Annotated in this window: 103 protein-coding genes, 1 tRNA gene, 1 pseudogene and 1 riboswitch (2 of these 106 only partly in view); of the genes and pseudogenes, 62 read left to right on the top strand and 43 right to left on the bottom strand. The window is 55.7% G+C overall.

What is annotated here, in order from left to right; translation table 11 throughout:
- The 4 genes in view from mnmG to AC2FJC_RS09260 are tightly spaced (at most 20 nt apart) and all read left to right on the top strand, a layout consistent with a single transcriptional unit that may run on beyond the window.
- Window positions 1-1,738: the 3' portion of a tRNA uridine-5-carboxymethylaminomethyl(34) synthesis enzyme MnmG gene (gene mnmG, locus AC2FJC_RS09275; protein WP_496739273.1), read on the top strand. Its footprint begins 131 nt before the window's first position; only the last 1,738 of its 1,869 coding nucleotides appear in the window; its start codon lies off the left edge, out of view; its stop codon occupies window positions 1,736-1,738.
- Window positions 1,735-2,349, top strand: a complete 615-nt coding sequence (gene rsmG, locus AC2FJC_RS09270) for a 16S rRNA (guanine(527)-N(7))-methyltransferase RsmG (protein ID WP_496726280.1) — start codon at window positions 1,735-1,737, stop codon at window positions 2,347-2,349. Before mnmG ends, rsmG begins: the two co-directional genes overlap by 4 nt.
- A complete protein-coding gene (locus tag AC2FJC_RS09265) occupies window positions 2,342-3,145 on the top strand; it encodes a ParA family protein (RefSeq protein ID WP_496739272.1) in 804 nt (267 codons plus the stop codon). The genes rsmG and AC2FJC_RS09265 overlap by 8 nt, the downstream gene beginning before the upstream one ends.
- A gap of 20 nt (window positions 3,146-3,165) precedes the next feature.
- Window positions 3,166-4,062 (top strand): ParB/RepB/Spo0J family partition protein, encoded by an 897-nt coding sequence (locus AC2FJC_RS09260; protein ID WP_496739271.1) that lies wholly within the window; start codon window positions 3,166-3,168, stop codon window positions 4,060-4,062.
- On the opposite strand, the gene AC2FJC_RS09255 is transcribed toward AC2FJC_RS09260, so the two are convergent.
- The 4 genes from AC2FJC_RS09255 to rph are packed head-to-tail and all read right to left on the bottom strand — an operon-like array spanning window position 4,052 to window position 6,877.
- Complete coding sequence (locus AC2FJC_RS09255; RefSeq protein WP_058279262.1) at window positions 4,052-4,405, bottom strand: YbaN family protein; 354 nt, start codon at window positions 4,403-4,405, stop codon at window positions 4,052-4,054. The genes AC2FJC_RS09260 and AC2FJC_RS09255 overlap by 11 nt on opposite strands.
- Window positions 4,406-4,408: 3 nt before the next feature.
- Entirely contained in the window at window positions 4,409-5,560 is a 1,152-nt protein-coding gene (hemW, locus tag AC2FJC_RS09250; RefSeq protein WP_496739270.1) for a radical SAM family heme chaperone HemW, read from the bottom strand.
- On the bottom strand, window positions 5,553-6,167 hold the full coding sequence (rdgB, locus tag AC2FJC_RS09245) for an RdgB/HAM1 family non-canonical purine NTP pyrophosphatase (protein WP_496739269.1): 615 nt from the start codon (window positions 6,165-6,167) through the stop codon (window positions 5,553-5,555). Before rdgB ends, hemW begins: the two co-directional genes overlap by 8 nt.
- A complete protein-coding gene (gene rph / locus AC2FJC_RS09240) occupies window positions 6,164-6,877 on the bottom strand; it encodes a ribonuclease PH (RefSeq protein ID WP_496739268.1) in 714 nt (237 codons plus the stop codon). Before rph ends, rdgB begins: the two co-directional genes overlap by 4 nt.
- Before the next feature lie 112 nt (window positions 6,878-6,989).
- Between rph and hrcA the strand changes: the two genes are divergently transcribed.
- On the top strand, window positions 6,990-8,054 hold the full coding sequence (hrcA, locus tag AC2FJC_RS09235) for a heat-inducible transcriptional repressor HrcA (protein WP_496726276.1): 1,065 nt from the start codon (window positions 6,990-6,992) through the stop codon (window positions 8,052-8,054).
- 10 nt (window positions 8,055-8,064) lie between these two features.
- A complete protein-coding gene (locus AC2FJC_RS09230; RefSeq protein ID WP_496739267.1) occupies window positions 8,065-8,628 on the top strand; it encodes a nucleotide exchange factor GrpE in 564 nt (187 codons plus the stop codon).
- A 58-nt stretch (window positions 8,629-8,686) separates the two neighbouring features.
- Here the strand turns inward: AC2FJC_RS09230 and mutS are convergent, their stop codons facing one another.
- Window positions 8,687-11,302 (bottom strand): DNA mismatch repair protein MutS, encoded by a 2,616-nt coding sequence (gene mutS, locus AC2FJC_RS09225; protein WP_496739312.1) that lies wholly within the window; start codon window positions 11,300-11,302, stop codon window positions 8,687-8,689.
- Between the two features lie 161 nt (window positions 11,303-11,463).
- On the opposite strand from mutS, the gene AC2FJC_RS09220 reads away from it, so the two are divergent.
- Window positions 11,464-13,719: an NADP-dependent malic enzyme gene (locus tag AC2FJC_RS09220; RefSeq protein WP_496739266.1), complete on the top strand. Its 2,256-nt coding sequence runs from the start codon at window positions 11,464-11,466 to the stop codon at window positions 13,717-13,719.
- Window positions 13,720-13,722: 3 nt separating this feature from the next.
- A complete protein-coding gene (locus AC2FJC_RS09215; protein ID WP_496739265.1) occupies window positions 13,723-14,595 on the top strand; it encodes a ribokinase in 873 nt (290 codons plus the stop codon).
- Here the strand turns inward: AC2FJC_RS09215 and msrA are convergent.
- From msrA to AC2FJC_RS09200, 3 genes are all read right to left on the bottom strand, one after another.
- Window positions 14,592-15,263 carry a peptide-methionine (S)-S-oxide reductase MsrA gene (gene msrA, locus AC2FJC_RS09210; RefSeq protein WP_496739264.1) on the bottom strand — a complete coding sequence of 224 codons (672 nt, stop codon included), beginning with the start codon at window positions 15,261-15,263 and terminating at the stop codon, window positions 14,592-14,594. The genes AC2FJC_RS09215 and msrA overlap by 4 nt on opposite strands.
- A 98-nt stretch (window positions 15,264-15,361) precedes the next feature.
- Window positions 15,362-15,643: an SCP2 sterol-binding domain-containing protein gene (locus tag AC2FJC_RS09205; RefSeq protein WP_496739263.1), complete on the bottom strand. Its 282-nt coding sequence runs from the start codon at window positions 15,641-15,643 to the stop codon at window positions 15,362-15,364.
- Between the two features lie 148 nt (window positions 15,644-15,791).
- A complete protein-coding gene (locus tag AC2FJC_RS09200; RefSeq protein WP_496739262.1) occupies window positions 15,792-17,018 on the bottom strand; it encodes an argininosuccinate synthase in 1,227 nt (408 codons plus the stop codon).
- 139 nt (window positions 17,019-17,157) lie between these two features.
- Between AC2FJC_RS09200 and AC2FJC_RS09195 the strand changes: the two genes are divergently transcribed.
- From AC2FJC_RS09195 to AC2FJC_RS09185, 3 genes are all read left to right on the top strand, one after another.
- The gene (locus AC2FJC_RS09195; protein ID WP_496739261.1) at window positions 17,158-17,925 is read left to right on the top strand and encodes a hypothetical protein; all 768 of its coding nucleotides are present in this window, start codon (window positions 17,158-17,160) and stop codon (window positions 17,923-17,925) included.
- 56 nt (window positions 17,926-17,981) lie between these two features.
- Entirely contained in the window at window positions 17,982-19,208 is a 1,227-nt protein-coding gene (gene ilvA / locus AC2FJC_RS09190; protein ID WP_496739260.1) for a threonine ammonia-lyase IlvA, read from the top strand.
- A 175-nt stretch (window positions 19,209-19,383) separates the two neighbouring features.
- Complete coding sequence (locus AC2FJC_RS09185) at window positions 19,384-21,909, top strand: glycosyltransferase family protein (protein ID WP_496739259.1); 2,526 nt, start codon at window positions 19,384-19,386, stop codon at window positions 21,907-21,909.
- A gap of 333 nt (window positions 21,910-22,242) precedes the next feature.
- On the opposite strand, the gene AC2FJC_RS09180 is transcribed toward AC2FJC_RS09185, so the two are convergent.
- Window positions 22,243-22,566: an Hpt domain-containing protein gene (locus AC2FJC_RS09180; RefSeq protein WP_496739258.1), complete on the bottom strand. Its 324-nt coding sequence runs from the start codon at window positions 22,564-22,566 to the stop codon at window positions 22,243-22,245.
- A 150-nt stretch (window positions 22,567-22,716) separates the two neighbouring features.
- On the opposite strand from AC2FJC_RS09180, the gene AC2FJC_RS09175 reads away from it, so the two are divergent.
- Entirely contained in the window at window positions 22,717-23,988 is a 1,272-nt protein-coding gene (locus tag AC2FJC_RS09175) for a PP2C family protein-serine/threonine phosphatase (protein ID WP_496739257.1), read from the top strand.
- Here AC2FJC_RS09175 and AC2FJC_RS09170 read toward each other — a convergent pair.
- Window positions 23,985-24,428 carry an NUDIX hydrolase gene (locus AC2FJC_RS09170; protein ID WP_496739256.1) on the bottom strand — a complete coding sequence of 148 codons (444 nt, stop codon included), beginning with the start codon at window positions 24,426-24,428 and terminating at the stop codon, window positions 23,985-23,987. The genes AC2FJC_RS09175 and AC2FJC_RS09170 overlap by 4 nt on opposite strands.
- 76 nt (window positions 24,429-24,504) lie before the next feature.
- Between AC2FJC_RS09170 and hslO the strand changes: the two genes are divergently transcribed.
- From hslO to AC2FJC_RS09130, 8 genes are all read left to right on the top strand, one after another.
- Window positions 24,505-25,482, top strand: a complete 978-nt coding sequence (gene hslO / locus AC2FJC_RS09165) for an Hsp33 family molecular chaperone HslO (RefSeq protein WP_496739255.1) — start codon at window positions 24,505-24,507, stop codon at window positions 25,480-25,482.
- The gene (locus AC2FJC_RS09160) at window positions 25,466-26,071 is read left to right on the top strand and encodes a CoA pyrophosphatase (RefSeq protein WP_496739254.1); all 606 of its coding nucleotides are present in this window, start codon (window positions 25,466-25,468) and stop codon (window positions 26,069-26,071) included. Before hslO ends, AC2FJC_RS09160 begins: the two co-directional genes overlap by 17 nt.
- Window positions 26,068-27,222 (top strand): CCA tRNA nucleotidyltransferase, encoded by a 1,155-nt coding sequence (locus tag AC2FJC_RS09155; protein ID WP_496739253.1) that lies wholly within the window; start codon window positions 26,068-26,070, stop codon window positions 27,220-27,222. The genes AC2FJC_RS09160 and AC2FJC_RS09155 overlap by 4 nt, the downstream gene beginning before the upstream one ends.
- Before the next feature lie 190 nt (window positions 27,223-27,412).
- Window positions 27,413-29,251, top strand: coding sequence for an ABC transporter ATP-binding protein (locus AC2FJC_RS09150; RefSeq protein ID WP_496739252.1), 1,839 nt, complete (start codon window positions 27,413-27,415; stop codon window positions 29,249-29,251).
- A complete protein-coding gene (locus AC2FJC_RS09145; RefSeq protein WP_496739251.1) occupies window positions 29,248-31,080 on the top strand; it encodes an ABC transporter ATP-binding protein in 1,833 nt (610 codons plus the stop codon). Before AC2FJC_RS09150 ends, AC2FJC_RS09145 begins: the two co-directional genes overlap by 4 nt.
- Window positions 31,081-31,118: 38 nt before the next feature.
- Window positions 31,119-32,342, top strand: a complete 1,224-nt coding sequence (locus tag AC2FJC_RS09140) for a class I SAM-dependent RNA methyltransferase (protein WP_496739250.1) — start codon at window positions 31,119-31,121, stop codon at window positions 32,340-32,342.
- 21 nt (window positions 32,343-32,363) lie between these two features.
- Complete coding sequence (locus AC2FJC_RS09135) at window positions 32,364-33,149, top strand: ion transporter (RefSeq protein WP_496739249.1); 786 nt, start codon at window positions 32,364-32,366, stop codon at window positions 33,147-33,149.
- Window positions 33,150-33,205: 56 nt separating this feature from the next.
- Window positions 33,206-33,724, top strand: coding sequence for a L,D-transpeptidase family protein (locus AC2FJC_RS09130; RefSeq protein ID WP_282153618.1), 519 nt, complete (start codon window positions 33,206-33,208; stop codon window positions 33,722-33,724).
- On the opposite strand, the gene AC2FJC_RS09125 is transcribed toward AC2FJC_RS09130, so the two are convergent.
- The 7 genes from AC2FJC_RS09125 to cysQ all read right to left on the bottom strand — a co-directional run bounded on the left by AC2FJC_RS09125 (window position 33,708) and on the right by cysQ (window position 41,707).
- A complete protein-coding gene (locus AC2FJC_RS09125) occupies window positions 33,708-35,153 on the bottom strand; it encodes a nodulation protein NodH (protein ID WP_496739248.1) in 1,446 nt (481 codons plus the stop codon). The genes AC2FJC_RS09130 and AC2FJC_RS09125 overlap by 17 nt on opposite strands.
- A gap of 6 nt (window positions 35,154-35,159) precedes the next feature.
- Window positions 35,160-36,860, bottom strand: coding sequence for a DUF5927 domain-containing protein (locus tag AC2FJC_RS09120; RefSeq protein ID WP_496739247.1), 1,701 nt, complete (start codon window positions 36,858-36,860; stop codon window positions 35,160-35,162).
- Entirely contained in the window at window positions 36,857-37,843 is a 987-nt protein-coding gene (locus tag AC2FJC_RS09115) for a glycosyltransferase family 2 protein (RefSeq protein ID WP_496739246.1), read from the bottom strand. The genes AC2FJC_RS09120 and AC2FJC_RS09115 overlap by 4 nt, the downstream gene beginning before the upstream one ends.
- 165 nt (window positions 37,844-38,008) lie before the next feature.
- Complete coding sequence (locus AC2FJC_RS09110) at window positions 38,009-39,049, bottom strand: glycosyltransferase family 2 protein (RefSeq protein ID WP_496739245.1); 1,041 nt, start codon at window positions 39,047-39,049, stop codon at window positions 38,009-38,011.
- A 7-nt stretch (window positions 39,050-39,056) separates the two neighbouring features.
- Complete coding sequence (gene galE / locus AC2FJC_RS09105; RefSeq protein ID WP_496739244.1) at window positions 39,057-40,040, bottom strand: UDP-glucose 4-epimerase GalE; 984 nt, start codon at window positions 40,038-40,040, stop codon at window positions 39,057-39,059.
- 69 nt (window positions 40,041-40,109) lie between these two features.
- Entirely contained in the window at window positions 40,110-40,910 is an 801-nt protein-coding gene (locus tag AC2FJC_RS09100) for a 3-deoxy-manno-octulosonate cytidylyltransferase family protein (RefSeq protein WP_496739242.1), read from the bottom strand.
- Window positions 40,910-41,707 carry a 3'(2'),5'-bisphosphate nucleotidase CysQ gene (cysQ, locus tag AC2FJC_RS09095; RefSeq protein WP_282119769.1) on the bottom strand — a complete coding sequence of 266 codons (798 nt, stop codon included), beginning with the start codon at window positions 41,705-41,707 and terminating at the stop codon, window positions 40,910-40,912. The genes AC2FJC_RS09100 and cysQ overlap by 1 nt, the downstream gene beginning before the upstream one ends.
- A 123-nt stretch (window positions 41,708-41,830) precedes the next feature.
- Here cysQ and AC2FJC_RS09090 point away from each other — a divergent pair, with 123 nt between their 5' ends.
- On the top strand, window positions 41,831-42,652 hold the full coding sequence (locus AC2FJC_RS09090) for an ABC transporter permease (RefSeq protein WP_496726251.1): 822 nt from the start codon (window positions 41,831-41,833) through the stop codon (window positions 42,650-42,652).
- Here AC2FJC_RS09090 and AC2FJC_RS09085 read toward each other — a convergent pair.
- Window positions 42,649-43,251, bottom strand: coding sequence for an alpha-ketoglutarate-dependent dioxygenase AlkB family protein (locus AC2FJC_RS09085; protein ID WP_496739241.1), 603 nt, complete (start codon window positions 43,249-43,251; stop codon window positions 42,649-42,651). The genes AC2FJC_RS09090 and AC2FJC_RS09085 overlap by 4 nt on opposite strands.
- Window positions 43,252-43,463: 212 nt before the next feature.
- On the opposite strand from AC2FJC_RS09085, the gene dnaK reads away from it, so the two are divergent.
- From dnaK to radC, 13 genes are all read left to right on the top strand, one after another.
- Window positions 43,464-45,374, top strand: a complete 1,911-nt coding sequence (gene dnaK, locus AC2FJC_RS09080; protein ID WP_058275103.1) for a molecular chaperone DnaK — start codon at window positions 43,464-43,466, stop codon at window positions 45,372-45,374.
- A gap of 74 nt (window positions 45,375-45,448) precedes the next feature.
- The gene (gene dnaJ, locus AC2FJC_RS09075) at window positions 45,449-46,603 is read left to right on the top strand and encodes a molecular chaperone DnaJ (protein WP_282119766.1); all 1,155 of its coding nucleotides are present in this window, start codon (window positions 45,449-45,451) and stop codon (window positions 46,601-46,603) included.
- A 129-nt stretch (window positions 46,604-46,732) separates the two neighbouring features.
- Window positions 46,733-46,838, top strand: a riboswitch (TPP riboswitch).
- A 45-nt stretch (window positions 46,839-46,883) separates the two neighbouring features.
- Complete coding sequence (gene thiD / locus AC2FJC_RS09070; RefSeq protein WP_496739240.1) at window positions 46,884-47,687, top strand: bifunctional hydroxymethylpyrimidine kinase/phosphomethylpyrimidine kinase; 804 nt, start codon at window positions 46,884-46,886, stop codon at window positions 47,685-47,687.
- Window positions 47,684-48,661: an FAD-dependent oxidoreductase gene (locus tag AC2FJC_RS09065; protein ID WP_496739239.1), complete on the top strand. Its 978-nt coding sequence runs from the start codon at window positions 47,684-47,686 to the stop codon at window positions 48,659-48,661. Before thiD ends, AC2FJC_RS09065 begins: the two co-directional genes overlap by 4 nt.
- The gene (gene thiS, locus AC2FJC_RS09060) at window positions 48,645-48,839 is read left to right on the top strand and encodes a sulfur carrier protein ThiS (protein WP_496739238.1); all 195 of its coding nucleotides are present in this window, start codon (window positions 48,645-48,647) and stop codon (window positions 48,837-48,839) included. The genes AC2FJC_RS09065 and thiS overlap by 17 nt, the downstream gene beginning before the upstream one ends.
- A gap of 3 nt (window positions 48,840-48,842) precedes the next feature.
- The gene (locus AC2FJC_RS09055; RefSeq protein WP_496739237.1) at window positions 48,843-49,607 is read left to right on the top strand and encodes a thiazole synthase; all 765 of its coding nucleotides are present in this window, start codon (window positions 48,843-48,845) and stop codon (window positions 49,605-49,607) included.
- Window positions 49,604-50,200 carry a thiamine phosphate synthase gene (locus tag AC2FJC_RS09050; RefSeq protein WP_496739236.1) on the top strand — a complete coding sequence of 199 codons (597 nt, stop codon included), beginning with the start codon at window positions 49,604-49,606 and terminating at the stop codon, window positions 50,198-50,200. The genes AC2FJC_RS09055 and AC2FJC_RS09050 overlap by 4 nt, the downstream gene beginning before the upstream one ends.
- Window positions 50,197-51,159, top strand: a complete 963-nt coding sequence (locus tag AC2FJC_RS09045; protein WP_496739235.1) for a HesA/MoeB/ThiF family protein — start codon at window positions 50,197-50,199, stop codon at window positions 51,157-51,159. Before AC2FJC_RS09050 ends, AC2FJC_RS09045 begins: the two co-directional genes overlap by 4 nt.
- Window positions 51,160-51,179: 20 nt before the next feature.
- Complete coding sequence (locus AC2FJC_RS09040) at window positions 51,180-52,115, top strand: ABC transporter substrate-binding protein (RefSeq protein ID WP_282153603.1); 936 nt, start codon at window positions 51,180-51,182, stop codon at window positions 52,113-52,115.
- Window positions 52,112-52,786, top strand: coding sequence for a TenA family protein (locus AC2FJC_RS09035; RefSeq protein ID WP_496739234.1), 675 nt, complete (start codon window positions 52,112-52,114; stop codon window positions 52,784-52,786). The genes AC2FJC_RS09040 and AC2FJC_RS09035 overlap by 4 nt, the downstream gene beginning before the upstream one ends.
- Window positions 52,783-53,511: an ABC transporter ATP-binding protein gene (locus tag AC2FJC_RS09030; protein ID WP_496739233.1), complete on the top strand. Its 729-nt coding sequence runs from the start codon at window positions 52,783-52,785 to the stop codon at window positions 53,509-53,511. Before AC2FJC_RS09035 ends, AC2FJC_RS09030 begins: the two co-directional genes overlap by 4 nt.
- Window positions 53,508-54,242, top strand: coding sequence for an ABC transporter permease (locus AC2FJC_RS09025; RefSeq protein WP_496739232.1), 735 nt, complete (start codon window positions 53,508-53,510; stop codon window positions 54,240-54,242). Before AC2FJC_RS09030 ends, AC2FJC_RS09025 begins: the two co-directional genes overlap by 4 nt.
- Window positions 54,243-54,277: 35 nt before the next feature.
- Entirely contained in the window at window positions 54,278-55,033 is a 756-nt protein-coding gene (gene radC, locus AC2FJC_RS09020; RefSeq protein WP_496736660.1) for a RadC family protein, read from the top strand.
- A gap of 3 nt (window positions 55,034-55,036) precedes the next feature.
- Here the strand turns inward: radC and AC2FJC_RS09015 are convergent, their stop codons facing one another.
- The 3 genes from AC2FJC_RS09015 to secA form a co-directional block, all read right to left on the bottom strand.
- The gene (locus AC2FJC_RS09015) at window positions 55,037-56,593 is read right to left on the bottom strand and encodes a phosphate ABC transporter substrate-binding/OmpA family protein (RefSeq protein ID WP_496739231.1); all 1,557 of its coding nucleotides are present in this window, start codon (window positions 56,591-56,593) and stop codon (window positions 55,037-55,039) included.
- A 24-nt stretch (window positions 56,594-56,617) separates the two neighbouring features.
- Window positions 56,618-57,544 carry a hypothetical protein gene (locus AC2FJC_RS09010; RefSeq protein ID WP_496739230.1) on the bottom strand — a complete coding sequence of 309 codons (927 nt, stop codon included), beginning with the start codon at window positions 57,542-57,544 and terminating at the stop codon, window positions 56,618-56,620.
- Window positions 57,545-57,644: 100 nt separating this feature from the next.
- Window positions 57,645-60,362, bottom strand: coding sequence for a preprotein translocase subunit SecA (secA, locus tag AC2FJC_RS09005; RefSeq protein WP_496739229.1), 2,718 nt, complete (start codon window positions 60,360-60,362; stop codon window positions 57,645-57,647).
- Window positions 60,363-60,538: 176 nt separating this feature from the next.
- Between secA and AC2FJC_RS09000 the strand changes: the two genes are divergently transcribed.
- The 14 genes from AC2FJC_RS09000 to AC2FJC_RS08935 all read left to right on the top strand — a co-directional run bounded on the left by AC2FJC_RS09000 (window position 60,539) and on the right by AC2FJC_RS08935 (window position 74,500).
- Complete coding sequence (locus AC2FJC_RS09000) at window positions 60,539-61,387, top strand: peptidylprolyl isomerase (protein ID WP_496739228.1); 849 nt, start codon at window positions 60,539-60,541, stop codon at window positions 61,385-61,387.
- Window positions 61,388-61,392: 5 nt separating this feature from the next.
- Complete coding sequence (argJ, locus tag AC2FJC_RS08995) at window positions 61,393-62,619, top strand: bifunctional glutamate N-acetyltransferase/amino-acid acetyltransferase ArgJ (protein WP_496739227.1); 1,227 nt, start codon at window positions 61,393-61,395, stop codon at window positions 62,617-62,619.
- Window positions 62,616-63,014 (top strand): 8-oxo-dGTP diphosphatase MutT, encoded by a 399-nt coding sequence (gene mutT, locus AC2FJC_RS08990; protein WP_170411003.1) that lies wholly within the window; start codon window positions 62,616-62,618, stop codon window positions 63,012-63,014. Before argJ ends, mutT begins: the two co-directional genes overlap by 4 nt.
- Window positions 63,015-63,049: 35 nt before the next feature.
- A complete protein-coding gene (locus tag AC2FJC_RS08985) occupies window positions 63,050-63,343 on the top strand; it encodes a hypothetical protein (RefSeq protein WP_496739225.1) in 294 nt (97 codons plus the stop codon).
- Between the two features lie 246 nt (window positions 63,344-63,589).
- On the top strand, window positions 63,590-65,533 hold the full coding sequence (locus AC2FJC_RS08980; RefSeq protein ID WP_496739310.1) for an AMP-binding protein: 1,944 nt from the start codon (window positions 63,590-63,592) through the stop codon (window positions 65,531-65,533).
- A gap of 78 nt (window positions 65,534-65,611) precedes the next feature.
- Window positions 65,612-66,430: an ABC transporter ATP-binding protein gene (locus AC2FJC_RS08975; protein WP_058275088.1), complete on the top strand. Its 819-nt coding sequence runs from the start codon at window positions 65,612-65,614 to the stop codon at window positions 66,428-66,430.
- A gap of 29 nt (window positions 66,431-66,459) precedes the next feature.
- On the top strand, window positions 66,460-67,446 hold the full coding sequence (locus AC2FJC_RS08970) for a branched-chain amino acid ABC transporter permease (protein WP_496726229.1): 987 nt from the start codon (window positions 66,460-66,462) through the stop codon (window positions 67,444-67,446).
- 3 nt (window positions 67,447-67,449) lie between these two features.
- Window positions 67,450-67,707 carry a hypothetical protein gene (locus AC2FJC_RS08965; protein WP_058279215.1) on the top strand — a complete coding sequence of 86 codons (258 nt, stop codon included), beginning with the start codon at window positions 67,450-67,452 and terminating at the stop codon, window positions 67,705-67,707.
- Between the two features lie 3 nt (window positions 67,708-67,710).
- Entirely contained in the window at window positions 67,711-68,787 is a 1,077-nt protein-coding gene (locus tag AC2FJC_RS08960; RefSeq protein WP_058275085.1) for a branched-chain amino acid ABC transporter permease, read from the top strand.
- Window positions 68,788-68,862: 75 nt separating this feature from the next.
- Complete coding sequence (locus AC2FJC_RS08955; protein WP_496697506.1) at window positions 68,863-70,143, top strand: ABC transporter substrate-binding protein; 1,281 nt, start codon at window positions 68,863-68,865, stop codon at window positions 70,141-70,143.
- 75 nt (window positions 70,144-70,218) lie between these two features.
- Complete coding sequence (locus AC2FJC_RS08950; protein WP_058275083.1) at window positions 70,219-71,052, top strand: ABC transporter ATP-binding protein; 834 nt, start codon at window positions 70,219-70,221, stop codon at window positions 71,050-71,052.
- Between the two features lie 19 nt (window positions 71,053-71,071).
- The gene (locus AC2FJC_RS08945) at window positions 71,072-72,289 is read left to right on the top strand and encodes a phenylacetate--CoA ligase family protein (RefSeq protein WP_496739224.1); all 1,218 of its coding nucleotides are present in this window, start codon (window positions 71,072-71,074) and stop codon (window positions 72,287-72,289) included.
- A 119-nt stretch (window positions 72,290-72,408) separates the two neighbouring features.
- The gene (locus tag AC2FJC_RS08940; RefSeq protein ID WP_496739223.1) at window positions 72,409-74,073 is read left to right on the top strand and encodes an ABC transporter permease; all 1,665 of its coding nucleotides are present in this window, start codon (window positions 72,409-72,411) and stop codon (window positions 74,071-74,073) included.
- 76 nt (window positions 74,074-74,149) lie between these two features.
- Window positions 74,150-74,500, top strand: coding sequence for a DUF2794 domain-containing protein (locus tag AC2FJC_RS08935; RefSeq protein ID WP_058275250.1), 351 nt, complete (start codon window positions 74,150-74,152; stop codon window positions 74,498-74,500).
- On the opposite strand, the gene AC2FJC_RS08930 is transcribed toward AC2FJC_RS08935, so the two are convergent.
- From AC2FJC_RS08930 to AC2FJC_RS08920, 3 genes are all read right to left on the bottom strand, one after another.
- Window positions 74,497-75,234: a C40 family peptidase gene (locus tag AC2FJC_RS08930; RefSeq protein WP_496739222.1), complete on the bottom strand. Its 738-nt coding sequence runs from the start codon at window positions 75,232-75,234 to the stop codon at window positions 74,497-74,499. The genes AC2FJC_RS08935 and AC2FJC_RS08930 overlap by 4 nt on opposite strands.
- A complete protein-coding gene (locus AC2FJC_RS08925; protein ID WP_496739221.1) occupies window positions 75,231-76,613 on the bottom strand; it encodes a leucyl aminopeptidase family protein in 1,383 nt (460 codons plus the stop codon). Before AC2FJC_RS08925 ends, AC2FJC_RS08930 begins: the two co-directional genes overlap by 4 nt.
- Window positions 76,614-76,676: 63 nt before the next feature.
- A complete protein-coding gene (locus AC2FJC_RS08920) occupies window positions 76,677-77,057 on the bottom strand; it encodes a hypothetical protein (RefSeq protein ID WP_496739220.1) in 381 nt (126 codons plus the stop codon).
- A 153-nt stretch (window positions 77,058-77,210) separates the two neighbouring features.
- Here AC2FJC_RS08920 and AC2FJC_RS08915 point away from each other — a divergent pair, with 153 nt between their 5' ends.
- On the top strand, window positions 77,211-77,861 hold the full coding sequence (locus AC2FJC_RS08915) for a carbonic anhydrase (RefSeq protein WP_109313867.1): 651 nt from the start codon (window positions 77,211-77,213) through the stop codon (window positions 77,859-77,861).
- A 103-nt stretch (window positions 77,862-77,964) separates the two neighbouring features.
- Window positions 77,965-78,501: an SRPBCC family protein gene (locus tag AC2FJC_RS08910; protein ID WP_496726222.1), complete on the top strand. Its 537-nt coding sequence runs from the start codon at window positions 77,965-77,967 to the stop codon at window positions 78,499-78,501.
- Window positions 78,502-78,614: 113 nt separating this feature from the next.
- Here the strand turns inward: AC2FJC_RS08910 and AC2FJC_RS08905 are convergent, their stop codons facing one another.
- The 5 genes from AC2FJC_RS08905 to AC2FJC_RS08885 form a co-directional block, all read right to left on the bottom strand.
- Window positions 78,615-79,013, bottom strand: coding sequence for a VOC family protein (locus AC2FJC_RS08905; protein WP_496739219.1), 399 nt, complete (start codon window positions 79,011-79,013; stop codon window positions 78,615-78,617).
- 4 nt (window positions 79,014-79,017) lie between these two features.
- On the bottom strand, window positions 79,018-79,317 hold the full coding sequence (locus tag AC2FJC_RS08900; protein ID WP_496739218.1) for an ArsR/SmtB family transcription factor: 300 nt from the start codon (window positions 79,315-79,317) through the stop codon (window positions 79,018-79,020).
- A gap of 188 nt (window positions 79,318-79,505) precedes the next feature.
- On the bottom strand, window positions 79,506-80,528 hold the full coding sequence (locus AC2FJC_RS08895; RefSeq protein ID WP_496726219.1) for an aspartate-semialdehyde dehydrogenase: 1,023 nt from the start codon (window positions 80,526-80,528) through the stop codon (window positions 79,506-79,508).
- A gap of 111 nt (window positions 80,529-80,639) precedes the next feature.
- Window positions 80,640-81,674, bottom strand: a complete 1,035-nt coding sequence (locus tag AC2FJC_RS08890; protein WP_496739217.1) for a glycosyltransferase family 4 protein — start codon at window positions 81,672-81,674, stop codon at window positions 80,640-80,642.
- A 23-nt stretch (window positions 81,675-81,697) separates the two neighbouring features.
- Entirely contained in the window at window positions 81,698-82,870 is a 1,173-nt protein-coding gene (locus AC2FJC_RS08885; RefSeq protein ID WP_496739216.1) for an MFS transporter, read from the bottom strand.
- 139 nt (window positions 82,871-83,009) lie between these two features.
- On the opposite strand from AC2FJC_RS08885, the gene AC2FJC_RS08880 reads away from it, so the two are divergent.
- Window positions 83,010-84,152, top strand: a complete 1,143-nt coding sequence (locus AC2FJC_RS08880) for a DUF3095 domain-containing protein (RefSeq protein ID WP_496739215.1) — start codon at window positions 83,010-83,012, stop codon at window positions 84,150-84,152.
- 4 nt (window positions 84,153-84,156) lie between these two features.
- Here AC2FJC_RS08880 and AC2FJC_RS08875 read toward each other — a convergent pair whose 3' ends face one another.
- Window positions 84,157-84,927, bottom strand: a complete 771-nt coding sequence (locus tag AC2FJC_RS08875; protein WP_496739214.1) for an aldolase/citrate lyase family protein — start codon at window positions 84,925-84,927, stop codon at window positions 84,157-84,159.
- Window positions 84,928-84,942: 15 nt separating this feature from the next.
- Entirely contained in the window at window positions 84,943-86,355 is a 1,413-nt protein-coding gene (locus AC2FJC_RS08870; RefSeq protein WP_496739213.1) for a pyridoxal phosphate-dependent decarboxylase family protein, read from the bottom strand.
- A 240-nt stretch (window positions 86,356-86,595) separates the two neighbouring features.
- Here AC2FJC_RS08870 and hpaR point away from each other — a divergent pair, with 240 nt between their 5' ends.
- Window positions 86,596-87,030 carry a homoprotocatechuate degradation operon regulator HpaR gene (gene hpaR / locus AC2FJC_RS08865; protein ID WP_058275072.1) on the top strand — a complete coding sequence of 145 codons (435 nt, stop codon included), beginning with the start codon at window positions 86,596-86,598 and terminating at the stop codon, window positions 87,028-87,030.
- Window positions 87,031-87,518: 488 nt separating this feature from the next.
- Window positions 87,519-88,208 (top strand): fumarylacetoacetate hydrolase family protein, encoded by a 690-nt coding sequence (locus AC2FJC_RS08860; protein WP_496739212.1) that lies wholly within the window; start codon window positions 87,519-87,521, stop codon window positions 88,206-88,208.
- An 8-nt stretch (window positions 88,209-88,216) separates the two neighbouring features.
- Here the strand turns inward: AC2FJC_RS08860 and AC2FJC_RS08855 are convergent, their stop codons facing one another.
- Together AC2FJC_RS08855 and AC2FJC_RS08850 are read right to left on the bottom strand one after the other, a co-directional pair.
- A complete protein-coding gene (locus tag AC2FJC_RS08855; protein ID WP_496736695.1) occupies window positions 88,217-89,431 on the bottom strand; it encodes a winged helix-turn-helix domain-containing protein in 1,215 nt (404 codons plus the stop codon).
- Window positions 89,432-89,435: 4 nt separating this feature from the next.
- Complete coding sequence (locus AC2FJC_RS08850; protein ID WP_108860587.1) at window positions 89,436-90,461, bottom strand: LacI family DNA-binding transcriptional regulator; 1,026 nt, start codon at window positions 90,459-90,461, stop codon at window positions 89,436-89,438.
- Between the two features lie 114 nt (window positions 90,462-90,575).
- Between AC2FJC_RS08850 and AC2FJC_RS08845 the strand changes: the two genes are divergently transcribed.
- The 4 genes and pseudogenes from AC2FJC_RS08845 (at window position 90,576) to AC2FJC_RS08830 (ending at window position 94,042) form a co-directional block, all read left to right on the top strand.
- A tRNA-Arg gene (locus AC2FJC_RS08845) sits at window positions 90,576-90,652 on the top strand.
- 113 nt (window positions 90,653-90,765) lie between these two features.
- On the top strand, window positions 90,766-91,713 hold the full coding sequence (locus AC2FJC_RS08840) for a DUF6538 domain-containing protein (protein ID WP_496739211.1): 948 nt from the start codon (window positions 90,766-90,768) through the stop codon (window positions 91,711-91,713).
- A 244-nt stretch (window positions 91,714-91,957) separates the two neighbouring features.
- A pseudogene (locus AC2FJC_RS08835) lies at window positions 91,958-92,713 on the top strand (IS5 family transposase).
- Between the two features lie 261 nt (window positions 92,714-92,974).
- The gene (locus AC2FJC_RS08830; protein WP_496739210.1) at window positions 92,975-94,042 is read left to right on the top strand and encodes an FkbM family methyltransferase; all 1,068 of its coding nucleotides are present in this window, start codon (window positions 92,975-92,977) and stop codon (window positions 94,040-94,042) included.
- 174 nt (window positions 94,043-94,216) lie between these two features.
- Here AC2FJC_RS08830 and AC2FJC_RS08825 read toward each other — a convergent pair whose 3' ends face one another.
- A complete protein-coding gene (locus AC2FJC_RS08825) occupies window positions 94,217-98,449 on the bottom strand; it encodes a glycosyltransferase (protein WP_496739209.1) in 4,233 nt (1,410 codons plus the stop codon).
- A gap of 391 nt (window positions 98,450-98,840) precedes the next feature.
- Window positions 98,841-100,625, bottom strand: coding sequence for an ABC transporter ATP-binding protein (locus AC2FJC_RS08820; RefSeq protein ID WP_496739208.1), 1,785 nt, complete (start codon window positions 100,623-100,625; stop codon window positions 98,841-98,843).
- A 584-nt stretch (window positions 100,626-101,209) separates the two neighbouring features.
- Between AC2FJC_RS08820 and AC2FJC_RS08815 the strand changes: the two genes are divergently transcribed.
- The 3 genes from AC2FJC_RS08815 to glf are packed head-to-tail and all read left to right on the top strand — an operon-like array spanning window position 101,210 to window position 104,047.
- Window positions 101,210-102,010, top strand: a complete 801-nt coding sequence (locus AC2FJC_RS08815; RefSeq protein ID WP_496739207.1) for a glycosyltransferase family 25 protein — start codon at window positions 101,210-101,212, stop codon at window positions 102,008-102,010.
- The gene (locus tag AC2FJC_RS08810; RefSeq protein WP_496739206.1) at window positions 102,007-102,897 is read left to right on the top strand and encodes a hypothetical protein; all 891 of its coding nucleotides are present in this window, start codon (window positions 102,007-102,009) and stop codon (window positions 102,895-102,897) included. The genes AC2FJC_RS08815 and AC2FJC_RS08810 overlap by 4 nt, the downstream gene beginning before the upstream one ends.
- Window position 102,898: 1 nt before the next feature.
- Entirely contained in the window at window positions 102,899-104,047 is a 1,149-nt protein-coding gene (gene glf / locus AC2FJC_RS08805) for a UDP-galactopyranose mutase (RefSeq protein WP_496739205.1), read from the top strand.
- Window positions 104,048-104,183: 136 nt separating this feature from the next.
- Here glf and rfbA read toward each other — a convergent pair whose 3' ends face one another.
- Genes rfbA through rfbC form a run of 4 tightly spaced genes read right to left on the bottom strand, consistent with a single transcriptional unit; the run spans window position 104,184 to window position 107,540 of the window.
- Window positions 104,184-105,053, bottom strand: a complete 870-nt coding sequence (gene rfbA / locus AC2FJC_RS08800; RefSeq protein ID WP_496726195.1) for a glucose-1-phosphate thymidylyltransferase RfbA — start codon at window positions 105,051-105,053, stop codon at window positions 104,184-104,186.
- An 11-nt stretch (window positions 105,054-105,064) separates the two neighbouring features.
- Window positions 105,065-105,937, bottom strand: a complete 873-nt coding sequence (rfbD, locus tag AC2FJC_RS08795; RefSeq protein ID WP_496739204.1) for a dTDP-4-dehydrorhamnose reductase — start codon at window positions 105,935-105,937, stop codon at window positions 105,065-105,067.
- The gene (gene rfbB, locus AC2FJC_RS08790) at window positions 105,934-106,974 is read right to left on the bottom strand and encodes a dTDP-glucose 4,6-dehydratase (protein ID WP_496739203.1); all 1,041 of its coding nucleotides are present in this window, start codon (window positions 106,972-106,974) and stop codon (window positions 105,934-105,936) included. The genes rfbD and rfbB overlap by 4 nt, the downstream gene beginning before the upstream one ends.
- Entirely contained in the window at window positions 106,971-107,540 is a 570-nt protein-coding gene (gene rfbC / locus AC2FJC_RS08785; protein ID WP_496739202.1) for a dTDP-4-dehydrorhamnose 3,5-epimerase, read from the bottom strand. The genes rfbB and rfbC overlap by 4 nt, the downstream gene beginning before the upstream one ends.
- A gap of 445 nt (window positions 107,541-107,985) precedes the next feature.
- On the opposite strand from rfbC, the gene AC2FJC_RS08780 reads away from it, so the two are divergent.
- Together AC2FJC_RS08780 and AC2FJC_RS08775 are read left to right on the top strand one after the other, a co-directional pair.
- Entirely contained in the window at window positions 107,986-109,794 is a 1,809-nt protein-coding gene (locus tag AC2FJC_RS08780) for a hypothetical protein (protein WP_496739201.1), read from the top strand.
- Window positions 109,791-110,591 carry a hypothetical protein gene (locus AC2FJC_RS08775; protein WP_496739200.1) on the top strand — a complete coding sequence of 267 codons (801 nt, stop codon included), beginning with the start codon at window positions 109,791-109,793 and terminating at the stop codon, window positions 110,589-110,591. The genes AC2FJC_RS08780 and AC2FJC_RS08775 overlap by 4 nt, the downstream gene beginning before the upstream one ends.
- A 145-nt stretch (window positions 110,592-110,736) precedes the next feature.
- Here AC2FJC_RS08775 and AC2FJC_RS08770 read toward each other — a convergent pair whose 3' ends face one another.
- The 4 genes from AC2FJC_RS08770 to AC2FJC_RS08755 form a co-directional block, all read right to left on the bottom strand.
- Entirely contained in the window at window positions 110,737-112,713 is a 1,977-nt protein-coding gene (locus AC2FJC_RS08770) for an HAD-IA family hydrolase (protein ID WP_496739199.1), read from the bottom strand.
- 269 nt (window positions 112,714-112,982) lie between these two features.
- Window positions 112,983-114,032 (bottom strand): ACR3 family arsenite efflux transporter, encoded by a 1,050-nt coding sequence (gene arsB / locus AC2FJC_RS08765; protein WP_496739198.1) that lies wholly within the window; start codon window positions 114,030-114,032, stop codon window positions 112,983-112,985.
- On the bottom strand, window positions 114,029-115,294 hold the full coding sequence (arsJ, locus tag AC2FJC_RS08760) for an organoarsenical effux MFS transporter ArsJ (protein WP_496726187.1): 1,266 nt from the start codon (window positions 115,292-115,294) through the stop codon (window positions 114,029-114,031). Before arsJ ends, arsB begins: the two co-directional genes overlap by 4 nt.
- Window positions 115,291-115,343, bottom strand: partial view of an ArsJ-associated glyceraldehyde-3-phosphate dehydrogenase gene (locus tag AC2FJC_RS08755; protein WP_496739197.1) — the 3' end only. Its footprint extends 946 nt past the window's final position; 53 of the gene's 999 nt are visible here — the last part of the coding sequence; the start codon falls outside the window, past its right edge — the gene reads right to left on this strand; the stop codon is at window positions 115,291-115,293. The genes arsJ and AC2FJC_RS08755 overlap by 4 nt, the downstream gene beginning before the upstream one ends.

The following is a 115,343-nucleotide window of genomic DNA, read 5'->3' as shown; positions in this document are numbered from 1 at the left end:
GTCCTGCAACCCGGCAATTGGTGGGTTGGGTAAAGGCCACTTGGTCCGTGAAATTGATGCCCTGGATGGGGTCATGGGACGTGTTGCCGATCAGGCCGGCATTCAATTCCGCTTGCTTAATCGACGCAAAGGACCAGCTGTTCAAGGCCCCAGAACTCAGGCAGATCGTGCGCTTTACCGCGCGGCCATGCAGAAAGAGACAGAAAAGCAGCCAAATCTGTTCGTCGTTACCGGAGAAGTTGTCGATTTTCTGATGGAAGGGAACCAAGTTTACGGTGTGAAACTTGCTGACGGTTCTGAAATCAAGAGTAAAACGGTTATCCTGACGTCCGGTACGTTCTTGCGCGGTATCATTCATATTGGGGATGTATCACGCCCTGGTGGTCGTATGGGTGATCGCCCGGCAGTCAAATTGGCAGAACGGCTCGACAGTTTCGAGCTACCCCTGGGGCGTTTGAAAACAGGAACACCGCCGCGGTTGGATGGCCGGACGATTGATTGGAGTGATCTGGAACAACAAGACGGGGATGATGACCCAACCTTGTTTTCATTTCTGTCAACAAAGGTGATCGCCCCACAGATTTCTTGCGGAATCACGCATACAAACGCACGGACGCACGAAATCATTGAAAAAAACTTGTCTAGATCAGCGATGTATGGCGGACATATTGATGGGGTGGGCCCCAGGTATTGCCCGTCCATCGAGGATAAGATCGTACGCTTTGCCGATAAGGAATCACATCAGATTTTCCTGGAACCCGAAGGTGTCGATGATCACACGATCTATCCAAACGGGATTTCGACCTCTCTACCGCAGGATGTACAGCTTGAGTATGTGCGGTCAATCAAAGGTCTTGAAGCAGCAGAGATCCTGCAACCTGGTTATGCGATCGAGTATGACTATGTGGATCCGCGTGTTTTGACATCGACTCTCGCGCTACCAGATGTCAAAGGACTATATCTAGCAGGGCAAATAAACGGAACCACAGGATATGAGGAGGCAGCTGCGCAAGGCTTGGTTGCGGGGTTGAATGCTGCGCTAAAGGTGCTTGGCCAGGAACCGCTGCATTTTACACGTGCTGACAGTTATATCGGCGTGATGATCGACGACCTGACAACACGCGGTGTTGTGGAACCTTATCGGATGTTCACGTCACGCGCAGAATTCCGTTTGTCACTACGTGCGGATAATGCAGACCAGCGCCTTACGCCAATTGGACTGGAAATCGGCTGTGTTGGCGGCGAGCGGAGCAGCATGTTTTCAAGCAAGATGGAGAGGCTGTCCGCCGCAAAGTCCCAGCTGACAGAAAAAACCTTTACTCCAAAAGAAGTTCGAGCAGCTGGTATCAATGTCAATCAAGATGGAAACCGCAGGGACGGAATGGCTATTCTGGCGTTCCCGGATGTTCACTTTGGTGATCTTGTTCCCCTGATGCCCGAGATTGAGAGTGTTGAGGTGGAAATCCGTCTACAAGTAGAGCGGGACGCTTTGTACGCAAACTACATTGCCCGGCAACAAAAAGATGTTGAGGCAATGAAACGCGATGAATCATATGAGATTCCACGGGGTTTCGACTATATTGCGATGGAAGGGCTATCTTCTGAAATGAAGCAAAAGCTTTCAAATGCAAAGCCAGAGAACATTGCGCAGGCGGGGCGCGTTGAAGGGGTTACTCCTGCGGCGCTGACGCTGTTGTTGGCTAAGCTTCGTCGCGATCAGAAGGTCCGCAAGGTATGAATGGGACCACTATTGATGATTTGGATGTTTCACGTGAAACATTCGAGCGTCTTACAGCCTATGTGGAGCTTGTGAAGCGGTGGAACCCGAAAATCAACCTTGTTTCACGGAAAAGCTTGGATGACATCTGGGTTCGACACATAAAGGATTCCGTACAAGTCTATAGATGCGCAGGGCCATTCGAAAACTGGGTAGATTTAGGGAGCGGAGGCGGGTTCCCCGGGATGGTATGTGCCATAATGGCCATTGAAGACGCACCAGATGCCCAGTTCATGTTCATAGAAAGCGACCAACGAAAGTCTGCCTTTCTGCGCAATGTAGCACGTGAATGCGGCGCGAAATGCACCGTTATTTCCAAGCGAATCGAAGTGGTTGAACCGTTGAGCGCAGATATCCTTTCTGCGCGGGCCCTCGCCGATCTTCCTACGCTATTGTCCTTTTGCAACAGACATTTGAGCAAAAAGGGGCTGGCGCTGTTGCCGAAAGGCGAAAGGTGGAAAAAAGAGCTGGAAGAGGCGCAGGAAGAATGGAATTTCGACGTTGACCCGATTACAAGTTTAACTGAGCCTCAGGCCGTTATCCTTAAAATCAAAGGAGTATCACGTGGTTGATTTGTCTCGTCCCTCAGGGCCCCGGATTATTGCGGTAGCCAATCAGAAGGGCGGGGTTGGGAAAACCACAACAGCGATCAACCTTGCGGCCGGTCTGGCCGAGGCTGGATGCAAAGTGCTGGTTGTTGATCTTGATCCTCAGGGGAACGCATCCACCGGATTGGGGGTCGAAGATCGGGATTGGACGACGTATGACCTGATTCTGGATGACGCGCCATTAGAGGCGGTCGTTCAGGAAACCGAAATCGAGGGGTTGCTTGTCGTCCCGGCGACGGTTGATCTAAGCTCGGCGGATATTGAATTGATATCCAATGAAAAACGCAGCTATCTGTTGCATGACGCGCTGCGTCAAACCGCAATCGACAAGTTTGACCTGGATTTTGTGCTAATCGACTGCCCGCCTTCGCTAAATCTTCTGACTGTCAACGCTATGGTCGCTGCACATTCTGTCCTGGTGCCGTTGCAGAGTGAGTTCTTTGCGTTGGAAGGATTGTCGCAACTAATGCTGACCATCCGAGAGGTGCGCCAAACCGCGAATCCGGACCTTAGAATCGAAGGTGTTGTGTTGACCATGTATGACAACCGCAACAACTTGTCCCGCCAGGTCGAAAAAGACGCGCGTGACAATCTGGGTGAGATGGTATTTAAAACCAAGATACCCAGAAATGTGCGGGTCAGCGAGGCTCCGTCTTACGCGTTGCCTGTGTTGCAATATGACTCGGGGTCTCTGGGGGCGATGGCTTATCGGCATTTGGCCCGCGAAGTCATGCACAAGAATAAGAAAGTCGCCGCCTAAGCGACAGTGAGGAGGGCACCGTGGCCGCCAAAAAAACAAAACCCAGAGGTTTGGGCCGGGGATTGTCCGCTTTGATGGCGGATGTGACGCAGGATACCGAGGGGCTTATGCCTTCCGAGCCGCGCCGTCCGGATATGAAAGTCCCGATTGAAAAACTGCGCGCAAACCCAAACCAGCCGCGCAGAACCTTTCAGCCAGAGCGATTGGATGAACTTGCGGCCTCGGTCAAGGAAAAGGGCATTATTCAACCGCTGATCGTGCGTGAGGTTCGCGGCGGCGACTATGAAATCGTGGCAGGCGAACGCCGCTGGCGTGCGGCTCAGATGGCGCAGCTGCATGATATCCCGATTATTGTGCGGGATTTTGACGACACCGAAGTTCTGGAAGTCGCCATTATCGAGAATATTCAACGTGCAGACCTGAATGCTGTCGAAGAGGCCGCGGGTTACAAGCAGTTGATGGACCGTTTTGGCCATACACAAGAAAAGCTGGCCGAAGCACTGGGTAAAAGCCGCAGCCATATTGCGAACCTTTTACGTTTGCTGTCATTGCCGATGGACGTTCAGAAGCTTGTTGTTGAAGGAAAACTGTCTGCCGGTCATGCCCGGGCGCTGATCACAGCTGAAGATCCCTCTGAGCTGGCAAAGATCGTCGTCAAGGACGGGCTGAGCGTGCGTGCGACTGAAGCGCTGGTGAAAAAACAACAGCAGGGGGATGCTCCTCAGGCGGCGCCGCGGTCCAGAAACCTAAATGCTGGCAAGGATGCGGATACGCGCGCGTTGGAGAAAGATCTTTCGGCTATTCTGGCGATGAAAGTAGCCATCAACCACAAAGCGGGATCGGAAACGGGGCAGGTCGTGCTGACTTATGAAAATCTCGATCAATTGGATGATCTGTGCGCCAAACTCAGCCGTTAGGGCGGGTCCAGATAAAGATCATCACGCCGCTAAGGACGACAGCCTGAATTATCAGGACATGGCTTGGAAGCGCAAGAACGACAGATAATCCAAAAACGGCGGCAACCGAGAGGGTGGCCGCCTTTTTTGCGGCCGGACGAATCGCGCCTGAGCGTTGCCAATCCAGAATCATCGGTCCGAAGGTTCCATGGCTGACCAGCCATGTGTGTAACCGCGAGGAAGATCGGGCAAAAAAGAACGCGGCCAGCAACAGAAACGGGACTGTTGGAAGTAGGGGCAATACAATGCCGACAACAGCAAGCCCGACGCAGATCAATCCCATTGCGGCCCAGAGGTACTGCATCGTTTATCCCAATAACTCTCGGATGACCGCGTTTAGGACTGCGCGGCCATCTTTTGTGGCGATCAATCGGCCGTTTGACCGGCGTATCATGCCAATTTCTTCTAGGTCACTAAGCCTGTTTTCCGGCAGTGTGAGGTCGGAAAGCGCATTAAAACGATCAACATCTAGTCCTTCGGTAATTCTCATACCCATCATAAGGTATTCGCTGGCCTGATCTCGCGCGACCAGCGATGATCTCTCTTTCTCGCCATTTCCTTGTTCAACTGCGGCAAGCCAGGCGTTGGGAGACAAATAGGTTTCTGTCGCTATCTTCTGGCCGTTCAGCGTAATGCGCCCATGCGCGCCGGGACCAATACCGACGTAATCTCCGTAGCGCCAGTAGATCAGGTTGTGCCGGGATTCCGCCCCTGGTCGTGCATGGTTGGAAACCTCATAGGCGGGCAGGCCGTGGGCTTCGCATATCTCTTGCGTGGCAAGATACATATCGGCGGCGTGGTCGTCCTCGGGTAGTCCACGCAGCTTGCCAACTGCATACCGGTCCCCAAAGGCGGTGCCTTCCTCGATCGTCAATTGATAGAGCGAGAGGTGATCGATAGCCATCGACAGCGCCTCGGTCAGTTCCGCTTGCCAGGAATCCGGGGTTTGATGCTGACGCGCGTAAATCATGTCAAAGCTGACGCGATCAAAGCAGTTGCGGGCGATGTCAAAGGCGGCGCGGGCCTCGGCGACGGTATGGATACGACCCAATCGGCGCAGATCCTCGTCATTGAGGGCCTGAACGCCCATGGATACCCGGTTCACGCCAGCATCGCGATAGGCGGCAAACCGGCCGGCCTCGACCGATCCGGGGTTGGCCTCAAGCGTGACTTCCATGTCATTTGCGGGGCGCCAAAGCTTGCGCGCCTCGTCGATAATGGCTGCCACCGTTTCTGGTGCCATAAGGGACGGCGTGCCGCCGCCAAAGAAGATTGTGTTCAAAACCCGGTCAGGGGTTTTAGATGCCGAGCGGTGCAGTTCAGCTAAGTAAGATCTAAGCCATTGTTTTTGATTAATATTTTTCGAAACATGGCTGTTGAAATCGCAATAGGGGCACTTAGCCTCGCAAAAAGGCCAGTGCACATAGAGGCCGAAACCTCCATGCCGCCAGTCATCCACCGAAACAGCCTTGAACAAAGGCGTTTACGGCGCGTCCGCGATGGCTGATTTTGTGTTTTTCCGCCGGAATCATTTCAGCACAGGTCACATCGTGCCCGTCCGGTTGGAACATCGGGTCATAACCGAAGCCGTTTTCCCCACGGATGGGCCAGACAAGCTGACCGGGCATGACGCCCTCAAACACTTCGTCGTGACCATCGGGCCAGGCCAGAACCAGTGTGCAGCGAAATTGTGCAGTGCGTGGATGGGGCGCTTGCGCGGCCTCGAGCTCATCATGTGCGCGGGTCATCGCCATCAGGAAATCGCGGCCATTGCCGGTTTCTGTCCAGTCGGCTGTGTATACACCGGGCGCGCCGTCCAGCGCGTCAATGGTGATCCCGGAATCGTCCGACAGGGCAGGCAGGCCGGTAGCTTGTGCCGCCGCATGGGCCTTGATCCGGGCGTTACCGACGAACGTATCTTCGGTCTCTTCCGGTTCCGGCAGGTTCATCTCTGCCGCGCCAACAACCTTCACGCCGAAGGCCTCAAGGAGATGGGTCATCTCCTCAAGCTTGCCTTGGTTGTGCGTGGCCACCAGCAGCCTGTCGCCGTCGAACTTGCGGGTCATGCGGTGGCTGCCTTTTGCGCTGCGGCCAGTTCACCGACGCCTTTTTCGGCCAGATCCATCAGTTGATCCATCTGGGCGCGGCTAAAGACTGAGCCTTCGGCGCTCATCTGCACTTCGATCAGCTTGCCTGATCCGGTCATGACAAAGTTTCCGTCGACGCCAGCTTCGCTGTCTTCGGGGTAATCCAAATCCAGCACCGGCTGACCGGCATAGATGCCACAAGAGACCGCTGCTACCGGATCGACCAGCGGGTCAGAAAGCACGTCGCCAGCCTTCATCAGTTTGTTCACCGCCAGACGCAGCGCGACCCAACCACCGGTGATCGAGGCGCAACGGGTGCCGCCATCGGCCTGAATTACATCGCAATCCACCGTGATCTGACGTTCGCCCAGTGCAACCCGATCCACACCGGCGCGCAGGGCGCGACCGATCAGCCGCTGGATTTCCACGGTGCGACCACCTTGCTTGCCCGAGGCCGCCTCGCGCCGCATGCGGGTGTTGGTTGCACGGGGCAGCATGCCGTATTCGGCAGTGACCCAACCCAGGCCCGAGCCTTTGATGAACGGTGGCACGCGATCCTCGATCGTGGCGGTGCACAGAACATGGGTGTCGCCCATTTTGATCAGGCAGGAACCTTCGGCATGTTTGGTAAAGCCCGTCTCGATTGAAATGGCGCGCATTTCGTTTAAATCACGTCCTGAGGGTCGCATGGAAAATCCTTTGTTTGCTGGGTTGGGGATAACGTCCCCGTGCCTTAGGATGCAACCCCGATTGACCTTTCAGATGTCTGCGATTTAATGCCGATCCAGCAGAGGATTGCCGATGAGCAAAGCAAGTAGAGTTCTGGACGAAATGAATGACCGGTCACGTGAAGTGTTCCGGCTGATCGTCGAGAGCTATCTGGACAGTGGTGAGCCGGTCGGAAGTCGCACGCTGACGCGCACGTTGTCGGAAAAGGTCAGCGCGGCGACCGTGCGAAACGTCATGCAGGATCTGGAGTTTCTGGGTCTGCTCGACAGCCCGCATGTCAGTGCGGGGCGGATTCCAACGCAGCAGGGGTTGCGGATGTTTGTCGATGGGTTGCTGGAAGTGGGTGATCTTGGTGTAGACGATCGGCAGAAGCTGGACGAAACATTAGGCTCTAACGCAGGTGATGTGGGCGGGATGCTGGACCGTGTTGGTTCGGCCTTGTCACACGTGACACATGGCGCATCGCTGGTTCTGACCCCAAAGCAAGAGTCTGAGATCAAGCATATTGAGTTCGTCTCGCTGGCCCATGACCGCGCTTTGGTGGTTCTGGTCTTTGCGGATGGGCATGTGGAAAACCGTCTATTTACGCCTCCGCCGGGCCAGACACCCAGTTCGATGCGAGAGGCGGCGAACTTTCTGAATTCCCTGATCGAAGGACGAACGCTCAGCGAAGTACTGCGTCAGATGCAGACCCAGATTACCGCGCGCAGGCAAGAAATTGATATTTTAGCGCGCGAGATGGTCGAAAGCGGCATGGCCGCTTGGGATGGGGATGGGACCGACTCGGCCCGTTTGATCGTGCGCGGGCGGGCGAATCTGCTGGGGGAGCCAGGCGAAGCCGAGGAATTGGACCGAATCCGAACGTTGTTTGACGACCTGGAGCGAAAGCAAGACATTGCTGAATTCCTCGAATTGACCGAAGAAGGCGAGGGTGTGCGCATTTTTATCGGCTCTGAGAACAAACTTTTCTCACTTTCGGGTTCCTCTTTGGTGGTGTCTCCATATATGAACGCTGATCGAAAGATAATTGGTGCGGTTGGGGTCATCGGACCCACTCGTCTGAACTATGGACGGATTGTACCGATCGTGGATTATACGGCGCAACTGGTCGGCAAACTGATTTCCGACCGGAGCTAGAGGGTAAGAGATGGCAGAGCCCAAGAACGAAGAATTTCTGGACGATATCGCAACCGCTGAGGCGGAAGAACTGGCCGAGGAATTTGCCGAGATCAGTGAAGAAGCGCTGGAACTTGATGCGCTGCGTGCTGAGCGGGATGATTTCAAAGACAAGTTCATGCGCGCGCTGGCGGATGCGGAAAACGCCCGCAAGCGAGGTGACCGGGCGCGCCGCGATGCGGAACAATATGGCGGATCGAAGCTGGCCCGCGACATGCTGCCGGTTTACGACAACATGAAACGTGCGCTTGAAGCCGCGACCGATGAGCAGAAAGAAGTGGCAGGACCCCTTCTGGAAGGCGTGGAACTGACCATGCGTGCGCTGAAGGACGTGTTCCAAAAGCATGGGATGGAAGTGATCACGCCCGAAGTTGGCGACCGGTTTGATCCCAACGTGCATGAAGCGATGTTCGAGGCCCCGGTGCCGGGTACCCGTGCAGGTGACATAATACAGGTGTCCGCAGAAGGCTTCATGTTGCATGATCGCCTGCTGCGGCCGGCGCAGGTTGGGGTGTCGTCTACTCCGGCAAGTTAATTGGCTTCGTTGAAGCCAAGCCTTGGGCGAGAGTATTTTTGAAAAGATGAAGGGGCGGTCAGGTTTTGGCCGCCTCTTTTAGTTTGTAGATCAGGTCGAGTGCTTCGCGCGGGGTAAGCTCATCCGGCAGAATATCGTTCAGCATGTCGGTTACCGGAGAAGCTTTGGGCGCTAGTGGTGGCGGAGGTGGGGTGGCCGAAAACAAAGGCAGATCGTCGATCAAGGTCTTTTGCTTCCCCCCCTCACGTTCGGTTTTTTCAAGTTGGTCCAGCACGATACGAGCACGTTCAACGACCGAGGCGGGCAGTCCTGCCAATTGGGCGACCTGGACACCATAGGACCTGTCAGCCGCGCCTTTGTGAACTTCGTGCAGGAAGATCACTTCGCCTTCCCATTCTTTGACAGCAACGGTGGCGTTTTCCACGCCTTCCAGTTTGCCGGCAAGTGCGGTGAGTTCATGGTAGTGGGTTGCGAACAGGGCGCGGCATTTGTTGGAGGCGTGCAGATGTTCCAGCGTGGCCCAGGCGATGGACAGGCCATCATAGGTGGCCGTGCCGCGACCTATTTCATCAAGAATAACGAGAGCGCGGTCATCAGCCTGATTGAGAATAGCGGCGGTTTCGACCATTTCGACCATAAAGGTCGAGCGCCCGCGGGCCAGATCATCCGACGCTCCGACGCGGCTGAACAGTTGACTGACAAGCCCGACATGCGCCTGTTCCGCAGGCACGTAACTGCCCATCTGGGCAAGCAGGGCAATCAGGGCATTCTGGCGTAGGAAGGTCGATTTACCGGCCATGTTGGGACCTGTCAGCAGCCAGATCGTCGCGCCTTTATCAGCACTGAGATCGCAGTCATTGGCGATGAAGGCGTCGCCGTTTTGCTGGCGCAATGCCTGTTCGACCACCGGGTGTCTTCCGCCATGAACATCGAACGCGCGCGAGGCATCAACCTGCGGGCGACACCAGTTTTCACCACGCGCCAGATCGGCCAGAGCAGTGGTCAGATCCAGTTCAGCCAAACCGCGCGCGGCTTGGTTGAGGCGTGCGGCTTTATCCAAAATTTCGCCAGAAAGCGTTGCATAGAGCCGTTTTTCGATCTCAAGCGCCAAGTTTCCGGCGTTTAGAATGCGGGTCTCGATCTCGGACAGCTCCACTGTCGTGAACCGGACTTGGTTGGCGGTTGTTTGGCGGTGGATATAGGTCTCAGAAAATGGAGGATTCAGCATTTTCTCGGCATGGGTGGCCGTTGTTTCGATGAAGTAGCCCAGCACATTGTTATGCTTGATCTTCAGTGACGTGATGCCGGTGTGTTCTGCATATTTCTGCTGAAACCCGGCAATGACGGAACGACCTTCGTCGCGTAGGGTGCGGGCTTCGTCCAGTTCGGCATCATAACCCGGGGCGATGAACCCGCCGTCCCGGGCCAGCAACGGGGGTTCGGCCACAAGCGCTTGGTCAAGCAGGTACAGCAGGTCGTCAAATCCGACCAGATTTTGCAGGGCGGTGGCCAGAAGAACCGGCAGGTCTTGACCCGCGCAGAGTTCGGCGATTGCGGCGGCCTGTGTCAGACCGTTGCGAATGGCGGTCAGATCCCGCGGGCCACCCCGATCCAGTGACAGGCGGGACAGCGCCCGGTCTAGATCCGGGGTTTTGCGCAAAGCCTCGCGCAGGTCTGATGTGATCATGCTGTCTTCGGCCGCAAAAGTTACGGCATCCAGCCGCCCATGGATGACGTCCAGATTGCGGGATGGGCTGGAAAGCCGTTGATCCAAAAGCCTTGCGCCACCCGGTGTGACAGTGCGATCCATCACAGATAGCAACGAACCAGCGCGGCCACCGGACAGGGATCGGGTCAGTTCCAGATTGCGCCGTGTGGCAGCGTCGATCTGAACGACTCGGTCCTCAGATTCTTTCAATGGGGTTTGCAGAAGCGGCAGTTTGCCTTTTTGCGTGATTTCCAGATAGTCGATCAGCGCACCCATGGCCGAGATTTCGGCGCGGCCAAAACTGCCGAACGCGTCCAGTGCGCTCACGTGAAACAGCCCGCAGATGCGCTTTTCCGCCGCAGTGCTGTCGAAGCTGGCACGCCCGATCGGAGTCAGCGAGATACCGAGATCCATAACGGGTTCGTTCAGTTTGTCCTGCACACCATCGGCCACGATCAACTCGGATGGTGCCAACCGGGCCAGTTCGGGACTGAGGTGCACTGAGGTCAAAGGCATCACGTGAAACGCGCCAGTTGAGATATCGGCCCAAGCCAGCGCGGCCTCATCGCGAACCTCGGCATAGGCGGCCAAGAAGTTGTGGCGGCGAGCCTCAAGCAGGGCATCTTCGGTCAACGTGCCAGGCGTAACAAGGCGCACAACATCGCGCTTTACGACCGATTTAGAGCCTCTTTTCTTTGCTTCAGCCGGGCTTTCCATCTGTTCGCAGACAGCCACGCGAAACCCTTTCCGGATCAGCGTCAGCAGATACCCCTCGGCCGCATGGACGGGCACGCCGCACATCGGAATGTCGGTGTCGTTATGCTTTCCGCGCTTGGTTAAGGCGATGTCCAGCGCTTCGGCGGCGTTGACGGCGTCCTGAAAGAACATCTCGTAAAAGTCGCCCATGCGGTAAAACAGCAAGGCATCGGCATGCGCCTCTTTGATTTCGAGATATTGCGCCATCATCGGCGTGACTGTGGACAAGGCTGACCCCTTTTGGCGTATTCCGGTCGCGACCTTACAAATCCACCCATCTCGGCGAAAGGTGAAAAGTATTCTCGTTGAGGCGCGCGCCTGCCTGCGCTATGAGGCAAAAGTCCCGCAGATGTAAAGAAACGACCCATCACATGCCCAAAGCGAAGATCACCAAAGAAGAGGCGCTGGCCTTTCACCTCGACCCGACACCCGGCAAGTGGGAGGTTCAGGCCACCGTTCCCATGACGACGCAACGCGATCTGTCGCTGGCCTACAGCCCTGGTGTGGCGGTTCCGTGCGAAGCTATTGCCGAAAACCCAGAGACTGCTTACGACTACACCAACAAGGGCAATCTGGTTGCGGTGATCTCGAACGGCACGGCGGTTCTGGGCCTTGGAAATCTGGGTGCGCTGGGTTCGAAGCCGGTGATGGAGGGCAAATCAGTCCTGTTCAAACGGTTCGCTGATGTGAACTCGATCGATATTGAACTTGATACCGAAGATCCTGACGAATTCTGCCGCGCCGTGCGCCTGATGGGACCGACCTTTGGCGGTATCAACCTGGAAGACATCAAGGCGCCCGAGTGTTTCATCATCGAACAGCGCCTGAAGGAAGAGATGGATATCCCCGTCTTCCATGATGACCAACACGGGACGGCTGTGATCTGTGCGGCGGGTCTGCTGAACGCGCTGCGTATCTCGGGCAAAAAGATCGAAGACGTGAAAATCGTCCTGAATGGCGCGGGTGCTGCGGGTATCGCCTGTATTGAGCTGCTCAAGTCGATGGGCGCAAAACACGAGAACTGCATCGTCTGCGACACCAAGGGCGTTATCTACCAAGGCCGGACCGAGGGCATGAACCAGTGGAAATCGGCCCACGCGATCACCACCGAGCTGCGCACATTGGAAGAGGCCATGAAGGGCGCGGACGTATTCCTTGGTGTGTCGGTAAAGGGTGCCGTGACGCAGGATATGGTCGCCAGCATGGCGGACAATCCGGTGATTTTCGCGATGGCGAACCCAGATCCTGAGATTACGCCGGAAGAGGCGCATGAGGTTCGTGTTGATGCCATCGTCGCCACCGGGCGCAGTGATTACCCGAACCAGGTGAACAACGTTTTGGGTTTCCCCTACCTGTTCCGCGGCGCGCTGGATATCCACGCCCGCGCCATCAATGACGAGATGAAGATCGCCTGTGCCCATGCGCTGGCCAACCTGGCGCGCGAGGATGTGCCGGATGAGGTCGCCATGGCCTATGGCAAATCGCTGACTTTTGGCCGGGATTACATTATCCCGACGCCGTTTGACCCGCGCCTGATCCACCGTATCCCACCTGCAGTGGCAAGGGCCGGGATGGACACCGGAGCAGCCCGCCGTCCGATCATTGATATGGACGCGTATGAGCTGAGCCTGAAATCCCGCATGGACCCGACCGCCAGCATCCTGCGCGGCCTAAACGCCCGCGCACGTCAGGCGCAAAGCCGAATGATTTTTGCCGAAGGCGACGATCCACGCGTCTTGCGCGCGGCGGTGATGTATCAGCGATCCGGCTTTGGCAAGGCTCTGGTTGTTGGTCGTCCAGACGATGTGAAAGAAAAGCTGGAAGCCGCCGGTCTGGAGGACGCAGTGCGCGAGCTGGAGGTGGTTAACGCCTCCACAACCACGCATCTCGAAGCGTATAAAGATTTCCTGTACAAACGGCTGCAGCGCAGTGGCTTTGATCGCAAGGATATCCATCGTTTGGCCGCGCGGGATCGCCATGTGTTCTCTTGCCTGATGTTGGCGCATGGCCACGCCGATGGCATGGTCACCGGCGCAACGCGGAAATCGGCACATGTGCTGGAACGCATCAATCATGTGTTTGACGCTGATGCCGAACATGGGGCCGTTGGTGTGACGGCGCTGTTGCACAAGGGTAAGATCGTTCTGATTGGTGACACGCTGGTCCATGAATGGCCGAATGAGCATGACCTGGCCAATATCGCCGAACGCTCGGCCTCGGTCGCGCGGCATTTGGGGCTGGACCCACGCGTCGCCTTTGTCAGCTTTTCCACCTTCGGCTATCCGGTATCTGAACGGGCTGAGAAAATGCACGTTGCGCCCGAGATTCTGGATAAGCGCGGCGTCGATTTCGAATATGATGGCGAGATGACCGTGGATGTGGCCCTGAACGTGGAACAGCAAGAGGCTTATCCCTTCTCGCGTCTGACGGGCCCGGCCAACATCTTGATTGTGCCCGCACGGCATTCGGCCTCGATCTCGACCAAGCTGATGCAAGAGATGGGTGGCGCGAACGTCATTGGCCCGATCCTGACCGGTGTCGATAAGCCGATTCAGATCTGTTCGACTGGCTCGACAGCAAATGACATTCTGAACATGGCCATTCTGGCCTCTTGCGATATTGGATAAACCGTGACGATCTGGAACCTAGGCTCGATCAATGCGGACATGGTCTATGCCCTGCCGCATCTGCCCACTGCCGGTGAAACCCTGGCCGCTTCGAACCTGGAGCGGTTTCTGGGTGGCAAAGGGGCCAACATGTCCGTTGCAGCGGCGCGTGCCGGATCGCGTGTGGCGCATATCGGCGGCGTGGGATCTGACGGGCGCTGGGCGCGGGACCGCATGACTGAATACGGCGTCGACACCCGGTTCATCGCCGAGGTCGACGTGCCCACAGGTCACGCGATAATTGCGGTGGACAAGCAGGGTGAGAACCAGATCATTCTGTATCCCGGCGCGAACCATGCCATCGCGCAGGATCAGCTGGGACAGGCCTTATCGCAGGCTGTTCCCGGCGATCTGCTGGTCACGCAGAACGAGACCAACGCCCAGGTCGAGGCCGCCCGCATGGGCCGTGATCTGGGACTGACCGTCTGCTATGCCGCCGCGCCGTTTCAGGCTGATGCCGTGCAGGCGGTGCTGCCCTATCTGGACTTCCTGATCCTGAATGAGGTCGAAGCAGAACAGCTGCGTGAAAGTACGGGGCAATCCGTAGCTGAATTGCCCGTCAAGCATGTTCTGGTCACGTTGGGGTCTAAGGGCGCGCGCTATCTACCCAAAGATGGCGACGTGCTTGAGATTTCGGCACACAAGGTGAAAGCCGTGGACACGACCGGCGCAGGGGATACCTTCACCGGTTACGTTCTGGCCGGAATGGACCGCGGGTTACCGATGCCGCAGGCGATTGCACAAGCAAATCGTGCCGCGGCCCTGATGGTCACGCGGCACGGCACGGCGGATGTTATTCCCGACCTCAAAGAGGTGCTTGAGGCCCGGTTCGGTTAGGATCCGGCGAAGGGCGCGTTGCCGCCCCACAGTTGTTTGACCCGGGCGTCCCGACCGCAGGCTTTGCGGTAGGCTTTGTATGCGTTTTTCTGGCGTTTCGGACCAAAGCGGGTGAACACCAGCTTGTCGCCCTTGTAGTAATCCTGATGGTAGGCTTCGGCTGGGTAAAAGGCGCCCGCGTTCAAGATGGGCGTGACTACGGTTTGACCCAGCGCTTGCTGCGCATTGGCTTTGGCTTTCTGCGCCAACGACTTTTCACCTGTGTTAGAGACAAAAACAGCAGTGCGATAGCTGTTGCCGCGATCACAGAATTGGCCACCCGCGTCGGTTGGGTCAACGGAACGGAAAAACATGCTCAGCAGCGTTTCACGGGAAACCCGCGCAGGGTCGAAGGTGATCTGAACAGCCTCGTAATGTCCGGTGCCACCTTTCGTCACTTGGTCATAAGTCGGATTGGCTGTCTTACCGCCGGTAAAGCCGGATACGGCGCCAATCACGCCGGGAACCGATTCAAAATCGGATTCAACGCACCAAAAACACCCTCCGGCGACGGTCAGGGTTTCGGTGCCGGCAGCTGGTGCGGGCAGGGCGCGCAACATCGCAGCCAGTGTGATCAGGACAAACAGAAGCGACGGTTTAACGAAATCGAGGTATGCGGTCCGGGTCATGGCAGATCTCCTTCTGAGATCAGGCTGCCCCGACTTTTCTGCTGTTGCAATCCGCTGACATGGTTTGTAACGCGCTGGTGAGACGAGTTTATCGGCGCTTACCCCAGCAGTTGCCCCAGCTTCATCGCCACACCCATATTGCCCGAGATCTTGAGCTTGCCCAATGCTACGCCGGTCATTGGGTTCAGCTTGCCGGTCAGCAGTTTGGCCAGGTTTTCCTGTGAAATTCGTATTGTACAGTCTGCATCCTGATCTTGCGTCGTCGCTTGATTGTCGATCAGCACGATCACCCCGTCATCACCGCAATCGAACTTAAGAGAGCCGTCAAATGACTTGCCATTCAGGCCTTTTTGAATTCCGTCAGCGATGTCCTGAAGCATGGTGTACCCTTTCCTGTTGACCTTTGCGTAAAGACAAACAGGCAAAGCAGGCAAGGGTGACGCTACTGGAACTAACAGGCCAACGAAGACAACGAAAAACCCGGCATCCTTTCGGGCACCGGGTTCGTCGTTGCAGCGATGGCAAGAATTACTTGGACAGACGCTTCTCGCGCGAGGCCAGCAGTTTCAGACGCAACGCGTTCAACTGGATGAAGCCAGCCGCGTCTTTCTGATCATACGCGCCAGCATCGTCTTCAAAGGTTACATGCTCTTCAGAATAGAGCGAATGATCCGACCAGCGGCCAACCGTCGAGGCCAGACCTTTGTACAGTTTCACGCGCACGGTTCCGGTGACGTGTTCCTGCGACTTGTCGATTGCAGCCTGCAACATCTCACGCTCAGGCGAGTACCAGAAGCCATTATAGATCAGCTCCGCATATTGCGGCATCAACTGGTCCTTCAGGTGCATTGCGCCACGGTCCATGGTGATGGATTCGATACCACGATGTGCTTCCAGCAGGACGGTGCCGCCGGGCGTTTCGTAGATGCCACGCGACTTCATGCCCACAAACCGGCCTTCGACCAGGTCAAGACGCCCAATGCCGTGCTTGCTGCCGTATTCGTTCAGCTTGGTCAGGATGGTCGCGGGGCTCATCGCCTCGCCATTTATGCTGACCGCGTCGCCTTTTTCAAAGCCGATCTCGATGAATTCCGGCTCGTTTGGCGCATCCTCGGGGTGGACGGTGCGCTGATAGACGTAATCGGGCGCCATATCGGCGGGGTCTTCCAGAACCTTACCCTCGGACGAAGTGTGCAGCAGGTTGGCATCGACCGAGAAGGGCGCCTCGCCACGTTTGTCCTTGGCAATCGGGATCTGGTTCGCTTCGGCGAATTCCAACAGCTTGGTCCGGCTGGTCAGGTCCCACTCACGCCAAGGCGCGATCACCTTGATGTCGGGGTTCAGCGCATAGGCCGCCAGTTCAAAGCGCACCTGATCGTTGCCCTTGCCTGTCGCGCCGTGGGCGACGGCATCGGCACCGGTTGCCTCGGCAATCTCAACCAGACGTTTCGAGATTAGCGGACGCGCGATTGAGGTGCCCAGCAGGTAAAGACCTTCGTATTGCGCATTGGCGCGGAACATCGGGAAGACAAAGTCGCGGACAAACTCTTCGCGAATGTCTTCGATATAGATGTTTTCGGGCTTGATCCCCAGCAGCTCAGCCTTTTGGCGGGCGGGTTCCAGTTCCTCACCTTGACCCAGATCGGCGGTGAAGGTCACAACCTCACAGCCATACTCGGTCTGCAGCCATTTCAGAATGATCGAGGTATCAAGGCCACCGGAATAGGCCAGAACAACTTTCTTGGGCGCGGACATCTGACTTCCCTTTATGCGTAGAACGACTGGCCCCTAGCGGGTTTTGGACGCGGGGGCAAGCTGTGTGGATTGACGCAGGCCCGGAATTGGGGTGAAACGGTCGGATAGAGAACAAGGATTGGTTGAGAGGGCGGTTTTCGTGCTGGGACTAGAGATTTTGGTGCATTCGGTGAAAATGGTTCTAAGGAACCTTAAACAAGCGCTGCAGATTTCAGTTGTGCCTGCGCTCATCGGTGGGCTTCTGGTCATCGGATTGTTTTTTCTGTTCGGCATCCCTTTTGAAGAATTCGACAGTGAAACGAACGGCTTCCCTGAAGGCGTAACAGCGGCTTCCTTCGCGGGGTTTCTGTTGTGTTTAGTGGTGGTTATCTTTGGGGTTATGCTCTGGATTGTCGTGTCGTGGCACCGGTTTGTTCTGCTTGAAGAATACCCGACCGGGTTGGTTCCACCTTTCCGGTTCGACCGAGTTCTCGCCTATTTCGGGCGTCTACTCATGCTTTGCCTCATAGCTTTTGTAATCATGATACCGGCGGTGCTGATCATGGGTATGATGGCGCAAGCTTCAGCAGCGTTGGGAATTTTGGTTTGGCTGGCTTTGATAGTCTTTCTCACCATCGGGTTTTATCGGGCCTCGCCTATTTTACCCGGGGCAGCCATCGGAAAACCGATAAAGCTGTCGGAGGCCTGGCAGGCAACTTCGGGTGCCAACGGTGCAATTGTGCTTCTGGTCATTTTATCCATTCTCCTCCAGTTGTTGCTTCAACTGCTGGCGTCGCTGTTGCTCTTTGTCCCGGTAGTCGGCGTCCTGATCGTGTTGTTTGCCAGCATGCTGGTTGTCCCATTGATCAATGTCAGCATCCTGACCACGATCTACGGCGTCTTTATCGAAAGACGCCAGCTCTCGTGAGCCGTACACTTATGTATTCCTTGCCCTTTTGGTCGGGATAGGCCACTGAACGGGTCATGAGTGATTTCGTGACCCGCGCCCGCGCTGCCGAACAGGCGATGCGCTCTGTGTTTCCGGCAACGCCGTTGCAGCGGAACGCCCATCTGTCAGACCGCTACGGGGCCGATATCTGGCTAAAGCGCGAGGATCTCAGTCCGGTACGATCGTACAAAATTCGCGGTGCGTTCAATGCCATGCGCAAGCAGCAGGGGCAGGACCTGTTCGTCTGCGCCAGCGCAGGTAATCACGCCCAGGGCGTGGCCTTCATGTGTAAGCATCTGGGCGTGAAGGGCGTTATCTTCATGCCGGTGACGACGCCTCAGCAGAAAATCCAGAAAACACGGATTTTTGGCGGCGACAATATCGAGATCCACCTGACCGGAGACTATTTTGACGATACTCTGTCTGCGGCGCAGGACTGGTGTGCCCAGCAAGGTGGATATTTCCTGTCGCCGTTCGACGATGAAGATGTGATCGAAGGGCAGGCTTCACTGGCGGTCGAGATCGAGGAACAGCTGGGCCGCGTGCCCGACCACGTTGTTTTACCGGTCGGCGGGGGCGGCATGTCGTCCGGCGTCGCCACGTGGTTCGGGGATCGCACCCATTGTCTATTCGTGGAGCCGGCGGGTGGGGCTTGTCTGCGCGCGGCTTTGGCGGCGGGGCATCCGGTGGCTTTGGACCATGTGGATACGTTTGTCGACGGTGCGGCCGTGGGTCGGATCGGTGAAAAGCCATTTGAGCTGTTGAAATCCCGCCATTTGTCCGACGTTTTGGTTCTGTCCGAAGATCGCATTTGTACCACCATGATCGAAATGCTGAACGTCGAGGGCATCGTACTGGAACCTGCAGGTGCTCTGGCGGTCGAAGCCGTCGGCGACGTGCAAAGCTTCATTCGCGGTAAGACCGTGGTGTGCGTCACCTCGGGCGGCAATTTCGATTTCGAGCGCTTGCCCGAGGTTAAGGAACGGGCGCAGAGGTATTCGGGCGTCAAAAAATACTTCATCCTCCGCCTGCCACAACGTCCAGGCGCGTTGAAGGAATTTCTGGGCATTCTAGGTCCTGAGGACGATATTGCCCGCTTTGAGTACATGAAAAAATCGGCCCGCAATTTCGGATCTGTCCTGATCGGGATCGAAACGCGAAAGCCTGAGAATTTTGTGCGCCTGTTCGCGCATCTTGATGATGCGGGCTTTACCTATACCGACATTACCGAAGACGAAACGCTGGCGCAGTTCGTGATCTGACGGGCGCAAACGCCACGGCGGCTGGATCACGGGCCGGATTGTGGTGTCGTCGTTCGCTTGGCAGCGTGGGTGCAGGTCAACAGAATGGGAACGCTTCTGTCCAAATTCCCTCTAGAGACAACTCCGGTTGCCGGATAGTGTGCAGCCACCAACACCCTCAGATAGCTTGATCAAAATGACATACGTACAAGATGCCGAACACAACATTTGGGTTCGCAACGATTCCGCAGACATCCTCTATTCGGATGGTGTCGCGAAGGAGGATAGACTCTTTAATGGTGTATCAAGCTGTAAGGACCGATCCGTAAATTCATCCGAGATCGACGCATTGATCACGGATTGGGCTTCCGAATACCATTTCTCGGCCAAGCGCCACTTTGTTCTGAAAGGCTTGGACTTCAAGAAAAACCAGTCGGTACTGGAACTAGGTTGCGGTTGTGGTGCCATTTCCAGGTATCTGGCAGAGCAGGGCGTGGATCTAACATCCGTCGAAGGAACGGTCTCGCGTGCACGAACCGCATCAAAACGATGCGAAGACCTGCCGAACGCCGAGTTTTATGTCGACAATTTCACCAAGTTTCAGTCCGACAAAAAATTCGATTGGGTCCTCTTTATTGGCGTGCTGGAGTATGCGCCGTTGTTTGGTGACCAGAATGACCCGTTCGGTTCTTATTTGGAAGTGGCCAAGCGGCACCTAAAGCCCGGCGGTAAAATGGTCATCGCGATCGAGAACAAGCTTGGTTTGAAGTACTGGAACGGGGCGTCAGAAGATCACGTGGGAAGCCCTTACTACGGAATCCACGATTTGTATGATGGGGGCTCAGCTGAAACATTCAGTAAGCGGGAAATAGCGAACCTACTGTCTGACAAAGGTTTTGAACATCAAGAATTCCAATACGCTTTTCCAGATTACAAAGTTTGTGAGACTTTGCTTACCGAGGCCGGCCTTATTGCTCCTGGCTTCAATTCCTCTGATCTGCTTCTGGGCACCCGCTCACGCGACTACAGCCGAAAGTGGGAGCCAGCATTCACAGACGGTCTTGCCATCTCTACTCTGAACAAGGCCGGGCTTCTTGGTGAGTTCGCCAACTCGTTTCTGATCGTTGCAAGCTCTCGGAAATTCAAACACGCCACGAAACTTGCGTTCACGCATAACATCGGAAAACGGCACCTGGCATTTACCTGCGAGACCGCATTTGTGCCCCGCAGAGGTCAGATATCCGTTCAAAAAACGACAGCAATCTCAGAGCCGGACAGGAGAATTGACGTCGGCCCCTACACCATTTGTCACGACACCTCTTCCGCGCCATACGTTTCAGGCGTCAGTGAGGGTGGCCAGATTATCCGCCAGATGCACCGAACCCCACGTCCCGTCCGTCTTTGGCGGAGTTTTGTGCCTTGGGCAGAGCATCTGAAAGCCCAGTGCACGCAAGCAGCGGACAGCAACTCAAGTGAAGACTGGTCCATCGACGGTTCTTATGTCGACGCTACACCATTCAATTTCATCAGAACCCCCAGCGGGCTAAAGCAAATTGATGTCGAATGGCGGGCAGAACAAGACGTTCCATTGGGGTGGGTGATCGCGCGCGGTGTCAGGCAGGTCATGATGCATGGATCGCCCAAGATTTCATACAATCAAGCAAGAATTTTTGGCACCGCAAGAATGGTTTTGGAAGGCATTGGTTTGACGCTGACGAATGATGAATATGATCGTTTCACACAGCTTGAGCGTTCTTTCATGCGTGCCGTCAAATCTGCCCCGGCAAAAAAAAAAAGATCCTCAACATCGCGCAGAACTGACCCAGTCCTGATTGCTGTAAAATCACCCTATCAAGAAGGCAAGCAGCACAGTTGGGGGGAAAAAATATATGCACACAGCCTTGCTGACGCATTTTCTGACATTGGTCTTCCTGCGCGGGTAGATGATCACAACGAGTGGTCATCAAAATCTGACGCCGACGAAGCGGCCGTTTTGATTCGCGGTAAGTTGAAGTATCCGTATGAAGCAAAACAGGGCTCTGCCAGTTGGCTAATCAGCGAGATGATTCAGGGCGAGGTTTCAAAAGAGGCCGACAATCATACAGCCAACTTATTTGCATCGCGTCTCTTTTTCGAGGGAATCAATACTCGACCTCAGGATTCCGTTCTTTTTCAGGCAACGGATCATCGTATTTTCTACCCGGGCGAGCGTGACTATGATGGTCCTACGCTGTTTGTCGGAAACAATTACCGAAGATGGGAAGTTCGGCCGGTCATTCAAAAAGCATTGACCGAGGAATTGCCTGTCGATGTTTATGGAGACAGGTGGGATAGGAAATTAAACGCGGATCGCCTTCGTGCTGCAAGCGTTCCGAACCTCCAGCTGGGTCAACTATATCGATCTGCGGGCGTCGTTCTGAACGATCACCGCCCCCCGATGCGTGAGAATGGTTTGATTTCCAACCGGGTGTTCGATGTGCTTGCCTGCGCAGTCCCGCTGATTTCAGATAGAATAAAAGGCCTGCCTGATGGGTTCGAGGAATTTATTTATATATTTGATGATGATTTACCGCTGGCGGACTTAATCACACAGGCAAAAACGGAATCGGCTGCGAAACGCCGCAAGCGCGCAGACTTCGCGCACTACGTTGTGCAGGAGTACAGTTTTCTGGCGGCGGCAAAAACTATCGCTGCCAGCTTAGGGTTGTCGCAGAAGGCCTGATTAGAACTGACATGCATTGTTTGAAAGCCTTCAGATGGGTTTCTTCCTTTGTTCGACACTGATCAGAGTGTTGATATCCGGCAGAAAATGAACAGTCGCGCGCAGGAATGAACGCCACGGTTCGCGCCAACTAGGACACACATGCAGAGAACTGCGGTATGAGGGACGGCGTGGAGTTGTGCCGACAGGGCGCGCTGCGGATCCTGAAAAAGATGGGCGTTGGGTTTTTCACTCAGGATTGAGGATTGGAATTCAAATTCAAGAAACCCCGTTCTTTGGACGGGTTTGCCTTGAAAATCTTGCGCCAGAGGGTCCCGAAAATAGCCTTGGCCGTTAAAGGTCACCCAGCCCAGTCTTGAATTCACTGGCAGAGCGTTCGAATACACTGAGGATATTGGCAAAGTCGACCACCTGGCTGTTCCCTTGCGCCGATTGTCGTTCCCCATCCTGACACAGCTTGGCCAAAGCCTCGAACCCAAGGCTCAGTGCGCTGCCTTTTACGAAATGCAGGTTTTGTTCAAACTCTGTGCGGGCGGTGTCGTTCCGCAGCCGGGTAAGGGCTTCGTTCACCTCATCAAGAAAGATGTACACCACCTCATCAAATTCGCTGGCACCAACCTCGTCCCTTAGTTGCTGGACCCTGGACCAGTTGATCATGCCATCCTCGCTATTTCTGCCAGGGGATTGGTACCGCAGAACCGGTAAAGAGCAGGTTAAGCGGAATGAACTTCGGCTTTCACCCATTGTTAAACTGCGGCGCGATAGGGTCTTCCTATTCTGATAAGCGCCGCTGGGCAGAGGGTTAAGGTGACAAGGGTCAGTCAGGCAGACAGTGGATCAGATCTGGATTTTGGTGTGATCCAAAAGGTGCTTGTCGTCGATGACAGCCGCCTACAGCGTCGTATTCTGGTCGCATCGCTCAAGAAATGGGGCTTTGACGTGCTTGAGGCCGATAGTGGCGATGTTGCGATTGAAATGTGCGCAGCGGACCCGCCGGATCTTGTCCTCAGCGATTGGGTGATGCCGGGGATGAGCGGGCTGGATTTCTGCAAGGCGTTCCGCGCCTTGGACAACAGGCAATACAGCTATTTCATCCTGCTGACGTCCAAAAGCGAAAAGCAAGAGGTGGCGCGCGGTCTGGATGCCGGTGCAGATGATTTTCTGATCAAACCGCTTGAGGCGGATGAACTGCGGGCGCGTATATCAGCCGGTGGGCGTATTCTGGATATGCAGCGCGAGCTGTCTAAAAAAAACCAGATGATCGAATCCGCGCTTGAGGGGCTGCGCGTCGCCCATGACGCGATCGACAAGGACCTGATCCAAGCACGCAAGATACAGGAATCGCTGGTACCCGAACTGACGCGCGATTTCGGTAAGTCCCGAGTCAGCATGCTGCTGAAACCTTGCGGTCATATCGGCGGCGATCTGGTGGGGATGTTCTCTCCGGGTGTGAACAGGCTTGGTTTTTACAGTATCGATGTGTCCGGGCATGGCATCACATCTGCGATGATGACCGCGCGTTTGGGGGGCTATCTGTCCAGCAATCATTTTGATCAGAACGTGGCGATGGCGCGGCGTTTCGACAAGTTTTATGCTCTGCTGCCGCCGGAAGAAGTTGCCGAAACCCTGAACTCGCGGCTGATGGCGGATACGGGAATCGAAGAGTATTTCACAATGGTCTATGCCATCGTAGACCTGCGCAATGGGCATGTGAAAATGGTGCAGGCCGGGCACCCTCATCCGCTGTTGCTATGTCAGGACGGCAGAACTGAATTTCTGGGCGAGGGCGGGTTGCCTATCGGTTTGCTGCCGGACGTCACCTTTCAGCGGACCGAATTCTACATGCAACCCGGCGACCGGCTACTGCTTTATTCCGATGGGTTCACAGAATGCAGTCTCGCGGACGGTGGCCTGCTGGACGAGGATGGTTTACGACAGATGGCGCTGGATTGCGGGCCCGATCGAAACGGAACGGAGTTCCTTGACGATATGTTCTGGCGGCTGACACAGGCGATGGCACCTGGCCGGTGTATGGATGATGATGTTTCGGCTGTTTTCCTTGAATACAACGGTCACTAAAGCCGCTTTTCATGCAGCGCGGCAAAGTGACGATCTCCGTCATTGCCCAGCAATTGGACCGCATCGGCGGTGTCCATCCATATGGCTTCATGGAACGGCTCAGACGGTGGACCCATGCGCTGGATAGGACGCGCGCGATAGATATGGCACAGCTTTTCGGCCCACAAATCGTATTCGGGCATATAAGTGAACCGACGAAAAGCGCCGATGCGGCGGGGCGACGCGATCAACCAGCCGGTTTCTTCGAACACTTCTCGGTGCAGGGCTGTGATGGGTGATTCGCCCGGATCAATTCCGCCGCCGGGCAATTGCAGATCGGGCCCGGGTTCTATCTGACAGGTCAGCAAAAGGCTTCGACCTCGGGGCAGCAATGCATAAACACCCACCCGGCGTGTATATGTTCGCCCAGCTTGAGGGGTTTCACCAAACCGTCTGATCATGTATGGCCCCTTAAAACCCGAATAGTTCGACCTATATGCTGGCGGTATGCCAACCTGTGGCGTGTAAGGAAACCCCATGTCTCTTGGAACAAAAATCGCGTGGGACGATACCGTCCTGCCCTTTCAACTCGATGTATCGGATATCCGCGGCCGTGTGGCCCGTCTGGATGGTGTGCTTGATGGCATCCTGAGCCAGCATGACTATCCAGAAAAGGTCGAGGCGCTGGTGGCCGAGATGGCCCTGCTGACCGCATTGATCGGCCAGACTGTTGCGCTGCGCTGGAAGCTGTCTCTGCAGGTTCAATCCAAAGGTCCGGTGCGCATGATTGCGACCGATTACTATGCCCCGAAGACCGAGGGCGAGCCGGCCCGTATTCGGGCCTATGCCAGCTTTGACCGTGATCGCCTGACCGATGGTGCGCCGTTCGATCAGGTGGGCGAGGGGTATTTTGCCATCATGATTGATCAGGGTGAGGGAACACAACCTTATCAAGGCATCACACCCCTGGACGGTGGATCGCTTAGCGCTTGTGCCGAGGCATATTTCGCCCAGTCGGAACAGTTACCGACGCGGTTTTCGCTGAGCTTTGGCAAATCGACCGAGCCGGGCGTTGGCGAACATTGGCGTGCAGGTGGAGTCATGTTGCAGCACATGCCCAAAGCCTCGCCTTTTGTGGCCTCCGGTGAGGGCGAAGGGAACATCCTGACGGCGGATGACCTTGTCGATGGTGAAGAAGGTGAAAACTGGGGCCGCGTCAACATCCTGCTGGATACGGTCGACGATTTGGAACTGATCGGTCCGTCGATTGCACCCACGGATCTGTTGGTCCGGCTGTTTCACGAGGAACAGCCGCGGGTATACGATGCACAGTCGGTGCAATTCGGGTGCACATGTTCCGAAGATCGTGTGCGGCAAAGTCTGTCGATTTATTCGGCCAAGGACATCGAGAAGATGACCACGCCCGAGGGTGACGTGACCGCCGATTGCCAGTTCTGTGGTGCGCATTACGTGCTTGATCCTTCCACGGTTGGTTTTGATGCGGACAACGCCTGATCCAACTGATCAGCTTCGGGCGGCCTTGCGCCGCCCCGGCGAAGGTTCAAGCGATTTCGACCTGAACCCTGAATTTGTTCTTCCCGAAGGCCGCAAACTCCGCCCTGCCGGAGTTTTGGTCCCGATTTCGCTGGTAGGTGGTGTGCCCCGCCTGATCCTTACAAAACGATCTTCGGCTCTTAAACATCACCCCGGTCAGATTGCTTTTCCGGGCGGCAAACAGGACAAAGGCGATGCGGATGTAACCGCTACCGCTTTGCGCGAAGCCCAGGAAGAAATCGGCCTGCCACAGGAGTTGCCGGAAATTCTTGGCCACTTGCCGACGCATGAAACGGTGACGTCTTTCACCGTAACGCCTGTAGTTGCAGTCTTGCGGGAAACTTTTCAATCCGTGCCTGAGCCGGGCGAAGTGGCCGAGGTGTTTTCAGTTCCACTTGCACATGTGCTCAACCCTGCGAATTATATCGTTGAATCGCGCCGCTGGCGGGGACAAAGGCGGTATTACTTCACGGTACCATTCGGCCCTTATTACATCTGGGGCGCAACAGCCCGAATTCTGCGGGGATTGGCATCACGGATCAACGAATGACGCAAATTTCAGAAGACTGGGTGACGGAACCTGCAACGCAACGGGTTTGTGCTGCCCTGACCGATGCCGGATACCAAGCCTTGTTTGTGGGTGGATGTGTGCGCAACGCGCTGTTAGGCGCTCCGGTATCGGATATCGACATCGCCACAAATGCGCGGCCCGACACAGTGGTAGAGCTGGCGCAGAAAGCAGGGCTTAAGGCCATACCCACAGGGATTGATCACGGCACAATCACCGTGGTTAGTCAGGGTATCCCGCATGAGATCACTACCTTTCGCCGTGATGTTGAAACGGATGGCCGTCGCGCCGTCGTCGCCTTTTCGGACAAGGTCGAAGAGGATGCCGCACGTCGCGATTTCACGATGAACGCGATATATGCACGGCCCGATGGGACAATTTTGGACCCTCTAAAAGGTTTGCCAGACCTGCAAGCGTGCCGCGTCCGGTTCATCGGCACTGCCGCGAACCGCATTCGCGAGGATTACCTGCGTTCGCTGCGCTATTTCCGGTTTCACGCCTGGTATGGCGATGTCGAGGCAGGGTTCGATCCCGACGCTCTGGCTGCCATTGCGTCCAACTTGGACGGTCTGGCCGGCTTGTCCCGCGAACGCGTGGGCGCTGAGCTTTTAAAGCTTCTGGGCGCACCAGACCCCGCGCCGTCCGTCGCCGCAATGCGCAGCGCTGGAGTACTGGTGCAGCTATTGCCGGGTGCTGATGATCGTGCATTGGCCCCGTTGATTGCATTGGAACAGCAGGCAGGCGCTGATCCGGAACCGGTGCGGCGACTGGCGGCGATTGCACCGCCGGAAGTCGCAAAAACCCTGCGCCTGAGCCGCGCACAATTGCAGCGCCTGACCCGAATGCGGGATGAGGCGTCCAGCCCGGCCAGCTTTGCCGAATTGGGATTTCGGTACGGTGAAACAGACGGGCTGCACGAAGCGCTGTTGCGATGTGCTTTTTTGGAAATGCCTTGGTTAGACTCGATAACGCACGATCTCCACGTTGGTGCGGGCGCGACCTTTCCGATTAAGGCAACCGATCTGATCCCCGAGTTCACCGGTCCTGCGCTGGGCAAGAAACTGGCCGATCTTGAGGCGCAATGGATCGCCTCGGGGTTCACACTGGGCCGCGAAGATCTGCTTGGTGGATAAAGGAAGTCTCAAAAGGGGATGACAAGTAAAAGAGTTTATGATTATTTGCCCCTGTCACATGAATGGAGGGATGCGAATGTATTACGGGATCTGGGACAGCTAAGGCTGGAACACTTTGACCCGTAGGGGTGGTGTTCTGGCGCCATCTTTCTTCGCATGACTTACTTTTTGCTCAACCGGAGCACTCTCCATGTTTCGCTATTTCGAAAACCTCGTTGACCCTTTTGTTGCCTACAAGGAAACCGACACGCCGCCGACGCGGTTGTGGCCATTCATGCTGGATTACTCGCAACCGTTCATGCGGGTGTTCTTCTGGGCTGGTTTAATCTCTGTCGTTGTTGCGGCAGTTGAAGTTGGCCTGATTTACTACATGGGCCGAGTGGTTGACCTGCTGTCGGGCCCTCCGGCCGAGGTCTGGCAGAACCACGGCACCGAATTTATCTTGGTGGCAGCGTTTGTGCTGTTGCTGCGCCCGATGCTGCATGTCGTGGATGTGCTGTTGTTAAACAACACGATTCTGCCGAATTTTGGCACCCTGATCCGCTGGCGCGCCCACAAACACGTTCTGCGCCAATCCGTCGGTTGGTTCGAGAATGATTTTGCCGGTCGCATTGCCAACCGGATCATGCAAACTCCGCCCGCTGCGGGTGAGGCCGTGTTTCAAGTGTTTGACGCGATCTCATTCTCAATTGCCTATCTGATTGGGGCGGCAATTCTGTTGATGGCAGCCGATCCACGGTTGTTATTGCCGTTGTTGATCTGGTTTGCGCTTTACGCTGTTTTGGTGCGCTGGACAGTGAAAAGGGTCGGTCCAGCCTCGCAGGCTGCGTCGGACGCGCGTTCGGCTGTGACAGGTCGGGTGGTGGACAGCTATACCAACATCCACTCGGTCAAGATGTTCGCCCATGGCGCGCAGGAACTCGACTATGCCCGCGAAGCGATTGAAGAAACCCGCCGCACGTTTCAGGTGGAGATGCGGATTTTCACCATCATGGACGCGGTTCTGGTCTCGCTGAACGGTTTGTTGATCGTCGGTGTGGTTGGCTGGGCCATTGCCCTGTGGATGCAGGGCAGTGCCTCTGTTGGTGTGGTCGCGGCGGCGACCGCTTTAACCCTGCGACTGAACGCGATGACTGGTTGGATCATGTGGGCACTGACTAGCTTCTTCCGCCAGCTTGGTGTGGTGGCCGAAGGGATGCAGACGATTGCTCAACCTATCGACCTGCTGGATGCGTCGGATGCCAAAACATTGCAGCTGAGCAAGGGCCAGATCGAAATTCGCGATCTTTCGCACCATTATGGCCGTAAAACCGGTGGGCTGGATCACATCAATCTGACCCTCCATCCAGGCGAAAAGATTGGCCTAATCGGGCGGTCTGGTGCGGGGAAATCGACCCTAGTTAAGCTGCTTTTGCGGTTTTACGACGTTGAACAGGGCGCGATCCTGATTGACGATCAAGATATCGCCAGGGTCACGCAGGACAGTTTGCGCAGCCATATCGGTATGGTTCAACAGGACAGCGCTCTGCTGCATCGTTCGGTGCGCGACAACATCCTCTATGGCCGTCCCGAAGCCACAGAAGAGCAGATGATTGCCGCCGCCAAGCAGGCCGAAGCCCATGAGTTCATTCTTGATCTGCAAGATCCCGAGGGGCGCACCGGCTACGACGCGCATGTGGGTGAGCGGGGCGTGAAGCTGTCTGGCGGTCAGCGGCAGCGCGTAACACTGGCGCGGGTGATCCTGAAAGATGCACCAATCTTGCTGTTGGACGAGGCGACATCCGCTCTAGATTCCGAGGTCGAAGCGTCAATTCAGGAAACTCTTTACGGCATGATGCAAGGTAAAACCGTGATCGCAATTGCCCACCGGCTGAGCACCATCGCGCAGATGGACCGTATTCTGGTCATGGATGGCGGTCGGATCGTCGAAGAAGGCGGCCATTCCGAACTGTTGGCGCAAGGTGGGCTTTACGCGCTGTTCTGGGCACGGCAATCTGGGGGCTTCCTGAATCCGGAGGCCGCTGAATGAGGATTGCCGACCTCATAAACCCGTTCAAGAACATCGAAACGCCCCCGCCGCAAATGCTGGGGGCGTTCATTCGCTGGTGCCTGTCCGGCGCATGGCCAATGATCTTCGTTGCAGCGTTTTTCTCGGCTACCGCGGGTGCGATGGAGGCGGGCACTGCGTGGATGCTGGGCCTGGTCATTGACGCAGCAACCACAAGCGGACCCGAGAACTTTCTGACCGCCAACAACGTCTGGATGATCCTTGGGGTCGTTGCGTTTTTCATGCTACTGCGCCCGGCACTGTTCGGACTTTCGTCGCTGACCAACAACTATATCGTCATGCCCAATATCACGCCGTTGGTTCTGGCCAAGCTGAACCGGTGGACGTTGGGCCAGTCGGTTACATATTTCGACGACGATTTTGCCGGGCGGATCGCGCAGAAGCAGATGCAAACATCCAACGCGATGGCGTCGGTGGTATCCGAGACGATCAGTGCGATCGTGTTTGCCTTGGCCTCGCTGGCGGGCTCATTGCTTTTGTTAGGGTCTATTCATCCGCTGGTTATGTTGCCATTTGCGGCTTGGCTGGTTGTGTATTTCCTGCTTGTCCGCTGGTATCTGCCGCGCATCCGTAAACGCTCAGCGGCGCGGGCAGGCGCTCGCGCGATGGTGTCCGGGCAAGTTGTCGACACGATCACCAACATCAAGACCGTTAAACTGTTCGCTCATTCTGAATTCGAAGACCAGGCCGCGCGGAATTCCATGGTTGATCTGCGTGAAAAGATGTTGGCGTTCGGAAGCCTGTCGGCCAGTTTCCGCTTTATCTTGATGCTGTTGGCCGGGGTTCTGCCGGTTTTGCTGATAGGTGCAACACTGTGGCTGTGGCAAGTGGGGTCCGCGACGGCCGGTGGCATTGTGGCCGCTGGGGCCATTTCGATCCGTATTGCCCAGATGACCGGTTGGGTCAGCTTCACCCTCATGGGTCTTTACGCCAATGTTGGCGAGATCGAGAACGGCATGAATACGCTGGCCAAGCGTGAACGGGTTGAGGATCAAACGGGCGCGATGGAACTGTCCGTGCCCGAAGGCCAGATCACCTTTGATCATGTCAGCTTTGCCTATGGTCGGGATGTCGGTGGCGTATCGGATGTAAACATGACCGTGCACCCCGGCGAGAAACTGGGCATTGTTGGCGCTTCAGGGGCGGGGAAATCAACCTTGGTTGCGCTGTTGTTGCGCCTTTATGACGGCGAAAAGGGCGCGATCTTGATCGATGGTCAGGACGTATCCGGAGTAACCCAGGATAGCTTGCGCCGTCAGATCGGCATGGTCACGCAGGAAACCGCGATGTTCAATCGGTCTGCGCGGGAGAATATTCTTTACGGCCGCCCTGACGCCTCGGAAGAGGAAATGATCGAGGCGGCCAAAAAGGCCGAGGCGCATGAATTCATCCTCAGCCTTCAGGATGCCCATGGCCGCACCGGCTATGACGCGCATCTGGGTGAGCGCGGAGTGAAGCTTAGCGGTGGGCAACGACAGCGGATTGCTCTGGCGCGCGCCATCCTCAAGGATGCGCCTATTTTGGTGCTGGATGAGGCAACTTCGGCGCTGGATTCCGAGGTTGAGGCCTCGATCCAGACGGCGTTGCATCGGGTGATGCAGGGCAAGACGGTTCTGGCTATTGCGCACCGTCTGTCCACGCTCAGCGAGATGGACCGGATTATTGTCCTGGACCAGGGACGTATCGTTGAAACCGGCACCCATGACGCGTTGTTGGACCAGGGCGGGCTATATGCCCGGTTCTGGCATCGCCAGTCAGGCGGGTTCATTCAGGCCGAAGCTGCGGAATAAGGGTTTTGTTGCCGGCCAAGCCCCGGTATCAGGCCCCCATGACGCAAACCTACACCATTACCCGCCTTGGTCATCAAGGCGACGGCATCGCTGATGGCCCCGTTTACGCTCCGCGCACCTTGCCGGGTGAGGTCGTCAGCGGAACGCTGCTGGATCAATTTCTGACAGACATCCGCGTCGAAACGCCCTCGGATCGGCGGGTCAAGGCACCGTGTCGTCACTACAAATCCTGTGGTGGATGCCAGTTGCAGCACGCGGCAGATGGATTCGTTGCAGATTGGAAGGTCGAAGTGGTGCGCACCGCGCTGGCCGCGCAGGGGTTGGAGGCGTCGATGCGCCCGATCCAAACGTCACCAGAACGGTCCCGCCGTCGCGCGATGATCGCGGTTCGACGGACCAAAAAGGGCACTCTGGCCGGGTTCCATGGCCGTGCGTCAGACACGATCACTGAGATCCCGGATTGCCATTTGCTCGACCCGGCGCTGATCGCGGCCATTCCGGTTGCCGAAGCACTGGCGATTCTGGGTGGCAGCCGTAAAGGCGTGTTGGCGGTGACGCTAACCTTGTCCGAATCCGGGCTTGATGTGGCGGTCAAAGGCGGCAAACCGCTGGACGGCCCGCTCGAGTTGTCTTTGGCACAAGCGACCGAGAAACACGGTCTTGCCCGGCTCAGCTGGGATGGTGAAGTAATTGCCATGCGCCAGCCACCCGTTCAGCGTTTTGGTCAGGCAAATGTTGTTCCGCCGCCCGGCGCGTTTCTGCAGGCGACAAAAGACGGAGAACAGGCTCTATTAAAGGCCGTTTCCGAAGCTGTGGGTGGTTCCAAGCGCGTTGTGGACCTGTTTGCCGGCAGCGGCACATTCTCTTTGCCCTTGGCAGAGGAGGCCGAGGTTCACGCCGTCGAGGGCGAAGCAGCGATGACGCAAGCGCTGGATCAAGGATGGCGCAGGGCGCAGGGCCTCAAACGGATAACGACTGAAGCGCGCGACCTGTTTCGGCGACCACTGATGCACGATGAGCTGAAATCCTTTGATGCTGTGGTGATCGACCCGCCACGCGCCGGGGCCGAGGCGCAAGTGGCCGAACTGGCGCAAGCCCTGCGCCCGGTGATTGCCTATGTGTCCTGCAACCCTGTGACCTTCGCCCGAGATGCGAAAATTCTTGTTAATGCGGGTTACACCCTTGAATGGGTACAGGTCGTTGACCAATTTCGATGGTCGTCACACACCGAACTTGCGGCACGGTTCACCCTGAACCCTTAAGACTTACAGGAGACAACCCGAATGGGGATCACCCAACGCCTGCTGACCCTTATCGAAGCACCAGCTTTCGGGAAGTTCATTACCGGTGTCATCATCTTCAACGCGGTGCTGCTGGGGATGGAGACGTCACCCACCCTTATGGAAGTTGCAGGTCCATTGATCGTGACATTGGACAGCCTTTGCCTGACCATTTTCGTTGTTGAAATTGCGATTAAACTTCTGGCCACAGGGCGCAGGTTTTTCACCAACGGCTGGAATGTCTTTGATTTTGTGATTGTTGGCATCGCTCTTGTACCGGGTGGGTCCGGCCTGTCGGTGCTGCGGGCATTGCGGATTCTGCGGGTTCTGCGTGTCATCTCGGTTGCGCCACGCCTGCGCCGCGTGGTTGAAGGGTTCATTTCGGCCTTGCCTGGCATGGCCAGCGTGTTCCTTCTTATGGCGATCCTGTTTTACATCGGTGCGGTGATTTCAACCAAACTGTTCTCGCAGACTTTCCCGGACTGGTTCGGCGATTTGGGCCTGTCTGCCTATACGTTGTTCCAGATCATGACGCTGGAAAGCTGGTCCATGGGGATCGTGCGCCCGGTGATGGAGATATATCCTTACGCTTGGCTGTTCTTTGTGCCGTTCATCATGGTGACCACTTTTGCCGTGGTAAACCTGCTGGTCGGTTTGATCGTGAACTCGATGCAGGATGCGCACCATGCCGAGGACGAAGTCAAAACCGATGCCTATCGTGACGAAGTGCTAGAGCGGCTTGAAAGCATCGAACGTCGCCTGACAGAGCAGCAAAACATCAAAAAGTGATTTCAGTTTTCACATTTTCTGGCATAATACAGAAAAAAAAGCAGTAGGCAGTGAACATGGATCGTCGAGCATTTGGATTGGGTGCAATGGCAACGCTGAGCCTCTCAGCTTGTGCCTCGGCCAACCCCAGAATTCTAACTTACAACGGACCCGAAGTGACCTCTCTGGTCATCAACAAGGGCTCGCGGAAACTATATCTTCTGCACAATGATAAGATCCTGAAAGAATACAAGGTTGATCTTGGATTTGCGCCGAACGGCACCAAAGCCAAGCGCGGTGATGGGCGTACGCCGGAAGGCAGCTACCTGATTGATCGGCACAATCCAAATAGCCGCTATCATCTGTCGCTGGGGATCTCGTACCCGAATTCTGAAGATGTCGCGAAAGCCAAGGCCATGGGTGTCGATCCGGGCGGCGATATCTTCATCCACGGACAACCAAACCGTCGCAAAGAGCGTAAGCGCGCGAAAAAGACGTCGGATTGGACCGCGGGCTGCATCGCCGTCAAGAATGACGAGATCGAAGAGATCTATTCAATGGTAAATCGGGGAACGCTGATTACTCTGCGCCCCTAATCGGTTTCCAGGGCTCAAATCCGAACTGCATATAGTCACGCTGGTACGCCTGGGCGGCCAGCGTTTCCAGTTTGTCGTCATAAATCTCGGCCAGGGTAAACGGAGTATCCGGTTCACTGAGTTCGGGTAGGGGCGGTGTGCTGTGCCCCATCCGGCGCGCCAGATCGGGCAGGGCGTTTGTGACTTCATCCTCCCTCAGGATCAGGTCGGGCAATGCGAAGGACGCCATCCCCTCAAGGGCCTGCGACTGACTGCACCATGCCGCATCCACGCGTATGGCGGTCTGTTGGGCAAGGTTCTGACGCAGGAATGTCAGGAACGCCGAAAACGCCTCGTAATGCTGCTCAACCGGGTAATTGCCTTCGCGCAATTGCCCGGGGATCGGAATCTTTAGCCGGTTGCGCAGGACGTGTCGGATTTTCGGATAGGCGCCGGAACCTGTGTTGAGGATATGTCTGCAAAAGGCCCGATGCGCGCGCGCCATTGGGTGTTGCAGCACGGCGAACTTTCGATGCCCGGGATTGGATAAAAACCACTGACGCGTCTGTTTCCTGTTCTGATTGGTCAGCAATTGTTCGACATCAATATGGTCCAGCGCGGCCATCCACCTTGTTACCGGGCTTTCCATTCCCCCGCGGATGGGCATGTACATCAGTGGAGTCTTTGGTGCGGCAACGTAGTTCGCCACCAGGGGACGTCGGCGTGGTTCGAAATTCGGAGTGCTGTGCAGGTTGAAACTGTCGATCTGTGACAATGCCTGCTCCATTTCGTCGGGGTTCGTCACTTTCGCCAGCGCCGGCTCGGGGTTTTGCGGTTTGAGTGTTTCGTCGATCGCCGACAGCCTGCCTGACACACCCAGCCAGGCGGCAAGACCATTCAGTAGGTGCACTTGGTTCAGGTCTTCATAGGCAATGTAAAATGGGGTCTGGCCGCTTTGCTGCAAACGCTGCGACAGCATCAGGTGGTATTCATGTTGCCTGTTCAGGTATTTCATGAACGCTTCGGCATCGAACTCAACCTGTGCTTCGCGACGACGCTTGATGTTTTTCAACTGCCACTGCTTGGTTTCGCGCGCAATCTTCAACGAGATGAAACTGTCCAGAGGGTTTCGGGTCAGAATGATCTTGGCGCAACGCGGATCGGTCAAAGCAGGCTCTAACACACGTGGATCATGTCCCTGAAAAAGGCGAAACCCGTTCAGTTCCCCTGGTGCCTGCCGGATCGCTTCAAGCAATGCGGAAGGATCACGATCCCGCTCTTCCACCGAGATGCCCAGCAGAGTGTCGGATTTTAAGCGCCCGATGAAATGGGGATTGAACGCCTCGCCATGGCTGGTGACTCCTTCGATGGCATTCAGGTTCGCCTCAAGCAGGTTGGAACCGGTCCGCATGGCCGCAAGAATGATAAAATAGTCAAATTGGGGCGTCATTTAGCTTTACTGCACCAGATAGGGTTTTCGGTATGGCCGGACCCGGTCGGCAAAACTGTCATCCGGCGGGAAATCGCCCATCAGATAAGGGTGCATGCCCTGGTTCTTTAGGTTTTGCAGGAACTGGCCGAACCCGGACAGATCCACCATTTTCGGTGCTTCGGTCAGGTGGCTGGTTTGGGTGGTTCCGGTATCCTCGACCGCGGTCTGCAAAGGCTCGACCGGAGATTCAACGAATTCTGCCAGTGTCCACTTGCGAACCCGCGCCTTGGTCCAGACAGAAGACAGGATTTCCAGTTGCTTGGTTTCGATCTGCTGCAGACGTGCGGCTTCAGCCCGGATATCGGCAAAGTTCAAATTTGATCGAAACAGCGGGATCGCCCAGGCCCCGGTTATGACAGAAATCAGCGCATTCTTGTCCCGAGCTAGGAGCCAGTTGATCTCTTGCGTGTCGGCGGGGCCGAACTGAAAACACTGTTTTTCGCCGCGTGTGTTCCAGATCAGGTTCGAAAGGAAAGCCGTTGGGTTGTAGTCCCGCAGCTTTGCGCAATCGCTGAGGCCGCCGTTGACGATGGTTTCTCCTCCAGCGAATTCAGCGCGCTTCGGGTCAAACAGGTGCCCGTGGACACGCGCGCCAGTGATGTTGCTCAACCAGGGTTCAAAATCTTCGAACACTTCGGTAAAGCCCTGAAAAACCGAATACGGAGAGGACGTCAGCCCGTTTTCGTTGCCGTGCCGTGGAAACCGGCTTTGCATGTACAACCCGTCACGCCCACGTGTGCGCCGTTCGACTGCTTTGGAAAACACCCGGTCAATTTTGCTCGGGTTGGGCTCTGTGGGTTTCATGGCTCCGGCCTGATCGGTCAGAAAGGCCTGATACAGGCGATCCGCGTTTGGCCAGGCTTTACGGGCAACAAAACAGTCGGACCTGCGCAGCAGCTGCAGGTGATCGTCATAGAAAATATGCGGACGACCCTGATAGTCGAATTTGGACAGGGTCAGAGACCGACTTTCGATATGGGTCGAATACAGGCGCGCCAGCGTCTGGAAGTAACTTTCGTCGGGAATCCAGACGCGCCGGAAATACCGGTCATAGGTCTCGCGTTTTGGATCCTGCAATATGGCTGACAGGGTTTGGCGGGTCAGGCACCACCATTGACTACCCATATGCGGCACCAACCCTTCGGGTATGTAGCGTCGAATGCGCAATGCGCGTTGAAGTTTCACATAGCCATCGAACAGTTTGCGGTTCTTGCGCCACGAGAACGGAAATCTCAGAGTAAAGCGTTCCTGATCCAAGCCCCCCATAGTCCAGCTTACATCAGAGGTTGTGGCGCTTTCGACGAAATCCACGCGCGGCCGGTCCGAGAGGTAATTGACCAGTTCATCCACTGGTCGCAACGGAAGACAAGACCCCGAAGTCAGGAAAACATGGCGGACATCGGGGAATGTCTCAAGCATCAGCGTGGCGGCAGATTGCGAGGCGGCAACGATGCCCCACCCACCCCAGTTGCAGACATGACGGTCAGAAAACCGGATCAGCGGGTCATTCGCACAGGCGTCAACGAATTCCGCATAGACCTTGTTTGACACCTTGCGATCCACATGGATCACCACCGGGCACCCCGAAGAGGTCCAGTGTCGAGCCACTTGCCCGGCCCGGTTCAGCGAGGTGTGAACCAGCATAATGATGCCCAGGTCGCTCATGCCCAGTTTCCTTTCGACATGAGGCCCAGAATCTCAAGCTGTCGCCAGTTGATGTAGGTTTCGGATTTGTCACACCAAAACTCGGGCATGTCTGCCAGATGTTCGGCATAGGCGCGATATTCGTCAGAGCTGCGGTAATGCTGGCCGCGCTCCATCTCTTCCTGGGCCTTCTCACCCAATGTGCTGATAAGTTTAGCGTGCAACAACGCACCGCTTGTTTTTTCACCACCCCATTCATCAAACACCTGGTTCAATCCACGTGGAAGCAGCGCATGGGTCGAGCTGACATAGACATAGCGCTTGTCCCATTTCACCAATGGTATCTTGTTTAATGCGGGCGCTTTTTTCGGCGTGTCCTTAAAGAACACACGCGCACGGGGTCCGCCTTGAATCCAGAGATTTCCGTAGGTTGGGTTCTTTGTGATCGTATAATTGCCTGCATCAAACCATTTGGCGATTTCGAACGGGTTTTGGCCCTCGGAATAGATAGCGTCTTCGACTGGCCCTTCGGGATACATGTCGATCAGCATTGCACTGAAGCTGCGCACGGCGCAGCCGTCCAGCCAGTCGGTCAGGGCGCGGATCGGCCGGGTATCGCAGAATGGATAGATGAAGAATTCGTCTGGATCGACGGTCAGAACCCAGTGGCGGTGTGCATATTTGCGCAGCAGGTAGTTTGTCCAGTCCACCCCAAACGACGCACGCTTATAGCTTGCATCGGCTCGCCAGACCGAGACGTCGGGTTGACCCGCCAGATATTCAAGTGACCCGTCATTGCTGGCGTTATCAACGAACAGAAAATGGTTTATGCCCAGCTGCCGGTAGTAGGCCAGAAAATATGGCAGGCGGATTTTCTCATTCCGTATGACGCTGACCAGCAGGACGTCTTTCCGTTTTATCGAATTTGTATTTACGGAAACGGGAATAAGGTCGCGCCGCTTTCGAAGACAGCGCAGGATACGGCGCTTGCGCCGCAATCTCATTCGGTATGAATCCAATAGGCCCACGCGACTGCCCAACCTTTGTTATTTACGCGAGCGTGCCCGGAGGCTGTACAAGCCAGAGTGGTACCGGACAATTGCCGTTTTATGCCATTTTTCCATCTTTCGAAGCAACGACTTTAAAAACCGTTAGTTCGAGTTGTGACTTTACCAGTCAATTATTCCCATCAGGCCCAGCTGCTGCAAAGATTCCCAACCAGTGTATCGCTTGGAATCAGGCGTCCACATGACAGGGTGTTCCATGATGCCGTCATAGTAGTCTGCAAACTGTTCAGGATCGTGAAAGTGTTGCCGGCGCTCTTTCTCGATCTTTGATTTTTCCACAACTTCGGGCAGGAATTTTGTGTGTAACAAGACACCAGATGACGCTGTGTCACCGGGTCCTCCGTAACTGGCGTTCAAGTAGCGTGGCAATGCGGAATGGCACGAATTCACATAGGCGTAGCGCCGCGACCACCGGACCAGTGGGATTTTGTTCAGCGTCGGGGATCGGCGTGGGGCGTCGGCAAAGAACATACGCTCGCGCGCGCCGCCCTGCACCCAAAGGTTGCCGAGCGGGCTTTGCCGTTGTGTCCGGTAGGGCGCGGCATCAAACCAACTCACCACCTCGGTCGGGTCGGTTTCAGGATCGTAGCCTTGTTCCCCCAACGGGCCTTTGGGATAAAGATCCAGCATCAGCGCGCCAAACGCTACACGTCCCTGATCATCTAACCATTTCGTCAGGTCCGGTAGGGGCCGGGTGTCATGATCGGGGTAAATCAACAACTCATCCGCATCGACCATCAGAGTCCAGTGGTGGTGCCCATAGCGCATTTGCAACCAAGTCAGCCAATCCAACCCATAGCGCGACGTGCGATAGCTGTCCCGGGTCTGCCACAGTGACACGTCCGGCTGTTCCTTGAGAAAGGGCGCCGAGCCATCGTCGCTGTCGTTGTCGACGATCAGAAAGTGATCAACCCCCAATGCGCGATAATGGCGCAGGAACCAGGGCAGGCGGGTGATTTCATTGCGCAGCGTGGTGAAGGCCAGGATACCACCGGGTTTAATGTTCGCCGTGCGGTCGCTCAGACTGGACAATAGATGGCGGCTGCGAAAGGACCGCCACAACAACCGCTGTCGTTTTAGCCGCAACTTGTACATTTGCACCCATGAGATGGGCGGAAGCGTATCTTCCCCTGTACCAGTCACAATAAGCTCATTTTTCGTAATGACCGTTCTGATGCCAGCGCCACGCATCGGCAATCATCGTCTCTAATGTGGACCTTTTGGGCGACCAGCCTAGTTCCTCGCCAGCGCGCACAGAACCAGAAACCAACTTTGTGCAATCCCCAGCCCGGCGCGGTCCAATCGAATAGGGCACGTCGCGGTTGGTGACGGCGTTGGAGTGGCTGATCACCTCCATCACCGAGAAACCAGAGCCGGTGCCCAGGTTGAAGACGCGGCTGTCTTTGCCTTGTTCCAACCAGTTCAATCCCAAAACGTGGGCATCGACCAGATCGCAAACATGCACATAATCGCGGATGCAGGTGCCGTCTGGTGTTTCGTAGTCCGTCCCAAAAACAGTCAGCCCGTCGCGCTTGCCGTCGATGGCGTCCAGCATCAGCGGCACAAGGTGGGTTTCCGGGCGGTGGAACTCGCCCACCTCGCCATCGGGATCGGCACCGGCCACGTTGAAATACCGAAAGATCACGTGGTTCAGCCCGTGCGCGGCCTTGAAATCGCGCAGGATATCTTCGATGGCACGTTTTGAGGCGCCGTATGCGTTCAGCGGCAGTTGCGGCGTGTCTTCGTCCAGCACCACATTGTCATGCTCGCCATAGGTGGCGCAGGTGGACGAGAATACAAAGTTCTCACATCCGGCGGCCACCGTGGCTTCGATCAAATTCAGCGAACCGATCACGTTGTTGGACCAGTATTTGCCGGGCTCGGACATGGCCTCACCCACTTGGCTGAGGGCAGCAAAGTGCATTACGGCCACGGGTTCGTATTTGGCGAACACCTCATCCAGTCGAGCACGATTCATCAGATCGCCCTGTTCGAACGGACCAAACTTCACCGCGTCCTGCCAGCCGGTAACCAGATTGTCGAAGGTCACAGGCGTGTAACCGGCTTGAGAAAGCGCCTTACAGGCATGAGATCCAATGTACCCGGCACCGCCAGTGACAAGAATATTTTTCATAGATCGTTCCAAATTGCGGTGCCACGCCCGGTTAGACGCCGTCTTGACAGGGGTTCAGGTGAAAATGGGTCAATCCAACCCCATAGCGGCCATCATCTCTTCGAGTTTCGGCACATCTTGTGGGTTGTTCAATTCCCAGAATTGGCGGCCCTTCGCCTCCACCTCAACGCACAGAACCTTGCGACCGTTTTCCATGAAGCGCAGCTGTTCCAGCCCTTCCAATTGCTCCAAAGGTCCCACTGGCCAGGTTGGATAGGCTGACAGCGCATCGGGGCGATAGGCGTAGACGCCGACATGGTGAAACACCGGTGTCGGTTTGGTGCCAGCAAAAGTTTCGGCAGTAAAAGGCACGACTTCTTTCGAGAAATACATTGCGCTGTGATCGGTGGCAAATACGGCTGTTGTGCCGCCGACCCGCCCGTTTTTACGATCATTCAGCAGGCTGTTCAAAGCATCTCCGTCACAACGCAGAACTGGCGTTGCGACCCCGGCGTCGGGCGCGACGCGCAGACCGGCGATCAGGTCTTCGACAAACCAATGTGGTGTCAGTGGTGCATCCCCTTGCAGGTTCACCACGATCTCATAGCCCGCGCCCAGAGCAGTATGGGCCTCGGCGCAGCGCTCGGTGCCATTGCCGCAAGACTCGGATGTCATCACCACCTCAGCCCCGAACCGCTCGGCCACGTCGCGGATTCGGTCGTCATCGGTGGCGACAACCACCTTGTCCACACCTGACACAGAACAGGCGGCGCGCCACGATCGTTCGATCAGGGTCATCGCGTTGCCGCTTGCCCCGGTCAGCGGAACCAGCGGCTTGCCAGGGTAGCGGGTCGAGGCATAGCGGGCGGGGATGGCAATCAATACGGACATCAGGCCTCCTTCAGGTCAACGCCCGGAGCGTAGGCGATAAAGAACGGGTTTGCATAGCCGTCCTTGCCGTAGGTCAATGACGAGTGGTCATCGAAACGAACAACCTTGCCGCCCGCACCCGCCAAAACGGCGTGACCGGCGGCTGTGTCCCACTCCATCGTGCGCCCGACGCGGGGATAGAGGTCCGCTTCCCCTGTTGCGACCAGACAGAATTTCAGGGACGAGCCCGCGCTTTTGCTGTCCTTGACCTGATATTTGTTGATGTAATCTTCGGTCGCCTGATCGCGGTGTGATTTTGACGCGACGATCAAAAGTGCCGAATTGTTCGGTTCAGACACCGAAATCGGGGTTACGTCACCGGCCTGTGCCTTGTTCAGCGCGCCGGTTTCTTCAACCGATTGGCCGTCAGCTTGCGTGTAGAACATGCGCCCCTTGGCCGGTGCATACACAACGCCGCGGGTTGGCACTCCGTTTTCAACCAGTGCGATGTTCACCGTGAAATCACCGCGCCGGTTGATGAATTCCTTGGTGCCGTCCAGCGGATCGACGATCAGAAATGTGTCGCCTTTTTCGGAATGTGATGCGGCCTGTTCTTCGGTCACTAGTAGAATATCCGGGAACGCCGCGCGCAAACCTGCCGAAATCAGGGCATCGGCTGCCTCGTCCGCTTCTGTCACGGGGCTGGCGTCGGATTTGACTTTGACGTCGAAATCATCCGACTCGTAGATCTGCATGATCGTGTCCCCGGCTTCCAGCGCCAGACGTCTGATTACGGGAATAAGGGCGTCATAGGTCACAAAAATGCTCCGTTGCTGTAGTTTGTTGATCGAAATCCTTGTGGGTCTTATGCTGTGCCGGTTACGGAACGGCAAGAATTTCGTGGCAGTTTGCAGGCAGTTCAGCGGGAAAGAGTGCACTGAGTGTTTTATTTTAAGCGGAATCAGACGCTTCTGGGCGGCGCTTTCACGACTTCCGAGCTTATCTTCCATGCGGTGGCGCATGGAATACGGTCCAAACACTCGAATGCTGTGATCGCGATCATTGTGAATATCTTGCAAATTCTCGCACTTGTGACCGTGTTTTACCTGATCATGTCGATGCTGGGCACGCGGGTCGCCAAGATCAGGGGTAACATTATCCTATTTCTGTTGTCAGGTGTCTTTCTGTTCCTGACCCATATCAAAGCCGTCTCGTCCGTCTCTGGCGTGGCAACAGGAAACAACCCGATGATGCTGCACTCTCCGATGAACATGATGGTTGCGCTGTTGGCAACCGCATTTGGGTCGCTTTACACGCAGTTGGTCTCGATCCTTGTGATCCTTTTCATCTACACTGTCGCAGTTGAGCCATTGGAGATCCAAGAACCGGGTGGCGCGTTCTATATGTTGATATTGGCCTGGTTTACCGGATGCGCGGTGGGCGTCGTGTTTATGGCAATCTCGCCATGGTTTCCCACCACCACGGGAATTCTCAGTACAATCTATCGACGTCTGAACATGATTTTTTCTGGTAAAATGGTTGTAGGGAACGCGCTAGGCGGCTTCATGCTGAGTTTCTTTGCCTGGAACCCGTTGTTTCACATAATCGACCAGTGCCGCGGCTTTGTCTTTCGCAATTACTTTCCGCGAAACACCAGTTGGGAATATGCGATTTGGGTTGGACTGGCCTTGTTGATGATTGGGTTGCTGGGTATCTTTTTCACCCGTCAGCATGTGTCAGCCAGTTGGGGCGCGCGCCGCTAGTTTGCGACCCGTAAGGTCAGGTTAATCCGTCCGCCTTTGGGCAACAGCTTGGATGAACCGAAACGGATGCGGTCTACCCCGTGATAGGTCAGGCGGGCGGGGCCGCCCATGACTACGACGTCGCCGGAGTTCAGCCAGATCGACTCGGTCTTGCCGCCCCGGGTTTCGTTTCCGATGCGGAAAAGGGCATCGTCGCCCAGGGATATCGACAGGACAGGCCAGGAAAAATCGGCCTCGTCCTTGTCTTGATGCAGCCCCATGCGCGCACCTTCGCCGTAATAGTTGATCAGACAGCAATCCGGATCGCGTTGGGTGCTGGCAAGCTTGCGCCAGATGCCCAGTATCGTATCAGGAATGTCCGGCCACACCGTTCCTTTAGGGTGCTGCGCCTGATATCGGTAGCCCCCTTTGTCAGTGACCCAACCAAACGCTCCTGCTGAGGTCATGCGCACCGACATTTCCTTGCCCGAGGGCGTAACCGGCCGGAACAGCGGCGCAGATTTCAGAATCGGGCGCAACGCCTCAATCAGTTGCGTTTGTGCCGCAACGTCCAGATAGGCTTTTCTGATGTCAAATCCGCGCAAGAGCAGCCGCGCCATTGAAGATTCCCCAATCCTTGCCAAAACCTTGTCAAAAAGGCCGCAGATTCCCGAAAACCTGCCTTTTACACCGCTTGCAGGCCTCTGATCTCGCCCTTATATACGCCGGGACGCGCGATGGTGTAGTGCTGTTGCGCAAACCAGATCGGGACCGGACGCCATAACGGGTCCGGACCTCGAGACATCGCCTTGAAGAGAAAGGGATTGAACATATGGGAAAAGTAATCGGTATTGACCTCGGCACCACCAACTCGTGTGTGGCCATCATGGACGGCTCTCAGCCAAAGGTCATTGAAAACGCAGAAGGGGCGCGGACCACGCCCTCGATCGTCGCCTTCACCGAAGATGAGCGTCTGGTCGGTCAGCCTGCAAAACGTCAGGCGGTCACCAACCCCGACAACACGATCTTTGGCGTCAAGCGTCTGATCGGTCGTCGTGTGGATGATGCAGAAGTCCAGAAGGACAAGAAAATGGTGCCGTACGCCATCGTGGATGGCGGCAACGGTGACGCGTGGGTGGAAGCCCGCGGTGAAAAATACTCTCCAAGCCAGATTTCGGCCTTCACTCTAGGCAAGATGAAGGAAACCGCCGAGAGCTATCTGGGTGAAGAAGTCACACAGGCGGTCATTACCGTTCCGGCATATTTCAACGACGCACAGCGTCAGGCCACCAAAGACGCAGGCAAAATCGCCGGTCTGGAAGTGCTGCGGATCATCAACGAACCGACAGCGGCTGCGCTGGCCTATGGTCTGGACAAAGAAGAAACCCAAACCATCGCGGTCTATGACCTTGGTGGTGGTACGTTCGACGTGACCATTCTGGAAATCGACGACGGACTGTTCGAGGTCAAATCGACCAACGGCGACACCTTCCTAGGTGGTGAAGACTTTGACATGCGCATCGTCAACTACCTGGCGGATGAGTTCAAAAAGGAACACGGTGTCGATCTGTCCAGCGACAAGATGGCCCTGCAGCGTCTGAAAGAAGCCGCGGAAAAAGCCAAGATCGAACTGTCCTCGACCTCGCAGACCGAGATCAACCAGCCGTTCATCTCGATGGGCGCCAACGGTCAGCCGCTGCACATGGTCATGAAACTGACCCGTGCCAAGCTGGAATCGCTGGTCGGCGATCTGATCAAGAAGTCGATGAAACCCTGTCAGGCCGCATTGAAAGATGCCGGTCTGTCGGCAGGCGACATTGATGAGGTTGTTCTGGTCGGTGGTATGACCCGCATGCCGAAGGTGATCGAAGAGGTCACCAAATTCTTTGGCAAAGAGCCCCACAAAGGCGTGAACCCGGACGAAGTTGTTGCCATGGGTGCCGCCATTCAGGCCGGCGTTCTGCAAGGCGACGTCAAAGACGTGGTTCTGCTGGACGTAACCCCGCTTTCGCTGGGTATCGAGACGTTGGGTGGCGTGTTCACTCGTCTTATCGACCGTAACACCACGATCCCGACGAAAAAGTCTCAGGTCTTCTCGACCGCCGAGGACAACCAGAACGCTGTGACCATCCGCTGTTTCCAGGGTGAGCGCGAAATGGCTGCGGATAACAAGATCCTGGGTCAGTTCAACCTTGAAGATATCCCGCCCGCACCGCGCGGCATGCCTCAGATCGAGGTGACTTTTGACATCGACGCCAACGGCATTGTCTCGGTTTCGGCCAAGGACAAAGGTACCGGCAAAGAGCAGAAGATCACCATCCAGGCATCGGGTGGTCTGTCGGACGAAGATATCGACAAGATGGTCAAGGACGCCGAAGAGAACGCCGAGGCGGACAAGGAACGCCGCGAGCTGATCGAGGCGAAGAACCAGGCGGAAAGCCTCATCCACTCGACCGAGAAGTCGATGGAAGAGCATGCCGACAAGGTCGACCCGACCACCATCGAAGCCATCGAGCTGGCGATTGTCGCGCTGAAGGACGAGCTGGAAACCGAGAATGCCGACAAGATCAAGTCAGGCATTCAGAACGTGACCGAAGCCGCCATGAAGCTGGGCGAAGCCATCTACAAGGCGCAGTCTGAAGAGACCGAGGATGAGCCAGCGGCGGCGGATGCCGCTCCGGCTGGTGAAGACGATATCGTCGATGCCGAATTCGAAGATCTTGACGACGAAAAGCGTAAGTAACGGGAAACCGGGCCAATTCGGGCCGGTCCGGTCACCGGGCCGGCCCGATTACGTTGCGGCAGAAGGAAATACTGATGTCAAAACGCGACTACTATGATGTGCTCGGCGTGTCCAAGGGCGCATCAGCGGACGAGATCAAGAAGGGCTTTCGCACGAAAGCCAAGGAATTGCATCCCGACCGCAACAAGGACAACCCGGATTCCGAGGCTCAGTTCAAAGAAGCGAACGAAGCTTACGACGTCTTGCGCGATGCCGAAAAAAAGGCCGCGTATGACCGTTTTGGTCATGCCGCGTTTGAAAACGGTATGGGCGGCGGTGGCCGTCCCGGCGGCGGATTTGGCGGACAGGGCGATTTCTCCAGTGCCTTCTCGGACGTGTTCGATGACCTGTTCGGCGATTTTATGGGTGGTCAGCGCGGTGCTACCGGGGGTGGTCGACGGGCCGCGCGCGGGTCAGACCTGCGTTACAACCTGCGTGTAAGCTTGGAAGAAGCATTCTCTGGCCTGCAAAAGACGATCAACGTGCCTGCTGCCGTGGCCTGCTCGGCCTGTGACGGCTCGGGTGCGGAAGGCGGGGTTGAGCCCACAACCTGCCCGACCTGTTCGGGCATGGGAAAAGTGCGGGCGCAACAGGGCTTTTTCACAGTTGAACGGTCGTGTCCGACTTGTTCGGGTCTGGGTCAAATTATCAAGAACCCCTGTAAATCATGCGGCGGCGCCGGGCGCGTCGAAAAAGAACGCGCGCTGTCGGTCAACATTCCAGCTGGTGTCGAAACCGGCACACGCATCCGTCTTGCGGGCGAAGGTGAGGCCGGGATGCGCGGTGGTCCTCCGGGCGACCTGTATATTTTTGTCGAAGTTTCGGACCACAAGCTGTTCGAGCGCGACAGCGTAAACCTGTATTGCCGCGTTCCGGTCAGCATGGCTAAGGCAGCGCTGGGCGGTTCGATCGAAGTGCCCACCATCGACGGTGGCCGTGGTCGCGTGCAAATTCCGGCTGGCAGTCAGTCAGGACGTCAGATGCGCTTGCGCAGCAAAGGCATGCCCGCCCTTCGCGGCGGTGGCGTTGGCGATATGTTCATCGAACTGGCCGTCGAAACCCCGGTCAATCTGACCAGCCGTCAAAAAGAGCTTCTGCGTGAGTTCGACGATCTGGGCGAAGATAACCATCCGGAATCAAAAAGCTTTTTCTCGTCAGTCAAGTCATTTTGGGACGGTATGAAGGGCTGAACCTGCACACCTGAACATCAAACAGAAGCCGGTCCGTTGAGGCCGGCTTTTGCATTTCATAAGTCCAGTTTGACCGTAATCTGCACCAAAATTGGCCCTTGATTCCCCCACCATCCCCTGAGAGTGTCGCCCCAACCGTTGGGGTGCCCTGTTTGGGGGCTGAGAGGCGTGAACGCGCTAACCCATCGAACCTGATCCGGGCAATACCGGCGTAGGGAACGGTCTTATAGTGCTTAGACGTTTTCCATGCCCGTTGCCCATTTTGAACTGGAGCAACGACATGGCACCCATTGCCTTAACAATCGCAGGATCTGACAGCGGCGGAGGGGCTGGAATTCAGGCTGACCTCAAGGCGATGTCCGCGCTTGGCGTTTACGGGGCCAGCGTGATTACCGCAGTGACGGCGCAGAATACTCGCGCAGTTACGGCGGTGCATGGCATCCCTCTGGACGTAATTGTAGCCCAGATCGAGGCTGTTCTGACCGACCTGGATGTTGGTGCGATCAAGATCGGAATGCTGGCGACCCCTCAGATCATCCGACGTGTCGCAGACAGTATCGCCGAATTTGATGGGCCGGTAGTTTTGGATCCGGTCATGATCGCGAAATCCGGCGATGCCTTGCTGGCAGAAGAGGCGGTGCAAACCCTGCGCGACGTATTGTTGCCACGCGCGACGGTGTTAACGCCAAACCTGCCCGAAGCAGCCTGCCTGCTGGGCTCTGAGTCTGCGGACAGCCTCGAACAGATGATCGCACAAGGGCAAGATCTGTGTGCACTTGGCGCTGGTGCGGTTCTGATGAAGGGCGGTCACGGCAAGGGTGACATCTGCCATGACATATTGATCTCACATTCGGGCGTGATTGCTCAGTTTCAAGCGCCGCGCCGACAGACCCGCAACACCCACGGAACCGGCTGCACCCTGTCCTCATCCATAGCGGCCGGGTTGGCTAAGGGCCTTTCGCTGCCCCAGGCCGTGGCGCAAGCACATGACTATCTGCAGGGCGCTATCGCTCAGGCCGATGCTTTGAACATCGGGCAAGGTCACGGGCCTGTTCATCACTTCCATCAGGTTTGGCCAGCGTGACCGTCTGGTCGATCATAGGCGCAGGTGTGGCCGGGTTGGCCGTTGCATCCGAACTTGTCGCGCGCGGGGCCAAGGTTCAGGTGTTTGATCCAGGCGGTGCACCGGGGCCGCATGGCTGCTCCTGGTGGGCGGGCGGAATGTTGGCACCTTGGTGCGAGTATGAAAACGCGGAGGAACCTGTCCTGCGTCTGGGGCAAATGGCAATCGACTGGTGGGCCAAGCGAACTCAGGTCCACAGGCGTGGCACACTGGTTGTTGCTAAAGCACGGGACCTGCCGGATCTACGTCGTTTCGCCCGACGAACGAAGGGATTTTCTGAAGTTGATGACAGAATAATGACCTTATTAGAGCCTGATCTCCATGGTTTCAAAAAGGGTCTCTACTTTGATGCGGAAGCCCAATTGAATCCACGTCAGGCCTTACTGGATCTGTCACACCAGCTTCAGGATCACGGTGTTGAATTCCATTATGCGCCCGCTCCGACGGGATTGGACAACGCCATTGATTGCCGAGGTCTGCACGCGCGCGAAAACCTGCAGGACTTGCGCGGCGTGAAGGGTGAGATGCTGGTGATCCGGTGCCCAGACGTGACACTGACCCGGCCTATACGCCTGCTTCATCCACGGATGCCGCTGTATATCGTTCCACGCGGCGACGGTGTCTACATGCTGGGCGCCACGATGATCGAATCCGAGGACAGCAGCCGAATTACCGCACGCTCGATGCTTGAGTTGCTGAGCGCAGCCTACGCCCTGAACCCCGCCTTTGGTGAGGCTGAAGTGTTGGAAATCGGTGTCGATCTGCGCCCGGCTTTCCCCGACAACCTGCCGCGTATTCGGCGGCTAGGACCGACAATCTACGCCAACGGCCTCTACCGCCACGGCTACCTGCTGGCTCCTGCACTGGCCAAGGGCGTGGCTGACCTGGCGTTGGACACCAAACATTCGGAGATGGTTGATGAAGATCGTACTTAACGGCGAGATGCGCGACGTGCAGGCCGGAACTCTTGCCGATCTTTTGCAGGAATGCGGGTTTTCGGGCCGGGTGGCGACGGCTGTGAACGAGGGTTTTGTGCCCTCAAGTCTGCGCAAAGCCCAAAAAATCAAGGATGGCGATCGGATCGAAGTCGTCGCCCCGATGCAGGGGGGCTGAGCGATGAAGACCTTCTACGGCACATCACTGCCGAACCCGTTGATGCTGGGCACCGCGCAATATCCAAGCCCCGCAATCTTGGAACAGGCATTTCGGGACAGCGGGGCTGGGGTGGCCACGGTATCGTTGCGACGCGAAGCAGGCGCAGGACAAACCTTCTGGCAGATGGTCCGCGATCTGAGCGTTCTTGTCCTGCCCAACACAGCAGGTTGCCATACGGTGAAAGAAGCCGTGACGACGGCCCACATGGCGCGTGAGGTGTTTGACACCAAATGGATCAAGCTGGAACTGATCGGGCATACCGACAGCCTGCAGCCCGACGTGTTCCAATTGGTCGAGGCCGCGCGCATTCTGAGTGAAGACGGGTTCGAGGTTTTTCCGTACACCACGGACGACCTGATCGTGGGTGAGCGCCTTTTGGCGGCAGGGTGTGAAGTTCTGATGCCTTGGGGGGCCCCGATTGGTTCGGGCCGCGGTCTGAATAACGAATACGCCCTGCGCGCAATGCGGGCTGAGTTTCCCGAAGTACCACTGGTAATCGACGCAGGTATCGGCCTGCCCAGCCACGCCGCTCATGCGATGGAGCTTGGGTATGATGCCGTTCTGCTGAACACCGCAGTGGCACGGGCCGGCGATCCCGCCGCAATGGCAAAGGCGATGAAGCTGGCCATCGAGGCCGGGCAATTGGCCTATCAGGCCGACCCGATCGAAGCGCGCGATATGGCCGAACCCTCGACCCCCATTATTGGAAAGGCGTTTTTGTCATGAACCTCGACCGGTTTTATCCAATCTTCGACCATTCCGACTGGCTGCGCCGGATTCTGCCCTTGGGCGTGAAATTGGTGCAGTTGCGGATCAAGGATCAACCGGACACGGTGGTACGCGAACAGATCGCGATTTCGCGGGATCTGTGCCGTGCGCATGGAGCTGTTCTGGTGGTGAATGACTATTGGCGAGCGGCGATCGACGCAGGCTGCGACTGGATTCATCTGGGGCAGGAGGATCTGGATGACGCAGATCTAAAGGCGATCCGTCGCGCAGGGCTGAAACTGGGTGTCTCGACCCATGACGATGACGAGCTTGAGCGTGTTCTGGCCATGAGCCCCGACTATGTTGCGCTTGGGCCGGTCTACCCAACGATCCTGAAAAAGATGAAATGGAAACAACAGGGCCTGCCGCGTGTCACTGAATGGAAAGCGCGCGTGGGGGAAGTCCCTTTGGTCGGTATTGGCGGGATGAGTGTCGAGCGCGCGCCGGGGGTGTTGCAGGCCGGGGCGGACAGTGTCTCAGTCGTGACAGACATCACCTTGAATGCAGACCCAGAAGCCCGCGTACGTGCGTGGATCGAGGTCACCAGATGAGCCGCTACGCTCGTCAGATGATCTTGCCGGAGGTCGGCGCGCGTGGTCAGGCTCGCCTGTCCAACGCTCGGGTTCTTGTGGTGGGGGCCGGGGGGCTGGCAGCGCCGGTTTTGCCTTTGCTGGCTGGTGCTGGGGTCGGAAATTTGACCATCATGGATTCCGATGAAGTGGCCCTGTCGAACCTTCATCGCCAGACCTTGTTTGCTGAAGGGGACTGTGGCCGCCCCAAAGCTGAAGTCGCGGCTGAGCGGTGTCAGGACATAAACTCTGAAATTACGATCTCCACGAATGATCAGGCTCTAACTAACTTAAATTCGCAACGTTTTGCCTCACAAGCCGACGTTATCCTCGATTGCGCGGACAGTTATGCGGCAAGCTATACGCTGTCGGATTCGTGTCACGCGCTGGGCAAGCCGTTGATAAGCGCCTCGGTCCTGGGGTTGTCCGGCTATGTCGGCGGTTTCTGCGGTGGTGCCCCATCTTTGCGAGCGGTTTTTCCCGACGCGCCGGGCAGCGGTGAAAGCTGTGCCACCTCCGGAGTGTTGGGCCCGGTCGTCGGAATGATTGGCGCGATGCAAGCGCAAATGGCGCTGAGCGTTATTCTCGGGCTGGACCCTTCGCCATTGGGGCAGATGGTTCAGTTCGATACTCGCACGATGCGAAGCAGCACGTTCCGCTTTGACGACGCGCCCGAGCCCGACCATCACTTCCCGTTTGTGTCGGTCTGCCAACTTACCACGGATGATCTGATCATCGAATTGCGCAGCCCGGCTGAGGCCCCTGAACCCATCCATCCCAAAGCGCTTCGCTGGTCTCCTGAATCGGTAAAACATGAGCCTAACAAGCACAAAAGGTTGGCACTTTGCTGTTCCACGGGCCTGCGTGCGTGGCGTGCCGCCGAAAAATTGCAACCGGATTGGCCGGGCGAGATCGTTCTCGTCGCGGCCTCAACCTCGTGAATGAAAAGGATACGCGAGATATGAAAAAGCTGATGACAGCAATTGCCCTGCTGGCCGCCGCGCCGGCCTGGGCCGAAGACAAGATGACTGTTCTGCTGGATTGGTTCGTTAACCCCGACCACGGGCCTATCATCGTGGCGCAAGAGAACGGATACTTTGCCGACGAGGGGCTGGAGATTGAGATTGTGCCACCCGCCGACCCATCGGCCCCTCCGCGTCTGGTTGCCGCCGGTCAGGCTGATCTGGCGGTGTCCTATCAGCCGCAACTTCACCTGCAAATCCATGAGGGTTTGCCGCTGAAGCGCGTCGGCACCTTGGTCGCGACGCCGTTGAACTGCCTGCTGGTGCTACAGGACGGTCCGATCAAAACGCTCGCCGACCTCAAGGGCAAAAAAATCGGCTTCTCGGTCGCGGGCGTTGAAGAGGCCGTTCTGGGCGCCATGCTGAACGCCCATGATGTCGCGCTAGACGATATTGAGATGGTCAACGTCAACTTCTCGCTGTCGCCATCGCTGATGACGGGACAGGTGGATGCGGTGATCGGTGCCTTCCGGAACTTTGAACTGAACCAGATGGATATCGAAGGCGTCGCGGGCCGCTGTTTCTACATCGAGGAAGAAGGTGTTCCGTCTTATGATGAGTTGATCTATGTCGCCAACCCCGACACGATGGATGCGGATAAGGTCGCCCGTTTCCTGGCTGCGACCGAAAAGGCGACCCAGTTCATCGTCAACAACCCGGAAAAAAGCTGGGAAATCTTCGCCGCCACCTCACCCGAACTGCAGGATGAACTGAACGCGCGCGCTTGGGTGGATACACTGCCCCGTTTCGCGCTGCGCCCGGCGGGTTTTGATGCAGGTCGCTATGCCCGTTTCGAGGCGTTCCTGAAAGACAGCGGCATGATCGACAGCATCAATCCGGTCAGCGACATCTCAGTAGATGTGACCGTGCAATGAGCGACTATGGCAAAGCATTCGCGCTGATGCGTGAGGCGGCGCAGGGGCCGTGGCAGGATTACACCTGCCACGCTTTTGTCGAAGGGTTGAAGGACGGCTCGCTGCCGCGTGCGGCGTTTCTGCATTATTTGCGGCAAGATTATGTGTTCCTGATTCATTTCTCGCGCGCCTGGGCGCTGGCGGTCGTGAAATCGGAAACACATGCGGAAATGTTGGCAGCCTCGCGCACCGTGAATGGGCTGATCAGCGAAGAGATGAAGCTGCATATCGGGATCTGCGAGGCTGAAGGCATCCCGCAGGACCAGCTGTTTGCCACGCCGGAACGTGCCGAGAACCTCGCCTATACGCGGTTCGTGCTTGAGGCCGGTTTCAGCGGCGATTTGCTGGACCTGCTGGCGGCGCTCGCGCCTTGTGTGATGGGGTACGGTGAGATTGGCACAAGACTGGCGGCCGAGGCGACGTCTGACACCTATCGCGATTGGATTGCCGCCTATTCCAGCGATGACTACCAAGATGCCTGCGTGGCGGTTGGGGAATTGTTAGATATGGCTCTAACAAGTCGTATTGGCGAGGACTTCGATGCATCCCCGCGTTGGACCCGGCTGTGCCACACCTTCCGTACTGCGACCGAGTTGGAGGTCAATTTCTGGCAAATGGGCCTGACCCCATGACCCCAGCCCCCGATCTGACCATCCGTGGTTCGGCCGCAATTGGCGACGCGTTATTGTTCGCGCCGTTGACCCTGACGCTAGCGGCCGGGCGGTGGACGTGTTTACTGGGTGGATCGGGGGTTGGCAAAACCACCATTCTGCGCCTGATTGCTGGCTTGGACACCGGCGCAGAGTTCGCCGGTCAGATTACCGCCAGTGACGGGCAATCTGTGCGGGAGCGGGTAGCCTACATGGCGCAGGACGATCTGTTGTTGCCTTGGGCGACTGTGGCGCAGAACGTCCTGCTGGGTGCGCGGTTGCGTGGAGAAAAGCCAGATTTGCGCCGCTGTGATCAGCTGATCGAACGGATGCGCCTGCAGGATCATATGGCAAAGAAGCCCGCCGAACTCTCTGGTGGGCAACGTCAACGCGTGGCCTTGGCCCGCACGTTGATGGAAGATCGGCCAATCGTTCTACTGGACGAGCCGTTCTCGGCCCTGGACGCCCGCACCCGCGCGGATATGCAGGACCTTGCGGCCGAAGCGTTACAGGACCGAACCGTGCTGCTGGTCACCCATGATCCGGGCGAGGCTGCCCGGTTGGGGCAATCCATCGTGGTCATGACGCAGAACGGCATAACGCCCTGCCAACCCCCGCATGCACCGGCCCCACGCAGCGTCGATGATCTGGAGACGCTTGAGGCGCAGGGCGCCTTACTGCGTATGCTTCGTGAGGAAGCGGCATGAAATTGTTGTCAGCTCTTGCTGCGACTGTATTTGCATTGGCGATCTGGCAGGGGATCGTCTCCCTGACCGGTCTGCCGAAATTCATTCTTCCCGGCCCTGCTTTGGTGGCGGAGACCTGGTGGCAGAATCGCTGGGTTATCGCGGAACACACATGGGTCACCGCAGTCGAGGTTGTCATTGGTCTGGCTTGCGGTACGGTTTTGGGGGTTTTGACCGCCTTGCAACTGGCCAATTCCCGCGCCGCGCGGGTGCTGGTGCAGCCGATGCTGGTGTTTACGCAGGCGCTGCCGGTCTTTGCTTTGGCTCCTTTGCTGACCCTTTGGTTGGGTTATGGGCTGTGGTCTAAAGTCGCGATGGCGGTGTTGATCATCTATTTCCCGATCACCTCATCCTTCTTCGACGGGTTGATGCGGACCCCACCGGGATATCTTGATCTGGCACGCACCATGCAGGCCAGTTCGCGGGCGGTGTTGTGGCACATTCGCATTCCGGCAGCCTTGCCTTCGCTGGCGTCGGGCATGCGACTGGCGGCGGTCTATGCGCCGATCGGGGCAGTGATCGGCGAATGGGTCGGGTCGTCGCAGGGTCTGGGTTACCTGATGCTGCTGGCCAATGGCCGGGCAAAGACCGACCTTATGTTTGCTGCTATGCTGACTCTGGGGGTTTTTTCGATCCTGCTGCACCTGACCGTTCGACGGGCAACTGCAGGCATTGCGGGTGAGACGCGTTAACCATTCAGAAACCGATTCTGCGGCACGGTGGTCCCATGACACAGGACGCCTTTGCCGAAGCACCGATGCTGTTTGAAACCGACGAAGCCCCCGTGCAGCCGCTGCCGACGGGTCGCTTGCCGTCGTATATCAAAGATCACCGCAAACGATTGCGCGAACGGTTTATGTCTGGTGGGTCGGCGGCAATGCCGGATTACGAATTGTTGGAGCTTGCCCTGTTCCGCTCGATCCCACGGCAGGATGTCAAACCCCTGGCCCGAGCGCTGATGGATACGTTTGGCGACTTTAACCGCGTGCTGACCGCACCCGAAGAACGGTTGCGGCAAATCAAAGGCGTAGGCGATACGGTGATCACCGACCTGAAAATCCTTGAGGCTTGTGCACATCGGATGACCCGCGCGCGGGTCATGCAACGGCACGTCGTATCAGGCTGGGACGCATTGCTGGATTATTGCCATACGACGATGGCCCATCGCGAGACTGAGCAGTTTCGCGTATTCTACCTTGACCGCAAGAACGTACTTATCGCGGATGAAGAACAGGCCAAAGGCACTGTCGACCACGTTCCCGTCTATCCGCGTGAGGTAGCCAAACGCGCGCTGGAGCTGAATGCCTCGGCGCTAATCTTGGTACACAATCACCCATCGGGCGATCCGACACCGTCGCAATCGGATATCGATATGACCAACCGAATTCAGGATGCCTGCGTCGCGCTGGGCCTGACGCTGCATGACCATCTGATTATTGGCAAATCGAATGAGTTGAGCTTTCGATCCGAAGGCTATTTGTAAGGGTTACTGAACCCAGACCTCGACCCTACGATTGATTTTGCGGCCCCAGTCCGTGTCATCACAGGCCATGGGCATTGCCTCGCCAAATGCGTCCACGGCGATCTCGACACTATCCGGAATGGCGGTTTCTACCGCCGATAGCACCGCGTTGCGCACGGTTTTTGCCCGCAGCAATGCGATTCTGGCATTGGATGAGGCCGCGCCGTCACCATCACTAAAACCGACAAAGGTCAGTTTACGCGCGTCGATGGCTCCGGTTTCAAGGGCATGGGCCAATTGCCGGATGTTTGAGCGTGACTGCGCATCGGGTCTTGAGGAGCCTGCCTCGAACCGGAACGACAGAGACAGGCGCGATTGTGGGCGCAGCGTGTCGATCATGCGCTGTAACTCTTCCAACCCGACCTCGGCACCACCGGAAACCACTGCGTTGGCCAGACGATCCCCTTGCAACCCGATCCGCATGGTTTCGGGTTCTTGATCCACAAATCCGGCATCGCGGATCGCCATCTGTGCCTCGGCGCTTTGCGAATAGGCCAGGAATTGCCGCGCGATGCGGGGCAGGCGGATTTCCGGCAGATACAGGAACATCGGCGATGTCAGCGGATAATCTTCGGTCTTGATGGATTGCCGCGTGGCGGTCAGCGCGTGACCGCAACCGCCGGTCAAAGGCAGGCCCCGGGCAGGCCCGACCTCGGCATGGCTGGCGATACCGATGGCAAAGGGGTCATCAGCGACAGCGCGAACCAGATCGCTGCTACGGGTGTGACGGACGATTCCCTCGGCCAGCGTGGATTGAGCGGGGGCCAGCAACCGGTCCTCAACCCCTTGCGCCAAACCGGAACCCGCGTCTGGTAAGTGCAGGGAAACCGGCGCATCAGGTCCTCCTAATTCAGACCAGTTTTGGATCTCGCCGGAAAACACGCTTACCAGTTCTGCGGGCGAAATTTGCCGCGCCGGGTTTTCCCGGGCCACAATTGGGACAAGCGCGTCCAGCGCGATGACCCGGGATCGCCTTGCATCTGCCAGATCACCCAGACCAGCGGTCTGCGCGGCCTCCTGTTCCGATGGGCGAATTTCACGCAGTGCCATGACGATATCTGTCTCATCGGCGATCAGATCCGCAAAGCCGCCACCTGTGTTGTTAGGGGCGAAATAGAACCGCCCCAAAGGGGCATCGCGCCCGGTCTGATAAAGCTCATAGGTGAATGCGCCCGAATCCAAACGCTGCGGCGTCGCCGACATCCCCTCTTGCTGGGCGAACCCAACGATCAGGGCCGGCAGTACCTTTTCCGCCATGACGGAAGAACCTGAGAACCGAACCTCGGCCACGAAATCCGTAAGGCTGGGGCAGGCGGGTCCTTCGCAGGTCACACCCGACCCATCCACGGTCAGCTCACCGAACTGCGTATCCACGCGATAAAACTCGCCATCAAAGCTCAGCAGGTTGCCTGTGACCTCGACCTTGCCGTCTTGCGAGGTCAGCGTGATATCCTGTGCGTGTACATAGGACGCCAGAGTCACCGAAATCAGTGTGGCCACTGCCACACGAAAAAATGTCATAAGAAAGTCGAGCCTGCCTGCGGTTTAATTTGCCGCGATTGTCAGGTCTTGGAGCAGATTATTCAACACCAGAAAATCACCGGCTTGTGCGCAATCCGGCATGGGCAGCGTCAAATCGCGCGACCGCAGGCGGCGATCGCCACGCAGCTCGAGCGATTGCACGGCCAAATCCCGGCCGCAATTTGCCTCGGTCACTTCGGCCTCGACCGTCAGTTCGATCGAACCGGTCTGGCTGGTTTCGCCTGCAGGGAAGGAATAGATTTCGATATTCTGCGCGTCACCGAACGCCTGTTGGCCCAGATGCACGACTTTACCCGCACCTTTTGCGTCAGAGTTCGAAGATACATGTCCGGCGGTTCCATAGCTGGCCCCAAATTCCAGCGCATGGATCTGCAGGTCTGTCTCACCCTGCCATTGCAGGGCGATGCGGTTGTAGTTGGACAAGTCGGGGATGTGAGTGGTGGCTACGGTTCCGGTCTGATCATCAACCGAGATCAGAAAGATCGCATATTCCGACAGGGCCGGGATCGTCAGATCCAAAGCGCCGTTTTTGTCCGTTCGTTGGGTAACTGTTAGTCCGCTGTGGTGGATTTCGATCCGTTCATTGCCGTGGCAGGGGGCTTTGACGGTCAGGCGCGCCGCAGCGCCGGGAACGGCTTTGGCACGGGCACTGAGAGTGCAGTTTTCCTGATCAGAGGGGGTCGATCGAGTGGGTTGCAGGGGGCGCCGCGAAGCCTTGGTGTCGGTGGTTGCATCAGCGGCCGGAAGCGAGGAGGTCAGAACAATTCCTTCCAGCCCGGCAATCACCGAGGACTGATTGGCGGCAGCCACAGTTACAGGAGCCTGCGCGCTATCCGATTGCGCTGGCGATCCATTTTGCATCAGGTAACCAATGGCTAAGGCACAAGCGACGGTGCCGCCAGTGGTCACGTAATTCTTTATTACAAACAAAACACCCTCCCCAGTTGAAGGAGCGAGTCGCATCCTGAAGTTGAATCACGGCCAATATGTGGCCGTGAAACGGACTCAATGTGTTTTGATCAAGGTGACGTCAGGTCAGTCGGCCGTGGCAATGTTTGAATTTCTTGCCCGATCCACACGGGCAGAGATCGTTGCGCGACGGGTTCCCCCAAGTCGAGGGATCGTCTTCGACAAAGCCCGGGCGTGCATCGCCTGAAGCCTGAGCTTCGGCCAGTGCTTCGGCCTTGTCGGTGGCTTGATCCACTGCCTGTTGTGCCTGTGCTTGCTGTGCCTGCATCTGTGCCAGCATCTCGCGCTGTTCCTCTTCGGTCAGCGGACGGACGCGCGACAATTGCTGAGTCACGGTTTCGCGCAAACTGTCGAGCATGGATTCAAACAACTGGAAGCTCTCGTTCTTGTATTCGTTCAGCGGGTCGCGCTGGGCGTAACCGCGGAATCCAACGACCGAGCGCAGATGTTCCAGCGTCAGCAGATGCTCGCGCCATTTACTGTCGATCGTCTGCAGCAGAACCTGCTTTTCGATGTTGCGCATATTTTCGGGACCAAAGGCCACCGCCTTTTGCGCCATCATCTCATCGGCAGCATTGACCAGACGCTCGCGCACCTGTTCATCATCGACGCCTTCCTCGGCGGCCCAGTCCTGTACGGGCGCATCGATGGTCAGCTTTTCCTTGATCGCCTCGTGCAGGCCGTCTGTGTCCCACTGATCGGCATAGGTTTTTGGCGGCATGTGTTCGTCGATCAGATCGTCGATCACCTGTTCGCGCATGTCCGAGACGATCTCGGACAAGTCATCGGTCGACATGATCTCGCGCCGCTGGCTGAACACCACTTTACGCTGGTCGTTCATCACGTCGTCGAATTTCAGAACGTTTTTGCGCATGTCAAAGTTGCGACCTTCGACCTTGGACTGTGCGCGTTCCAGCGACTTGTTCACCCAAGGATGAACAATTGCCTCGCCTTCTTTCATGCCCAGCGTGGTCAGAACCTTGTCCAGCCGCTCTGATCCGAAGATGCGCATCAGGTCGTCTTCGAGACTCAGGTAGAACACGGTACGGCCCGGGTCACCCTGACGGCCCGAACGACCGCGCAGCTGATTGTCGATCCGACGGCTTTCGTGACGTTCGGATGCCATGACGTAAAGACCACCGGCCGCCAGAACCTTTTCCTTTTCCTCGGCGTGGCGGGCCTCTTCCTTGGCTCGTAGCTCGGCAGGATCGGCCTCGGGGTTTTCGGCCAGCGCCTGCAGCACATTCATCTCGACATTGCCGCCCAGCTGAATGTCGGTGCCGCGGCCAGCCATGTTGGTGGCAATGGTCACCGCACCATACCGGCCGGCATCGGCCACGATCTGTGCCTCTTGCTCGTGCTGGCGGGCGTTCAGAACGTTATGTTCGATGCCTTCCTTTTGCAGCAGCTGGCTTAGCAGTTCGGATTTCTCGATCGAGGTTGTGCCCAAAAGAACCGGCTGGCCCTTTTCCTGCGCTTCTTTGGTCTCATTGATCATCGCGCCGTATTTCTCATCGGCAGTGCGATAAACCTGATCGTCTTCGTCAAGACGGGCAATCGGCCTGTTGGTCGGAACCTCGACCACGCCCAGACCGTAGATTTCGGCGAATTCTTCGGCCTCGGTCAGCGCGGTGCCGGTCATGCCGCCCAGCTTGTCATACAGGCGGAAGTAGTTCTGGAAGGTCACACTGGCCAGTGTCACGTTTTCAGGCTGAATCTGCACGCCTTCCTTGGCTTCGATGGCTTGATGCAGGCCTTCGGACAGGCGGCGACCTGGCATCATCCGGCCAGTGAATTCGTCGATCAGAATGACGTTGCCGTCACGGACGATATAGTCTTTGTCACGTGTAAACAGCTTGTGTGCGCGCAGACCCTGGTTGACGTGGTGAACGACTGTGGTGCTTTCCGGATCATACAAAGTATGGCCTTCCGGGATCAGACCGTTGGCGTTCAGCTGTTGTTCCAGGAATTCGTTTCCCTCATCCGTAAAGGTCACGTTCCGGGACTTTTCGTCCAACGAGAAATGGTGGTCCTGCAGCGACGGGATCAGGGCGTCGATGGCGGTGTACAGGTCCGAGCGGTCCTCGGACGGGCCTGAGATGATCAGCGGTGTCCGCGCCTCATCGATCAGGATCGAGTCGACCTCGTCCACAATCGCGAAATTGTGGTACTTTTGGTAAATCTGATCCAGTTCCGCCTTCATATTATCGCGCAGATAATCAAAGCCCAACTCGTTGTTGGTGGCATAGGTGACGTCACAGGCGTAGGCGGCTTTTTTCTCGGCGTCCGGCTGACCAGACCAAATCACACCGGTGGTCATGCCAAGGGCACCAAACACCTTGCCCATCCATTCGGCGTCACGCTTGGCCAGGTACTCGTTTACCGTGACCACGTGCACGCCCTTGCCGGTCAGTGCGTTCAGATAGGCGGGGAAAGTGGCAACCAACGTCTTGCCCTCACCCGTTTTCATCTCCGAGATATTGCCCTGATGCAGGAACGCGCCGCCCATCAGCTGTACGTCAAAGGCGCGCAGACCCAGCGCGCGTCTGGCACCTTCTCGAACGTTGGCAAAAGCTTCTGGCAGCAAGTCGTCCAGCGCCTCACCATCAAGTGCGCGTTTGCGCAGTTCGGTGGTCTTTTCGATCAGGTCCTCATCGGACAGCTTTTCGAACTCAGGTTCCAGCGCATTGATCTTTTCGACCAGCGGGCGGGTCGCCTTGATCTTGCGGTCGTTCGGTGTTCCGAACACCTTTTTGGCGAGCGTTCCGAGTCCCAGCATGTTCACTCCAGCGGATCTGTTCTTGTCTTGGTTGCGACAGGCTTGCCCACCTTGCTTGCAACCCATAGATACGGGGGATGAAAGGCGGCCCTGTCCAAGGCTTCAAAGCGATGTAAGCGGCAGGTCCCAGAGTGTCAACGCCACGCCCCGTCGCGGCAAAGAAATAGGATGATTCCATGCCCAAAGGCCTCACTTTTCTGCCATCGCTGGCTCTGGCTGCCGTGATGGCGATGCCGCTTGCCGCCGAAACCAAGCCGGACGCGGATACGGTTGTCGCCAATGTGAATGGGGATGAAATCACACTGGGTCACGTTATCGCATCTGTCGCGGCGCTGCCGCCGAATTACTCCGAGGTTGAAGATGATGTTCTGTACGAATTTGTCATCGAGCAATTGATCCAGCAGCAATTGCTGGCGCAGCAGCAGGACGATCTGAACCGGCTGAACCAGTTGGGACTGGAAAACGAAGGCCGGTCCATGCGGGCGGTGCAGACAGTAAATGCGTTGCTGGGCGATGTCGTGACCGAAGAGTCAATTCAGGCAGCCTATGATGCGGAATTTGGCAACTTCGAAGGCGAAGATGAGTTCGACGCCAGCCATATTCTTGTAGCCACCGAAGAAGAAGCCAAGGAAATTAAAACTCTGCTGGATAACGGCGGCGATTTTGCCGAAACGGCCAAGGAAAAGTCGACCGGCCCATCGGGTCCGAATGGCGGGTCATTGGGATGGTTTGGCAAGGGCCAGATGGTGCCGGAATTCGAAAACGCCGTTGTTGCGTTGGAAAAGGGTCAGATTTCGGATCCGGTGCAAACACAGTTCGGCTGGCACCTGATCATTCTCAACGACACGCGAAAATCCGAAGCGCCGGAGCTTGATGCCGTCCGTGAACAGCTGGCACAGTCCCTTCAGCAGGACGCGATTCAAGCCAAGATCGACGAGCTGACGCAGCAGTCGCAGATCGAACGTCCCGCTTTGGACGGTGTTGGCCCCGAGGTCATCCGTCAGATCGACCTGATTCAGGAGTAACCCCAGTGGCCGCGATCACCAAGGTTTCGCCGCTGGCTCCAGCGGGTTTCCCCGAATTGCCTGCGATTGACGGTGTGCGTTTTGCCACCGTCGAGGCTGGCGTGCGTTATCAGGGCCGTACCGACGTGATGTTGGCGGTTCTGGATCCGGGCACATCTGTGGCTGGGGTGTTTACCCGGTCCGCCACACGCGCAGCCCCCGTGCTGGACTGTCAGGACAAGATCGGCGGGTCCAGCGATGGGCCTGCGGCGATTTTGGTGAACTCCGGCAATGCCAATGCCTTTACCGGTCATTATGGTCAAACCTCGGTGGCCGAGGTGACGCAAGCAGTGTCCAAAGCGACCGGCGTTCCTGTTGAACGCGTCTTCACTTCATCCACCGGCGTGATTGGTGAGCCACTGCCCCATGACCGCATCGTTTCGCAGCTTGAGGCGTTGAAGATGGGCCTCAGCCGCCATGCCATCGAAGACGCCGCAAAGGCGATCATGACCACTGACACGTTCCCGAAAGGGGCCAGTGCGCAGGTCGAGATTGATGGGAAAACAGTCTCTATTGCAGGGATTGCCAAGGGGTCAGGCATGATCGCGCCGGATATGGCGACGATGCTGGTCTACATCTTTACCGATGCACAGTTCGAACAGTCCGCCCTGCAGGCGATGCTGAGCGCCCAATCCGACCGGACATTCAATTGTATTACCGTGGACAGTGACACCTCGACCTCGGACAGCCTGTTGTTGTGTGCAACAGGTGCGTCTGGCGTAGATGCCACCAACAACGCGGCATTTGCCGAAGCGCTGGAAAGCGTGATGCTGGATCTGGCACAGCAAGTTGTACGCGACGGCGAAGGCGCGACCAAATTTGTGGAAATCCGTGTGACCGGCGCCGCCTCGGACGCGGATGCCAAAGTGCATGGGCTGGCGATTGCCAACTCACCCTTAGTGAAAACCGCCATTGCTGGTGAGGACCCGAATTGGGGCCGCATCGTCATGGCCATCGGCAAATCCGGTGCCGCCGCCGACCGCGACCTGCTGAGTATTTCCTTCGGCGATATTCTGGTTGCCGAAAAGGGCTGGGTCAGCCCGGACTACCGCGAGGATGACGCCGCCGCCTATATGAAAGGTCAGGATCTGGTGATCGCGGTTGATCTGGGACTGGGCGTAGGCAAGTCCACCGTTTGGACTTGTGACCTGACTCACGGCTATATTGAGATCAACGCGGATTATCGCTCGTGAAAACTGTTTTAGTGTCTGCCGTAGCCCTGATCGACATTGAGGGCCGGGTGCTACTGGCCCAACGACCCGAGGGCAAATCCATGGCCGGTCTCTGGGAGTTCCCCGGTGGCAAAATCGAACCCGGCGAAACCCCCGAGGCTGCCCTGATCCGCGAATTGCACGAGGAACTGGGCATCGACACCTGGGCCTCATGCCTCGCCCCGCTGACCTTTGCCAGCCACAGCTATGACGATTTTCACCTTCTGATGCCGTTGTTTGCTTGTCGCAAGTGGGAAGGTATTCCGCAGTCGAAAGAAGGTCAGGCGTTGAAATGGGTGCGTGCGAATGAGTTGCGGAACTATCCGATGCCTGCGGCGGATGTGCCTTTGATTCCGATTTTGCGGGATTGGTTGTAACTTGCTGATTTTTCCGTCTTGAAAAAGAGACTTTAATGGAAAGTACGATAACGACCTCTGTTGGAAGCAGAGAATGGGAAATCGCCCCTGCAAACACTATTGCAGTTATCTTGCTGTTTGTACTGTTTATCTATTTGTTCTTTAGACACTTTATGTTTGTTCTAATGGTCATGGACGTGGGTATTGGTTGGCTTAGGAAATTTGAGTGGTTCCCCAAAGAAAAGCGGCGGCTCAAAGCTCTGTTCCACTGGATGGTCGCAAATGCGCTATTTTTTGGGTACTTATTGGTTGCGGATAAGCTTGGGTATCTTGAGTTTATCCCCACTTGAAAAATTCTCCAGCCAAGAAGCTCTTTTGACTTACGTCTGTCAGGCGGTCCGATTTCTGTACTACCACTGTTACAATTCGTAAGAATTGAGAAAACATCAGGAAAAAGTTGACGCTGATCTTTCCTGCGTCCCTTATCGGGGCGTTGGCGTCCGGGGTTGATCCCTGGTCCGCCGTTTCCGGCCCGGAGGAGGGGCCGGATGGGGAGGAGAAAGAGATTGGCTCAGACGCAGTCGGGCGCTGAAGGGATGCACTCTCTTCCGGCGCTGCTACACCGCAATGCGACCCAGTTCGGGGACGCCCCGGCCTACCGGGAAAAGGAGTTCGGAATCTGGCAATGCTGGACCTGGGCCGAAACGGCCAAGGAAATCCGTGCGATTGCCCTGGGCTTTCTGGAGCTTGGCGTAGAAAAAGGCGACCACATCGCCGTGATCGGGCGCAATCGTCCGGCGCACTACTGGTCGATGGTTGCGGCTCAGATGGTGGGTGCCGTGCCGGTGCCGCTTTATCAGGACGCAGTCGCCGAAGAGATGGCTTATGTGCTGGATCATTGCGGCGCAAAATACGTCGTTTGCGGTGATCAGGAGCAGGTCGACAAGGTCATCGAGATTCAGGAGAACCTGCATCAGGTCAAACACATCCTCTACACCGACAAACGGGGGATGCGGAAATACGATCACAGCCAGATGAACGCACTGGACGATCTGATGGCCGAAGGCAGTGCCGGTCACGCGCGTTTTGATGCGGAACTGGATCGTCGGATTGCCGAGGTCGATTACGACGGCACCTGCGTCATGCTGTATACGTCGGGCACCACGGGCAAACCCAAAGGCGTGGTGCTGTCGAACCGGAATGTGATCGAAAGCGCCAAGAACTCCGCCGAGTTCGATCATTTGAATCGGAACGAAGACATCCTGTCTTACCTGCCGATGGCTTGGGTAGGCGATTTCATCTTTTCCATCGGTCAGGCCTATTGGTGCGGCTTTTGCGTAAACTGCCCCGAAAGCGCCGACACGATGATGACCGACCTGCGCGAGATCGGGCCGACTTATTTCTTCGCTCCGCCGCGGGTTTTTGAGACTCAGCTGACCAATGTGATGATCCGGATGGAGGACGCTGGCAAACTGAAGCAACGGATGTTCCACCACTTCATGGCGCACGCCAAGAAAGTGGGAGGCCTGTTGCTGGACGGTAAACCTGTGGGCTTTGGCGACCGCTTGAAATATGCGCTGGGCAATATGTTGGTCTACGGGCCGCTCAAGGATACGCTGGGTTATGGCCGCTTTCGTGTGGGCTATACGGCGGGTGAGGCGATCGGGCCGGAGATTTTTGATTTCTACCGCTCGCTCGGCATCAACCTGAAACAACTTTACGGTCAGACCGAAGCGACGGTTTTCATCACCGTTCAGCCGGATGGAGAGGTGCGCGCCGACACCGTTGGTGTGCCTGCGCCCGATGTCGAACTGAAGATCGACGACAAGGGTGAGATTCACTATCGGTCACCCGGTGTTTTCGTCGAGTATTACAACAACCCGGACTCAACCGCCTCGACCAAAGATGCGGAAGGCTGGGTGGCCACTGGGGATGCGGGATTCATCGAGGAAAGTTCGGGGCATCTGCGGATCATCGACCGCGCAAAGGATGTGGGCAAGATGGCCGACGGGTCGATGTTTGCGCCGAAATACGTCGAGAACAAGCTGAAATTCTATCCCGACATCCTTGAGGTCGTTCTGTTCGGAAACGGCAAGGACCGCTGCGTCGCGTTTATCAACATCGACCTGACGGCTGTTGGGAACTGGGCAGAACGCAACAACGTGGCCTATGCATCCTATCAGGAGCTAACAGCGAATCCCCGTGTATTAGAGACGATTCGAAGCCATGTGGAAGAGGTGAACAAGTCTGTGGCCGCTGACGAAATGTTGTCGGGCTGCCAGGTGCATCGCTTTGTGGTGCTGCACAAGGAACTGGATGCGGATGACGGTGAGATGACCCGGACCCGGAAAGTGCGTCGCGGGTTTGTCGAAGATAAGTTCAGCGACATCATCGATGCGCTTTATGATGGGTCCAAGCAGGTCTCAACCACGACCGAAGTGACTTATGAGGACGGGCGAAAGGGATCGATCAGCGCTACGCTTGAGATTATCGATGCACCGGTCGTGCCGGTTGCTCAGCACAAGGTGGCGGCGGAATGAGGCCCGGTCATGCGCCGCTCGACCTGTGGTCATCGCCCCGCCCGCCGTCCCGTTTTTCCGCAAGTCAGGGAGTGATTGATGCTGGATAACTCCGAAGGATATGTCACCGAAGACGGCCGCAAGATCGGCGGCGTGGTGATGGAGATGAAGAACATCACCCTTCGTTTTGGCGGTGTGGTGGCGATCAAGGATATCTCGTTCGATATCCGTGAGGGCGAGATCCGCGCCATCATCGGCCCGAACGGGGCCGGTAAATCCTCAATGCTGAACGTGATTTCCGGCTTCTACATCCCACAGGAGGGCGAGGTCTGGTTCCATGGTGCCAAGCGTCCACAGATGCGCCCCTACGAAGTTGCGCGGCAGGGCATTGCCCGGACGTTTCAAAACATCGCCCTTTTCGAAGGAATGAGCGTTCTGGACAACGTCATGACCGGGCGGCTGAACTATATGAAAACCAACCTCTTTCAGCAGGCCATGTGGAAGGGCAAGGCTGAGGCGGAAGAGGTTGAAAACCGCGAGGCGGTCGAGAAGATCATCGACTTTCTTGAGATTCAGCACATCCGCAAGACGCCGGTTTCCCGCCTGCCATACGGGTTGAAAAAGCGGGTCGAGCTGGCCCGCGCGTTGGCGGCGGAACCCAAGCTGTTGCTGCTGGACGAACCAATGGCCGGCATGAACGTTGAAGAGAAAGAGGACATGAGCCGCTTTATCCTCGACGTGAATGACGAGTTTGGCACCACCATCGCCCTGATCGAGCATGACATGGGTGTTGTGATGGATCTGAGCGACCGGGTGGTCGTGATGGATTACGGCAAGAAGATCGGCGACGGCACCCCGGATGAGGTGCGCAGCAATCAGGAAGTCATCGACGCCTATCTGGGGGTGAGCCATGACTGAGCAACTGACAGACATGAGAGGGGGCGCACATGCCTGATCAGCTGATTTTCGCGATGGAGGTTTTCCTCAACGGCCTTATGGCAGGTGTTCTGTACGCCCTGGTCGCACTGGGCTTTGTGCTGATCTACAAGGCGTCCGGAATCTTCAATTATGCTCAAGGGGTTATGGCCCTTTTCGCCGCCATGACTCTGGTGGGGATCATGAACGGGCAGGTCCCGTTTGCCCATCTGATCAACGCGACATTCGGAACGCATATCCACAAGTTCGGATGGAATGTGCCTGCGTTTGTGGCGATTATCCTGACGATGGGTGTCATGGTTCTGCTGGCCTGGGCGGTGCAACGCTTTGTGATGCGGCATTTGGTCGGGCAAGAGCCGATTATCCTATTCATGGCGACCATCGGTCTGGCCTATTTCCTTGAGGGCGTGGCTGACCTGATGTGGGGATCCGAGATCAAGACGTTGGATGTCGGCCTGCCGCAGGGCATCAACCTGTGGATCGATGAGACCACGTTCAACATCTTTGGCTACGGCTTCTTTATCGACAACCTGGACATTGTGGCGACGGTGATTGCCGCACTGCTGGTGACCGCACTGGTCGCGTTCAGCCAATACACCAAGCAGGGCCGGGCGATGCGCGCGGTGGCCGATGACCATCAGGCGGCGCTGTCTGTCGGAATTTCGCTGAACTTCATCTGGATCATGGTGTGGTCGGTTGCGGGCTTTGTCGCACTTGTTGCAGGCATCATGTGGGGCACCAAATCGGGCGTTCAGTTCTCGCTGTCCCTGATCGCGCTCAAGGCGCTGCCGGTGCTGATGCTGGGCGGATTTACTTCGATCCCCGGGGCCATTGTTGGCGGGCTGATCATCGGTGTGGGCGAGAAGCTGTTCGAGTTCGCGATCGGCCCGCTGGTCGGCGGCGCGACCGAGAACTGGTTCGCTTATGTTCTGGCGCTGATCTTCCTCGTGTTCCGGCCGCAGGGCCTGTTCGGTGAGAAGATCATTGAGAGGGTGTAGGACGTGACCAAGCTGATCGCCATCATCAACGTGATCGCGTGGGCCGGGTTCTGGGCTTTTGGCTACATCGCGCTCACTTCGGATGATTTAACCGAAGGTCAGTTGGTGATTGCAGCAATTCTGGCTTTTGCCGGGCTCGCCATGGGCATCCTGGCTTACATGAAACTGGTGCGCGCCTCAGAGGCGAGCGGATATGCAAAAGGCTCCAAGCAGCTGAACGCCGAGGCCCGCAACCGGGCGCAAGAAGAATGGGGAAAGTAAGACATGTTTTATCGTGAGGCCGGGGATTTCAAAACCTCCTACACAGATGACAGCCAGACCTTTCCGATCAAGTTCGACCGGTATCGGTATTATGTGGTTTTGGCGGTGGCGTTTGGGATCATCCCGTTCGTCATCAATGACTACTGGGCCAATGCGCTGTTACTGCCCTTTTTGATTTATGCCATTGCGGCGATCGGGTTGAACATTCTTGTGGGGTATTGCGGGCAGGTATCCTTGGGTACCGGTGGCTTCATGGCTGTGGGTGCCTATGCCTGCTACAAGCTTATGACCTCTTTCCCGGATGTCAGCATGTTCATTCATGTCATTCTTGCCGGCGGCATAACGGCCATTGTCGGGGTGCTGTTTGGCCTGCCGAGCCTGCGGATCAAGGGGTTCTATCTCGCCGTGGCCACGCTGGCGGCGCAGTTCTTCCTTGTGTGGCTCTTTAACCGGGTGCCTTGGTTCTACAACTATTCGGCCTCGGGTCAGATCAACGCGCCGGAAAGGGATGTGTTCGGCATCATCATCACAGGCCCGAATGCACCGGCATGGGCCACCTATCTGTTCTGCCTGATTTTCCTGGCCGTCAGCGCCCTGATCGCGCGCAACTTGACGCGCGGCACGACGGGCCGGACATGGATGGCGATCCGTGACATGGACATCGCGGCCGAGATCATTGGGGTGAACCCGCTAAAGGCCAAGATGAGCGCCTTTGCCGTCAGCTCGTTCTTTATCGGCATCGCGGGCGCGCTGTTCTTTGCTGTCTATCTTGGTGCGGTCGAGGTCGGCGAAGTATTCGGTATCCAGAAATCGTTCCTAGTCCTGTTCATGATTATTATCGGAGGGTTAGGGTCCATTTTCGGATCGTTCGCCGGTGCCGCTTTCCTTGTTCTGCTGCCGGTGGTCCTGAAAGTGGTGGGCGTCGACGTTCTGGGCTGGCCCACGGATATCGTGGCACATCTGCAGCTGGTGATCGTCGGCGCGCTGATCATCATGTTCCTGATCTTGGAACCGCACGGGCTGGCACAACTGTGGCGCGTGGCGAAAGAGAAACTGAGACTATGGCCGTTCCCGCACTAAGGGGTCGGCCCAATGAAAAAACGGGCGGCACAAGCCCGAACGCAACATCGGACTAACCAAGGGAGGAGACACCCGATGAAATTGAAACTGGCAACCGCGGCGCTGAGCGCCCTGATGGCTGCAGGACCCGCTCTGGCGGATCTTGTGATCCCCGATCTGAGCTATCGCACCGGGCCTTACGCCGCTGGCGGTATTCCGTTCTCGGATGGCTATAACGACTATTTCACCCTGCTGAATGAGCGTGACGGCGGCATCGGCGGTGTTCCGATCCGGATGGTTGAATGCGAAACCGGCTATAACACCGAAAAAGGCGTTGAATGTTATGAATCCACCAAGGGCGAAGGCGCGCTGGTGTATCAGCCTTTGTCGACTGGTATTACCTATCAGTTGATCCCGAAAGTGACTGCGGACGACATTCCGCTGCACACGATGGGATATGGGCGGACCTCGGCCAAAAACGGCGACGTCTTCAGCCATACTTTCAATTACCCGGCCAACTATTGGGACGGGGCCTCGGGCGCGGTCAACTATTTGCTTGAGGAAAACGGTGGCGACCTGAGCGGCAAGAAAATTGCGCTGGTCTATCACAACTCGGCCTACGGCAAAGAGCCGATCCGCACCCTGGAAGAGCTGTCCAAAAAGCACGGCTTTGAGCTGGTCGCCCTGCCGGTCGATCACCCGGGTCAGGAACAGAAGTCGCAGTGGCTGCAAATCCGCCGTGATCGTCCCGACTATGTCCTGATGTGGGGCTGGGGTGTGATGAACCAGGTTGCGGTACAAGAGGCTGCAAACATCCGCTTCCCGATGGAAAACTTCATCGGCATCTGGTGGTCCGGTTCTGAGAACGATGTGCTGCCAGCGGGCGAAGCCGCCAATGGCTATAAGGCGCTGACCTTCCACAACGTGGGCACGGACTTCCCGGTCTTTGATGACCTGCAGAAACACGTGGTCGATGCGGGCAAGGCTGCTGGCGCGGGCGATCAGGTAGGCACGGTTCTGTACAACCGTGGCCTGTACGCGGCTGTTTTGGCTGCCGAAGCCATCAAGAAAGCCCAGGAAATCTCGGGCAATGCGGAAATCACCCCGTCTGAGATGCGTGCCGGTATGGAAGCACTGGAGATGACCGAAGAGAAGATGGCCGAACTGGGCCTGGCGAACTTCGGTCCGACCTTCTCGGTCTCATGCGAAAACCACGGCGGCGACGCCCTTGTGGGTGTGACGCAATGGGATGCAGCAAACAAGACCTGGACGCTGATCTCGGACTTCAAGCAGACCGATGGTGAAGTGATCGGCGCGCTAATCGATGAAGATTCTGCGGCTTATGCAGCAGAAAACAACATTGAAGGGCGTTGCTGATACAGCGCTTTGAACAACCCGGGGCGGCGGCAGACCGCCGTCCCGAACCCCACACTCGCTTAAGGACACGCGCAGATGCTGGATGCGGCACAAACCACTGACACCAAGTCGGAAACCCTGCTTGAGGTCAACAATATCGAGGTTATCTACAATCACGTGATCCTCGTTCTGAAAGGCGTCAGCCTGACTGTGCCCAAGGGCGGTATCACGGCCCTGCTGGGCGGCAACGGCGCAGGAAAAACGACGACGCTCAAGGCTGTGTCGAACCTTTTGCATTCCGAGCGCGGTGAGGTCACCAAGGGAACGATCGAATATCGCGGCACCAGCGTGCATGAAAGCGATCCCGCCGATCTGGTGGAAAAGGGCGTCATCCAGGTGATGGAAGGCCGCCATTGTTTCGAACACCTGACGGTCGAGGAAAACTTGCTGACGGGCGCCTATACCCGCAAGGATGGCAAGGCCGCCATCCAGCAGGACCTTGAACTGGTCTACACATATTTTCCCCGTCTGAAAGAACGCCGCCGGTCGCAGGCAGGCTACACTTCCGGTGGTGAGCAACAGATGGTTGCAATGGGTCGGGCTTTGATGTCCCGGCCCGAGACGATCCTGCTGGACGAACCCTCGATGGGTCTGGCGCCGCAGCTGGTCGAAGAGATTTTCGGTATCGTGAAGGACCTGAACGAGAAAGAAGGTGTTTCTTTCCTGTTGGCCGAACAGAACACCAATGTGGCTCTAAGGTTTGCGCATTACGGCTATATTCTGGAATCCGGGCGTGTTGTGATGGACGGCCCCGCCGCCGATCTGCGTGAAAATCCGGACGTTAAAGAATTTTATCTGGGCATGTCCGACGAAGGCCGCAAAAGCTTCCGTGACGTGCGGTCTTACCGCCGCCGCAAGAGGTGGTTGTAAGCGAATGGAGGATCTGGCGATGACCTACTACGACGCTCTCGAAACCCGATCAGCCGATGAACGCTCCGCTGATCAGGCGCAGGCGCTGCGTACTCAGATTGACTGCGCCCTGTCCGCTCCGGGCTTTGCTGCGCATCTGGCCGATGCGGATACCAGCGCGGTGATTTCAGCCGACGATCTGGTGAAACTGCCGGTTTTGCGGAAATCCGATCTGGCGCAAGCACAGGCGTCGCGTCCGCCATTCGGCGGATTTACCGTCAAACCAGCCCGACATTTCCATCATGTGTTCCAGTCTCCTGGTCCGATTTATGAGCCTGGCAGCACGGATCATGATTGGTGGCGCATGGGGCGTTTCCTGAACGCCGCCGACGTCGGACCCGGAGATATTGTGCAGAACTGTTTCGGCTATCACCTGACGCCAGCTGGTATGATTTTTGAAAGCGGCGCACGCGCGGTAGGAGCCGCTGTGCTGCCAGCCGGTACTGGCCAGACCGAATTGCAGGTGACAGCAGCGCGCGATGTAGGCTGCACGTCCTATGCGGGCACACCGGACTATCTGAAGGTCATTCTGGACAAGGCAGATGAGATGGGCGTGGCCCTGAACTTCTCGAAGGCTGTTGTGGGCGGCGGCGCGCTGTTCCCATCTTTGCGTCAGGATTATGCTGATCGGGGTATTTCCTGCCTGCAATGCTATGCCACGGCCGATCTGGGCAACATCGCCTATGAAAGCGCCGCGATGGAAGGGATGATCATCGACGAACATATCATCATCGAGGTTGTCACCCCTGGCACCGGAACACCGGTAGAGCCGGGTGAGGTGGGTGAGGTTGTGGTGACCTCTTTGAACCCCGATTACCCGCTGATCCGCTTTGCCACGGGTGATCTGTCCGCGATCATGCCGGGTGTTTCACCCTGTGGGCGGACCAACCTTCGGATCAAGGGTTGGATGGGTCGCGCGGACCAGACCACCAAGATCAAGGGCATGTTCGTCCGCCCAGAACAGGTGGCAGCATTGGTCGATAAGCACGAGGAAATCGTCAAAGCCCGCGTCATCGCCGCCCGTCAGGGTGAGATGGACACGATGACCGTTCAGATCGAAAGCGCAAGCGGAGACGACATGGCCTATGCCAAGTCCGTGGTCGAGGTGCTGAAACTGAAAGGCGCAATCGAGGTTGTAACCCCCGGATCACTGCCGAAGGACGGGTTGGTGATCGAGGATCAGCGCGTTTACGAATAACCCCGAGCCATGTCTGCGGCAGTATGTGCCGCAGATTTGTTTTTCCTGCACTGGTGTTTCTTAGCTTTTTGGTCGATTAAAGGCTGATCAATAGCCAACGCCAGTCACAATCCGGGTCCATGGCCGAAATCGACTATTCAGAACACGGGAAACGCAATCGCGGCGCGCTGGGCACCCGGTTGGTGGCCACTGTGGCTTATATGGTAGCAGCCGCTTGTCTTCTGCCCATGGTTGCGGTTGTTCTGGCGGCAGTGACGGGCGGTACGGAAACGGTCTCGCATCTGTTTGAGACGGTTTTACCCGGTTATGCGCTAACAACCGTGATCCTTGTCGTTTTGGTGGCTATCGGCACGTTCTCTATCGGGGTCGGCGCGGCGTGGCTGGTGACGATGACACGCTTTCCCGGTGTGCGCTTTCTGGAGATTGCACTGGTCCTGCCGTTGGCTTTTCCGGCTTATGTTCTGGCCTATGCCTATACGTTCATTCTGGATCACCCCGGTATCGTGCAGACCACGCTGCGCGACGTGACGGGTTGGGGGCCGCGCGATTATTGGTTCCCGGAAATCCGCTCGACCGAGGGCGCGGCGGTGATGCTGATCCTAGTGCTCTACCCTTATGTCTATTTGCTGGCGCGGGCCGCGTTTCTGCAGCAAAGTGCCACCGCTTTTCTGGCCGCTCGTGCGCTGGGCAAAAGCCCGTGGTTGGCGTTCTGGCATGTGTCTTTGCCGATGGCCCGCCCGGCCATTGCCGGTGGTGTCCTGCTGGCCATCATGGAAACCATCGCCGATTTTGGAACCGTCGCCTATTTTGGCGTTCAGACCTTTGCCACGGGCATCTACACAAGCTGGTTCTCGATCGGCGACCGGGCGGGTGCGGCGCAGTTGGCCTTGTGCCTGCTGGGTTTTGCGCTGGTCATGGCCGTAGCCGAGCGGACGCAGCGCGGCAAGGCAAAGTACTATCAGGCAGGCAAAAGCCATGCCTCGCTGCCTTCGGCGCAACTTAAGGGCTGGCAATCCGCAGCTGCCATAACCTTGTGCGCTATTCCAGTGGTGCTGGGGTTCTTGCTGCCGGTATTTATCCTGATCCAGATGGGTCTGACCTCTGAACAAAACCTGCTGTCGCGGCGTTACATTGGGTTCATTCAAAACTCGCTGACACTTGCAGGAGTGGCCGCCGTGGTCACGGTTTGCGCCGCGATCTGCGTTGGGTTCTTTCAGCGCCTTCGCCCGGGTCGGGGATCATCGACCACAGGCTATCTGGCGCGGTTGGGCTATGCGGTGCCCGGCGGCGTGATCGCCGTTGGCCTAATGGTACCTTTCGCCAGATTCGACAACGCGCTGGATTCGTGGATGCGTCAGACGTTCGACGTCTCGACAGGTCTGCTGGTGACGGGGTCAATCTGGTTGCTGGTGGCGGCTTACATGGTGCGCTTTCTGGCGGCAGCGCTCAGCGCGTATGAAGGCGGGCAGAGTACAGTGCACGCCAATATGGATGCGGCGTCCCGATCTTTGGGCCAATCGCCTCTGGGTACCTTGCGACGAGTGCATCTACCAATACTGACACCCTCGCTGCTGACGGCCTTGCTGATCGTATTTGTGGATGTGATGAAAGAGCTGCCCGCGACCTTGATCATGCGCCCATTCAACTTTGATACGCTTGCGGTCCAGGCCTATCGTCTGGCCTCAGACGAGCGGTTGGAGGGCGCAGCGGTTCCCTCGCTTGTGATCCTGGCAGTTGGGCTTTTGCCGGTGATTCTGATCTGTCGGCAAGTTGGGCAGCGGTAGGACGAAACGATTCAAAATTACCACACCTGTTGGCACCGGACTTGATTCAAATGCGTTTTCCGGCAAGGCTGAGGGTATGAACATGCAGCCTCCCAGCCGGTTTTCTGCAAACTCGGCCCAGATGCCCGTCGCGTTCGACCGGCGCGAGATGTCACATATCCTGTCCGTCTATGGCAAGATGGTCGCTGCCGGAGAATGGCGTGACTATGGCATTTCCAACCTGCGCGATATGGCGGTTTTTTCCATTTTCAGACGTACGGCAGAGCATCCGATCTACCGGGTCGAAAAACACCCTCGTCTGCGGTCCAAACAGGGGATGTATTCGGTGATCGGCATGGACGGGCGTATCTTGAAGCGAGGCCATGACCTGCGCACCGTGCTGCGAGTGTTGGAACGCAAGTTGATCCGGTCTGTCGACCTTGATTAGAGCCTTTTGTGGGCTGTTACAGACCCGTCGCCCTGCTCCAGAATCCGTGTGATTGCTTGATCCATCGGCTCGAACGTCACGTCCATGTGGTAGGCGTTGGCATGAAGCAGCATGTTCTCGCCATAGACCCATGCCACGTGGCCTTTCCAGAACAACAGATCCCCGCGTTTTGGTTCAGTTCCGGCAGGCAGCGCCGTACCCAGTTCGCGTTCCTGATCACTGCTATCACCGGGGCAGGGTATGCCGCAGGCCAGCAAACCGGCCTGAACCAACCCGGAACAATCAATACCGAAGCGACTGTTTCCCCCCCAAAGATAGGGTGTGCCCAGAAACAGCTCGGCCACCGCTACGGGATCGGTCAGGTGAGTTGCTCTGAGTTTGGCGTGAATCGCCGGAATGAACCCCAGTTCTGTTTCCAGAAACCTATTCTGTTCCGACAGCACGCATAATTTGCTGCCGAAACTTAGCGATACGCGGTCCGGGCTTTTCATGTCGGGCCGTTGATAGGCATGTGTCGCGGGCGCGGTGACCCAGTGGGTCTGTTGCGCCTCAGGCCCCAGTTGATCGGACCTGACCCAACCGGGATAGCCATCCTTGACCGAGGTGATCCGGCTCCACCCATCGGTATCGTCAACAACATCTACCGGGTCGCCAAACAACAGCTGCCGATCCCTTGGGCCATTCGGGCTGCGCAACAAATCAACAACCGGCTGTATGACGCGCAGGCCGGTCATAGGTTCAGAATCCCGGGCAGGGCGGTCAGCACGGCACGCGGCCCTTGGCCCAGACCGCCCTTGCTGCGTCCGGGGGCTTTGCTGGGCTGCCAGGAATAGATGTCGAAATGCATATAGCGGCTGTCACCCACAAAGCGGCGCAGGAACAGGGCCGCGGTGATCGAGCCTGCGAACCCACCTAATGGAGCATTGTCCAAATCAGCAATGCCGGGTTCGATCATCGCCTCATAGGGTTCATGGAAGGGCATCCGCCAGACCGGGTCGGCCGATTGCCGACCAGCTTTGGCCAGCGCGTGTGCAGCGCCATCGTCATCGGTGTAAAAGGGCGCCAGATCGGGGCCAACCGCCACGCGCGCGGCACCGGTCAACGTCGCCATCGAGATGATCAGGTCAGGTTCACCCTCATCCGCCAGCGCCAATGCGTCGGCCAGAACCAACCGCCCTTCGGCGTCGGTGTTGTTGATCTCCACCGTCAGACCTTTGCGCGAGGTCAGGATATCCCCCGGACGGAAGGCATTCCCTGCGACCGAGTTCTCGACTGCCGGGATCAGCACGCGCAGTTGTACAGGCAGCTTTAGTGCCATGATCATCCGTGCCAGACCCAGCACATTGGCCGCACCGCCCATGTCCTTTTTCATCAGGGACATCGAATTCCCTGGTTTCAGATTCAGTCCGCCAGTGTCAAAGCACACACCTTTGCCGACAAGGGTCAGTTTGGGCCCGGTGTTGCCCCATGTCATCTCGATCAGGCGCGGTGTTTGCGCGGCGGCGCGTCCGACCGTGTGAATCAGTGGGAAATTCTGGTCCAGCAGGGCGTCGCCTTGAATCGTCGAACATGTCGCGCCGAATTCCTGCGTCAAATCCTCGGCCGCGGCCTGCAGCTGATCCGGTCCCATGTCCGAGGCCGGTGTGTTGACCAAATCGCGGGTCAGCGCCTCGGCACTGGCTAGCGCCTCAATCCGCGGGGCATCAACACCTTCGGGTGCAATGAGTCGCGCCTTGGCAGGTGATTGATTGGCGTAACGATCAAAGGCATATCCTGTGAGTAGCCAACCAAGGCACTCGTTGCTTAGCGCTTCTGCGGGCACACCGGACGCGATGTGATAGGTTCCCTTCCGCAAGGCTTCGGCCGCCGCTGCCAGCGGGAACCGTTTGCGCGCGCGTTTGCTGCTTTTTCCGTAACCCGCCAAGGCCATTTGGGGGGTACCATCCGATTGCGGGATCAGCAGAGCTTGCCCCATGGCCCCGGTGAATCCGCTGGCCTCGACCCACGATGCGATGTGGCTTGGCTGGTCTTTCAACCAATCGTCAAGATCGGGTTGCGAAATGACATGCAGCGGCACAGAGGGTTCGGACGGCGAAGCGAAGGACAGGGTCATGGACATCTCGGCTGGTTCGATTTGTGCCCAGCCTAGCCGCCCACAATCCGTCCGCAAGCCCCGTCAGAGGGAAAGATCCTGCTGATCCCAGATTACGGTCAGCGATTTCTCACCTACACGGATCAGGCGCGACAGGGTGGCCCCCGTCGCGACCGCATCCCCAACGTCGACCGATTGCGCCACGTCACTGGCGACTCGGGCCAGCGCGGTCATGCCAATCTGTTCCGCAATAGCCACCAGTGACCGCGCGCATTTGCGCAGCCCGGCCCAATCGCGTTTACGCCAAAACCGCTCGCAGTTTGACAGGCGCACGGCCAATTCCTCGACCGTACGGCACAAAACATCCAATGCGTTCTTGTCGCCCAATTGGTGATACAGCCCGTTCAAGCGGTCCGTATCCAGCCGAACGGTTTCCTTTTGTTCAAGCGTGACTATTTTATCCACCACATCTACCCCAATTCTCTACGCCCCCACGGCATAGCTGGACATTGACGGTAGAATCCTTTGCAAAACCTTGCGTCGATGCTGGAATATGGGTCGAATTTTCTGCGAATTCAGGTTACAGCAGCCGGCAGATACAAGAACGGGGACATGAGAATGGACTTAGCCAAACCTCTGCCGACCTACCTGGTCAAGCGGTATCACGGATGGAAAGCCACCACCTATTCAGAAAATCAGGTCTGGTATCGCCGCCTGGCGACCGAGGGACAGCGCCCGCGCGCGATGGTGATTTCATGCTGTGACAGCCGGGTTCACGTAACATCGATCTTCGGCGCTGATCAGGGCGAGTTCTTTATTCACCGCAACATCGCCAACCTTGTGCCGCCTTACGCCCCTGATGGCGATCACCACGGCACCAGTGCGGCAATCGAATACGCGGTTACGGCGCTGAAAGTCGCGCACCTGATCGTTCTGGGCCACTCGCAATGCGGCGGCGTTCAGGGCTGCATCGACATGTGCAAGGGCAAAGCCCCGCAACTGGAAGCAAAAGAAAGCTTCGTTGGCCGCTGGATGGATATCCTGAAACCGAAATATGAATTGGTTGCCGATGTTGAAGACAGCGTCGATCAGGCACGGCAGTTTGAACGGCAGGCAGTCGTGGCATCGCTGGAGAACCTGATGACCTTTCCCTTCGTTTCCTCTGCGGTAGATGACGGCTCGCTGAGCTTGCATGGGCTGTGGACCGACATCGGTGAAGGTGGGTTGCAATGTTATGACCCTGCCGAGAAGAAATTCGTGGTTGTCTAAGCGACCCGACATCTGAAGAATTCGAATGGCGCGGATCAGGTCTCTGATTTCGCGCCATTTTTTGTTATGATCGACGCAAATCTATTCGGCTCAGGAGCGCGCCATGCGATTCATCAAACGTATTCTTGTCATTCTGCTTGTTCTCATTCTGGTTCTGGTTGGCGTATCTTACCTTTTGCCCGGCAAGGCCGAACTGTCCCGCAGCATCACGATCGACGCACCCGCCAGCGCGATCTTTCCTTACGTAAACTCGATGCAGGAAACCGAACAATGGTCGCCCTGGCTGTCGCGCGATCCGGAAACCCAGCTGTCTTATTCAGGCCCCGAGGCAGGTGTCGGCAATACTCTGAACTGGACATCAGAGAACCCGCAGGTGGGCACCGGTTCGCAAGAAATCGTCGAAAGCGTTCAGGACCAGACGGTTAAAACGGCGCTGGATTTTGGTCCGATGGGGCAAGCATCGGCCTCTTTCGACCTGACGCCCGAGGGTGATCAGACTCAGGTGATATGGGGGTTCGAGTCCGATCTTGGCATGAACCCAATGTCGCGCTGGATGGGTCTGATGATGGATAGCTGGGTCGGCGGAGATTACGAGCGCGGTCTGACAAACCTCAAGGCATTGGTTGAGCAGCAGGGGTGATTGGCAGAAGCTCTCAGTTTTTGTTCGAGTCGATTCTGCCGGATACTGCGATTTAACCGAACGGCTTTTAGATGCCGTTCGGAACGAGATCATGGTGACAAATTTGACGTTTATTATTGGGCAGTGTCCATCATCTGGATCAATTGAATGAGGTTCCCACAGGTATCGTCAAAGATCGCCATGCGAACCGGTCCGGCATCCATTGGCTCAACAGTGAACTCTACGCCAAGATCGCCCAGCCTTTTCGTTTCTTCATCCAGGTCTTCCACCTGAAACGAATGTGCAGGGATACCGTCAGACACAAGTGCTTCTTTATAAGGTTTCACAGCAGGGTGGTCGCTTGGTTCAAGCAACAACTCTGTTCCTTCGGGTTCTTCGCTTGACACCACTGTCAGCCAACGATTTTCACCCAACGGGATATTGTTCTTAACTGTGAAGCCGAGAGTATCAGTATAGAATTTTTCTGCCTTGTCTTGGTCGTCGACAAAAACGTTGGTCACATAGATTTTCATTTTTCTATCCCTTCTGTTTGTATTTCATGAGCCATGATGCCGCGGCGATATGATCTTCGTTGACGATTAGCGAATGGGCTTTCGTCCGCCCCCTCCATGTGGTCTCGATCAAACCAGCCTTCTCCAAAACGGTGAGATGCTGGGAAACCGTCTGGCGGGACAAAGCGATGCCATCCTCTGCAACCGATGCCGCGCATACCTCGAACAATGACTGAGCCGTTTGTTTGCTCAGATGGTCGATGATGCGGCGGCGCGTACTGTCGGAAAGAGCTTTGAAAATAATATCGAGGTGATCATCTGTCATCGAAATCAATATGCAGTAATTTTACTGCATATCAAGCTTGATTGCAAAGTGGGCTGCAGATTTGGCCAAGCAAACGGCAAAAAGGCTGCAGAAACCAGGCAAACAATTGTCGCGCGATATCAGACAAAAAAGCCCCGCCGAGTAAGGCGAGGCTTAAATTCTCTGTTCGCTAAATGCTGAAAAGGAACTTAGCCCTTTTTCAGAACCTCACGGCCCAGCAATTCGGCGATTTGTACTGCGTTCAGCGCTGCACCTTTGCGCAGGTTGTCCGAGACGCACCACAGGTTAATGCCGTTCTCAATGGTCGAGTCCTGACGAATGCGGCTGATGAATGTTGCGAAATCGCCCGCGCATTCGATCGGCGAGACGTAGCCACCGGGTTCGCGCTTGTCGATCACCATGATGCCTGGAGCCTCGCGCAGGATGTCTCGCGCTTCGTCTTCGTCCAGGAATTCTTCGAACTCGATGTTCACGGCCTCAGAGTGGCCGACGAACACGGGAACGCGGACGCAGGTGGCTGTGACCTTGATCGACGGATCGACGATCTTTTTGGTTTCCACAACCATCTTCCACTCTTCCTTGGTCGAGCCGTCTTCCATGAAGACATCGATCTGCGGAATGACGTTGAAGGCGATCTGCTTCTGGAACTTGTTTGGCGGAACGTCCGTGGTGGGATTGTAGACCGCTTTGGTCTGATCCCACAGCTCGTCCATGCCTTCCTTACCGGCGCCAGACACCGACTGATAGGTCGACACGACGACGCGCTTGATGCGCGCGCGGTCATGCAGCGGCTTCAGCGCGACAACCATCTGCGCGGTCGAGCAGTTGGGGTTGGCGATGATGTTCTTGTTTTTGTAGTCGTGGATCGCCTGCGGGTTACATTCCGGCACGATCAGCGGAATGTCCGGGTCATAACGATAGAGCGACGAGTTATCGATCACCACGCATCCGGCTTTGGCCGCCTTGGGGGCGTAGACCTTGGTCGCCTCGGACCCTACGGCAAACAGCGCCATGTCCCAGCCGGTGAAATCGAACGTGTCCAGATCCTTGGTAGTGAGTGTCGTGTCGCCAAAGCTTACTTCGGTGCCCAGCGAACGACGGCTTGCCAGAACAGCAAGTTCATCGACGGGGAACTGGCGTTCAGCCAGAATGTTCAGCATTTCGCGGCCCACGTTACCCGTGGCGCCGACGACTACGACGCGATAGCCCATTTCATGTCTCCAGTGTTAAGGACGCGCGTTCATAGCCGCGTTGCAGCAAATAAAAAAGAGTTTTCGGGGTTTATTTCGCGCAATGACACCGATTTGACGTGGCGCATCGCCTCAGGTGTCGGTCAAAAGGCGTTCATAGAGCGCGACAAGCGTCTTTGCCTCACCATTGATGTCGAAATTCTGCTCGACATGGGTGCGGGCTGCGATACTGGAACGGGCAAGGGATTCGCGGTCGGACAGCATTTCGGCGGCGGCTTCGGCCAGCGCGGGGATATCACCGGGTTCGACCACGCGGCCCAGCGACGGGTCGGTGACGATCTCGGAGAACGCGCCTACATCCGTGGCAACAACCGGCACGCCGCAAGCCATTGCTTCCAGCGGCGTCAGGCCGAACCCTTCCCACCGTTGCGGGGCAATGAACAGGTCCAGCACCTGATACCATTCGGCGATCTGATCGACGGTCACCTCGGGCATGAACAGAATGCGGTCGGACAGGCCCGCCTTGGCGACTTTGTCTTTCAATTCGGTCAGAAAGCTGGCGTGTTTCTCGGTCGCGCGGCCCATGACGATGCCATGGACATCGTCAAACCGATTGCACAGGTCGATCATTGCGTCGACAAAGGCGTCGGTGCCCTTCTGGTGGCGAATGCGGCCATAGCAGCCCAGCAATAGACCATCTGGCAAACCCAGCCGCGCCCGAACTGCAGCTTTGTCTTCGGGCGGTGTGAAGTCGTGCAAGTTGATGCCATGCATGATGACTTGCGCATCCCTCTCCAGATACCCGGCGGTTTTGCGAGAAGTTGCGACGACCGCGTCCATTTTGTCGATCAGCCATTTGGTGTAACCCGAATGCGCGCGTTGCGAGGCGCTGGTGAACAGCAACTTCAACCGCAGCCGCAGCACGTTGCGCAGGATCAGGCCCAGCAGCATCTCGGTATTGCGGCGCGCGTGCCAGACACGCAGTGTTTTGCGCGACAAAAAGGGCAGGCGGCCCAGCGGGATATGTGGGATGTCATCCGGCAGACCCGGCCCGGTGGCCGCGATGTCGATCCATTGCACCTGCAGCGGCACCAACCGGGCAATCGTCGCGGTCACACCCGAAAGTCTGCGTTTGAGGTTGGGGGCAATGACGCGCGGGTCGGACATGGATACTCCTGGCAGTTCCAGCGTTAGTCGACGCTGTCGCGGCTGAACAAGTAGATCACGCAGCCGATGGCCAGCGTGACCGCAAAAAAGCCGAATATCGCTGTGTAGGGCGCGGTCGGGCTGATGTCCACCGTGGCGGCATGGATGCGGCCGGTGACGAATTGCGCCAGTCCTACACCGCCAATGCCGAAGAGGTTCAGCAGGGTCATGCCGCGCCCAACCAGATGCGGCGGAACAAAGGCCCGTCCATGAGCCATGATGACCGGGAAGCTGGCCCCCAGAAACCCGATCGCTGCCATCAGGACGACCGCCAGCCAAACTGCGTTGTCGACCCAAAGGCACATCAGAACCAGCCCCACTGTGCCCAGCGCGTTGCCGCCAAAGATCACCCATTTTCGCGTGCCCAGCATTCGATCGAGCGGCCCATACGCAAAGGTACCTGCAATCATCGCCGCCCCCATGATCAGGGTCGCTGTCCCGATCTGGGTGGTGCTAAGGCCGAAGATATCGCTGAGGTACGGCCCGGCCCAAAGGCCGCGCGTTGCCGCCGACGGGGCATAGGCCACCAGCATCAGCGGCAAGATCGCCCACAGGGCGGGCTCTTTCAGCAGGTCCAGCACCGATCCCCTGTGTTCGGTCTCGACACGTTTGGGATCATGCACGCTGAACCAGATGCCCAACGCGATCGCGGCGGAAGAAACGGCCAGCGTCCCCATCGTTGCGCGCCATCCCATCAGCTCGACCGCCAGCGCAGTAGGGTACGAGGCAACCAGATTGCCGACCGATCCAACGCCCAGCATGACAGCCGCCAAGGTGGCGAAGCGGGCAGGTGGGAATTCGCGGGCGAAGATATAGTAAGATGCCATCAATACCGGTGAGCAGCCGACCCCGATCAACCCCATGGCGATGGCGATGTGAAAAGGGGAGCTGGATATGGCAAACAATGCCGCTCCGCCGGCACCACCGACCAGCAGCAAGACCGCCGCCGTCAGGCGCGGTCCAACTCGGTCCAGTGCCCAGCCTACGGGCAACTGCATGGCGGCAAAGATCAGAAACCATAGACCGGACGCAAAGGCCAGATCCTCGGGTGTGGCCCCGATATCGCGCCCCAGATCAACACTGAGAACCGCGAGAAAGGCGCGAAAGAACTGGCTGAGCACATAGCCCAGGCACAACACCACCAGACCTGCCTTCATGAAAACCCTCTCCCCCAAACCGGCGAAGAAATGCTTGGCACGTCACGGTGCCACACACAAGCGCGTGTGCTATACTGATTTTGCCGGACTGTGATCACATTCGGGCTATCCTTGTCCTTACCGATTATCCGAGGTGCCAATGAAAGACGCCCAGGCCGCGTTCTATGACAGTCTTCCCCTGTTGCGGGACTTTACCCGTTTGGTGGATCCGGCGCGTTTCTCTGCTGTTCCGGGCGATTGGGCGTTGGGTGTGGCTGATATCGTCGACTCCACCGGTGAGATTGCAAAAGGACGATACAAGACGGTCAACATGGTCGGCGCGGCGGTGATCTCGGGCATGATCAACGCGCTCCACGGCAAGGAGTTCCCTTATGTTTTTGGCGGCGACGGCGCCGGATTCGCCGTGCCCGCAAGTGAGATCGACACCGCCAAAGCGGTATTGGCGGACCTCAGGCGCTGGGCGGAAGAAGAATTCTCGATCTCGCTACGCGCGGCGTTGGTTCCGGTTGCCGAAATTCGTAAGGCAGGAAAGGACCTGCGGGTCGCGCGTTATGCGCCGTCTGATGGGGTGGATTACGCCATGTTCTCGGGTGGGGGGTTGGCCTGGGCTGAGGCGCAGATGAAGGCTGGTACCTTTATGGTGCCGCCTGCCAAACCTGGTGCACAGCCCGACCTAACCGGTTTGTCCTGCCGGTGGTCCAACAGCAAGGCACGCAATGGTCAAATCGTCTCGGTCGTCGTTCAGCCCACAGCAAATGCGACCGAGAGTGACTTTGCGGATTTGGCCCGTTCGGTTTTGTCAGCTTCGGAGGGGTTGGAGCGTTCGGGTCATCCAGTACCAGAAGATGGCCCGCCGATCAGCTGGCCACCGCCGGATGTTGGCCTGGATGCCCGCGTATCACGAGCTGGGAACAATTTGTTGCTGCAGCGGATCAAATTGCTGGGCCAGAACCTTTTGATCGCCCTGTTGTTTACATCGGGCAAACGGTTGGGCAATTTCGAACCCGGCCATTACAAGCGCATGGTCAGCCGCAACGCCGATTACCGAAAATTCGATGATGGGCTGAAAATGACGCTGGATTGTGACGCTGCCACGTTGACGCAAATCCGGATGATGCTTGAACAGGCGCGCGGACAGGGCAAGATCCGTTATGGGCTGCATGCGCAGGACGAGGCGATGATGACATGTATCGTCCCCTCGGCGACGCGCGACGATCATGTTCACTTTGTGGATGGGGCTTCGGGCGGCTATGCGCAGGCCGCCGCCACCATGTACGCCTGACGCGCTATTTCGCCTTCCACTTCGCCGCCAACGCGCGGGATGCCTGCGCCAGCAACATCACATCAATGCCAACCGCAAGAAACTGTGCGCCCATTTCATAATAGGCTTGGCTGGCCTCTTCATTGGTGCCCAGTATGCCGGGAGCTTTGCCCGCGGCTCTGATCTTTGTGATGGCGTCCGCAATGACAGCGCGCACTTCGGGTGCTGCGCTGTTTCCTTGAAAGCCCATGTCGGTGGACAGGTCCGCAGGGCCGATAAACACTCCGTCGACGCCTTCGACTTTCAGGATATCATCCAGCGCAGCCATCCCGGCGCGGTTTTCCACTTGCACCAGAAGGCAGATTTGATCGTCCGCAGATTGAATGTACTCCGGGATCGAGCCGTACATTGTCGCCCGGGCCGCACCGGCCCCTACGCCGCGCACACCTGTTGGGGGATAACGGCAGTCCCGAACCAACTGTCGCGCCTGATCGGCAGTTTCGACCATCGGTACCAGAACAGTTTGCGCCCCAGCATCCAGCACCATCTTGATCAAAGCGGTGTCGCCAACCGGAACCCGCACCACCGGATGCGAGGAGCTGGCAGCCAACGCCATAAGCTGATCACGGATTGATCGGATATCGTTCGGCGCGTGTTCACCATCAATGACCAGCCAGTCGAATCCGGCGGTGCCCATAATTTCGGCAGTGATGGATTCGGCAAAACTCATCCAGCAGCCTATCTGCCGATCACCCTGTATTAGAGCCTGTTTGAAGCTGTTTTTTGGGACTGGCATGGCCGGACCTCCTGTTTATGTCAGTGAGCGGGCGATTTCGGTTATGACGTCATAGGCCATTCGAACATCGTCTTCGGTGGTTTCGAACTGACCGGCCTGAAAACGGATCACTAGATCACCATCCACGCGGGTTTGCGTCAAATAGATGCGGCCGTCGTCATTGATGGCGTTCACCAAACGCAGATTCAGGTCGTCCAGATCCGCATGACCTTCCGGCGCATAGCGGAACGTCCACAATGACCACATGGGCTGAGTGACGATTTGGAAATCCGCCTCGGCCGCCAGCCGATCATGCAACGCCACAGACCAGTTCACGTGGTTGCGCAGCCGTTGGCGCAACCCTTCCAGCCCATATGCCCGGATCACGAACCATAGCTTGAGCGCCCGGAACCGGCGACCCAGAGGCACCGACCATTCCGAATAGTTGATGATGCCATCCTTGCCGTGGGTCTTGAGGAATTCGGGGCTGATCGCCAGCGTCTGCACCAGATCATCGGGGTCTTTCAGAAAATGCGCGCAGCAATCAAATTGCACACCCAGCCATTTATGCGGGTTGAACACGATGCTGTCGGCCTGATCCACGCCGGGCCAGTAACGCCGGTATTCCGGGCAGATCATCGCCGATCCGGCCCAGGCCGCATCCACGTGGGAATAAAGCCCGTAATTCTGAGCGATCTTCAGGCACTCATCCACCGGATCGGTGGCCCCGTTACTGGTTCCGCCAACACATAATATGACGCCTGCCGGATGCAAACCAGAGTCTAAATCGGCCTGGATCGCTGCCTCCAGTGCTGCGGGATCCATCCCGCGCCAATCTCCCTTGATCGGAATCCGAACCAGATTGTCTTGCCCGATCCCCGCAACCCAAATGGCACGATCGACTGACGTGTGCACTTCGGCCGAGCAATAGACGCGCAGAGGTTTTTGCCCAAAAAGACCCTGTTGATTTCCCTGCCACTTCAACGCCTTCTCGCGCATCGTTAGCACAGCAGCCAATGTCGCTGACGAGGCGGAGTCTTGAATAACGCCAGCGAATCCCTCGGGCAGGTCCAGCGCGTGGCGCAACCAGTCCATCATCCGTGTTTCCATCTCGGTCGCAGCCGGCGACGTTTGCCACAACATACATTGCGGTGCGATGGCGCTGGCCAGAAACTCGGCTAGGACCGATGGGGCGGAGGCGTTCGAATTGAAATAGGCAAAGAACCTTGGATGTTGCCAATGGGTTATCCCCGGCATCACGATCTGTTCGAAATCCTGAAACACGTCCTCCAGTGGCTGTGCGTGCTCGGGTGGCAGCGCGGGTAGGGCGTTGAGGATATCCCCCGGCTCAGTCCGGGCGCGGACGGGTTTGTCACCTACAGTCAGGTGGTAATCCTGCGTCCACTCGGCAATTTGTTTGCCCCAATCCGAAAACTCATCCCACTTCATCGCAACCCTCAGATTTCTGCCAACCCCGGGATCGGACCGGGACTTAGTTTCTTTGTGCGTCCAGTGATCGTCATTCTGAAGAAAACGTCAATATTAATTGCTTTGTTTACTAATTTTGAGATGAGGCTCGAAGCTGCGATATGCCTAAAAGGGCCATATAATACATGGTCAAATACTTGATAAAATTAGTGAAATTCTTAGCCAGTTGCGGTTTGATCCAATTTGGGCAAAAATTCTACTATGACCAGAGACCTGCCTAATACGTCCCGCTCATTGCCGATTGCACTGCTGCGGGCGCGCGAAAGGGTCATGGGGCCCATTCGAAATATGCTGGCTGATGCGGGTGTTACGGAACAGCAATGGCGCGTTCTGCGTGTTCTGAAAGAAGAAGGTCCTCAAGAGCCAACGCATATAGCGGATCGATCGTGCCTTTTGCTGCCCAGTCTGACGCGCATTCTGCAAAAACTGGAAGCCAAGGATTTGATCCGGCGCCGGGTCCATCCCGAGGATAAGCGTCGTCAGATCATCGATATCACGGCCAAAGGCGAAAAGATCATCCAAGACAACATGCAGGTGACACTACGTTTGGCTGAAGAGATCAAGACCCAGCTAGGCCCGGATCGGCACGAAGCGCTGCTGGACTTACTGAACGACCTGCATGATCTGAAGACCTGATTGCACGTCGCGCATGCAAAGGCTTTTGTCCCCGCCAGAGAAGTATGGATATCCTCCGGCGGGGTGGCCAGACTTTGACTGGACTGCGTGTCTGGCCCGCGGCCGGATGGATTTATCCGGCTCACACCTCAGAGAAACAGCCACCTGAAAATAAGCGGACATCCGGACGCAAAGACCGTGTGGGGGTACAGGTCTTTGGCCGTCGCTCTCTGATTCAGTTGCACTCGCCTACAGGTGAATCACCTGATCAGCGACGAGTGGATTTCGGATATCGCCAGGGAATGAGTGTCAGAACGATGGTGGCGTGATCCATGATACAACCAAAGGTAGCGCGCACCCAAGGCTTTCCAAGGCAAAACTTTGAATTGTGAACAGCCGGCCACGGGGCTAGTTCGCGTGATGGTGATGCCTGGCGCGAACCTACATGGCTTGTTCAACTGGTCCCGCCAACTTAGAAACAAGCTGCAAGTTGCAGTTAGGGGGCTTTGATGCCGGACAACCTGTTTTCCTTACCCGACCCGATTTCGATCCCGGTTGAGGGTGAATTGTCGACGTATCCCGTGGGTCGCATATTCTGTGTCGGCCGCAATTATGCGGCCCATGCGGCCGAAATGGGAAATGAGGTCGATCGTGAGGCGCCTTTCTACTTTACAAAATCTGCCCCGAACGCGGTTCTGTCGGGTGAAACCGTGCCTTATCCGCCTGGAACTGAGAATTTTCACCACGAGATGGAGCTGGCGGTCGCGATCGGCAAACCCGTTTTCCGTGCGACGCGTGCCGATGCGTTGGATGCGGTTTATGGCTATGGTTGTGCGCTGGACATGACGCGCCGTGACCTGCAAATCCGCGAGCGGAATAAACAGCGCCCGTGGGATTTGGGCAAGGATCTGGAAAACGGCACTGTGTTGGCCGCTTTGACCCGCGCGGCAGATTGGTCCCCGGACGACAAGAAACGCATCTATCTTAACGTGAACGGGGAAACGCGGCAGGACGCGACGCTGGAAGAGCTGATCTGGAAGATAGATGAGGTCATTTGCCATTTGTCCGGATATTTTCACCTACGGCCCGGTGATCTGATCCTGACTGGTACACCGGCTGGGGTTGGCCCGGTGTTGGCGGGCGATGTCCTGGAAGGCGGGATAGACGGGTTACAGTCTATCAGCCTGAGTCTGATCTGAAAAAGACCCTATTTAGGATCTTTTAACCAATCACGGGCGAATTCCACGTTGTCCAGCCCGGCAAATCGTCGGACTCGGTCAAGCTCTGACTGCAACCTTTTGGTTCTGGCATCGGACCAGCGCACGGATCGTTCCGGCCATAAGGCGCTGATTTGCAGCGCCCCGCAATCCCGGTTGGCTTTCATGTCAATCCGCCCGATCAATCGGTCGCCCTCAAGCAGCGGGAACACGTAGTAGCCGTAAGTGCGCTTTGGGGCAGGTACAAAAACCTCGATGCGATAGTAAAAGCCGAACAACCGTTCGGCCCGATTGCGGTCGCGCAGCATAGGGTCAAATGGGCTAAGGACCCGAATGCGGCCCGAGGGACGGGGTGCAGCCTCTGCATCCTCGGAAATGGATGGTCGGGCGATCACTTTGCGTAGCCTTCCGTCCGCGCAGGTCACCTCGATCTCTTCCAATTGTCCTTGAATTAGACCCTGTTCACACCAGGATTTTGCTTCGCTTGTCGTGACAGTGTCCCAAAACGCAGCCAATTCGCCCGAGGTTGCAAACCCCAACCGGTCAAGCGCCGCGTTGCACAGCCAATCCACTGTCTCCTCGGCATCACAGGGCATATTGCCCAGGCAAAGATGCGTTTCGATCACCCGCTCAGTCAGATCATACCGCTTTTGAAATCCTTGCCGCCCTATGACCGTCAGTGCGCCCGAGCGCCAAAGAAACTCCAGCGCCGTTTTTGACGGATGCCAGTCCCACCAGCCGCTGGACCCCTTTTTCTCGTCCTTGCCAACATCGGACGAGGAAACTGGCCCGTGATCCCGGATATGTTGCAGAACGGTTTCAAATCGCTGCTCGAACCCGTCGCGGCGCCAGTTTTTCCATCGGGATTTCAGCAGATCTGCATCGCGCTGAAACCGCAAATGCCAGTGCGGATAAAACGCCATCGGAATGACTGCTGCGTCATGGGTCCAGTGTTCAAACAGCGCCCTGTCGCTTTCGTACAAGCGTTTGAGATTGCCTGCGCGATAGGATGGGCGCCGCGAAAACAGGATCATGTCATGGGCGCGCGCAACCGTGTTGATGCTGTCCAATTGCACAAAGCCAAGACGATGGATCAGGTCCAGCAATTCCGCGCCTTTTGCGCCGCCCGATGGCGGCTCGGCCAATGCATGACGATCCATGAACAGCGCGCGGGCTGTTCGGTTGTCCATCCGTTGCAGCGCCACGCGTTCAGCGCCGCTTTAGGGTGTCGCCAAAGCTGATCTTGGGGGTCAGGGTTACACGTGTGTCGACCTCGGCATTGGGATCAGCCAATTGCGCCGCGATGATCTCTGCGGCTGTGCGTCCGATCTCCAACCTGCAGGCGTCCATTGTGGCCAGCTTGCGCGGCAGGCCTTGCAAAAGCTCAACGTTATTGAACCCGGCCAGGCCGATCTGCCCCGGCACATCAATACCCTGATCCAGCAGATACAGCAGCCCACCCGCACCGATCATGTCATTGGAGTAATAGAGGAAATCCAGATCGGGCGACCGTTCCAGCATGGTCTGAGTCATCTCACGCCCTTTGGCCAGAGCTGATCCGCCAGAGTAGAATTCGCGATCCTCGATCTCGACCCCGTGTTTGCCCAGAACTTCGGTGAAGCCTTCGAACCGTTTGCGCGCCCTGTGATCCAGCGGCATTTTGGTGCCCATGAACCCGATATGCTCATAGCCCGCCTTCAGGATCGCCTGCGCCATTTCGCGCCCGGCACGACGATGAGAGATCCCGACCATCGCGTCCACAGGTTTGCCGTCTGTATCCATGATCTCGACCACCGGAATCCCCGCGGAATCCAGCATGGCGCGCGCGGCCTCGGTGTGTTCCAGGCCTGCAATGATGACTCCGGACGGCCGCCACGAGAGCATCTCGTACAGTACTTTTTCCTCTTTTTCCGGCATATAGTCGGTGACGCCCACAACCGGTTGCAGCTCGGTGTCTTCCAGCACCTGGTTAATGCCGGTCAGAACCTCGGGGAAGACCATGTTCGACAGCGAGGGGATGATCACCGCCACCAGATTAACCCGGCTGGATGCCAATGCGCCCGCGATTTTGTTTGGCACATACCCCAGCTCTTTCGCGGCGGCCAAGACGCGGGTGCGTGTGGCGTCCGAAACATCGCCCCTGTTCCGTAGAACCCGACTGACCGTCATTTCCGATACTCCGGACGCTTCCGAAACATCACGAAGGGTAAGCGGGCGTTTGGTTTCTGTTGTCACTGGGGCACCTGCGATGTTGTTTTGCCCGATGGTAGCGTGAACAGCGCAAGTTTTACAACCGTCGCGCAAAGGTCATGACAAGGTTGAAAAACCGGGCTAAAGAGAGCGTCGCACGGCCCCGTGGCTCAACTGGATAGAGCAGCCCCCTCCTAAGGGGCAGGTTGCAGGTTCGAATCCTGCCGGGGTCGCCAGACTATTCTAAAAAAGTATGTGCTTTCCATATCTTAGAGGTTTCCTGTGCCCCGATAGGTGACACATTAGGTGACACATGTCGAAGAACTGGTTCAGATACGGTCCAATAAGAATGACTATCAAACATGTTGAATGGCGTGGAGGTAGAGCGAACTACCGGCGCAGAATACCAAAGGACTTACAGGTTCATTACAATGGGAAGGAATTTCATTTCGAGTCCCTTGGAACTAAGGAACCAGCAGAGGCCGCTAGGAAGGCGCTACAGATTACGAAGAGGTTAGACCGTGAATGGGGCTTCTTGGGGTCTGACGAAGGTGGGGAACTTGCGCTTCGAGAAGAAGCGATGGCAATCCTTCGAAAACATGATCTGAAACCGGGGCAAACTGCCGAGTATGCCAAGTATGACCTTGAGCCAGACCGTTTTATTGATGAGCTTGTTCAAGAGTCTCGCGACCAAGATGGATACGCACCGGGTATCGTAGCGGAACGGCTTCCGCCCGCTCTAAAGATGGCAGCAGAACTGTATCATGCTGACTCAGAGGAACTTCGCGATTTAACAGCTCCTTACTTTTCTGAGGTCAAGGACAAGCATCTGTATTTCTACCCTAAACGCGCAGAATACAGTCAGTTTGATAGGTCTGTAGCGTTATTCATTGAAATAAACGGTGAACTCCCCATCAACCGATACGACAGGGATCACGGTAATGCTTTCGTGGAGGAATTGCTGAAGACGGTCAAACCCGCCACAGTGAAGCGATACCTGAACCAGATTAGGCCAATATTCAATACGGCGATCAGAGAACTCAAAGTTCGTATGGAGAACCCACTCTCAGATCTGGTTATCCCTGAAATAGACTCTGATTGGGAACCAACTAGGTTACCCTTTTCGCTGGAAGAAGTGTGGGCAATTCAGCAACGTTGCATGGAAGTGGATGACGAGCGACGATGGGTTATCGCTGCACTCAGCGACACAGGTGCTAGGCTGGCGGAGATCGCTGGGGTATGGGGGCGAATCTTAGTTATTCGCAATCAATTGCGAGCGAATGATCGAACGCGCTAGAGATTTGGGTAAATAGATTGGCAGCCCTTCAATCTCGCGGCATTGTGCACAGATCCATGATCCTTTGGTACTGTACAGTGCCTTGCCCACAAATGTTTCCCTTTGAGATAGACCGTGACCTGCCGCCTTGATCCGGGCTGCATGGATGCAGATTTCATTCCTGTTTCTTTCTGTTGACTAGGGTCAGGATGTCTTCATTTTCGGTGCGCTTAATGATTCACGGCTCCCAATACGGAGCGGTGACATGAGCGATCTTTTTTGGTTAACCGACGAGCAGATGGCCAGGCTCGTCCCATTTTTCCCGAAGTCGCACGCAGGCCCCGGGTTGATGACAAACGGGTGTTGAGCGGGATTATCTTCATCAATCGCATTGGTTTGCGCTGGTGGTATGCCCCCAGCGAATACGGGCCTCACAAGACGCTTTACAGCCGATGGAAGCATTGGAGCGATAAAGGCATCTTCGCACGGATCATGGCTGGTCTGGCCGCCGAGCACGGCGAAGAGAAGACAGTTATGATTGACGCGACCTATCTAAAAGCACACCGCACTGCGACCAGTATGGCCGCGAAAAAAGGGGGCGTGGCCGCCTGATTGGCAGAACCAAGGGCGGCATGAATACCAAGCTGCATGCTATCTGTGATAGCCAAGGGCGCCCGCTCAACCTGTTTGTTACCGCCGGGCAAGTCAGTGATTGCATCGGTGCTCGGAATCTGCCCAGCAGTATTTCAAACGTGGATTGGCTGCTCGGGGATCGCGATTATGACGCCGATTGGTCCGAGATGTGCCGAAAGACAAAGGGATACGTGCCTGCATCCCCGGGCGAAAGCAACGCAAGACGCCGGTCAAGTACGACGAGCGTAGATACAGGCGGCGAAACCGCATCGAGATTATGTTTGGCAGGCTCAAGGATTGTAGGCGCGTGGCGACACGCTATGACCGTTGTCCCAAGGTCGTCCTCTCAGCCATCGTACTCACGGCAACCGTCATCTACTGGTTATGATTCCGGACCCTACGAATACATCTGCAAAATCTGGACTTCGGAATCAGATCGTTTTATCATCGATCCAATCCACCAAACGCTGGGATTGTAAACCTAGAGTAGACAGCAGTCCGGAAATTTTTCCGACGCTCGTCTATGCTCTGCATCTCGACCATGAGTCTTCAATTTATATGGGCTTGAGTTGATTGTTGACAGCGAGTAGCACTCATTCATCAGGCGGACTTCTCGGCCTACGATGAACAATGTACTGAGGGACTAATAGTGCTAGAAAAAAATAGAACAGAAACCCGTTTTGGAGAATTTTTCGTACCGGATGTTTCAGACGCTGTTGTCCAATCATTGAAGTTCTATGGGGAATGGGCGCAAGATGAGATTGATGTCATGACATCTTTCATACGACCCGGTGAAACAGTTTACGACATCGGTGCATTTGTGGGGACACATGCCATGGCGTTTTCGCTGGCGGTAGGAGGCGAAGGGCAAGTATTCAGTTTTGAGGCTTCCGGCAATACGTTCCAGTATCTGAACGAAAATATCAAAAACGATCAGTTGGGCAACATCGTTGCGATAAACAAAGGTGTGGCGGATGAAGTTGGCACAGCGCGACTGGCCGCTGCAAACTCTGAACTACCCGGCACAAACGCGTTGATTTCTGACGGAGGTAGTGATGCAGAGGTAGTGGAATTGGTCACACTTGACTCAGTCAAGCTTCCGGGCCCAGCCGTAATAAAAATTGACGTTGAAGGCGCGGAAATGAGAGTGTTGAGAGGCGCAACAAAACTAATCTTAGCCCACCGGCCCGTCATTTTTTGCGAGGTAAACTGTTTGGCAGGCTACGTTGACTTGCTTACATTTTGCCGGGGATCAAACTACAAGTGTTACGGATCAGTTTCACAAGCATTTAACAAAAACAATTTTAAGGCAGAGACCAATAACATCTTTGGCAACGCTGCTGAATGCATACTCGTCTTGGTTCCGATGGAAAAACTCGAACAATATGATGAAAACCTCAGATACTTGACAGACATCGATTCTGAGGACGATCTCGCTCTACTTTTGCTTCGCAAGCCTCAATACTTATCGGATGTATTAGCTAACTCGCCTGCCGCAGCCACTTGCGGAGCCCCCAACGTTGACTTTAGTAGCGGACTAGAGCGGTCAACTTCGGAACTTGATCCCTCATTTGCTGAAACAGAAAAAATTCAGGAAGAAATTTGTAATTTGAGCGCAGAATTGGAGCGGGTGACCGCAGAACGAGATCATGCACGGCGGTATCCGTGGAAATATGTTAAACACGCCTACCGTCAACGCAGGGAGCAAAATAATTAATGCTGGCAATGACGAAGCAGGAAGCTTCTCGCAAAAAAATGCGCCTGCAACATGATCGTTGCAGGCGTTTCACGTTAGGAAGTTTGATTTGAAACCGAAATAATTAGATCAATTGAACCATTCCCTAAAGTTTCTTGCCAGAACAAACTTTGCTTTCGGCAAGGAGAAGGCGTGCTAAAACTTCTCTTTATATCCAACGGTTTCAAGAAAGCTCTCACCGAACCGTGCTTCGTTTAAAACTTCTTTATAGATTTTACGGGCGGAGCGCCCCATTTTCACGAGCCTGTCCCGATCCTCGTATGCTTTGGTCATTTTCTCGGCCAGATTCTCAACATCCTCCGATTTAAATACAAGCGACGCTGCGTCCCCGAATATAGTTTGGCTGCCAACCGTGTCACTCAAGATCAGGGGCTTGGACATTTGTGCGGCCTCAACTGAAACCAGCGAAAAGGAGTCGTCTCGCGAGCACGATACCAGAACGTCGCATTGTGCTATCAGCGACAAAGCTTCCTCATGTTCGACACTCCCTACATACGAAACTTCGGGGTGTTCATTCATGACATCCTGTATGCCGCTCCAGAACTCTTCGGCCCCGGGCCAGAGTTTACCTGCTATCACAAACCGACAGTTACTGCGCATACCAGGAGGTAGTTTCTGGATTGCCTTAACAAAAACATCCTGCCCTTTGCGCGGTTCGATTGTGCCCAATAGCAAGAAAAACAGTTTTTCAGATTTAGGCCTGGTTTCTTTCTGAATGAAATTGCCGGATACATCGGGGAGGCCGTTGTACAAGACCCGGCTTGAGACTCCGTTTGGCAAAAACGTCTGTGCGTACTCACTAACACAGATGGTAGTCACTTCCTCCCAAAGGGATTCCGGCACGTCCGTGAGTGCTTCAGCCAAGAGTTGGCTCTCGTGTAACCACCAAACCGTTTGAAGGATCGGAATCTGAGCAAGCTGTTCGACGACTGGCCGCATAACCACTGTGTTAACCACTGCGAGGTCGAAGTTTCGTGCAAAGTTCGCGAACAAAAAATGATTGGCGGTGATCGATGCGTCGATGATTACGACCATGCCCTCGTTTTCGAATGATGCTCTAAGTGGTCCGTCCGACGGGGCTACGATAACTGGGAAACCGCCATTTGCCTTTACAGCTCTCGCGGCCTGCAGCAACATGTGCGGCGCCCCGGTGTGCGTAAGTTCATGCGAAACAAAAAGGACATCTTTGCCCAAGTATTCCAACGCTGGTTCAATGTGGCCAGCATAAATCTGGTAGTTGAACGAGAAGTCAGGATAAAGCGCCTTTTTCATCGTATTGGTGAAATACGGATCGGATGAAATGTACTTGCCCCAGTTCTTTAGGCAAAATATGTCGGCTTTATATTTTTTTGGTTTTGCGCCCCAAGAGTGGTTACCGACGTGCGTGAGTAGAGAGTATGGCGTGTACACGCATCGCAGACCCTTGGCCTGGATCTTGTAGCTTAGATCGAGATCTGAATGGCCATCTGGTGTGTTCTCCGGATCGAAACCTCCAACGTCAAAGAACAGGCTCCGGCGCATGGCGAAACAAGCACCCGAAAGCACCGAGACATTTCGCACCATCTGGTTGTAGGCCGGAAACATTTCATTGCTGCCATGCGGAAGGGTGTGACATGATGTTCCCGCCATCCCCGGCGTACCCGAGATCATACCGGCATACTGGATTGTGCCGTTCTCATATAACAGCTGTGGCGAAATCCCGCCAACGCCGGGAACCCAAAAATACTCGATTAACCGCTCGATCCAATCCCGACCAATGGGAAACACGTCGTCGTTATAGAATATAACTATGTCGCCCTTTGCTTCACGGGCACCTTCGTTGCATTTGTCCGAGAAGTTATAGGGCTTGTCGTAGCGAATAAATCTTGCAGCAGCCCACTTCTGATATTCTTTCTCCAAGATCGAGGCGACCTTACCGTTGCAAACCACGCAGACTTCATAGTTTTCATAGTCAGTGTTGTTTTTCAGAGCATCGAGCGCCAGACGCAAATTCTTGGTTGAATCCGATGGAATAATAATCGAAACGCTTGAATTTTTTGGCGGAATTTCGACGCGCACGCAGTTAGCGTGGGACATTGGCTCGACATTGCCAGAAATTCCACGACGGTCCAACGCGTCCTTTAAAGCTGCAACATTGCTGGTTCGAGCGTAGCCCTTATCACCTAAAGCGGCTGATCCACTTATTGCCCGCCAAAGATAAAGGACACGTTCCACATGCACGATTTTCCTAGACAATTCGGAGATACGCAATGCGAGATCGTAATCTTGCGAAAAATCATACTCGCTCCTAAATCCACCTACTTGGCGCATCAATTCGCTACGATACATGGTGAGATGGCCGGTAACCATCGAGTTGAACATGATCTCTGGTGACCAGTCTGGTTTAAAGACAAAGTCAAACAACAGCCGCTCGGCCCCGTCATCAATCTTGCACTCGTCGCTATAAAAAAAATCGGCACTTGGATGTGCATTTAGGGCTTCAACCATCCAGAGAAGCGCGTCTGGTGTAAGTTCGTCGTCGTGGTCAAGCAATGCACAGAATTCACCCTCGGCCATTTCAAGAGCCCGATTGGATGCGGCCGATATTCCGCCGTTGCTGCCCATTTCATCAAAACGAATGCGCACGTCATGTTCAGTGAAAGATTCAATGAGTATGCGTTGCTCGTCGGTTGGGGAGCAATCATCTACGATGCAAAGCTCCCAATTCTCATAGTATTGATTTTGAACGGATTCGATCGCATGCCGAAGCCATTCTTTCGGTGTGTTGTAAACAGGTAGAATGATTGAGATAAGTGGTTTTTGGACGAACCCATCCATCAAATGCTTGGCGATTCTTGCGTCAAGCTCTGTTTGTTGTTCGTCAAAGATCCGGCGTCCGATGGCGTCCTGATCAATCACTGGAGAGGGATTGGGCAATAATAGTTGCAATTCCGTAACCGGATTGATTTGAAGGAAGTAGTTTGGGTTTCGTCTCGCATAAGACATTAAGTCTGGTCGTAGCTCGCCGTTCTTTTTGAAAAACGCACGACGAAATCGCGGCCGTACTTCCTTTTGCGAACGTGACAAAGCTATTGTCCGGAACCATCCGCGCGGTTTTCCATTGCGGTGGAAAGCGAGTCGTCGCAGAAAGCTTTGCGGATTTGCCCCGGTTTCCCGTCGCGAGAGCGGTACATAGTATTGAGATGGATCACCTAAAAACAACGCATCGTCTAGTCGGTTGGGATCCCGCTTGTCGGCACTTTTCGACATGCGAATCCTTGTTCTTTCTTTAAGGCGCGTCCAATTCCGAAGTTTGTTCACGACCTTGAAGGTCAGGTATCGATTTGCTTGCTTAAACGGGCGCCTTTGCGCGGTTAACAAGGCCGCAGAAAGGTTTCTTGCAGTTTGTTGAGCAGCTTCAAAACGTTTCGTCTGTTCGCCTAAGGCTTTTTGTGTCGACCCCAACTCCACCTTCGTCGACTCTAACTCGACCTTCAACGCACTCTCCTGATTGTGAGCTTGTTTTAGCAGCTGATGAAGTTCGGTGTATTCCGCAGCCCTGACCTCAGCGCGGACTGAATTGGGCCCAAATGGATTATTAGCGGTGCTGGGCCCAATGAACTTCATACCATTGATGTTCGGGTTGATTGTGGGCATCACAATAGCTTCGGTGCCGGCTACGAGTCGGCGACCTATCATGTTGTCGCCCTCCGCACCTTTTTCGACCACGCAGATCGAGTTGACAAATCGGACTTCTGAAATTCTGTCCAGTGTGTCGATGTCAAACTTGGCGCCATAGGTTTCAGCGAAATACCCCAAAACTTCGTCGGAGCCGATGTCCACGCCCCAATGCTCGCGGTTGACGTAATCTGAAAGGCGCTTGAAGAAATTGACTGATGAGAATGGCGCTTCAATACCGCCTTGAAACTCCTCCCAATAACTGCAGTGCAGATCCTCGGCGACGAAAAGGCCCCCATCGGACATCATTGGAAAGTACAACGCAAAACTCCGAACAATGTCATCCGAAACGTGCGAACCATCATCAATGATGATGTCGAAACTGTCCGTTATGCCTTTGATTTTTTCGTGTGTTTCGGTTGAGTTGGCGTCGCCGACCACAACCGATATTCGGCCATCTTCAAACGACAGCTTCTCAGCGGATGGTTCGATGTCGCATCCTACGATACATTCTGCGTTCGGAAAGAATTTAGCCCATACTTCCAATGATCCGCCATTTTGGATACCAATTTCCAGAATCCTAACAGGCTCCTCTTTAAACGGAGAGAAGATCCTTTCATAAAAATCCAAATATGACAGCCACTTATCACTGACTTTCCCCGTGTGTTGATTGTAGAGATCAACAAGTTTGTGTTTTTTTGGGTGCCCCATTCAGACGTTGCCTTCTGGTTTTAATTTGTGTTTTTTGTATCCACTACGTGTTTGCGCAGTCATTTCGGCTTTGTCCAGATCAGCCACGAATATTCTTAGAATCTTAGTTGTACCGATAAGTCAAACCATTGCAGGCGCTCTAACGGCTGTAGAGAACAACCTTATTTTGTGTGGCGATCGGCAATGGCCATAAGTCACCGTAGTCGGACCTGAGTTTTTTGTTAGTCAGAATTTACGTTGCGCGGAACATTTCCGGGAGGCGTAGACTGCAGAATCGGCAAAGCTCGCTTTTTTGCAAGAAAAGCAGCCGGGTATTCAGCTTCGCCAAAGCACGCAGTGTTTCGATTTGGTAGATATTTGTGTCTTTCTCGGTGATACAAAAACTGATATGTCAATTCACAGGCTCGGCCTGCGTTTCTCGTTTTTTGAATTGTTGGTCGAACAGATTGCGAAACTGGCCGCCGGCATGCATCAGTTCATCTAAGCTACCTTCTTCGACGATGGCTCCGTCTTGAACTACGACAATCTTGTCAGCCTCTAGTACGGTGGACAGACGGTGCGCAATGACGATCACTGTCATATTCTTCGTTAACTTGTCCAAAGCTTCTTTTACAAGCGCCTCCGATTCCGCGTCGAGCGCGCTGGTCGCTTCGTCTAGCAATAAGATTTCCGCATTGCGCAGGATCGCACGAGCGATCGCAATACGTTGTTTTTGGCCACCTGAAAGGAATGCCCCATTTTCGCCGACATGCGTGTCGTAGCCACCCGGTAGCTCGACAATGAAGTCGTGGGCATGAGCCGCACGCGCCGCCGCAATGATTTCTTCATCCGTTGCCTCAGGTGCAGCGCACCGTAGATTTTCCTTAATAGAGGCGGAAAACAGAAAAGTATCCTGACCCACATATGAAATTTTTTGACGGAGAGAAGAGTAGCTAACTTTGCTGACGTCTTGTCCGTCAATTTCAACGAAGCCTTCATCCGGGTCATAGAAGCGCATAATCAGTCCGAAAATCGTGGACTTTCCGCCCCCGGACTGGCCAACCAGTGCAGTAGTCTCTTGGGCATGAAAAGTTACATTCATATTTTCGATTACCGGAAGTGACCCATGGTAACCAAATGTCAGGTTGCGTAGTTCTATCTTGCCAGGGCCCTCAATCAGATCGCGTGCCTCTGGGCTCTCTTGCATCGTATCCTCCTGATCCAGCAGTCCGAATAGGAGACCGACACCAACCATGGCGGTCTCGATTTGCACACGCATTCTAGACAACCGTTTGGCCGGCTCATACGCCATCAGCAATGCAGTGATAAAGGACATCAGTTGGCCAGCGGTAGGTTGTTCCGTGCCTGCTATCCCAAGGGTGCTGATAACAAGGACGCCTGCGACTGCTAACCCCGCTAGAAACTCCATCAGTGGGCTAGCGATGGACTGAAGTCTCGCAATGTCGTTTGAACGTTCTTCAACCTTTCGAATTGCTGTTTCCATTCGCGTAATCATCTGGTCTTCCAATGAAAACACTTTAATGACCTTGATACCAGCGGACGTTTCCTGAAGCACTCGAATGATCTCGGCTAAAGATTTAAACTCGGCCTGCATGATTGTGCGAACGCTCTTTAACAGTTGCCGCACTCCAAACAATGCGATTGGACCAACGACAAAAAACATTACCGAAAGCACGGGTTGTTGGTAGACCATTACGATCACCAGACCGACTAAAGTTAACGCATCGCGAACGTAACCTGTGACAAGAACATCAATTAGTGAACGCGCCGCTTGTGCGCCGTTCGTCGTTTGCATAAGCAAATCTGCGGATTCATTAACGGAAAAAAAAGAGACTCCATGTCTTAACAGCTTGCGATAGACCCGCTCTTGTTGCAGGGCTACAATTCGGTTTCCTGCGCGTGCGAGGTATATGGACTGAATGTACGAGGCGACCGCTTTGGTCAGAAACAGCAAGACGACGCTGAGAGCGATCACGACAGCCCAATCACGCATTTCGGGGCTGGTCATGGCATCGACAATATACTCCATCATAAAAGCGGAACCAGCGGTGGTAGCTGCAACAGCGATCATTGCAACAATGGCGACGGCATAGAGCCCCCCCTGAGCAAAAAAGCTCTCACTTACGAGGCGGCCCATATGGCTTGATCGCCATTCGGTCCAGGCACGCTTAATCATTGCTTTCTCCAAATCATGAAATCATGCGCTCGCTCAGATAACCTATAATCATTCCCGCCTAAAGGGCAGATCAAATGGCGCGACAGAGTTGCCCAATCAAAAGGTTGCGCAGAGGCTTCGTCAAGTAAGGGTTGGCGTTGCGATGTGCAAGTTTTGATGTTCCCTTTTGATAGGGTGACGCTATGAGTTGTGGTGCTTTCGCGCACCGACCTTTTCGTGGCGCTCTAAATCAAAACTCGAAGTTGCCGTACAACTTTATAGCGTCTTGTATATATTTCCTGCTGCGAGAGTTCCCTGAATTCTGACCAATAGATTGAGGTGCCGGCAGTTTCTCGCGTTACCTCGAGTGATCAGGTCAAGCGATTTTCTTTTTGGTTTCATTGTGATATGTATATGCTTGAAAAAATGGAAGCTCTGATATTGTGGGGCAGATTACTGTAGCGTGAGAGTAACGACTGAAATTCAGCGAATTTTTGCCGCTGGAAATCCTTGACGCGTAGGAGGAAAAGGGTAGACCTTTTGCCCTTGTGCTTGGTAAATATGGCCCATAGTAACGCGAAGCACGTATTATTGGTAATGGAACAGTGTCGATTAAAGCTGTCATTCTGAGTTTGCCGAAAGATGTTGAACGGCGACGTTTCTGCGAAAGCGAATTTGCCCGCTTTGGCTTGAATCATGAATTTTGTGACGCCATTGCCGGAGATCAGCTAAACAACTCCGAGTTGCATCATCTGTATGACGCAGACATGAACCGGACTAAATTCAAGCGCCCGCTCAGCCGCAACGAGGTCGCCTGCACTCTTGGGCATCGCCAAATATGGCAGGAAATCGCTGAATCTTCAGACTACGTGAGCCTTGTTTTGGAAGATGACGCAACTTTCGTGCAGGATCCCAGGCCATTTTTCAATGAACTGGCTGAATGTGGCGAATGTTTCGAAGGTGTTATGATAAAGCTGGATGGCATTTCAAGGAACAACGGACAGGTGATTAAATCCGTGGCAGATCAGGATCTTGTCCTGTCGGGCCGCCTGCCGCCCAGAACCACAGGTTACATCATCGGCCGGCGTGCTGCCGCTAAACTATTGGCGATCGAGACCCCGATTGCGCGCCCTATCGACATCGACCTCAAATTTTATTGGGAACACAACGTACCTATTCTCACCCTCGCCGAGCAGATGGTTGCAGAGCGCGAAGAGATAGACAGCACGATCGATCACTGCCGCAGTAATATGAAACCCGGCTCGCCCATGGCCAGATTCGTTCGAAACTTAATGTACCAGACAAAGTACACGTACGGACGGTTGAGCCACCCGCTGAACCCGGACATGATCGAAGGGCTCGGCCCCCTGATGCAGGCCGGTAATCGGGTTCGGAACCGCGCATGAAGAATAGCCTTGTGGTTGTCCGTGCGGGCAACAAGTCATTGCACCATCGGTGGCAGGAAATTCCCTATGAAGATCGTAACTACGATCTTCTGATCAGCTATTTCTCGGACGAGGCCTTTTCGGCATTCGAACCTGAACCCGGTGTCGAGGCGGTGCTGGTAAAAGGCGGCAAATGGGACGGGTTGTTCAAAACCCTAGCGGATCGTGACCTGGATCAATATGACCACTATTGGCTGCCGGATGATGATCTGGACATCAGCGCCACGGCGGTAAATGCGCTGTTTGACGCCATGCAGGTTCACGGCCTGCGTATTGCGCAACCGTCACTGACCCCCGAAAGCTATTTCTCGCATTTTGTGTTCAGCCAATGCCCGGGCTTCGTACTGCGCTACACGAACTATATCGAGATCATGGCCCCGTGCCTGCACAAGGATATCCTGAAGAAAGCACTGCCGCTTTTCCAAGGCACCATGAGCGGCTACGGCCTAGATTATATCTGGTGCAGATGGGCCGAGGCTGGCGCGTTTCGAACTGCCATTCTGGACGAAATCGCAATGCACCACACGCGGCCGATCGGAAAGAACCTGAAAGCTGCGATGGCCGAGTCGAACAACCTCAGCTCTGAGGAAGAAGAGGCCGTTCTGAAGCAGATGTTTGATCTGTCGCGGCGCACCGTTCCGGTCGTCTTTGCCGCGATCCTGCAGGGTGGGCAACCCATCTCGGGTCGTCTGCAGCTGGGGTGGCATATGTGCCGGGCATGGATGTCGGTCCTGCCGAAATTCCGCAGTGCCAGCGAGGCGCGGTCGGGTATATTCAAGATTGCCCGCCGTCAGCTGATCAAACCGCTCGACATGACGACGATTTCAATGAAACAGGAAAGCCCCTGATATGCAGTTTTTGATGGTTGGGGCCGGATTGTCTGGGGCCGTGATCGGTCGCCAACTTGCGGAACAAGGGCATGATGTCACCGTGGTCGACAGCCGTGACCATATTGGTGGAAATTGCCACACAGAACGGGATACCGATACCGACGTCATGGTCCATGTGTACGGGCCACATATCTTCCATACGGATGACGAAGAGGTTTGGCAGTATGTGAACCAATACGCCAACTTCCTGCCCTATAAGAACCGGGTCAAAACCACCTCGCGGGGGCAGGTCTATTCACTGCCGGTGAACCTGCACACGATCAACCAGTTCTTTGGCAAGACCATGCGCCCGGACGAGGCCCGCGCGTTTATCACCGAAGAACAGGCTGATACATCCATCACCGACCCGCAGAGTTTCGAGGAACAAGCGATGCGGTTCGTCGGTCGTGATCTGTATGAGGCGTTTTTCAAGGGCTACACGATCAAGCAATGGGGCTGCCACCCGTCCGAGCTGCCGGCGTCGATCCTGAAACGCTTGCCGGTGCGGTTCAACTACGACGACAACTACTTTTTCCATAAATTCCAAGGCATGCCCGAGAACGGTTACACCGACATGATTGGTGGCATCCTCGATCACCCCGGCATCGCAGTGAAGCTGAATACCATGTTCGATCGCAACATGGCGGATGGCTTCGACCACGTGTTCTACTCAGGTCCGCTGGATGGCTATTTCGACTATGAGCTTGGGCGCCTGGGATACCGCACCCTTGATTTCGAACGGTTCACCTATGACGGCGACTATCAGGGTTGCGCCGTGATGAATTATGGTGAGGAAGAGGTGCCCTTTACCCGGATCACCGAGCACAAGCACTTTGCACCGTGGGAGTCGCACGAAGGCTCGGTCTGTTATCGCGAGTTTTCCCGCGCGGCGGGTCCGGATGACATTCCCTATTACCCGATCCGTCAGGTAAAAGAAAAAGCATTGCTGAGTGAGTATGTTGCGCTGGCCGACAAGACAGAGAAGGTAACTTTTGTTGGCCGTTTGGGTACTTACCGTTATCTGGATATGGACGTCACGATCCGCGAAGCCCTCGACACAGCGCGCGTTTTTTTAGCCGCGTTCGAAGCGAAACAAGCCCTGAAACCATTTTATACCGCGCCAGTTTAGGCGCGAGCGCCGGGCCGTTTCGGTCCAGTGCTTACTCGATTCACGTTCTGGCTGATCGGACGGAATGTCTTTGTGACGGCCCTAGCTTGGATGCAATTTATTCCGGATCGTCAGGCTCACTTACTCGGTGCTAGATTTAATCGCTCAGAAGCGAATGAAGGTAGGCGCCATAGGTCGATTTTGCGAACAGTTTTGCGCGCTTCTCGAGAGCGGCATCATCGATCCATCCATTGCTCCAGGCGATCTCATCAAGGCTACCGGTTTGCATACCCTGACGTTCTGTCAGCGTTCTTACAAAGCTTCCTGCCTCCAGCAGAGTGCCGTGTGTCCCAGTATCCAGCCAGGCGAAGCCCCGACCCATAGTCTGAACATCGAGCAGGTTTTCGTCCAAGTACATTTGCAAAAGCGAAGTAATCTCAAGCTCGCCGCGCTCAGACGGTTGGATTTCTTTAGCCCGCGCCGGCGCGTCACCATCGAGAAAGTAGAGGCCGGTGACTGCGTAGTTTGACGGCGGGTTTTGTGGTTTTTCAACAATCTGACGAACCTTTTGGTCCTCAAAAGCAACAACGCCATACCGCTCTGGGTCGGCGACGCGATATGCAAAAACCGTACCGCCTTGCTTGTTGGCATCTGCCTGGGCCAGCAGGCTTGGAAGACCGTGGCCGAAGAAGATATTGTCACCCAAGATCAATGCCGAAGGAGCGCCGGCGAGGAAATCTTCCGCCAGAGTATAAGCTTGCGCCAACCCGTCAGGAGAGTCTTGCACGATCCACGTCAGTGACAGTCCATATTGACTGCCATCACCAAAGAGGCGAATGAACTGCTCCTGGTCCTGTGGTGTTGTGATGATTGCAACTTCGCGGATCTGCGCCAACATCAATACACTGAGTGGGTAGAAAATCATTGGCTTGTCGTAAACCGGTAGCAGCTGCTTCGAAACAGCCATCGTAATCGGGTAAAGCCGCGTTCCCGAGCCTCCGGCAAGAATGATTCCCTTACGTTGCATGCGTTAACCTTTCAAAATTGGCTTTTTGGCGTCTGACCTAATTGCCCCAGCACCTTGGTCAGCCCTGCTTTCCAGTCAGGGCGAAGAAGCCCATAAGTTTTTTCAAGCCGGGAACAGTCCAGACGCGAATTTTTTGGGCGGGCAGCAGGCGTCGGGTATGCGCTGGTCGGGATATCTTCAACCGAAATATCTAAGCCTGCCTGAAAAAAAATCTCGCGTGCGAAATCCGCCCAGCTTGCGTCTGGGCTTCCTGCATAATGAAACAGGCCACCCTCCACACTGGACCCTGCCTCGGCCATTCTAAGCAATGTAGCTGCGATGTCCGCTGCAGGCGTGGGGCCCCCAACCTGATCGGCAACTATGGTTACGTGGTTTCGTGTTTCCGCCAATCGAAGCATCGACTTGACGAAATTGCTTCCATGCGCCGAGAACACCCAACTTGTACGGAGAATACCATGCCAGCCTCCGGCCGCTGCGACCTGTTTTTCGCCTTCCAGCTTTGTCCTACCGTATACGCCAAGCGGGTTCGTCGGGTCGCTCGTAGTTCGTGCGGACGTTCCTGATCCATCAAAGACATAGTCTGTCGAGATGTGGATGAACGGAATGCCACGTTTCGCCGCCGCATGGGCCATAGAGCCAGGCGCATCAGCGTTAACGCGCCGAGCGATATCTTTCTCATCTTCAGCCTTATCGACTGCAGTGTAAGCAGCGGCGTTGATGACCACATCCGCGTTGGTTTTGCTTATGTGGTCTGCGCATGTTTTCGGGTGTGAAAGGTCCGCGTCCTCGCGCCCCAACGCCTCTATTATGATGCCGCGCGCAGGCGCTTGCGCTCGCAACTCTGTTGCGACCTGCCCACTTCGACCGAAGACAAGTATTTTCATTTGGCAACACCAAGGCGATCGCCAACACCATCCCGCGCTAGAAGTGCATTCAGCCAGGCTTCGTTGTCCAGATACCACTGGACGGTTTGTTCCAATCCTGTCTCATGAGTATAGTTCGGATGCCAGCCAAAGTCTTCGACAATTCGAGTTGGATCAATCGCATAGCGGCGGTCGTGACCCGGGCGATCAGTTACGAATGTGATCTGTTCTGAGTAAGGGGTCTGTGCCGGGCGAAGCCTGTCCAGAATACTGCAGAGCAGTTTGACGAGTTCAAGATTAGTCATCTCGTTTTCGCCCCCAATGTTATAGCTTGACCCCACAGCTGCTTTTTCCAGCACAAGCAGCAGCGCCTCAGCATGGTCCTCGACATGCAGCCAGTCGCGGATGTTGTCGCCGTTGCCGTAAATCGGTATCGGATGCCCGGACAATGCCTTGAAGACAACGACTGGTATCAGTTTTTCGGGAAACTGATATGGACCATAGTTGTTTGAGCAATTTGTCAGAACGATCGGCAGGCCGTAGGTTTCGTGCCACGCGCGTACAAGGTGGTCCGAACTCGCTTTCGATGCTGAATAGGGCGAGTTTGGTTGATAGGGGCTATCTTCGGTGAAAAAACCGGCCTCCCCCAGAGATCCGAAGACCTCATCGGTCGAAATATGGTGAAAACGGAAGTCTGCGGGTTTGCCTGCGTCGGTCCAATAGGCGCGCGCGGCCTCTAGAAGAACGTAAGTGCCCGTGACATTGGTGTCGATAAAGGCAGCTGGACCATCGATTGAGCGGTCTACATGGCTTTCGGCGGCCAGATGCATGATCGCGTCAGGCTTATGTTTCCTGAGCACAGCCTCCATCGCCGAAGCGTCACGAATATCTGCGTGTTCGAAAGCATAGCCCGGCGCATCAGCCGCTACCGCAACATTGTCGAGGCAAGCTGCATACGTCAACGCATCTACGTTGACTACCGAATGACCTTGGGCAACGGCACGACGAACAACGGCAGACCCAATAAAACCGGCGCCTCCAGTGACCAAAAGTTTCATTTGGTGTCCTCAAAAGTAAAGGGGGATTCTTGTTCTGACAGGCGCAGCGCAGCCGCGTCTTTTTCAGATAGCTTTGTTTGGGTTGATTTTAGCGGCCATTCAATGCCGATTTCGGGGTCGCTCCAGTGAACAGCCCCCTCGGTTTCTGGCGCATAAGTGTCTGAACACTTGTATACAATTTCGGTGTCCGGCTCCAACGTCATAAACCCATGGGCAAATCCTGCCGGGACGAGTAGCATGCGTCCATTTTCAAAACTCAGCTCTTCACCGACCCATCGACCAAACGTCGGAGAACCCTTGCGAATATCTACCGCAACATCGAAGAGTCTTCCACGTCCGCAGCGAACAAGTTTAGCTTGCGCTTTCGGTGGCGCCTGGAAGTGCAGGCCTCGTACCGTTCCGATTTCACTGGACACAGAGTGATTGTCTTGAACAAAAACTGTATCGATCCCGGCGGAAGAGAACTGATCACAGTTGTAAGTCTCTTCGAAAAAGCCTCGGTGATCGCCAAATCGCCTCGGCGTAATCAGCTTCACCTCTGGTATTGAGAGGTTTGTGAATTCCATAATTAACATTACCTATAGTGCCATTCTGCGGCGCACGCAGAGTAAAGAATGGGCTATCTCAATCGCCATCGCTGGACAATATCCAAATAGGCTTATACTCGAAAATGGAGGCCGGGAAAGTCTCAATGCAGAAAGTTGCATTTTCGAAGGCCCGTTTGCAAATCAGATTACCCACGAGCGACAGTTCACTTGCAGTCAACAAAGCCGTTTACGTTGGCGGATCTCTTCTTGAGGCAATAAGCTGTGTATTGGGGCATGCCTCAGGTTTGTCAGGGCTTGATGTCAGGTTGTAACACTCGATTGTCATGCGCTCCTGTTCTATGTTTTGAGGCTCCCGAGGTAATCGGGGAATTAGTTTCAGTGAGTTTGATAGACTACTGGCAGCCGAGTTCGATGCTTGGTATCAACAGCACTAAATTCTTACTCACCTCGTGTTGGAGTGTCTATGCTGTCGCAGGAACGAAACAAAGCTGAAGTCGTTCGACGGACGGGATGCACATTCTCCACAATTTCGGACCTAATCGAAAACCACGACGTCATCGCCTTCGATGTTTCGAAGACATTGTTGTCGCGCAGCGTGTTAAGTGTGGATGGCGTTTTCCGTTTCATGGAGAAGTCACTTGGTGTCGACGGTTTTTGTGGCGCAAGACTAAAAGCGGAGCAGCTTGCCCGGAGGCGTTTTGGAACAACCGAAGCGTCCGAGATTAGTTTACACGAAATTTATAGCCTTCTTGCAGTCCTTCTGCCGGGCAACACCGTGACGCCTGACGATGAAAGAGAGTTCGAAGAAAAGTTCCACTTTTCAAATCAAGCCTTTGTTATGATTGCCACAGTTGCTCGGGCTAAAGGGAAGCAATTGGTCGGTATTAATGACACGCGACTGAATAAAGACCAATTATCGAGGCTAATAAAATCACATGGGATTGAACTGGATGCGCTAATTAGCCCTACGGAAGGCCGTCACTTTCTTTTGAAAGTTGCAGCCAATGAGGAGGTCGCACCGAACCGTGTCCTGCATTTTTGCCAGCGCGAATTCACGAACATGAACGTTGACGTGGACTGCGCTTTGACAGCAATTCATGTAAACCAACACAGCGATTGCCTTAGGCAGGATGATGCTCCATTTGTTGATCAAGACCGCGGAGAATATACGTTCGCCTCGGACTTGATTATCGGCCAGATCGCAGCGCGAATGCCTCATGTCGATCCCGCGGAACCCGATCTTTATAGTTTCGGCTTCAATGTTTGCGGGCCGGTATTGCTGGGGTTCTGTGACTATATTGCGGAACGTTCAATACAAGATGGGTTCGATGAACTGCTTCTTCCGCCTGGCCAGCACCACATTATTGAGCAATCTCTGAGGATTCTGAAACTGCCGTTAACAAGCTACTCGATCAGCGATGTGAAAGAAGCTTTTGACGGTGAATTCTTGGATGCTTCTGCTGTAGAACGCAAACAATTGCAGAAGCGTATCGACGCATGGACGGTTCAAGGTTCAAAAAACATTGCTATCGCGGATATCGATGGCAGTGCACCGGACATTGAATTTCTGTCTTCATTAAGAGTGCATCGGTATTGTGTTTGTGGTCAAAGCTCTCCCAGCCGAGAGGCAAGGGCTTCAGCCTACCTTTTTGACGGTTTATATGCGATGAGCACCGATATGTCCGTAAGGGTAGGCCCAGTTCTGTCAGACTTTTTGTTCGTCAATCCTGATACGTCCTTCCCACATCTGAATTTGGGGAATGACATATCTTTGCCTTTGAGTGCAAAATGTGAAATGAACGCCGATATTGGCCTCCTCGCTTCAATTTGTGTCCAACGAGGGGCTCTCGATTTCCTCCGCATGATCGCGCCAAGAAAAGACGCGTTAGATCGTCGGGAACTAAAGGACTTCAACCTTTTCTGTCTTACGCGACTGATCACAACACCGACCGAAAGGGAATATCGGGCATTCGAGAATGTTCCGTTTCCGCGATGCAAGGGTGAGAGTGAATGGAGAACTGTCAAGTCTTACTGGAAGCCTGAGTCAATCTCGTCAAAATACCTGGACAATTCTAGTAGGCAAAATCAAGAGCAGCAGTTGCACAACTACGATCTCATGCTGCCAAATTCCATTAAGCAATTATCTACTCGAGACGACATTGGGCAACTAGATTGGCGCCGTATAATGTACCGCCACCCGCTGAAGGTCTCGTACTGGAACTCAGTACGGCGGTATCAGCGTCGAACACAAAGAGAGTTGGGTCAGAAATGACAGTTTCTAACAGCGACCCGTTGAAGATATTCGTTCCGTTTGTGAACAAAATGATGGCAACTGAACTGTTCTCTCGAAACAAGTTTTTGTTTGAAAGGGATATTCATCTGATTGACAACCGCGGTCGATCAGCAGGCCTGCCGACGCTATACAATGAGGTTATAGAAAAGTACTTGAACGAGGACATGTGGCTTTTTTTCGTTCATGAAGACTTCGAAGTTCAGGGAGAGTTGTTTGACACAGAGAACTTGGCACTTGAAGCAATTTACGGAACCTTTGGAGTAAGGCTGGATGGGCATGCACCGGCCGGGTTTGGTCAGCATAAGTGTAGTGAAAAAGACGGCTCTTCGGTGCTACAGGTCGGTCTGCCGGTGACTGCACCAACTTGGGTTGAAACACTGGATTGTGTGGCGATTCTAATTCACACTCGGTTACTTAGGGATCGGCCCGGGTTGCGGTTTGATGAGACCCTAACGTTCGACCTTTACGCCGAGGACCTGTGTATTAACGCGCAGGAGAATTTTGGGATTCCTGTGATAGTTTTACCCGTCGAGTTCCAACACTATTCAAAGGGTTTTGTTACAGAGCGTTATTGGCTTGGAATCAAGCACTTGGGTGAAAAATATCCTAATGTTGGCGTGCCCGGAAGTTGCTCATTCATTGGTGGGAAATCGCAAGAATTGGAGGCCCGCTACACTTATGACATTCCGGCTAACAGAAAAAAGCGGCGCGACAAAGAGGCAAGAAAAGCTCGAAACTCTTCGAGAGCCTGGCGATTGTTCAGAAAACGATCATAGGCGACGAATTTGCCCTGACGGCTTTACACCTCGAAATCTATTCAGGTTACGACATTAAAACGTTCTTCATCGTGACCGGCGAGATTTTCAAGGTGAGCAAAGCCTGCGTTCGCGAACTCTGTCAGACTATCAACACTGCATAGGGCTATAACTTAATTTTTTTTCTTTTTCGCAAAACAAATTTTAGTAAGGCATATGACAAGGGATTGAGTTGCGATCCATAAGCAGCACGCCACCGGCTGCTTTTGGCGTTTTGATAATGTGTGCTGCGCTCACCAATGCGCGTCAAACTCTCACCGGTTGTGTCACCTACGCCATCGAAGATTCTGACATTCTTGAACCTAAGGGCATCTTGGCGATGCGGTTTACTCAGGAAATGACGCATGTCTCGCTCATCCTTCGGGTTGGTGTATTTTGCCAACGTCTCTGTCGACATTGCCCGTAGTACGGACTCGATTGCTTGTAGGGCGGAATCTTGAATTTTCTTGGCGCGCTGGAGGTTGGCTGCCTCCAACTCGCTGAGTTCAGCGGTGACCCAAGAAATATCACCGGATTCACTTTGCTGCAGCCCAAGGACGCTGCCATGATTTGCCGAACAGAGAAACTCCACGATATCCCGAAAATCCGTGAACCATGGCGTTAAATGGGAAGGAAGACCATTTGACGCTGTAAAACTCTCATATTCCAAGCCGTTGCGACGTAGGATTGATGTGGCATGCCGACTTGTGCCGAAGTAAAGGCCCAGGATATCCGCTTCTGCATCAACAATCTCGCAAATTGAGCGCTGTAGACTGCCGCGCCAACCTACGTCAAAGACGGCCGTGCTAGAACCTGCCGGGAAGGCCGAACGATAGTACTTTTTTAGAGCGGCGCGCTCGTGGGCAAACGACTGAAAAAAGGTGTCCGGACTTTCCTTTAGAAGCCTCAAGATTTTTTTTCGCGCTTTTCGCGTTAGTGGGTCCGTTCCACTTAGGCCATGATTGGCAAAAAGTTCTGTTAAGATCGGCCCGCCGGAGATTTTGCCAAGAAATTCGTCCAGTGTCTCCGAGCTTTCTAAGGTGGTGTGAAGCATCCCGCCAATAGTGTTCGGCTCCAAAACTGTGAATGGAAGCGTGAGTAATCGCCGGGAGGCAGCTATGTACTGCGTGTCATATTCATTTGGCCACAAAAGTTCGAATGCTGCTTTAGGAAACATGCCATCGCGAGCAAGAAATGCGATGCGTGAGATGCCCCTATCGTCCATTTCCCGCTTCATCCAGATAAGCATTGATGTGATCAATGGTGCGATCAATACGGCCCCAATGGCCTCAAAGTACTGATCCTCAGACAAAGTACGGAAGTCCAGCTTTTCAGAATCGTAGTGATGCGTTTCCAGAAAATTTGCCGAAAAAATCTGAGATATGGGACGCGATCCCGAAAGCATATTGGAATGGTGCTTTGGTTTTGGAGATCTGGCAGGTACGTCCTTGCTAGCCAAGACTACATGGGACTGCATACCCGCGCTGGCAGCCATTTTGCCATCGGCATGTTTGTTATCACCGATATGTAATATTTTTTCGTGTGGTACACCAAAGTACTCAGCCACCTCTTCGAACAAGTTGCCAGTATGTTTGGTCTTTCCTTGCTCGTTCGAAACGAAGACGCGTTCCCATCCGATAATTCCTTTTGCCTCCAGCACTTTCTCAAGAAAGTTTTGGGGAAGGTACATATCCGACGTGATGACAAGTCGTTTCTTTGTGTTTTTTAGCTTGGCCACCAACTTTCTTCCAAAATTGGTGGCGTGAAGCAGGTCCATTTCCGTTTCTAGTTCGAGCTGTTTGATCTGCTCAGTTTGCGTACCGCTACAATTCGTGAGTTGTTGAAAACAAATATAAATCTCGTCTAACGAAACGTCCTCCAGTCCTTTCTGGTCTGCGTCTTCCCGAGCCAATTGCTCGGCTGCGACCCGATAGTCCTTAAAAAACTCGGTCACCTGCCTTGTTTCTATGTGCTCCTCCATGAAACCAAATGCATCAATGGGAGAGTTGCAATGGCGAAAGAGGAGGGTGTCGAAGATGTCCACAGACAGGAAATCGTAATCACCGATCTTGGAAAGCACTGCGCTACTGGAAGACACATTCATTGTTTTTCTGCGATTGCTTATTAATGCCAAAATAGTCTCACGCTAACTAGGTTTGTCTGAATTGATGCTTGCGTCAGGGCTCGACAAAAGCACTGACTCACTCTTGCGCAGAAATTCGGTTAATGCAGACGACTTATCAAGCTGAAATTGAACTTCGTCCATTTTCGACAGCTGCTGAAGCACGAGTAGTACTTCGAGACAAAGCGTTAGTGAACCCGAGTTTTCGGTTCACTTTACGCTTTTGGGTGATCTCCGCGACTGACCATTTGTCAGTTGGAATTGAGTGTTTTTTTAGAGTATTGCGTTTCGACTTCTGGAAAACGCGCCCGTGTACGGTTTGCGAAGGCAACCAGTGACAGCATAACCGGAACTTCAACCAGAACACCTACGACCGTCGCCAGCGCTGCTCCCGAGTTCAATCCGAACAGGCTGATGGCCACAGCGACGGCCAGCTCAAAGAAGTTTGACGTGCCGATCATGGCGCAGGGTGCGGCGATCCGGTGCGGCACCCTTAGCGCATATGCTGCGCCGTAGGCCAGAGCGAAGATACCGTAGCTCTGGATCAGGATTGGTATGGCGATCAGGACGATCACCATCGGTTTTGCCAGAATGGTTTGACCCTGCAGGCCGAACAGGATGACGACGGTGGCGATCAGGCCCATGACCGACCACGGCTTGACGCGTGCGGAAAACGCGTCGATGGCCTGAGAGGATCTCAATGTACGGCGCGTTATCAGGCCGGCGATCAGTGGTAATACCACATACAACACAGTCGCCAGAACCAACGTTTGCCATGGAACCTGAATGTCGGTCACACCCAACAGAAAGGCCACGATTGGGGCGAATGCCACCACCATAATCAAGTCGTTCACGGAAACCTGCACCAGCGTGTAGGTCGCATCGCCCCTAGTCAGCTGAGACCAGACGAACACCATGGCGGTGCACGGTGCGGCACCCAGCAGGATCAGCCCGGCCGTATATTGAGCCGCGTCTTCAGGTTCGATCCATGGTGCAAAGACGTGCTCAAAGAACAGAACCGCAAGAAAGGCCATGGTGAAAGGCTTAATCAGCCAGTTGACCACCAGCGTCACGATCAGCCCGCGTGGCTGGCGTGCAACGCCCGCCACTGCGCCGAAGTCGACGCCGACCATCATGGGGTAGACCATTGCCCAGATTAGCAAGGCCACGACCAGATTGACGCTGGCCACTTCGGCCGAGGCGATCAGTTGAACCAGGCCGGGTGCAACCAGTCCGATCAATACGCCGCCAACCATGGCCAGCGCGACCCAGACGGTCAGGTAGCGTTCGAAGATGCTCATGTATATGCCTCATTCGTCTGGTCGGTTAGTTTGCCGGATGTCAGGGCGGCCAGCGCGACCATAGCAGCAGCGGTGCCCAGAACCAGTGGAAGCCCGCCAATCTGATAGGTAAGTCCCGACAGGACAGTGCCGACCAGGCGGCCAGTCGCGTTGGCCATGTAGTAAAAGCCCACATCCATCGTCACACGCTCGGACTTGGTGAAGGCCAAGATGAGGTACGAATGCAGCGCCGAATTGACGGCGAAGATTGCCCCAAATGCCAATAGGCCCACAACCAGCGTAACGGTCAGCCATGTCTCGGGGCCGGATGAGAGCAGGACCGCAATGGTCAGTGCAGCAGGCACGCAGAACAGCGCCGCGGCCCAATTCTTGGCGGCGTGGATAAGATCCCCTTCCGGGCGTTCCTTTGCGCGCAGGATTTTCGGCGCGCTGGCCTGAACTGCTCCGTAAAGTATGACCCAAACGGCCATGAATGTGCCGATCATAAAAAATGCGGCACGGTTGCCATCCTCAGTTCCATCCGAAAGCACCGCGTAGAAATAGATCGGGATGCCGACTACAAACCACACATCCCGCGCCCCAAACAAGAAGACACGAGCGGCGGATAGCCAATTCACGTTGGCGGATTTCGAGAAGACCTCAGAGAATTTGGCGCTTTTGCGCCCTTTGGGCAGGCCGGTCGGCATGAACAGGATGACGGCGACGAGGAATGCGGCAAGTATGATCGCCATTGCCAGAACAGCCCACATGAAGCCCACTGTCGCCAACAGTGCCGCCCCAAGCAGAAACCCAAACCCTTTCACAGCGTTCTTCGAGCCGGTCAAAATCGCGACCCAGCGAAACAACCCTCCGCCCTCAGTCGGGGCCAGCAGTTTGACGGCGGATTTTGAGGACATCTTGGCTAGGTCCTTTGCAACCCCACTGGCCCCTTGCACAATCATCACAAAGACAACTTTTACTGGGATCGCCCAATTAGGGTCTAGTTGCGTAAGAACCAGCAACGCTGCAATCTGCAGTGCCAGCCCTGCATAAAGCGTCGAGGTCAGCCCAAACCGCGCCGCGATCCAACCGGCGGCAAGGTTCGTGCCCATGCCGGCGATCTCATACAGAACAAACAGATATGCCAACTGAACCGGCGAGAATCCCATACTATGAAAGTGCAGCAGCACCAGCATACGCAGGGCCCCGTCGGTCAGCATGAAGGCCCAATAGGCTGCTGTGACCGTGATGTAGGCCGACATACCTTCGGGCCTTTGGGTCACAGCGATGCACCAACCATCAGGGCAACGTCGACCAGACGATGGGCGTAAC

Source organism: Ruegeria sp. CDSB117 (assembly GCF_059611005.1).
Note: the sequence above shows the minus strand (reverse complement) of the source record. Positions and strands in the feature narration are given on the sequence as shown.

Bases quoted from the DNA above. Each gene is read 5' to 3' on its own strand.
- rsmG (WP_496726280.1), top strand. From the start codon at position 1,735: ATGAATGGGACCACTATTGATGATTTGGATGTTTCACGTGAAACATTC.
- AC2FJC_RS09255 (WP_058279262.1), bottom strand. From the start codon at position 4,405: ATGCAGTACCTCTGGGCCGCAATGGGATTGATCTGCGTCGGGCTTGCT.
- rdgB (WP_496739269.1), bottom strand. From the start codon at position 6,167: ATGACCCGCAAGTTCGACGGCGACAGGCTGCTGGTGGCCACGCACAAC.
- rph (WP_496739268.1), bottom strand. From the start codon at position 6,877: ATGCGACCCTCAGGACGTGATTTAAACGAAATGCGCGCCATTTCAATC.
- hrcA (WP_496726276.1), top strand. From the start codon at position 6,990: ATGAGCAAAGCAAGTAGAGTTCTGGACGAAATGAATGACCGGTCACGT.
- AC2FJC_RS09230 (WP_496739267.1), top strand. From the start codon at position 8,065: ATGGCAGAGCCCAAGAACGAAGAATTTCTGGACGATATCGCAACCGCT.
- mutS (WP_496739312.1), bottom strand. From the start codon at position 11,302: ATGATGGCGCAATATCTCGAAATCAAAGAGGCGCATGCCGATGCCTTG.
- AC2FJC_RS09220 (WP_496739266.1), top strand. From the start codon at position 11,464: ATGCCCAAAGCGAAGATCACCAAAGAAGAGGCGCTGGCCTTTCACCTC.
- msrA (WP_496739264.1), bottom strand. From the start codon at position 15,263: ATGACCCGGACCGCATACCTCGATTTCGTTAAACCGTCGCTTCTGTTT.
- AC2FJC_RS09205 (WP_496739263.1), bottom strand. From the start codon at position 15,643: ATGCTTCAGGACATCGCTGACGGAATTCAAAAAGGCCTGAATGGCAAG.
- AC2FJC_RS09200 (WP_496739262.1), bottom strand. From the start codon at position 17,018: ATGTCCGCGCCCAAGAAAGTTGTTCTGGCCTATTCCGGTGGCCTTGAT.
- ilvA (WP_496739260.1), top strand. From the start codon at position 17,982: ATGAGTGATTTCGTGACCCGCGCCCGCGCTGCCGAACAGGCGATGCGC.
- AC2FJC_RS09185 (WP_496739259.1), top strand. From the start codon at position 19,384: ATGACATACGTACAAGATGCCGAACACAACATTTGGGTTCGCAACGAT.
- AC2FJC_RS09180 (WP_496739258.1), bottom strand. From the start codon at position 22,566: ATGATCAACTGGTCCAGGGTCCAGCAACTAAGGGACGAGGTTGGTGCC.
- AC2FJC_RS09170 (WP_496739256.1), bottom strand. From the start codon at position 24,428: ATGATCAGACGGTTTGGTGAAACCCCTCAAGCTGGGCGAACATATACA.
- hslO (WP_496739255.1), top strand. From the start codon at position 24,505: ATGTCTCTTGGAACAAAAATCGCGTGGGACGATACCGTCCTGCCCTTT.
- AC2FJC_RS09160 (WP_496739254.1), top strand. From the start codon at position 25,466: ATGCGGACAACGCCTGATCCAACTGATCAGCTTCGGGCGGCCTTGCGC.
- AC2FJC_RS09155 (WP_496739253.1), top strand. From the start codon at position 26,068: ATGACGCAAATTTCAGAAGACTGGGTGACGGAACCTGCAACGCAACGG.
- AC2FJC_RS09150 (WP_496739252.1), top strand. From the start codon at position 27,413: ATGTTTCGCTATTTCGAAAACCTCGTTGACCCTTTTGTTGCCTACAAG.
- AC2FJC_RS09145 (WP_496739251.1), top strand. From the start codon at position 29,248: ATGAGGATTGCCGACCTCATAAACCCGTTCAAGAACATCGAAACGCCC.
- AC2FJC_RS09140 (WP_496739250.1), top strand. From the start codon at position 31,119: ATGACGCAAACCTACACCATTACCCGCCTTGGTCATCAAGGCGACGGC.
- AC2FJC_RS09135 (WP_496739249.1), top strand. From the start codon at position 32,364: ATGGGGATCACCCAACGCCTGCTGACCCTTATCGAAGCACCAGCTTTC.
- AC2FJC_RS09130 (WP_282153618.1), top strand. From the start codon at position 33,206: ATGGATCGTCGAGCATTTGGATTGGGTGCAATGGCAACGCTGAGCCTC.
- AC2FJC_RS09125 (WP_496739248.1), bottom strand. From the start codon at position 35,153: ATGACGCCCCAATTTGACTATTTTATCATTCTTGCGGCCATGCGGACC.
- AC2FJC_RS09120 (WP_496739247.1), bottom strand. From the start codon at position 36,860: ATGAGCGACCTGGGCATCATTATGCTGGTTCACACCTCGCTGAACCGG.
- AC2FJC_RS09115 (WP_496739246.1), bottom strand. From the start codon at position 37,843: ATGAGATTGCGGCGCAAGCGCCGTATCCTGCGCTGTCTTCGAAAGCGG.
- galE (WP_496739244.1), bottom strand. From the start codon at position 40,040: ATGAAAAATATTCTTGTCACTGGCGGTGCCGGGTACATTGGATCTCAT.
- AC2FJC_RS09100 (WP_496739242.1), bottom strand. From the start codon at position 40,910: ATGTCCGTATTGATTGCCATCCCCGCCCGCTATGCCTCGACCCGCTAC.
- AC2FJC_RS09085 (WP_496739241.1), bottom strand. From the start codon at position 43,251: ATGGCGCGGCTGCTCTTGCGCGGATTTGACATCAGAAAAGCCTATCTG.
- dnaK (WP_058275103.1), top strand. From the start codon at position 43,464: ATGGGAAAAGTAATCGGTATTGACCTCGGCACCACCAACTCGTGTGTG.
- dnaJ (WP_282119766.1), top strand. From the start codon at position 45,449: ATGTCAAAACGCGACTACTATGATGTGCTCGGCGTGTCCAAGGGCGCA.
- thiD (WP_496739240.1), top strand. From the start codon at position 46,884: ATGGCACCCATTGCCTTAACAATCGCAGGATCTGACAGCGGCGGAGGG.
- thiS (WP_496739238.1), top strand. From the start codon at position 48,645: ATGAAGATCGTACTTAACGGCGAGATGCGCGACGTGCAGGCCGGAACT.
- AC2FJC_RS09055 (WP_496739237.1), top strand. From the start codon at position 48,843: ATGAAGACCTTCTACGGCACATCACTGCCGAACCCGTTGATGCTGGGC.
- AC2FJC_RS09050 (WP_496739236.1), top strand. From the start codon at position 49,604: ATGAACCTCGACCGGTTTTATCCAATCTTCGACCATTCCGACTGGCTG.
- AC2FJC_RS09045 (WP_496739235.1), top strand. From the start codon at position 50,197: ATGAGCCGCTACGCTCGTCAGATGATCTTGCCGGAGGTCGGCGCGCGT.
- AC2FJC_RS09040 (WP_282153603.1), top strand. From the start codon at position 51,180: ATGAAAAAGCTGATGACAGCAATTGCCCTGCTGGCCGCCGCGCCGGCC.
- AC2FJC_RS09035 (WP_496739234.1), top strand. From the start codon at position 52,112: ATGAGCGACTATGGCAAAGCATTCGCGCTGATGCGTGAGGCGGCGCAG.
- AC2FJC_RS09030 (WP_496739233.1), top strand. From the start codon at position 52,783: ATGACCCCAGCCCCCGATCTGACCATCCGTGGTTCGGCCGCAATTGGC.
- AC2FJC_RS09025 (WP_496739232.1), top strand. From the start codon at position 53,508: ATGAAATTGTTGTCAGCTCTTGCTGCGACTGTATTTGCATTGGCGATC.
- radC (WP_496736660.1), top strand. From the start codon at position 54,278: ATGACACAGGACGCCTTTGCCGAAGCACCGATGCTGTTTGAAACCGAC.
- AC2FJC_RS09015 (WP_496739231.1), bottom strand. From the start codon at position 56,593: ATGACATTTTTTCGTGTGGCAGTGGCCACACTGATTTCGGTGACTCTG.
- secA (WP_496739229.1), bottom strand. From the start codon at position 60,362: ATGCTGGGACTCGGAACGCTCGCCAAAAAGGTGTTCGGAACACCGAAC.
- AC2FJC_RS09000 (WP_496739228.1), top strand. From the start codon at position 60,539: ATGCCCAAAGGCCTCACTTTTCTGCCATCGCTGGCTCTGGCTGCCGTG.
- AC2FJC_RS08985 (WP_496739225.1), top strand. From the start codon at position 63,050: ATGGAAAGTACGATAACGACCTCTGTTGGAAGCAGAGAATGGGAAATC.
- AC2FJC_RS08980 (WP_496739310.1), top strand. From the start codon at position 63,590: ATGCACTCTCTTCCGGCGCTGCTACACCGCAATGCGACCCAGTTCGGG.
- AC2FJC_RS08975 (WP_058275088.1), top strand. From the start codon at position 65,612: ATGCTGGATAACTCCGAAGGATATGTCACCGAAGACGGCCGCAAGATC.
- AC2FJC_RS08970 (WP_496726229.1), top strand. From the start codon at position 66,460: ATGCCTGATCAGCTGATTTTCGCGATGGAGGTTTTCCTCAACGGCCTT.
- AC2FJC_RS08960 (WP_058275085.1), top strand. From the start codon at position 67,711: ATGTTTTATCGTGAGGCCGGGGATTTCAAAACCTCCTACACAGATGAC.
- AC2FJC_RS08955 (WP_496697506.1), top strand. From the start codon at position 68,863: ATGAAATTGAAACTGGCAACCGCGGCGCTGAGCGCCCTGATGGCTGCA.
- AC2FJC_RS08950 (WP_058275083.1), top strand. From the start codon at position 70,219: ATGCTGGATGCGGCACAAACCACTGACACCAAGTCGGAAACCCTGCTT.
- AC2FJC_RS08945 (WP_496739224.1), top strand. From the start codon at position 71,072: ATGACCTACTACGACGCTCTCGAAACCCGATCAGCCGATGAACGCTCC.
- AC2FJC_RS08940 (WP_496739223.1), top strand. From the start codon at position 72,409: ATGGCCGAAATCGACTATTCAGAACACGGGAAACGCAATCGCGGCGCG.
- AC2FJC_RS08935 (WP_058275250.1), top strand. From the start codon at position 74,150: ATGAACATGCAGCCTCCCAGCCGGTTTTCTGCAAACTCGGCCCAGATG.
- AC2FJC_RS08930 (WP_496739222.1), bottom strand. From the start codon at position 75,234: ATGACCGGCCTGCGCGTCATACAGCCGGTTGTTGATTTGTTGCGCAGC.
- AC2FJC_RS08925 (WP_496739221.1), bottom strand. From the start codon at position 76,613: ATGACCCTGTCCTTCGCTTCGCCGTCCGAACCCTCTGTGCCGCTGCAT.
- AC2FJC_RS08915 (WP_109313867.1), top strand. From the start codon at position 77,211: ATGGACTTAGCCAAACCTCTGCCGACCTACCTGGTCAAGCGGTATCAC.
- AC2FJC_RS08910 (WP_496726222.1), top strand. From the start codon at position 77,965: ATGCGATTCATCAAACGTATTCTTGTCATTCTGCTTGTTCTCATTCTG.
- AC2FJC_RS08905 (WP_496739219.1), bottom strand. From the start codon at position 79,013: ATGAAAATCTATGTGACCAACGTTTTTGTCGACGACCAAGACAAGGCA.
- AC2FJC_RS08900 (WP_496739218.1), bottom strand. From the start codon at position 79,317: ATGACAGATGATCACCTCGATATTATTTTCAAAGCTCTTTCCGACAGT.
- AC2FJC_RS08895 (WP_496726219.1), bottom strand. From the start codon at position 80,528: ATGGGCTATCGCGTCGTAGTCGTCGGCGCCACGGGTAACGTGGGCCGC.
- AC2FJC_RS08890 (WP_496739217.1), bottom strand. From the start codon at position 81,674: ATGTCCGACCCGCGCGTCATTGCCCCCAACCTCAAACGCAGACTTTCG.
- AC2FJC_RS08885 (WP_496739216.1), bottom strand. From the start codon at position 82,870: ATGAAGGCAGGTCTGGTGGTGTTGTGCCTGGGCTATGTGCTCAGCCAG.
- AC2FJC_RS08880 (WP_496739215.1), top strand. From the start codon at position 83,010: ATGAAAGACGCCCAGGCCGCGTTCTATGACAGTCTTCCCCTGTTGCGG.
- AC2FJC_RS08875 (WP_496739214.1), bottom strand. From the start codon at position 84,927: ATGCCAGTCCCAAAAAACAGCTTCAAACAGGCTCTAATACAGGGTGAT.
- AC2FJC_RS08870 (WP_496739213.1), bottom strand. From the start codon at position 86,355: ATGAAGTGGGATGAGTTTTCGGATTGGGGCAAACAAATTGCCGAGTGG.
- hpaR (WP_058275072.1), top strand. From the start codon at position 86,596: ATGACCAGAGACCTGCCTAATACGTCCCGCTCATTGCCGATTGCACTG.
- AC2FJC_RS08860 (WP_496739212.1), top strand. From the start codon at position 87,519: ATGCCGGACAACCTGTTTTCCTTACCCGACCCGATTTCGATCCCGGTT.
- AC2FJC_RS08840 (WP_496739211.1), top strand. From the start codon at position 90,766: ATGACTATCAAACATGTTGAATGGCGTGGAGGTAGAGCGAACTACCGG.
- AC2FJC_RS08825 (WP_496739209.1), bottom strand. From the start codon at position 98,449: ATGGGGCACCCAAAAAAACACAAACTTGTTGATCTCTACAATCAACAC.
- AC2FJC_RS08820 (WP_496739208.1), bottom strand. From the start codon at position 100,625: ATGATTAAGCGTGCCTGGACCGAATGGCGATCAAGCCATATGGGCCGC.
- AC2FJC_RS08810 (WP_496739206.1), top strand. From the start codon at position 102,007: ATGAAGAATAGCCTTGTGGTTGTCCGTGCGGGCAACAAGTCATTGCAC.
- glf (WP_496739205.1), top strand. From the start codon at position 102,899: ATGCAGTTTTTGATGGTTGGGGCCGGATTGTCTGGGGCCGTGATCGGT.
- rfbA (WP_496726195.1), bottom strand. From the start codon at position 105,053: ATGCAACGTAAGGGAATCATTCTTGCCGGAGGCTCGGGAACGCGGCTT.
- rfbD (WP_496739204.1), bottom strand. From the start codon at position 105,937: ATGAAAATACTTGTCTTCGGTCGAAGTGGGCAGGTCGCAACAGAGTTG.
- rfbB (WP_496739203.1), bottom strand. From the start codon at position 106,974: ATGAAACTTTTGGTCACTGGAGGCGCCGGTTTTATTGGGTCTGCCGTT.
- rfbC (WP_496739202.1), bottom strand. From the start codon at position 107,540: ATGGAATTCACAAACCTCTCAATACCAGAGGTGAAGCTGATTACGCCG.
- AC2FJC_RS08780 (WP_496739201.1), top strand. From the start codon at position 107,986: ATGCTGTCGCAGGAACGAAACAAAGCTGAAGTCGTTCGACGGACGGGA.
- AC2FJC_RS08775 (WP_496739200.1), top strand. From the start codon at position 109,791: ATGACAGTTTCTAACAGCGACCCGTTGAAGATATTCGTTCCGTTTGTG.
- AC2FJC_RS08770 (WP_496739199.1), bottom strand. From the start codon at position 112,713: ATGAATGTGTCTTCCAGTAGCGCAGTGCTTTCCAAGATCGGTGATTAC.
- arsB (WP_496739198.1), bottom strand. From the start codon at position 114,032: ATGAGCATCTTCGAACGCTACCTGACCGTCTGGGTCGCGCTGGCCATG.